The sequence below is a fragment of the Ruegeria sp. A4 genome, assembly GCF_056543025.1.
Window position 1 is genome coordinate 1 of record NZ_JBQGAW010000007.1, and the last position, 112,418, is coordinate 112,418.

Sequence of the window (112,418 nt, forward strand, 5' to 3'; positions counted from 1 at the left end):
CGTGGCGACACGCTATGACCGTTGTCCCAAGGTCTTCCTATCAGCCATCGCACTCGCGGCAACCGTAATTTACTGGTTATGGGTCCTGACCTAGCCTGAGCCCAAAATTGCTTCAATCTTTGACAGGGTTGCGGAGTTCACTGCAACTCCCGCTTTGCTTGACGAAAGCCGGCTCTTGCGGCGGCCATCACCTGGCAGATGCGCGCCGTCCTGAGATCTGATCGACTCAACCAGAGTTGCCATGGCGTTTGAAAACAAACCTGCGGACGACGCCACGGGATCAATCGCAATGAAGAACTGCCCCGTTTTCGGGGGGCCACCGGCCGTTCCGGAAAAAGGCGATGCGTTCAACCCAAGTGTCGATCCGGTAAGGGCTGCGGCCATGACTTCGGTCAGCAAAGCAACACCCACGCCCTTGTAGCCGCCCGAGGGGGCCATGCTGCCTTTCAGTCCAACGTCAGGATCCGTTGTAGGGTTGCCGTCAGCGTCCAGCGCCCATCCGACGGGAATGGCCTTGCCTTCCCTTGCATGCTTCATCACTTCGCTTTTGGCGATGGTGCTGGCGCTCTGATCTATCAGCAGTGCGGGTTGACCATCTGTTCCCGGTGCAGCGATCGAGAACGGATTGGTCCCGACGACAGGTTTCGATCCGCCCGAAGGTGCGATGGATGCTGGCGCATTGGTGAACCCCAATCCGACCAGCCCTGCCTGGGCCAGCCGATACGTGTGATAGCCCAGCACACCGCAATTGTAGCTGTTTGTAATCGCCAATGCGGCGATGCCCTGTTCCTGTGCCGCAGGGATCAGCGCCTCGAAACCCAGATCAATGGCCGAATGTGCAAACCCGGTTTTGGCATCGACGCGGATGAGGCCCGGACGCGGGGTTTCAAGGGCAGGTTTTGCCTGACCGTCGACCTTGCCGCATTGAACATGCTCGCAATAGATCGGGATATACGCCAGCCCATGGCTGGCCACGCCGTCTGCCTCGGTCGCGGCTGTGGCAACAGCCAAAGGGCGTGCGTTTTCTTCGCTTGTGCCGGCCGCAACCAGCGCATTGAATGACAGCTCTTCGATTTCGGCAAGCGAGAGGGTTCTGGTTTCGGTCATCGGGTGGTCCTTCAATCGTTGTCTGACAAGCCTGAACCAGCGCCAAGCAGCCGGGATTCTTCGGTTGCGGGGGCATAGGTGCGATGCGCCACAGTGTTGAGGAATTGCCACGCCCCCGGATCCGGGTCAGCGCGGCTGTGCAAGGAACGGGTGGGCCTGATGCGGCCGGTTTCGGTTATCCCGACCCGGTTTGCCCTCTCCATTCCGAAATCGCCACAGCTGAGATGAACACCATCAGTGGTCGCTGAAACCCCGTCCAATGTGATTTCCAAAGTCGATTTCAGCTTTTTCGCCATGGTGGCGACAAAGGGCAGCAACAGAAGAGGTGCGGCAACACTGGAAATCAGAACTTTGCCCTGCGACAGGGCGTTCGGGAAATCGGATAATGCCGATCCGGTCATAAGGGGACACAGATCCCGGGCGCCGGTCCACATGCCGTCCCTGGCCTCTGGGATGTGATGTTCCAGTTGCGGCGCAAATTCCTGCTCAAGCAACTGGGCCAGGATCGCAGGCCCGTCAAACCCCTGGACGCACAGCCATCGGGTTGCTTTCGCGGCTTCTTCCGCCACACCCCAGGCATATCCCGCCCCACGGGTTGCGCGTTTGGCGGTGGCTTCCACTTCGTTCAACGAGAAGGTCATTGCGCAACCTCCGGATAAACCCAAAGATCGGCGTTCGCGGTGTTCAGCTCTTCCGGGTAGGGCGCGCCCGCATACATGCAGATACGCACCCACCGATCCGAACGTGGGTCGAAATGCGTCGCCCCAAAGAAGGACAGTTTGGCGCGCAGCATATCAATGGGCATCACCTGCGCGCTGATCGTGTTGTCTCGAATTTCACCGTAGGGAGCGATACGGCTGATTTGCGCGCGGCGCACGCTGTGGCGGTGTTCCGGATGGCGCAACAGAAACTCTGCTATTGGAGCGTCATCAGGCCAGTTCTGCAACGCTTCGAAAGCCAGGGTTGCATCCCGCGCCGGTGCAAGAGGTTGTTCATAATCCGAGATCGGCTCTTCGAACCGCTCCCCCAGCCGGGGTTCCAGCTTTTCTTCGGACACGTACCAGGCCCGCGCGCAGTTTTCGGCGGCGGCCCAATCAAGGTTCAAAGCCCAATCAAAGCTGTTCCGGATCAACGCACGCACCGCTGATACCGGCATTGTCCCATCAATCACCTGTGCAGAGGCGTTGGTGTCTGCCATGCAGCTCGCAAGCCCGTCAACAAGCGCGCCGTAAGGTTCAAGGATCAAAGAGGCCAGCAGCTCCTGACCTTCTTCGGTCAGCGCGGTTTCGGACCAAAGGATCAGACGGTTCCAGGGGTGATCCTGTGTCAGATCATCCTTGGCCAGGTATTTTTCGATTTCTTGCAGATCCGAATCCAGCGCCGCCAGCTTTTCCATCTGCACCGGGTGTTCAGATCGCCACCAGGCGATTGACTGTTTGCAGCGTGCAAAGACATCGCGAAAGACACGTGCCTCATCCGCCGAAGCCACATCAATGGACCGAACGCGCGAGATCGCCTCCTCGCGCACCATGATCCAGTTGTTGAACAGTACCGGGTGATTGACGATGAACGGTGCCATACCCAGGCCGGTCGAATTCCCGATACCCAGCCAGCGCGCGATGTCCGGATCAAGCTCTGCGGTCTGGTCTCGGCCTTTGACCCATGCCATGTGCTGTACCAGATCGCGCACAAAGGCGCGGGTCAGATAGACTGACAGCATCTCGATCTGGAACGGACCGCTGACTTCGGACCGGCCGGCTGTCTTTTCGCGGTCCGCCGCGCCGAATTTGCCCGAACCATAAACGGCCGTGGTCCGCATCAGATAGCCGACCTTGTATATCTGTTCGAGGTCGGGTTGCCGTCCCGCAGCAAGCTGATCCACCACATGAGCCCAAAGCCGCACAGAACGGTTCGCCCGCGACAGGGACAGTTCGGCTTCGCTGACGCGTCCGGCTTCTTGCAACGGAACATTCTGCGACAGACGGTCGATATCGTCCGCCGTTGGAATGCCGTCAAACAAGGTAAAGGTGGCATCCCAAGCCTCGGCAATCACCCGGTCCGATCGTTGATCGGGTGGCAGGTCATGGGCAAAGGCGACCAGCGAATAGGCCCGATCGGGGCCTTGCGCGGTATAGACCGCATGGCCCACACCCTTGTTGTCAATTTCGAACGCGGGGCGCGAAAAGCTCCAGTTTTCTTCGGCCATGCGACGCGTCAGCTGCCGCATAAAGCTGAGCCGACATTGGTGCAACGATCCCAAACGTGACAGCCGCATGACCGTGGATGGGTCACGTCTGGCGATCTCTGTCTGCGCGTGTGGTTCCATTTGGTTACCTTTGTGGGACGAAGTTCTCGGCAAAGAACCGATACCAGTTCCTACCCATGATCCCGGCCACTTCGTCATCGTTCAGGCCGGTCGCGCGTAACCCTTTCTCGATGTTGCCAAAACCTCGGTTGTCCTGAAACCAACCCGGCATCGGTGGGAATCCCGGAGCCGAGGCCGAGCCTTCGCCATAGTCGATCTCTTTTGTCCAACGCCCCACACGCATCCATTCCACGACGCTGTCGGGCTGATCCTGACACAGGTCGGTGCCGATCCCCAGATGTTCGGCCCCGTATCTGTCGGCGGTGCGGGCGATCATTTCGCAGAAGCTCTCCAGCGTGCAATCGGACTTGTCCTTCAGGTGGTGAGGGTAGACCGAAAAGCCCAGCATCCCACCTTTTTCCGTTACCGCGCGGATGACGTCATCCCGCTTGTTGCGCAGGGCCGGGGACCATTCGTGCGGATTGGCGTGTGTAATCGCGATGGGCCGGTCCGAGATTTCAGCCGCCTCGATCGTGGAGCGGTCCGCCGAATGGCTCATGTCGACCACAAGGCCCACACGGTTCATCTCTTTGATGACCTGCTTGCCCATGCGGGTGATGCCGGTGTCTTCAGCCTCGTAGCAACCGGTCGCCAGCAGGGATTGGTTGTTGTAGGTCAGTTGCATGAACCGCGCGCCCAGATCGTGCAGGATTTCGACCAGCCCTATATCGTCTTCAATGGGCGACGGGTTCTGAAACCCGAAAAACACGGCGGTTCGGTCCGTTTTACGGGCCGTGTCGATATCGCTGGCCCACTGGCCTTTCATGATCAGATCCGGGTATTGCTCGAACCAGCGGTTCCATTTCTCGAAATTCAGTACCGTTTCGCGGAAATTTTCATGATATGCGATGGTGACGTGGATCGCGTCCACGCCCCCTTCGCGCAACTGGCGGAAGATCTTTTCCGACCAGTTGGCATATTGCAGGCCATCAATCCGCATCAGACAGGGCCTGCGCTGATATAGGCGGTTTTGACGGTCGTGTAGAATTCAGCCGCCGCCTTTCCCTGTTCGCGGGGTCCGTACGAGCTGTCGCCGCGGCCACCGAAAGGCACGTGGTAATCGGTGCCCGCGGTGGGCAGGTTCACCGTTACCACGCCGGTGCGCGCGTTGCGGCGGAAATGGGTGGCGCGGGCCAGCGATTTGGTCACGATGCCCGAGGTCAGGCCGAAATTGGTGTCGTTCACAACGCTCAGCGCCTCGTCATAGCTGCCGACCTTGATGACACTGGTCAGCGGTGCGAACATTTCTTCGCGGTTGATGCGCATGTCGTTTGTGGTGTTCAGGAACACGCCCGGCGACATGTAGAACCCGTCATGGGGCATCTCTAGCCGCTGACCGCCACAGGCCAGCTCGGCGCCTTCGGTTTTGCCCAGTTCGACATACGCAAGGTTTTCATTCAACTGCTGCTGGCTGACGACCGGACCCATCTGAACCCCGTCCTCCAGCGCGTGGCCGACCTTGATGGCCTGCGCACCGGCCACAAGCTTTTCGACGAAGGCATCATGGATACCGGCGTGGACGACCAGACGCGACGAAGCCGTGCACTTCTGACCGGTGCCGCCGAATGCCCCGCCCAGCGCCAGCGTCACCGCCAGATCCAGATCGGCATCGTCCATCACGGCCAGCGCGTTTTTGGACCCCATTTCCATCTGCACCTTGGTCAGGTTCTGGATGGCCGCAGCAGCAATGCCTTTACCCACGGGAACCGATCCGGTGAATGAAATCGCATTGACCTTGGGGCTTTCCACCAGACGCTGACCGATGGAACGGCCCGAGCCCATCACCAGGCTGAACAGACCCTTGGGGATGTCTTGCCGCGCGATGATTTCGGTCAGGGCCACGGCCGAGGCAGGGGTGATGTTGGCGGGTTTCCAAACAACCGCGTTGCCATAGCAAAGCGCCGGGGCGATCTTCCACGAAGCCGTTGCGGTGGGGAAGTTCCACGGGCTGATGATGGCAACCACGCCAACAGCCTCGCGGCGCACGTCAACCTCGATGTCCGGGCGCACGGAATCGGCGTTTTCTCCGATCTGTCGCAGACATTCGGCCGCATAGTAGGTGAAGAACTGACCTGCGCGGTAAACCTCGCCCTTGCCCTCGGCCAGCGGTTTTCCTTCTTCACGGCTGAGCAGAGTGCCGAGCTCCTCGGCGCGGGCCATCAGTTCGTTGCCGATGGCGTTCAGCACGGCCTGCTTGCGCTCCAACCCATAAGCCGCCCATTCCACCTGGGCCGCGCGCGCCTGATCCAGCGTCGTCTCAAGCTGATCAGCACTGGCCTGCGCGAATATGCCGACCAGATCGCTCAGATCCGATGGGTTGCGGTTTTCGATTTCGCTTTCGCCGGCCAGCCATTCGCCGGCAATCAGATTCAGTTTGGTCACGTCAGGCCCCAAATTCGCAAATTTCAGTTTGCGAAAGAATGGAACTTGCCGGCGACATCAGTCAAACTCAAATAACTTTAGAAAACTTCAGAAAGATTGAAGCATGGCCGTGAAAATAGAAATGCTGCGGTGCTTTTGCACTGTGGCCCAAACCGGAAACCTTGCCGAGGCAGCCAGCCGTTTGGGCCGCACGCAATCCGCGGTCTCAATGATGTTGAAACAATTCGAAGAGCATCTTGGCAAGAAACTGTTTGAAGGCGAACGGAAAAACCACCTTTCACCGCTGGGTCAGCAAGTTCTCGAGCTTGCGCTCAAACAGGTGCGGGATTTCGATCAGGCTGTTCAGAATATTGAACTGGCGGCACAGGCCGAGCATGGGCTGATCCGTATCGTATCCGTGCCGTCCGTGGGGGCGTTGGTGTTTCCTGACCTGCTGGATCATATGACGTCTCGCTTTCCCGGCCTGAAGATCGAGCTGCGCGACGGAGATTCGCAGCAGGTTCTGGATGCGGTTGCCGGCGACACGTCTGATATCGGGATAGCGTCAGGCCACTTTCCGCTGAATGGGGTCAGTGCAGAGCCGCTGTTTCAGGACCGCTTTGGTTTGGTTGCAGCATCCGATCATCCGCTGATGACACGGGCAGAACCGCCAGCCATTTCGGATCTGGTGGCTGAGCCTTTCGTTCGAAACGCCCTGTGTGACTTTATCGAGTCCGCGCATTTCCGAGAGATTCTGGACGGGGCCGAGGTTACCATTCACAACACGCATTCCCTGATCACGACGGTCAGGGCAGGCCAATGGATCACGGTCCTGCCGCAGACCGTCGCGCAATTCATTCCGGACGCAGTCGCCTTTCGTCCGATTTCGGATTTGCCGGACAGGCGCGAGGTGTATCTATACGTTCGGGAAAGGTCGCGATTCCGAGAAATCTCGGAGGCCTGCCGTTCATTTGTCCTGTCGAGTGGATTTGGAAATTCAAGCCTGTGAATGCATCAAAAGGGGATTAACCCTGCTCAAAATCACAAATTAATTTGGTTTTTGCAGACTCACGCCCGCTGCCATGCTAGGTTCTCGTTTGAAGTGGGGGACTTCAGAGGGGCGATATGTCTCAAGACCTGAGGGGCTGGTTGAGCGCAAATGGATTAAACGAGTACGCGCAGGCCTTCATTGATAACAAGATCGACTTTTCCATTCTGCCTGACTTGACGGCCGAGGATCTGATCGAAATCGGTGTGACCGCTGTCGGCGATCGTCGGCGGCTTTTGCGTGCCATCGAGCAACTTGATTCCTCGCAGATCGCCGCAGAGCCTGAAACCGCAGCGCCGCACGAACCTGCGCGGCGGCAGGTCACGGTGATGTTTGCGGACCTGACCGGGTTCACGAAAATGTCCAGCAAGCTGGATGCCGAGGATCTGCACGCGCTGCTCAACCAGTTCTTCAGCAAAGTGGACAATGTGGTCGAAAAATACGGCGGACGCATCGACAAGCATATCGGTGATGCGGTCATGGCCGTTTTCGGAGCGCCGATCTCACATACCAATGACACGGAAAGGGCAGCACGAGCCGCAGCAGAAATCCACGCGGTTCTTCCAACGTTATCACCGCCACTGTCCTGTCATATCGGTATCTCTTCGGGTCAGGTCATCGCCAGTACGACAGGCAGCCAGTCGCACACGGAGTATACAGTGACAGGGGATGGGGTGAATCTGGCGTCTCGGCTGACAGATATCTCAGGGGGCGGCGAGACTCTGGTCTCACATGACATTCAACGCGCGCTGGGCCCGTTGTTCGTGGGCGAATCCATCGGGGTCAAGGCGATCAAGGGGTTGAACGAGCCGGTTGAGGTCTGGCGTCTGGACCGGCTGGCCAGGAACATTCGGACGAGACGGCACAAATTCATCGGGCGCGAGCGCGAGATGTCGATTTTCTCGGCCACATTCGACCGATGCCAACGCCATGGAAAAGGTGAAGTGCATATCGTTCTGGGCGAACCCGGAATTGGAAAAACCCATCTGTCCGAGCAAGTGGCGGAACTGGCGACAAGCCTGTCCTACACCATCCACAACGGCGTTGTGATGGATTTCGGCGCGCGCGAAGGTCATTCAGCCATTCAGACCGTTGCACGCAGCATTCTGGGGCTTGAAGCGTCGGAAGGGGCGGAAACCGGGGCGGCCGTTGCTAAAGAGGCCATTGCCAAAGGCTGGGTCAGCCCTTCCAATGCTGCGCATCTCAATGCTCTGCTTGAACTCGAGCAGGATCCGGGCCTGGCCGAGGTCTATGCGGTGATGGACAACAAAACCCGTCTGCGGGGGCGGCGGCAGGTGCTGGAGGAGCTGCTTTCCGCCAGCAGTCGGGAATCGCCCTTGCTTATTCAGATTGAAGACATCCACTGGGCGACGCCCGACATCCTGGCGGCGTGTTCTCATATCGCCGCGGTGACGCGGAACACGCCTTGTGTGTTGATGATGACCAGCCGGGCCGAGGGCGATCCGATCGACAGAGAGTGGCAGATGGCCACGGATGGCGCGCTGGTGTCAAAACTGGAACTGGCACCGATGGGAGAAGAGCACGTCAGGCAACTGGTCGAAGAGTTCCGGGCCATCGATCGCGACTTGCTGGAAACCTGCGTCCAGCGCGCCGGTGGAAATCCGTTGTTTCTGGAACAGCTGTTGCGAAACACGGATGTGCTCAAACAGGAGACTGTGCCAGGCAGTATTCAGGGTATCGTTCAGTCGCGATTGGATGCGCTGGATCGCGCCAGCCGAACCGCCATTCAGGCCGCATCGGTTCTGGGTCAACGCTTCTCGCCCGAAGTTCTGAATTTCATTCTGGGCGAAGGGCATCTGGATACAAGCAACCTGATCCGCTCGGCGTTGATCCGAGAGGCAGGGCCCGATTTCATGTTTACCCACGCGCTGATCCGGGACGGGTCCTATGCAACATTGGTCAAATCCGAACGTGCCCGTCTGCACCGACAGGCGGCTCAGTGGTTCGAAGACAAGGATGCAACCTTGCGCGCCCAGCATCTGGACCGGGCCGGGGCCAATAACGCGGCACAAGCCTATCTGGAAGCAGCCGACAAATTGATACAAGCCTTCCGGTTCGACGATGCCAGCCCGCTGATCGAGCGTGCTTTGGAATTGCCGTCCCCGGCGGGTGTCCGATTTGACCTGCTGTGCGCGCGGGGCGAAACCCATCGGTTGCAGGGGTTGTCAAACGAAGCTTTGGACGAGTTCAAAGACGCCGCCCGTTTGGCTGAAACAGACGAGCAAATCGCCCGGGCCCATATCGGGCTTGCGCAGGCGGCGCGGCAAGCAAGCCTGTATCAGGACGCGCTGGAAGCGCTCGACACGGCCGAGGCCGCAGCACAGCGCTGCGGGTCCGAGGAAGATGAGGCCCAGATAAGCTATGTGCGCGGCAACGTCTATTTCCCGCTGGGCCGGAACAAAGAAGCGCTGAAGGCCAACGAGCGGGCGCTCTTGCTTGCCCGCAAGCTGGAATCCCCGCGCCTTGAGGTTGGGGCGCTGAGTGGATTTGGCGACGCCAATTTCATGAAAGCCTCGATGAAGACGGCGGCGGGGTTCTATACCCAAGCTGCGGAAAGGGCGCGCGAAAAAGGGCTGGTTCGGGACCTTGCGGCCAATCTGCACAATCTCAGCGTGGCGCGCAGCTATGCTGGGGATGTCGGGCAGGGCCGAGCAGATGCCAATGAGGCGATTGAAATCTCGCAGACCTATTTCGCCTTCGTTCCGGAATGTGTCGCGCAAACATGCCTTGGTGTGGCCGAGACCTTTCTGGGCAGCCTCGACCGTGCGCTGGAAGCCTTTGGGGTTTCTGCCGAAATCGCAGAGCGCGTGGGCGCAAAACGCCTTGAAGCGCAGGCGTTGGAACATCTGGCCAGAACGCAGATTTATGCCGGCCAGGTCGGGCGCGCACGTGAAACCGGTCTGCGAGCGGTCGAAATTGCGCTTGAACATGGCCGCAACTTTGTTGGACCCAAGGCCCTTTCAGCCCTGGCGATGGCCGAAACGGACCCGGATGAGCAAACGCGCCTTTTGAAACTGGGTTCCGAGATCATCGCCGAGGGATGTGTCGGCCACAGCCATCTGCACTTTTTCCCCGATGCCAGCGCCGTCATGCTGGCGCGTGGTGATTGGGATGCCGCACTTGAATATGCGGAAGGCCTTGCCGCGTTCACCAGGAACGAGCCGTTGCCGATGGTTGACTTGTCCATTCGTCAAACACGGTTGTTGGCCGAGAGCGGAAGGCAGAATATTCCACCGTCAGAGCATAGCGGTTTTGCCGGTATGACCGAACATTTTGCCGCGATGGGCATTACCCAATCCTTGCTGGGCCGCGCGGATTTTCTGACCGGTTAGGCGGCAAGGCAGGAGGCTGAATGAGCGTCGAAAAAAAGGTTTGGCTTATCTCTGGCCTGCTGACCTTTGGGTTGGCCGCCTTGTTGCTCAAGCTTTGGATCGAACTGAACCATTTCGAGGAAGACCTGACGCAGCTGCCCGATCAGGCTTCGGTAGATGCGTATCTGTGCAGAATGGACGTGGCGCCGGACTATCGTTTGAGAACGGGGATTTTCATAAAGTCGTTCAGCTTTCTGGGCGCCAGTGACGTGCGGCTTACCGGCTATATCTGGCAGCACTACAAGGAAAAGGAACATGATGCGATCCTTCCCGCCGAAGGTGAGGTTGGATTTCTTCTGCCCGAAGCGGTCGATACGGCAAGCGGCCTAGTTGAAGAGGCATACCGCTTGTCACAACCCGACGGCGTCTTGATTGGTTGGTATTTTGAACAAACCCTGCGCCAGAGCTTCGACTACACCAGCTATCCCTTCGATCATAAAACGGTTTGGGTGAGGTTCTCGCCCGCTTCTTTCGAGGTCAATATCGCGCTGGTTCCTGACTTCGAGGCTTATCCGGCGACCGGACCGGATGACATTTTCGGGATCGACAACCGGATCGTGATGGGCACGTGGGAGCGAGAAAACACCTATTTCGACTACAAGCTGTCGAAACTGGATACGACGCTGGGCATCCGGCAGAACGCTTACCAGACCAACACGCCCGAGTTGCATTACAACTTCGTCATCAAACGCAATTTTGCAAACGCGTTCATCGTTCACATGATCCCGTTGCTGGTCGTGGTGATGCTGCTGTTCGGTGCGGTCATGACCGTCACGCGCCGCGAGGGGCTGGTAGCGCGGCATGACTTCAGCACGTCCAGCGTGATCGGCACCTGTTCGGTTCTGTTCTTCGTGATCCTGCTGGCCCATGTGCAACTGCGCGAAGGATTCGCCGGATCGCCCGTGATCTACATGGAGTCGTTCTTTTTCCTTATGTACTTCATGCTGTTGGCAGTTTCGATCAACACGTACCTTTTCGCGTCAGAGGCGGTGCCGTCGCTGCGGATCATCCATTATCGGGACAACCTGATTCCAAAGGCCAGTTTCTGGCCCTTCGTGCTGCTGTGCATGGTGGCGATCACGGCCTATAACCTCAGCATCAAGGACAGCTTGGAACCGCCATCGATCAGCACGCGGGAGTGTTAGGCCACCGGTTCAAACCCGGGTTTGGGTTCGCCTTGCGCCATATCCAGCGTGTAGTCGCTCACCACTTCGGATGTACCCTCGCGCCAGCTTTTCAGGTATTTTTCCGGATCCGCGATCACATAGGCATATGCGGGTTTCATCGCCCCGTCGATGACGACGTTGATTTTCTTGCGCACATAGACATTCTCGGGTGAGCCGGGGCCGTGATACCCTTCCAGCCTGTCCAGTTCGCGGAGACCGGATTCGGTGACACGGTAGACCTCTCCACCCACTTGCTTGCCCATCCCCTGCTGATCCACAAGGGTTGCCATGCGATGCAGATACCCACAGTTGGGATTGTCGCAGAATGGTTCCTTCGGGATGATCAGGGGCATTGGCTGCCGGGTGCGCGCCGTTCCCACGAATTCATTCAGGACCGCGCTGTGTGCGTCATGATTGGGGAACCCCTGCTTCAGTGATCCATAGGTGAAATACAGGTAGGAGGGTTCTTTGACGGCCACGAAGCTTTCGTCACGCCCCTGTTCAGGGTCTGCCATCTTCAGGTTGTGATCTTGCGCCCAGGCGTCCAGCATGGAACGGATTTCCGGTTCGATCTGCATGCCCTGAACGAATTCGATGCACGGGGTCGCATCCATGTCTTCAGCCCGCAGCAGGATTTCCACCATCTTCGGTGCCTTGTTCATCACCGCCACATGCAATGCGGTGAACCCGTGATCGTTGACAATGTTGACGTCGATATCCCTGTCGATCAGGTCCTGGGCGGCCTCATAATCCGGCTTGCCCAGATCATGGCCGCTTTCGCCCAGTTCGCCTTCACCGCCCGCTGCATAGTGCAACAGTGAATCTCCATGGGCCTCGTCCACGATGTTGACGCCCACGACCCCTTCGTCGATGGCACGGAACACGCGCTTCCATTCGTTGATGTCATCGGCGGCAGCGGCCTCGCGCGCCCATTTGCAGACGCGATACTTCTGGTCGTCCAATTCCTCGAACGCATCCGCCAAAGCTTCCATGATCTGGTCCGGCGTTGCCATCATGCCGATGCCCATCCGGCCGTTCGACAGGCGACCTTCGCGCGGTCCGACGAAATCGACCCCAAGCGTCTTGAGCTTGTCGACGTTGTTCTGCGTGGTGATATTGTTCCACATATTCGTATTGCACGCGGGGCAGAGGATCACAGGTTTCTTCTGGTATTGCCAAGCCACGAAGACCGAGGTCAAAAGATTGTCGGCGATGCCATTGGCAACTTTACCCATCGTGTTGCAGGTGATGGGGGCCACGATGACGCAATCTGCCCAGTCACACAGTGCCAGATGCGAGGCGCGCACCGGCATGTCGAAATTCAAATAGCGAAAATTCCACTCGTCATCGTCGCGGTAATAGTCATTGTGGGTGATCTTGGCGTCGATCCGTTCGGCGCCGAAATCCCGAAAGAATTTCTCGGCCGAAACAGACGGGATCAGTTTCACGTTATGCCCCGCGTCGACAATACGTTCGACAAGCTCGGGGATCTTGTCCGCCGCCGACGACCCGCAGGCGCAGAGCAATACGTTTCGCTTTCCGGCGTTCACTTGATTCATCACCCCCTTGGGGTAGCCGAATGGGTTCTTCTCAAGGCTTGGGGTTTCATTCAGTTCGGATACCGGCAGCCCTTCCTTGCGCATCCTGGCCTGCAATTCACCGGCCTGGATCATGTCTACGATGTCTTCCAGCTTTTCACTTTTGCTGATGCATTTCCCTTTGAAAAACAAATACGGCACGTCCGGTCTTTCCCCCAGCGTCACCAGTTGCCTCCGCATCCTGATCATATTGGGATCGCGCCCGCCCACGTCGATCTGCTTGACGGTCGTTGCCCCGATATTCGAAAGAATGCTGCGCAGCATATAGGACCACGGGTCCTCGTCCTCGTAGAACAGAACCATCGTATTGTGCTTGATGATGCTGGCAACATCGCTTGGGTTCTCGGGCGGCTCGACCTCTTCGATCACCAACAATGCAGGGTCTTCGAGATCCCGCAGACCACGGAAAATGTTGCCCCGCGGCGCTTGCCAGACCTGCGAGGTTGCCGGACTCATATCGACTATGGTCACAACGTCTTCATCCTCGTCATAGTCTATGCACAGGCACCAGAACTCTTCGAGCAACGCAGTTTCCCGGAACACGTTGTCCGGCGGGCGGATCGCCTCGATCCCGGTGACGCGATTGAAGTCGATGTTGATCATCAGGTGGCGATTGCTGTCGGGGGTCAGGCTTTTCAACTGCGCCTTGAACCAGTCTTCGGGGGTTTGGATTGATTTGTCGTCGCGGGTCTCAAAGCTCTGGAACGAACTGCTCAGATGCAGGTTCTCGGATTGTCTGATATACTTTTCGACCATGTCATGCATGTCTTTGGCGGTGGCGACCCGGCGGACAGTATCCGTGAACGACACCTGGGCCGCCCGCAGCAACTCGTCCTCGTCCACCCTGTAGTCGCCGTGAATGGCCAGGCTTTCCACCAAAACGCCGATCGAGTTCATGTTGGGCGTTGCCCGGCGGAACAGGTTGCGGCGTTTCTTGGGATCTTTCGCCAGGTAACGTGTGCTGTCGACGTAATTGCACCGCTGCTTGAAGGTCTTCAGGTGCGTCTTGACGGCGGCCCGTGCCGAAAACCGCAAAAGGCCGCGGGACCGCATCGAGGTTCCGTCACGATCCGACATGGCTTGCCACAACCGTTCGACGGTTGTCACCCAAAGCTTGCCGTATTTCTCAGGATGCACATCCATCATATGCACCAGCCCCGTGCTTGGATTGCACTTGGCGATGACGGCAAAATGGCCGCCGGGCATGTTCTGTTTGCCATGGGCCAGACCGACCTGGAAATTCGCCACCAGAATGTCGTTGTCACCGCCCAGCCGGTTGGATTCGTCGATCGCCTCAAGCAGCAGCGGCACACTGGTTGTGTCTGCGTCCATGAAATAGGCCTGAACCTGAACCCTCTCGCGCAGCCCCTGCGTGTGAATGTAGGTGCAGGCGACGTCAAAAAGCTCGCCCAGCGAGATTCCGTCGTTCACGACAAAGGACGAGGGCAATGCGCATTCGCGGAAGATGTCATTCACTTCGCAGCTGAACCCCAGCGCCGACATGCTGAGAGCGGCCGCAGTGACACTGCAACAATTGATCGGCTGCTGAAAATTCTGCAACTGAACGCTGACCAGATCACCAAACATCGTTGCAAAACAGGGTTGCCGGACGCTCTCTGGTATCTGAAGCCAGTTCTGGCTGGATAAATACGCCAACCGGGTTCCATCCAGCGCAAGCGCTTCAAGGCTGACAGGGATATCCGAGATCTGAAGGTGTTCTTCATAGAAGTAATCACCGACATCCGCGCTGGCCAATGGTTTCCCGTTCTGGCGCAACTGAACCACGCCACGCAGCACGATATACATGCCGTTCGCAGGCAGAACCGCGTCTCCGGTCACCTCGATACATTCGAATTGTGGGTTGATGACGGCTGGGTCGGCGATCTGAGCCTTGCCCGGAAGAACATCATATATCATCTTCCAGTCTGCGTCGCTTGGGGTGTAAGGTCTGGATTTGGAAATTTGATCTATGGTCACAACTGTGTCCCCCCGGAGTTGCGTTGCAATATTTCAATCTTCGGTCAGCCAGTGCCTCTGGTTCTTCGAAGCTCGGACACCGGTCATTCAGAATAAAAGACCTGCCTGTTATCTGTGTTTGTTCCTGGCAAGGGCCGTGTTGCTGATGGAAAAAGTATGAACAAAATGGCCCAATTGGCTGCACAGTATCCGATATTTGAATAAAAATCACGAGTGCAGTTGCGGAGGCGGCTGCTGCCTTGCGTGGCGGAACATCTGCCATCCGCGATTTGGATTGCGCGGGTCACGGGTGCCAGCCTTCGGGCAGACAATCTGTGAAGGGCTTTGGGGATCAGTCGAGGAAAAGGTAATCCAACTGCATGATGGCTTGGGCTTTGTCTTCACCAACCCCAAGAAACATGGCAATAACCGCTTCATTGTCGGCGCGCGGGGCCGTTTCCCGTAGGCGCAGGTAATTGTCCAGCCAGGCGGCGCGGATCCGTTCGGATTCATAGCCCAGATCGTTGCGAAGGGTCGGCAGCAAGGAAGCAACGGTTTCCGTTGGGCTGTTGTCTCCGGCCAGCCCGACGCGACGCGCGTGGCCGATCAGATAGTCGTCCGAGTATTCGCATTCGATCTCAAGCACGTGAGTTTTGGCCTGGTCGCCGCAGAAATCCTCGAGCGCGTCAAGATTGGCCGGGTCAAGGCACAGCACCAGCTGATCCGAGCCGAAACTGTCGAACAACAGGCGCAGAACGGCGCGCCGGTGACGAGAGCGCTTGGTCAGTGTGGATTCGATCCCGCCCAGGTCCGGCAGCAACGTATTTTCTTCGTTGAACAGGTATTCTACGCAAGGAATACCCGTTTCAGATGCGATCTGATCGACAAGACGTTTGGCGACATGCCATTTCTTGCAGACGATCACGAACAGTTCCCGTTCCGGGCCGAGTACGCTCGCGGCTTCCCAGAAGCGTTGTCCGAACCGGCGGCCGATACGCCCGCGGCCGGTGAGAAACGCATACAGATTGCGCCCCTCGTTCGAGATCGGGAAATCGACACCCTCACTTGCATAGAGCGAGCCGAGCCTGGCCTTCAACTCATGCGCCTCGGCGCTGATCTTGCGGGCGAACAGATAATCCTGGCCCAGCAACATGTCATAATGATCATTGTAGAACGTGACCGGCATTCCATAGTCCGAGAACGTCAGGAAGGTCGGCGTTCGGTTTTCAATCTCATTTTTTGGGATCAGGTGACGCACCAGCGTCTGAAAGAAGGTTTCATCAGGGATCCACGTGGTCGAAAAAAAACGGATCACATCCCGGCGCTGACGCAGGAAATCCAGAATCATTTCGACGGTTCTGCGACGCAGGCACCACCATTGGCTGCCGATCATCATCTGAATGTCCTGGGGGATGTCCCGCGTCAGACCGAGGCGCTTTTGCAATTCATAGGCGGCATAAAACAGCTTGGACTGCGTGCGCTCGTTGAAGTAGTGGCGATAGATCAGCCGGTCTTCCTTCATGCCGGTCTTGATCCAGTTGCTTTCAAAGAAATCGTGACTTTCGATGAAATCCTTGTCGTTATCGTCGAGGTAACGGTGCGTGTATTCAGCGGTTTTGATCGCCATGCAGTCACCCGACAGCATGTAGAAATGTGTGGCGCGGGGGAAGGTTTCCACAGCGGCCTCCAGGGCGTTCAGCGTGGCCCGGACCAGCGACCATTCTCCCCAGCCGCATCTGACGCGTTTTTTTGCAAAGGTCACATTGGGGTTCTGATCCAGTGCGGAACGAATGCGTTCATAGGCTTTGGCGCTGGCGCTGGCGTCAAAATGGATGGCCATGCAATCGCCGACAGCTGTCAGTTGTTCGGCCTGTGCAATGATGGCTTCAGGGTCCTTGTGACACAGCAATATATAGGCGACTTTTGCCATTGAGATTACGCAATATCCGTTTCTGCCTGATTTCAACCGTGATACTGAGGATGAACGATTGAATAAACAGAATAATTTTGGTTCTTTGTAACCAAAAGCTGGCGTATCGCATCGAGACCTGGCCAGCGGAGGAGGCGCAGCAGATGGGGTTTCCCGGTACCTGGATGACCGAGAGCGAAAGCATGGTGTACCGCGTGGTGCCCAAATGTGCCTGCTCGACCATTGGTCAGATCATGTATTTCTCGGATCATGGTCAGTTCTTTGACGGTGATATCCATGATGCCAAGGACGGCATGCACAAATGGGCGTTTGATCAGAGCCAGGAGCTGATCTCGAACAACGTGCGCAATCACGCGTCCTATTCTTTCACTTGCGTGCGCAATCCCTACACCCGCATCCTCAGCTCATTCTTTGACAAGATCTGCGGCATCCAACGCAACGGCAAGCGATACCGGGGCAATCTGGTGCCGACGCTGATCTATAACTACGGGATCGAAGTGGGCGGCGACGACGGCAAGGGAGAGTTTGACCAGATCGCCAGCTTCCGCCGGTTTCTGCTGTTTGCACGTGATACGATCCGGTGGCGGCGCCCGATGGACCCGGACATTCACTGGTCTGCGATGTCAGGCCACGTGTCCACTTTCATCGTGAACGGCGGTCACTATGACCGGATATTCTGGACAGAAGCGTTCAATGACGGGATGCAGGATGTTCTGGACAGTGTCGATCTGAAGCACCCGGTCAAACTGTCCGAGATTCCACGGTTCAATGAATCCGAAGGGCACGGGCCAAAACGTGCGCATCCGGTCGAGGACTACTTTGACGATCTGTCAATGCATCTGGTCTACGAGATCTACAAGCAGGATTTCGAGCTGTTCAAATACGACTTCGAAAACCCGGCGAACAAGATGCCGATCGGTGAAATCGATCTGGATGAAATCCACGCCAAATTGGGCGACTGACGGTGGGGTGCTCCTGCCCGTCGTCGATATTTCTTGCGAAACATCTCCTCCGGTTGGGCCCGGCGCCGCGCGTTGCGCGGCGCCGGGCCCAAGGCCAAACGTGGCATCAGCGAAGCTGATGGTGCGATTTGGGCGTGGGAGCTCTTGAGGGCGGTTGATTACCCGGCTCGCCGCCTCGGCAAGCCGGTCGCGCAGGTGCTTAGACTTGACGCACAGCCCCTTTTGCTGCGCTTGTCGTCAGCTTGGCATAGGCCTTGAGCGCGGTTGACACCTTGCGCTTGCGCGGTGCGGCGGGCTCCCACCCCTTTGCGTCCTGTTCTTCGCGGCGGGTGGCCAGCTCTTCATCCGAAACCGCCAGATGAATGGTGCGGTTGGGGATGTCGATCTCGATCGTGTCGCCATTCTGAACCAGACCGATCTCACCGCCTTCGGCCGCTTCGGGTGAGACGTGGCCGATCGACAGGCCTGATGTGCCGCCCGAGAAACGGCCATCGGTCAGCAACGCGCAGGCTTTGCCAAGTCCTTTGGACTTCAGATATGACGTCGGATATAGCATTTCCTGCATCCCCGGGCCACCGCGCGGGCCTTCATAGCGGATGACGACCACATCGCCTTCTTTCACCTTGCCCGTAAGAATGTCGTTGACCGCCTGATCCTGACTTTCGCACACGTAGGCCGAGCCGGTGAATTTCAGGATATTGGCGTCCACGCCAGCAGTTTTCACGATACAGCCGTCGCGGGCGATATTGCCGAACAGAACGGCCAGACCACCATCCTGGCTGAACGCGTGTTCTTTCGAGCGGATCACGCCGCCTTCGCGGTCGGTGTCCAGTTCCTTGTACCGGTTGGACTGGCTAAACGCCTGTGTGGTGCGCACCCCGCCGGGGGCGGCCTTGAACAGCTCCTGCGCCTTTGGATTGTTGGCGACCTTGATGTCCCAGTTGGCGATCGCTTCACCCATTGTGGCCGAATGTACCGTGTTGCATTCCTCGTGCAGCAGGCCTGCGCGGCTGAGCTCTCCGAGGATCGAGAAGATACCTCCGGCGCGATGGACGTCTTCCATGTGCACATTTTCGGTGTTGGGCGCGACTTTGCACAGGCAGGGAACGCGGCGGCTCAGGCGGTCCATGTCGGACATGGTGAAATCGACGCCACCCTCATGCGCGATGGCCAGCAGATGAAGCACCGTATTGGTGGACCCGCCCATGGCGATGTCGAGGCTCATGGCGTTTTCGAATGCTTCGAAGGTGGCAATCTCGCGTGGGAGAAAACCTTTTTCGTCTAGGTCATAATGGCGCTTGGTGATCTCGACGATGCGGCGGCCTGCCTCAAGGAACAGCTCTTTGCGGTCGGCATGTGTCGCCAGTGTCGAGCCGTTGCCCGGCAGGGCCAGGCCCAACGCTTCGGCCAGACAGTTCATCGAGTTCGCAGTGAACATGCCAGAACAGGACCCGCAGGTCGGGCAGGCATTCTCTTCGATGTGTTGAACCTGTTCGTCGGTGAATTTGTCGTCCGCCGCGGCGACCATGGCGTCGACGAGGTCGATTTTCTTGGCATCCAGATCTGCGATATCGATCTTGCCGGCCTCCATCGGCCCGCCCGAGACAAATATGGCAGGGATGTTCAGGCGCATCGCGGCCATCAGCATGCCGGGGGTGATCTTGTCGCAATTCGAGATGCAGACCATGGCGTCGGCACAATGCGCGTTGACCATGTATTCGACCGAATCCGCAATGACTTCGCGCGAGGGCAGCGAATACAGCATCCCGTCATGGCCCATTGCGATGCCGTCATCCACCGCGATCGTGTTGAATTCTTTTGCGACGCCACCGGCGGCCTCGACCTCGCGCGCAACCATCTGACCCAGGTCCTTTAGGTGGACGTGACCGGGCACGAACTGGGTGAACGAGTTGACGATGGCAATGATCGGTTTGCCAAAATCATCGTCTCCCATGCCGGTGGCGCGCCAAAGGCCGCGTGCGCCAGCCATGTTGCGGCCGTGGGTTGAGGTTCTGGATCGGTACAATGGCATGATGCTGTTTCCCTGTTGCCTCGGGTTGCATGTCTTGGGGTTCGTGCGTTATAGCGCACGTACCACATGTGCGCTATAACGCACAAGAGGATTCGCGGGACGACGAGATGAACTCTGACGATATAACGCTGAAACTGCGAGACGTGCGTGCGGCATCGGGCCTGAGCCTGTCGAAAGTGGCCGAGATGACGGGCGTGAGCAAAGCCATGCTGGGGCAGATCGAGCGCGGCGAATCCAGCCCGACCATCGCAACGCTGTGGAAAATTGCCAAGGGGTTTCAACTGCCGCTCAGCGCGTTGATCGATACGGTGAACGGGGACCCTTCGGTTTTTCAGACCGTAACTTTCCCCGGCACGATCGAGGTCAAGATCGTCTTTCCATTCGATCCCGCTCTGGGGGCCGAGACGTTCCACGTCAACCTCAAGCCGAACCAAAGCCACGATTCGCCCGCCCACGCGACAGGCGTGACCGAGGAGGTCTTTGTTCTGAACGGCACGCTTGAGATCCTGCGCGGAGACGAGTGGGTTTCCCTACAGGCCGGGCAGGGGTTGCGTTTCGCGGCCGATCTTCCGCACGGATATCGCGCCGGTCCAACGGGGGCGGCCTTTCTGAACATGCATCATTACGCCCAACACACCGAATTTGTAGAGAACGGCAAGGCCCATTCATGACCGCATTTTTCGACAGCCTGACCATCGTCGACGCCATCGGCTCTTTCGGGGCTCTGATCGTGGTCGCCGCGTATTTCGCAACACAGATGCGAATGATGAACTCGGATGATCTGGCCTTTCCCGTGATCAACCTGCTGGGCTCGGTGCTGATCGTCTATTCCCTGCTCCAGAACTTCAATCTCGCATCAATGTTGATCGAAGGGTTCTGGATTCTGATCAGCCTCATTGGGATTATCCAACATTTCCGCCTGCGCAGCGCCAAGTGAGCGCTATCCAGCCTTGAACCCCTATGCCGCCGGGTATAGGGAAAAATCAAGCGCGCTTAGGGGAGGCTTTGATGCAGGACGATCCAAAAACCGTCGTATCCACCGAATGGCTGGCCGCGCATATGAAGGATCCGGATCTGCGGATTCTGGACGGGTCGTGGTACTTGCCCGCGCAAAATCGTGATGCACGGGCGGAATATGACGCAGGCCACATCCCCGGGGCGCGGTTCTTTGACATAGACGAGATATCAGACCACCGTTCCGACTTGCCGCATATGGCGCCTCCGGTCGAGAAATTCATGTCGCGCCTGCGGGCGATGGGTGTGGGCGACGGTCATCAAGTCGTGGTTTACGATGGTGCTGGGCTGATGTCGGCTGCGCGCGTCTGGTGGCTGTTCCGTCTGATGGGGCAGGAAAACATCGCAGTTCTGGATGGTGGATTCCCCAAATGGCAGGCGGAAGGGCGCGAGGTCGAAGACCTGCCGCCAGTCATCCGTGATCGTCATATGACCGTCCGGGTGCAAAATCAGCTTGTTCGGGATGTCACGCAAGTTTCCGCCGCCGCCAAGCTGGGTGATCATGAGATCATCGACGCCCGCTCTGCCAGCCGGTTTTCCGGGGCCGAGGCCGAACCGCGCGAGGGGCTGCGCTCGGGGCATATTCCGGGTTCACGCAATGTCCCCTTTGGCCAGTTGCTGAACGCCAATGGTACCATGAAGTCGCCGGAAGAGTGCCGCGCCATATTCGAGGCCGCGGGCGTCGATCTGTCGAAACCGGCGATCACCTCGTGCGGGTCTGGCGTGACCGCCGCGATCCTCAGCCTTGCGCTTGAACGCATGGGCAAGAAAGACCACTCGCTTTATGACGGCTCATGGGCTGAATGGGGCGCCTTCCCGACCCTGCCCGTCGCAACCGGAGAGACCTGATGTTCGAGAACCTGAAACCGCAGCCTGCCGACAAGATCCTGGCGCTGATGCAGATGTACCGCGAAGACCCGCGTGATCAGAAGATCGACCTGGGCGTTGGCGTCTACAAAAACGCGGAAGGTATCACCCCGGTCATGCGCGCCGTCAAAGCGGCCGAGCAGCGCGTCTGGGAAGAGCAGGAAACCAAAGCCTATACCGGGCTGGCCGGCGACCCGGCCTATGCGGATGCGATGATCGGGCTGATCCTCGGCACCTCGGTTCAACGCGGCAACATCGCCGCCGTGGCGACACCGGGCGGCACCGGCGCCTGCCGTCAGGCCTTCGAGATGATCCGTATGGCCAACCCGTCGGCCCGCGTCTTCGTGTCGAACCCGACATGGCCGAACCACTTGTCGATCCTGAACTACCTGGGGATCGAGACGGTTCCATACCGCTATTTCGATGGTGACACACGTGGCGTCGATTTCGACGGCATGATCGAAGACCTGAAGACCGCCAAGGCGGGTGACGTGGTTCTGCTGCACGGTTGCTGCCACAACCCGACCGGCGCCAACCTCAACATGGTTCAATGGCAGGAGGTCGTGAACCTGATCAACGCACTTGGCCTCGTTGCGATGATCGACATCGCCTATCAAGGCTTCGGCGACGGTCTGGAAGAGGATGCGCAAGCAACACGTCTGGTCGCGTCTTCGGTCAAGGAATGCCTGATAGCGGCGTCATGCTCGAAGAATTTCGGCGTGTATCGCGAACGCACCGGTTTGCTGATGGCCATCAGCGCCGATGCCGGGCAGACCGCTTTGAACCAGGGTACATTGGCATTCCTGAACCGCCAGAATTATTCCTTTCCGCCCGACCACGGCGCACGTGTTGTGACCACGATCCTGATGGACGAAGCCCTGCGCGCCGACTGGATGGCAGAACTGGAAGAGGTGCGCCTGTCGATGCTGGGCCTGCGTCGCCAACTGGCCGACGAACTCCAGCGTCTGAGCGGCTCGGACCGCTTTGGTTTCATCGCCCAGCACCGCGGCATGTTCTCGCGCTTGGGTGCGGCCCCGGAGTTGGTCGAGAAGCTGCGCGTTGAACACGGCATCTACATGGTTGGCGACAGCCGCCTCAACATCGCCGGTCTGAACGCCAACACCGTTCCGATCCTTGCACAGGCGATTGTCGACGTCGGCGTCTGATTTTCAGGCATTGCCAAACAAAAAAACCCGGGCATTCGTGCCCGGGTTTCTTGTTTGGGTGGAGGTGGGCTCAGCCTTTCGAGAATTCGGGATAGGCTTCCATGCCCAGTTCGCCCATGTCGAGCCCGTTGATCTCTTCTTCCTCGCCCACCCGCAGGCCGACGGTGGCCTTGAGGATCGAGAACAGGATGAAGCTGACCACGAAGACGAAGATCCCGATGGCTGCGAAGCCGATGATCTGGGTCACGAAGGACGCATCACCGTTGGTCCATGCCACGATGAAGGTGCCCCAGAAGCCCGCGATCAGGTGAACCGGGATGGCGCCGACCACGTCATCGATCTTCATCTTGTCCAGCAGCGGCACGGTGTAGACTACGATCACGCCACCGATGGCCCCGATGATCAGTGCCTGGAACAGCGACGGCGCCAGCGGTTCGGCGGTGATCGAGACCAGCCCGGCCAGCGCGCCGTTCAGAACCATGGTAAGGTCGACCTTGCCATACATCACCTGCGTCAGGATCAGGGCGGCGACGGCACCGGCGGCGGCGGCCATGTTGGTGTTGGCGAAGATACGGCTGATATCGGCCATGTCTCCGATCGTGCCCATTGCCAGCTGCGAGCCGCCGTTGAAGCCGAACCAACCCAGCCACAGGATGAACGTCCCCAGGGTTGCCAGCGCCAGGTTCGAGCCGGGGATAGGCACAACTTTGCCCTCCTTGTTGTATTTACCGATGCGCGGGCCCAGTACGATGGCACCGGCCAGAGCTGCGAAGCCACCTGCGGCGTGAACCAGGGTCGAGCCGGCGAAGTCGCTGAAGCCCATCTCGGACAACCAGCCGCCACCCCACTGCCAGGACGCTTCGATCGGATAGATGATGCCTGTCAGAACGATCACGAAAAAGAAGAAGGGCCACAGTTTGACGCGCTCGGCCATGGTGCCCGACACAATGGACGCGGTGGTGGCGCAGAACATCAGCTGGAAGAAGAAGTCCGATCCGACGGACGCATAGGACAGGTCGGTTTCGACACCTGCCAGACCAACCGGTTCCAGTGAGGTTGGCGAGAACGCGCCCAGAATGCCGGTGATCGTCCAGCCGTCGCCCGGATACATCAGGTTGAAGCCCACCAGCCAGTACATGATGGCTGCAAAGGAAAACAGGCCCATGTTCTTGATCAGCTGCATGGCAACGTTCTTGGAACGCACCAGGCCGGCTTCGAGCATGGCAAAGCCCGCGGCCATCCAGAATACCAGAAAACCGCCGACCAGAAACAACAGCGAAGTCAGGATGTATTGCGTATGCTGCGCAGTCTCGCCGGTGGCCTCTTGCGCCAGGCCCATCTGCGGCAGCGCGACGATCGCCGCGGCAGGAATGAGAGATTTCATCAGGTTCATGTTCAGTCCTCGAATGATTGTCGGTCGCGGCGCCTACAGCGCCTCTTCGTTGGTTTCCCCGGTCCGCACGCGCAGCGCCTGCTCGACATCGAGGACGAAAATCTTGCCGTCGCCGATCTTTCCGGTCTTGGCGGTTTTGGTGATGGTCTCGACGATCTGGTCGGTCATCGCGGCAGGCACCACGATTTCCAGCTTGATCTTGGGCACGAAGTTCACCGCGTATTCGGCCCCCCGATAGATTTCGGTGTGGCCGGATTGCGAGCCGAAGCCCTTGATCTCGGTTACCATCATGCCGCGCACGCCGGCTTCGGTCAGTGCTTCGCGCACCTCCTCCAGCTTGAACGGCTTGATTGTCGCAATGATCAGTTTCACGTCTTTCCCCTCTGGTTCTCCGGTGGAACCGGTTTGTTTGCACCTGCAGAAAAATGCGCGACTGATCGTGGTAAGAAACGGCTCTTGAGGGCCAAAGGATCGCCAAACGGCGAAAAGTTGCACATTATTTGCACAAAATAGGCACGCTGATTAAATAATAGGCAGTATTGTGAGGGGAAATTTCGGAAATTCGGACCTCTACATACTCAGATCACCGGGGTATGGTGGCGCAAAAGAAAACCCGGGCAGAGTTTGAGCATGACTGAGTCCAAGCGACGCAAGCCGAAATTGGTTGCGGATAAAAGGTACCCGTCAAAGGGTCGTAAACCGTCGGCATCCAAGCGCCCGGCGGGCAAGAAGGCGACGGCTCGCAAAACCACCTCACGCAAAACTGCGCGCAAAAAGACGCGCAAAAGATCGGGGGGCAAAGGCGGCGGCATCTTGCGTCGTTTCTTCCGTTGGGTCTGGCGCATGGTCTGGGGTCTGACCTGGCGGGTCGGAGCGGTCGTGGCCATCCTGATCGCCTTGGCGGTGGGTGTCGTCTATTCCACGTTGCCTGACTTGGATGCATTGTTGGACGGCCGTGCGCGCGGGTCTGTCACTCTGCTGGACCGCGACGGCAAAGTGTTTGCCTGGCGCGGCGACCAGTTTGGCGGGGTGATCACTGCCGATACGGTGTCGCCGCATCTGAAAAACGCGGTCATCGCGACCGAGGACAAACGGTTCTATCGCCATTTCGGGGTCAGCCCGCGCGGTGTGGCAAGCGCCGTGCGCATCAACCTGAGTGAAGGGCGCGGCCCGTTGTCCGGGCATGGCGGGTCAACCATAACGCAGCAAACGGCCAAACTGCTGTGTCTGGGCGTGCCTTATGATCCGACTGAATGGGAATCAGAGGCCGCCTATGAAGCCGATTGCCGTCAGGGATCGCTGTGGCGCAAGGCCAAAGAGGCCATTTATGCAATGGCGATGGAGGTGAAATACTCCAAGGATGAGGTTCTGACGATCTACCTGAACCGGGCTTTCCTTGGTGCAGGCGCGCGCGGGTTCGAGGCCGCAAGCCAGCGGTACTTTGGCAAGTCCGCCGCCGAAGTCTCGCCAGCCGAGGCAGCGATGTTGGCCGGGCTGTTGGTTGCGCCCACACGCTATGCGCCGACGAACAATCTGCAACGGTCGCAGGACCGGGCCCGCCTTGTAATCGGTCTGATGGAGGATCAGGGCTATCTGACCGCTGCGCAGGCCAGCGAAGCGCGGGCGCGCCCGGCCCAACTGTCCGAGGCGGCGGCTGCGCGGGCCGGGGGGTATTTTGCAGATTGGGTCATGGCCAGCGGGCCCGAGTTCTTTACCCGCAACACGACCGAAGATGTGGTGATCCGGACAACCTTGGATCAGCGCATTCAGACCTCTGCGGAAGAGGCGCTGAAGTTCATCTTTCAGGAAAAAGTGCGCGAAGGATCAAAGGCACAGGCGGCCATTGTGGTGATGTCGGCCGACGGTGCGGTGCGCGCGATGGTTGGTGGGCGCAAGACACGCGTTTCTGGCGCGTTCAACCGGGCGACGCAGGCGTTGCGACAGACGGGATCATCGTTCAAGCCATTCGTCTATGCCACCGCGCTGGAACTTGGATATTCGCCGCTGGATACGGTAATGGATGAACCCTATTGCGTCGATATTCCGGGGTCGGGCCAGTGGTGCCCCAAGAACTACACCAACAAGTATTATGGGCGGGTGACCTTGGCGGATGCGCTGAAAAACTCGCTGAACATACCGGCGGTGAAAGTGGCCGAGATTTCCGGCTTGGACAATGTTCGGACGGTGGCCAGCGGCTTTGGGATTGCCAGCGACCTGGCACAGGGGCCTGCGCTGGCGCTGGGTGCATCTGAAAGCACGTTGATCGAGATGACCGGGGCTTATGCAGGCATCCTGAATGGTGGGTCACAGGTTGAACCTTATGGGCTGACCGAACTGAAGCTGCTGGGCGACGAAACACCCGTCATGGTCACGACGACCGGTATTGGCGAGAGGGTGATCAATGAAAAGGCTGCCAAACAACTGACCTGGATGATGGAGCGCGTGGTCTCTGAAGGAACCGGCGGGCGGGCCAAATTGCCCGGCTGGCAGGTGGCCGGCAAGACCGGCACGACCCAAGCCGCGCGCGATGCGTGGTTCATCGGGTTCACGGCGGATTATGTGACCGGGGTCTGGATGGGGTATGATGACAACACGCCCTTGTCCGGCGTGACCGGTGGTGGCTTGCCGGCCGAGATCTGGAAAGAAACCATGCTGCGCGTGACCGAGGGGATGACACCCACGCCCTTGCCGATGATGGCGCCGGAACCACCGGTTCAGGTTGCCCAGCCGCAGCCCCGCCGAAAGCGCGGAGGTTTTGCCAATGACATCAACAATCTGCTGAAGAACATTTTCGGCGGCAACTAAAGCAATCTCGAAACGCCAAAACAAAAAAAGGCGGTGCCCGGTGCACCGCCTTTTGGTTTTTCTTACTTTCGTCACTCAGACGCTTGCGTCCAATGCAGATAGGATCGCGTCGCCCATTTCGCTGGTCGAGACGGGCTGAACGCCCTCATCCGCAAGCAGGTCGCCGGTGCGAACGCCGTCGGCCAGAACCTTCTCGATCGCAGCTTCCAGCCGATCGGCTTCCTCACCCTGATCAAAGCTGTAGCGCAGAGCCATCGCAAAGCTGAGAATGCAGGCGATCGGGTTGGCTTTGCCCTGACCCGCGATATCGGGGGCGGATCCGTGTACGGGCTCGTACATCGCCTTGGGGCGTCCATTGGCCATCGGCGCGCCCAGCGATGCCGACGGCAGCATACCCAGAGACCCGGTCAGCATCGCGGCGCAGTCGGACAGGATGTCACCGAACAGGTTGTCGGTCAGGATCACGTCGAACTGTTTCGGCGCGCGCACCAGCTGCATGGCACCGTTGTCGGCGTACATATGGCTCAGCTCAACTTCGGGGTAGTCAGCGGAAACGCGGTTGACCACTTCGCGCCACAGGATGCCCGATTCCATCACGTTGGCTTTTTCCATCGAGCACAGCTTTTTGTTCCGGCGCATCGCCAGTTCAAAGGCCGAGCGTGCGGCGCGTTCAATCTCGGATTCGGTGTAACGCTGGGTGTTGATGCCGACGCGTTCATTGCCTTCCTCGAAGATGCCGCGTGGTTCACCGAAATAAACGCCCGAGGTCAGTTCGCGCACGATCATGATATCCAGACCGGCAACGATGTCTTTCTTCAGCGACGAGAAGTCAGCCAGCGCGTCAAAGCACTGGGCCGGGCGCAGGTTCGAATACAGGTCCATTTCCTTGCGCAGGCGCAGCAGGCCGCGCTCGGGCTTCAGGCTGAAATCCAGATCGTCGTATTTCGGACCGCCGACAGCGCCCAGCAGAACCGCGTCGACCTCTTGCGCCTTGGCCATCGTCTCATCGGACAGAGGCTTGCCGTGGGCGTCATAGGCGGCACCGCCGACCAGGTCCTCGCTCACGTCAAATTGAAGACCGCGATTGGCGCCGAACCAATCGATGATTCTGCGCACTTCGGCCATGACTTCCGGGCCAATTCCGTCTCCGGGCAGGATAAGGAGCGAAGGGTTGGACATGAAGGGTCTCCTTGCGTTTTGTTGCACAGGGCCTAGCGTCTGCGTTGCATCGGGTCAATGAGACGAACCTGCCAAAACAGAAGGAAAACACATGCTGACTCCTGGAAATCCGGTTCCTGCGCTGAAAATCGAAACTGTTGCCCATGGCAGCTTCGATCTTGACGCGGACAAGGGCGAAAACGGGACGCTGGTGATTCAATATCGCGGGCTGCATTGCCCGATCTGCATCAAGCAGATGGCCGAGGTCGAAGCGGCGCTGGATGATTTCGCGGCGCTGGGCGTCGAGGTCATCATGATCACCACCGATACAGCTGAGCGCGCGGCGGAAACCGCCGAAAAAGCCGGAGCGTCGCGCCTGCGTGTGGGCCACAGCCTTCCCCTGTCCGCCGCGCGGGATGATTGGGGCCTTAACATCTCGACCAAGCGCGAAGGCAGCGCCGAACCGGACTTGTTCGCAGAGCCGGGGCACTTCTACGTGGCACCCGACCGGACGCTGTACTATGCGTGGCAACAGACCACGCCTTTCGGTCGCCCGTCCATGTCGGATATTGCGGGTGGATTGAAATTCACATTGGGCAACAACTATCCCGCGCGTGGAACTTATACCGGCCCGCTTTGACCCTCAAAGAGCGGCTTTGAGCCCTTCTGCCAACAAATCCCAGACTCTGCGGATGCGCGGGGTCTGGCGCATGGCCTGAGGTGCGGCCAGCCACACGGGTAGAATCGGGATGTCCACATCCAGCGGCAGGATTTCCACGTCGGGGTCGGCTTGGGCAACCTGTACCTGGCTGAAGCCTATGCCACAGCCCGCCCGGATCAGTTCCCAATAGGCGCTTTGCAGGTCACAGCGGGTGGCGAAACTGTCGCGGCTGGCAGGCCACCCCTTTTCACGCATGGCTTTGATGATCTCCTGGTTCGCGTCAAACCCTACCAGATCATGCGTAAACAGTTCTTCGGGTGTCTTGGGGCGCCCCTTCCGATCCAGATAGGACTTTGCCGCACAAAAGCACAGCGGCACATCCCCGAGATAGCGGGAAATGAGATCCACCTGCGCCGGGCGATACATCCGCACAGCGATATCCGCCTCGCGATAGAGCAGATTCTCGGTGGTGTCAGTGGCCACCAGTTCCAGCTGGATCGTGGGCTCCTGCTTGCGGATGGACGCCAGTATCGGTGGCAGCAAGTGATGCGAGGCAAAGACGGATGCGGTGATGCGCACCGAACCTTCAAGCTGTTGCGATTGCCCCGCGGCGGCAAGGCTGAACGCGGTCATGGCGCTGTGCATCTGCTGGGCCATCGGCAAAAGCTGTGAACCCGCTTCGCTGAGCTTCAGACCACGCGCGTGGCGATCGAAAAGAGAGACACCCAGCTCATCCTCGAGGTTTTGGACCTGTCGCCCCAAAGTGGGCTGACTACGATTGAGATGTCGTGCGGCGGCAGACAGCGATCCCGTCTCGGCCACGGCCAGAAAGCATTGGATCAGAGACCAATCTGCATGTGTCAGAGCTTTGTCCATTCAGAAATGAATACATGTTCTGCGAATTGCGGCAATTCCCTGCGCGAAGTGAATGGGTAGATTGATCTCAGACAGGAGGCAAACATGGCACAATCTGCACTGGTACTGGGCGCAACAGGTCGTTTTGGACGCAACGCAGCCCTGGCGTTCAGGCGCGCGGGCTGGGACGTGACGGAATTTGACCGCAGGTCTGATTCGCTGTCACGGGCGGCGCGCGGCGTGGACGTCATCGTGAACGGATGGAACCCTCCCTATCCCGATTGGGCGCGCGATGTGCCGGTACTGACCAAACGGGTGATAGATGCGGCCTCAGATACGGGGGCGACCGTGATCGTGCCGGGCAATGTCTACGTATTTGGTGGAAATACGCCGGGTCCATGGTCGGGCGGGACGCCGCATCGGGCCACCAACCCGCTGGGCCGGGTCCGGATCGAGATGGAAGAGGCCTATCGCGCATCAACCGTGCGCACCATCCTTTTGCGCGCCGGGGATTTCATCGACACCAATGCATCCGGAAACTGGTTCGATCAGGTCATGATCAAGCGTCTTTCGCGCGGTCAGTTCGTTTACCCCGGTGATCCGGACGCGCCGCACGCTTGGGCCTTTCTGCCTGATCTGGCCCGCGCCGCCGTCGCGCTGGCTGAGATGCGGCAAGACCTTCCCCGTTTCTGCGATGTTCCATTTGAAGGGTATACTTTGACCGGGACGCAGATTGCCCACTCGCTTTCACAAGTCACCGGCCGGCCGGTTGCAGTGCGGCGCATGAAATGGTGGCCTCTGCAATTGGCCCGTCCGTTCTGGCGCATGGCCCCTCATTTGATCGAGATGCGGTACCTCTGGCACGTGCCGCATCAATTGGATGGCGGCTATATGAAGGAACTGCTGTCCTCGTTTTCTGAAACGAAGCTGGAGGATGCCTTGCGTTCCGCCATTCCGCCCCAACGTGCCGCTTCATCGTCAACAACCGGGAACAGGGGCGAGGTTCTAGGGTAGGATTATGTCAACCCAGACCAGTCGATGCCTGCTGGCACGTCGGGCACTGTCGTACAGCATGTCACCTTCTACGGGCCAGACAATGCCGGTTTCCGAGATTTGCAGATCACTGGACGGCAACACGTAGTCAACGCGCATTTCCCCGGTGGCTTTCCATTCGACCGTTGCTGATGACCCCGATGGGTCCTTTGGCATCGGGTCCTGCACCTTGGGATCGGTCAAAAGCGCGCGAATGGCCTGTTTGTGGCCTTCTCCGCGGGTCGGGTCGAGATTGGCGTCCGCAGCTATCACGAAGGGGTCTTGAGGAACTGGCCCCAGACCGCCATTCAGCAAAACCGACCACAGGCGAATCTCGTCCCTGTTGCGTAGACCGTTGCGATCCTCGGGTCCGTCAAAAACCGGTGGGGCAGCGTGAAAAGTCATCAGGCTGAATCGCCCCTGCGGGGTTTCGATCGGAAGCACCCAATGCACGGTCGAGGACAGGCGCTGAATGTCGTGCGCAGCTTCAGACGGGAAGGGAAGCCCATCCCTGCGTGGCAAAGCAGCCCCAGGCAGGTCTTTCCACCGCAGATCGGTGTAATCCTGAACGTCATCGGTCATGATTTCGAAACGGGACAGCACTGCCACCCCTCCGTGGCCGGTGAACTTCCCCCAGCCCTGCGCGTCACCGGAGCCTTGCGTTTTGCCATCACCGTCCAAATCCAGCGGCGTTTCCAGCCCAGCATTTGATTGGGCGGAAAAGTGATAGGGGAAATCCAGGCCCGCCTCGCGCAGTTTCTCGGACAGGGCGCTCAGGGCCGCGCCTTCCAGATCCCAGTCGATGCCTTGCAGGGCAATGACATCAGGTCGCGCAGCGGCAATGACCTCGACAACAGCTTCAACCTGCGCATCATCCCGCTGGATGTCTCGCAGCAGCAGGCCGGGGCCGTTTCTGCTGAGTTCAGTGTTGTAGGTGGCGATGCGATAAACCTCTGCCTGCGCCGATAAAGGCAGCAGCAGCAGGGCAAGGGCACGGATCATGCGGCTTGCGTTGTCTCGCTTGTCGAATAGGCGCGGCGCTTTTCCACGATCAGACCCGCGATGCGAAGCGTCGCCATGCCGCGCATAATCATGCTGGCGGGCAGGAAGGCCCAGGCGCACATGGTCCAGATCAACGTTTGCGGATTGCTCAGCGAGATCGGGGCGACGACGCTGCTCATGAGCTTGATGACAGCCGGAATGAGGAAGGGAAGCAGAACGCCAATGCAGATATTCAGGCGACCATCGCGTTGCAGACGGGTAACGACATCGCCGCCCTTGGTGGGATCAAACAACGGTAGATTGGTCCACACGTTGAAGGCGCCATTGCCCGTGGGCCAGCCACGCACTTTGACCGCATAGGCAAAGCTGGCGACGGTGACCAAGGCGGCCACGTAGGCCACACTGGCTGCGATCCGAACCAATTCGATCAATGGCTGGCCCGCATCCAAGGGCAGCATCAGCACGATCAACCGAACCGGGGAATAGGGAAAGTCCGCGACATTCGCGACGGCCAGACCCGCGGTGTAGGCGAACGCGGTCAGCTCAGTCGGCTCATAGGCGTTTTTGCAAACCAGGGTCAGAAAGGTGACCATCGACATCAGCCCGACAAACCGCAGACGGTTCACCGGCGGCGCATCGCGAAATTCAATAAAGCTGGGAAAGGCGGAATTGTACTCGGCGAATGTCAGGATGAACGCGAGAATCGCGAGGAAGACCAGAATCTCGGTCCCGTTCGTCGATGATACAGGCAGGTACAACGCGGGTGTCAGCACCATCAGTGCCACAAGTATTCCGCGTATCGCCGCCCCTGTTGTGCGCGCAATCACTATCCGAACCCTTTTTCAAACCGGATAAGTCGATCTTCGCCGACTTACATTCCAACTTGTGCCCATCGTCTCGAGTTTTTGACGGATGCCTCTTTAGCGCCAACATGGACGATAAGCGGCATTTCGCTCAAGACAGGGTGCAGAAAACACGTGATTTCGGGCAAAATGATGGCGCAACTGGTGCGGGATTGCATCATTTTCGACGCAAATCCGACGTGTATCTCAATGTGAGACCAAGATGTTGTGGTTCTGGTAAATTCAACCCCAAGAATGAGAACGGGGCCGCCTTGGCGACCCCGTTAGGTTGAGTATCCAAAGAATCGGCTAAGGCCTTACACCCAGGGGCGGGCCTGACTTGCGTGATTCTCGAATTTGTCGATGTGGTGGTCTTTCTCCATGGTCAGACCGATATCGTCCAGACCGTTCAGCAGACAGTGCTTGCGGTGCGGATCGATGTCGAATTCGATCACGACCCCATCCGAAGTGGTGATCTGCTGATCTTCCAGGTGCACGGTCATGCGGGCATTCTCACCCTTATGTGCGTCTTCCATCAGGATCGCGTGGTGTTCTTCTTCGACCACGATCGGCAGGATGCCGTTCTTGAAGCAGTTGTTGAAAAAGATGTCGGCAAAGCTGGTCGAGATCACGACCTTGATGCCGAAATCCTTGATCGCCCAGGGTGCGTGTTCGCGCGACGAGCCGCAGCCGAAATTGTCGCCGGCGACCAGAATTTCGGCCTCGCGATAGGCGGGCTTGTTCAGGACGAACTCTTCGTTCTCGCGCCCGTCATCATGATAGCGCATTTCATCAAACAGCACGACGCCAAGGCCGGACCGTTTGATGGTTTTCAGATGCACTTTGGGAATGATCATATCGGTGTCGATATTGATCAGTGGCATCGGGGCGGCCACCCCGTGGACTTTTTCAAACTTTTCCATGTCTGCACTCCTGCAGGAGAGGGCCGCGCCCGTATCCCGCGATTAAGCTTCTTTCGCTTCTGTTGTTTCGTCCTTGGGTGCGTTCTTGACGAAGAACGCCATGAACACCAATCCGAACCCGTTGAACAGCATCTCGATGCCCAGCAGGATACCCAGAAGGCTCAGCAAAGCGGCGGGTTCGCTGCTTGCATAAGACCAGATGATACCTGCGAGGATGATCGACAAGATGCCCGAGATCATCGTGGGCCAGAAAAACTGTGTTCCTTTCATCTGGAACGACAGAATGACCCGCGCGATGCCGCCTGCCATGAACAGGATCAGCATCACGGTTGCCAGCGTCAGTGTTCCCTGTAGCGGGTGATCCAGAAAGGACCAGCCCAGGAACAGCATGACCGCACCCATGATGAGTGACAAAATCTTGTTGCCTGTGCCTTCGACGGTGAAACCGCCGACCACCTGCATCGCGCCCGCAATCAGCAGCAGCGCACCGGTCACGACCGTTACGGCAAGCGAAGCCGCAATCGCATTGCCCAGCGCAAAGACGCCGAACGCAATTGATAGAAGCCCCAGCAGGAGCCATTTGACCCAGTCACTCATTTGTTCAATCCCTCAAATATCTAGATATGAGGGCACCTTACATCAATTCACGGACGTCTGTCAGCCGTCCCGTGATTGCCGCTGCGGCAGCCATTGCCGGGCTCAGCAGATGTGTGCGCCCGCCCCGGCCCTGACGGCCTTCGAAGTTGCGGTTCGAGGTGGCGGCACAGCGTTCGCCCGGTTGCAACTGGTCGGGGTTCATCGCCAGGCACATCGAACAGCCTGCCAGACGCCATTCGAACCCGGCCTCTTTGAAGATGTCGGCCAGGCCTTCTTCTTCGGCCTGAGCGCGGACCAGCCCGGAACCCGGCACGACCATGGCGCGCATACCGTCCTTGATCTTCTTGCCTTTCAGGATCTCGGCCGCGGCACGCAGGTCTTCAATACGTCCGTTGGTGCAGGACCCGATAAAGACGGTGTCAATCTCGACATCGCTCAGCTTCTGACCGGCTTCCAGACCCATGTATTCGATTGACCGGCGGGCCGCCTCGACCTTGCCGCCTTCGAAATCCTCGGGGTGCGGCACGGTTGCCGTGATCGGCAGAACATCCTCGGGGCTGGTGCCCCAGGTGACGACAGGCGCGATGTCTTCGCCACGAATCGTGACAACCTTGTCGAAATGCGCATCTTCATCAGTGTAGAGCGTCTTCCACCATGCCAAAGCCGCTTCCCACTGCGCACCTTTCGGCGCATGCGGACGGCCTTTGACATATTCGAACGTGGTTTCATCCGGTGCGATCAGCCCTGCGCGTGCGCCGCCTTCGATGGCCATGTTGCAGACGGTCATGCGGCCTTCCATCGACAGGTTGCGGATGGCTTCACCGCAATACTCGATGACATAGCCGGTGCCGCCAGCGGTGCCGGTTTCGCCGATCACGGCCAGGGTGATATCCTTGGCGGTCACGCCCGGCTGCAATTTACCGGTGATTTCCACCTTCATGTTCTTGGATTTCTTCTGGATCAGGGTCTGCGTGGCCAGAACGTGTTCGACCTCGGACGTACCAATGCCATGGGCCAATGCGCCGAATGCGCCATGGGTGGCGGTATGGCTGTCGCCGCAGACGACGGTCATGCCCGGCAGGGTCCAGCCTTGTTCGGGGCCGACGATGTGCACGATGCCCTGACGGACGTCATTCACCGGGTAGTAGTGAATGCCGAAATCCCGGGCGTTCTTGTCCAGCGCTTCGACCTGAATGCGCGATTCCGGGTTTTCAATACCGTTCACCCGGTCCGGTGTGGTCGGAACGTTGTGGTCCGGCACGGCAATGGTCTTTTCTGGAGCGCGCACCTTGCGGCCTGCCATGCGCAGGCCTTCGAACGCCTGCGGGCTGGTGACCTCGTGGACCAGATGGCGGTCGATATACAGCAGGCAGGTGCCATCATCGGCTTCGTGCGCGACATGGGCATCCCAGATCTTGTCATAGAGTGTTTTGGGGGACATGTGTCCTCTCCCGTATGTAATGAGAAATAGCTGGCGAGTTGGCTCAGGCGACGGGTAGGCGTGCCAGGACCGTGCGGGCAGCCCCAAAGAACCGTTCGCGCAGACGCGCGCGGTCTTCCAGATTCTGTTCTTGGGCCACATTGAGTCTCATGCGGTTCAGATATACCGCGCCTTTGCTGCAATCAAGGTTCAAAACCGGTGTCAGGCTTGCATCGCCCGGCGTTGCTGTCCAAGCTGCCGTGCAGGAGGCGCGTATGAACCAAGACCTGATCCCCAGCTCGCTGGCAGACCTCTACAACAACATGGTCGCGGGGTTCTCTTCCGAGTTTCAAGAACTGGTCGAGTTGGTGGTTACGCCGGGCTGGCGGCAGTATCAGTTGGTCATCATCCTTTTCCTTTGGGCGCTGGCTTTCCTTCTGAAAGTTCTGACACAGCCGCGATGGGATGCTTGGACACGCGCACGCACCGGATGGCCGAAATGGCGGCTTCGCACCATGGTACAGCTGATGCAGCGGCTGACACTGGTCTATTTCGTACTTCTGTCCTGGCTCTTGTACCAGGTAATGCAGCATGTCACCTGGCCGTCGCGCAGTTATCTCATTGGGATCATTGCAACTCTGGCAACTGCTTGGCTGGCGATTGCACTGGTCGCGAGGCTTGTCCGCAACCGGACGCTGCGACGGATATTCAAGTGGGCAATGTGGGTCTATGCAACGCTTGTTGCGTTGAATCTGACGGATGACGTGGCCGAATTCCTTGATGGGGTCGCGATTTCCGTCGGTGACCTGCATATTTCCTTGCTGGGCATTCTCAAGGCCACCCTGCTGATCGGGGTCCTGTTGACTCTGGCCCGCATCGGCACCCGCGCGGCCGAGCGTGGATTGCAGAGCAATGACGACATCACCCCATCCATGCAGGTGTTGTTGGCCAAGGGAATTCAGGTGCTGCTGTATGGCGCGGTCTTTCTGGCTGCGATCCGCACGCTGGGCTTCGATCTGACCGGCATTGCGCTGTTGTCGGGCGCGATCGGCGTGGGCATCGGGTTCGGCCTGCAAAAAGTGGTGTCAAACCTCATATCGGGGATCATCATCCTGATGGATCGGTCGATCAAGCCGGGCGACGTGATCTCGCTGGGCGATACGTTCGGTTGGATCAATGCGCTGGGCGCACGCTATGTCTCGGTTGTCACGCGGGACGGGCGGGAATACCTGATCCCGAACGAGGACCTGATTACCAACCAGGTGGTGAACTGGTCGCATTCCGACAAATTCGTGCGGTTGGATCTGGATTTCGGCACCAGCTATGAGGATGACCCCCACAAAGTGCGGGCAACGGCGATCCGGGCTGTAAAGGCAGTGACCCGCGTATTGAGTGGTGGAAAACATGAACCGGTTTGCCATATCACCGGTTTTGGCGACAGCAGCGTGGATTACGTTCTGCGGTTCTGGATCAGCGATCCGACCAAGGGGCTGACCAACATTCGGGGCAATGTTTACCTCGCCCTCTGGGACGCCTTCAAGGCCGAGGGGATATCGATCCCCTTCCCGCAGCGCGAGGTTCGGCTTTTGTCGGAAAACGCAAACATGCAACAAATCGCAGAAGAGTGACCAACCCTGCGCGGGGCCGGACGCGCTTTCATTGAAATGTTGCATTCCCCTTGTTACCTTATTAGTACCCCGGCGCCGGGGTTTCACGGCGCGCAGCAAAGGAGGACTATGTCCTGTCACTACATACACAGGCGGGTTTGCCCGCCGAAGACGGGGCCGGTGTAATGGCCCACTCTCAGTCAATCAGCGACAAGCTGCTTGAGCGTATCCTTTCCTCACTTTCCGATGACAAGGCCGAAGACGTCGTGCAGATCAACCTGCAAGGCAAGTCGTCTGTCGCGGATCACATGGTCATTGCTTCGGGTCGGTCGACCCGTCAGGTCTCGGCCATGGCGGAAAAGCTGACGGATCGCATCAAGCAGGAATTCGGTTTCACCTCGAAGGTCGAAGGCAAGGATGCCGGCGATTGGGTGCTGATCGATACGGGGGACGTGATCGTCCATATCTTCCGCCCCGAAGTGCGCGAATTCTACCAGCTGGAAAAGATGTGGCTGCCACAGGGCGGCAGCGCCTCGGCGAACTGAGGCGCCATCCCGGCCCGTATTGAGGGGCCGGAGGCGAGAGAGATATGCGTATCAGCATAGTTGCGGTCGGGCGATTGCGCGCCGGACCGGAGAAGTCCCTGCTTGATGATTACCTGACCCGCTTTGACCGGACCGGCCGTGGCCTGGGCCTTGGTCCCGCGCGGGTGATCGAGGTCGAGGACAAGAAAAACGCAGGCATGGGGGCCGAAGCCGCGTTGCTGCGCAAGGCGCTGCCCAAGGGCGCGGTGATCTGTACGCTGGACGAACGCGGGCGCGTGATGTCTTCGCCCGATTTTGCCAGGAAACTGGGCGGTTGGCGCGATGCGGGGCGGCAGGATCTGGCGCTGATCATCGGCGGAGCGGACGGAATAGACCCTGCTTTGCGGGCCGAAGCCGACTTTTCCCTCTCGTTCGGGTCGATGGTCTGGCCTCATATGCTGGTCCGTGTGATGCTGGCTGAGCAACTGTATCGGGCCGCGACCATTCTGTCAGGTGGCCCCTATCACCGGGTCTGACATGGCGCAGCTTCTGATCGTTTACCATTCGCGCACAGGTGGTGCCCGGCAGATGGCCGAAGCGGCGGCTGAATCGGCACGGGCAGAGACCGAGGTTGAGCTTGTGCCTGCGGATCAGGCGGGGCCGGAGGATGTGCTGGCCGCCGACGGCTACATCTTCTGCGCGCCAGAGAATCTGGCGGCGATCTCTGGCTTGATGAAGGAATTCTTCGACCGCTGCTATTACCCGGTTCTTGGACAGATCGAAGGTCGCCCATATGCGCAGATGATTTGCGCCGGGTCGGACGGAGAGAATGCAGCCCGCCAGATCGCACGGATCGCCACTGGCTGGCGGTTGAAAGAGGTCCAGTCGCCGCTGATTGTCTGCACGCACGCGCAAACGCCCGAGGCCATTCTGGCCCGAAAAACCATTCCGGAAGATCAGCTGGATCGGTGTCGCGAGATCGGCGCCGCGTTGGGTGCGGGCCTTGCCATGGGGATTTTCTGAAGGTTAGTTTAGTTCGACCAACGTCGTGTCTTCGTTCCAGCCATCCACATTGCACCGGGCCTGAATCTGCACCTGTGAAACGTTTTCCGGAATCACCACGCCGCCAAGCGAGCGGGTAAAAGGTTGTTCTGTCTCGTGCGGGTGGTGCAGCACCCGCATTCCCAGTTCATTCCCGTCCATGTCCAGAACGCGCCAGCCGTCGGCGTAATGATCCCAGCCTGTATCGGGATGCCGGATCGTCACGTCGAACCGCCATGTGTCACCGGTGGCACTGGCGCGGACCTGTTCGATTGTCGGCGGGTCGGCAAGGGCAGGTGCAGCCAGAAGGGCGCTGAGAATCACATATCGCATGGTTCGAACCTAGGGTTTAATGCCGCGCTTGGGGATCACGTCTCTGTGTTCGAAGTTTGGGCCGTGAGGATCGCGCGGGAATGCGATGCAAACTCGCGGCGATACAGGACACCGAATGTGATCATTGTGCCCAACACCAATGCCATCGGCCCGAGAAACCAGGCCAGCGAAGCAAGGGCGAAATAGGTGGCGCGCAGACCGCGGTTGAAGCTTCGGGCGGCGGTCACGCAGATCTCGGCCGCCTGACCGGCCCGAGGATAGGCGTTCGGGTCTTCAGGATCGTTTGGGACCGAGGCCATCAAAACGGCGCAATATCCAAAAAGACGATGTGCCCAGACGTATTTCAGAAAAGCATTGGCCAGCAGCAGGACAACCACAAGTATCTTGATTTCCCAGACCATCGCCGGTGCGCTGCCGATGGCAAAATCCGTCGCCACCCCGGCCAATCGCTCGGTATTGCCCAACAGGGCCAGACCACCCCCGATGGCAATCATCGTGGTTGAGGCAAAAAAGGTGCTGCCTTGCCGCATGGCAGCCACGACCTGCGCATCGAACATCCGTGGCTGGCGCGTCACCATCTCGTGCATCCAGTCGCGGCGGTAGCCATCCATCACAAGGGCGACGGACGGCTTCTGTGGTGACGGGTGTTCGATCTTCCATCCGATCCACAGCCACGCACCCAGCAATATTGCCATGGCAGCATAATCCAAAGGGGAAAACAGGGCGGCACGTTCGATCCAGGTCATGGCGCGACAGTACGACCGGACATCGGAACTTGCCAGAGTGGTAAATTGGTAATATTATTTTACCAAAGGGAGGGATGCCATGGAAATGCCAAAGCCAAGCCCGGACGTACTGAACCGGAAAAGCGCGATCGTTTCGCGGCTGTCGCGGGTTTTGCCAGATACGGCAATTATCCATGATCCGGCTGAAACCCGAGCCTATGAGTGCGATGCCCTGACGGCCTACAAATGCCCTCCGATGCTGGCCGTGCTGCCGTCGAGCACGCAGGAAGTCTCGGACGTTTTGCGCATCTGCCATGAAGAAGGCGTGCCTGTCGTGCCGCGCGGTGCGGGTACGTCGCTGGCCGGTGGGGCATTGCCAACGGCTGATTGCGTCATTCTGGGCGTCGCGCGGATGAATGAGGTGCTGGAGGTTGACTATGACAACCGTTTCATCAGGGTGCAGACGGGGCGCACAAATCTGAGCGTCACCGGTGCGGTCGAGGAAGAAGACTTCTTCTATGCGCCGGATCCGTCCTCGCAACTGGCATGTGCCATTGCCGGCAATATCGCGATGAATTCAGGTGGCGCACATTGCCTAAAATATGGCGTGACAACGAACAACCTTCTGGGTGTGACCATGGTGATGATGGATGGCAGTGTCGTTGAAATCGGCGGCGCGCATCTGGATGCGCCCGGTCTGGACCTTTTGGGCGTCATTTGCGGCTCGGAAGGTCAGTTGGGCGTGGTGACCGAAGCAACACTGCGCGTTCTGCGCAGACCCGAAGGCGCGCGGCCGGTTCTGATGGGGTTCGACGACAACGAAGTGGCGGGCCGGTGTGTCTCGGACATTATCAAATCGGGTATTCTGCCGGTTGCGATCGAGTTCATGGACACGCTGTGCATAAAAGCATGCGAAAACTTTGCGCATGCCGGATACCCCGACTGCCATGCGCTGTTGATTGTCGAAGTGGAAGGGTCTGAAGCGGAAATCGACCATCAGCTATCGAAAATCATCGAGATCGCCAAACGCCACAACCCGGTCGAACTGCGAGAAAGCCAGTCGGCCGAAGAAAGCGCAAAAATCTGGCTTGGTCGGAAATCGGCCTTCGGCGCCATGGGGCAGTTGAACGATTACATGTGCCTGGACGGTACGATCCCGGTGTCGGCCCTGCCGACGGTGCTGCGCCGCATCGGCGAGTTGAGTGAAGAATTCGGGCTGCCTGTTGGAAACGTATTTCACGCAGGGGATGGGAACATGCATCCGCTGATCCTCTTCGATGCCAACAAACCGGGTGATCTGGAAAAATGCGAGGCATTTGGGGCCGAAATTCTGAAATTATGCGTGGACGAAGGCGGTTGTCTGACCGGTGAACATGGCGTTGGCATCGAGAAGAGGGATCTCATGTCGCATCAGTATGCCCCTGTCGATCTTGAGGCGCAGATGGCGGTCAAAGATGTGTTCGATCCCAAGTGGCTGCTGAATCCTGCGAAAGTTTTCCCATTGGATGTGTCTCGGGCGCGGCGCATTGCGGCGGAGTAAGAGGGCTCTGCCCCCTTGCCCCCGGAGTATTTTGGAAAAGATGAAGCAAATGAGACCTGAGACGGAAGCTGAATTGGCCGAGCTGGTGGCCGGGCTGAGCGGTCCGGTGCGGATTGCCGGAGGTGGTACGCGCGGTGTGACCGGGAGAGAGCCTGAACTGAAGGTATCCGGGCTGAGCGGTATTACCCTCTATGAACCCGGGGCGCTGACACTTGTGGCAAAGGCGGGTACACCGCTGGCTGAGATTGAGGCGGCGTTGGATGGGGAAGGGCAACAGCTGGCCTTTGAACCGATGGATCACCGGGGTTTGCTGGCGACCCGAGGTGAGCCGACGATTGGTGGTGTTGTGGCGGCCAACATCTCGGGCCCGCGGCGGATTCAGGCCGGGGCGTGCCGGGATTATCTTTTAGGAGTGCGCTTCGTCGACGGGCGCGGGCAGGTGATCAGGAACGGCGGGCGGGTGATGAAAAACGTCACCGGCTACGATCTGGTCAAGCTGATGGGTGGGTCGTGGGGCACTTTGGGCGTTCTGACCGAGGTGTCGTTGAAGGTCCTGCCCAAGCCGGAGCGAAGTTCAACCCTTTCTGTTGCAGTCTCAGACATCGGCGTTGCTGTGCGGGTTCTTTCGACAGCACTGAAATCGCCATTCGAGGTGACGGGCGCGGCATATGACCCAGATCTTCAAAAAGCCCTGATTAGGGTCGAAGGTTTTGCGGCTTCGGTTGTATATCGGACAAGCAGATTGATTGCTGAGCTGGAAGGTTTTGGGGACGTTGCCGAGGAAAGCAAGTCCGAGGCGCTTTGGGCTGGAATACGTGACGTTCATCCATTTCAGGGCAAGGACGGGGACGTCTGGCGGCTTTCGGTGAAACCGGGTGACGCGGCGGAGATTTCGGCGCGCGCCGAAGCGGATCAAGCGTTGTTTGACTGGGGCGGCGGTCTTGTCTGGCTGCGGGTCCCGGCAGGCACGGATGTGCGTGCCCGGCTTGGTGCGTTTTCAGGTCATGCCACTTTGGTGCGATCCGACCACGACACGATCAGAAAACTGGGGCGATTTCATCCGGAACCCACATCAATATCGGCTCTGACAAAGGGCTTGCGAGCGAAATTTGATCCTCGGAGTTTGTTCAATCCGGGGTTGATGGGATAGGGCGATGCAGACAAAATTCACCGATGAGCAATTGCAAGACCCGGCGATCCAGCGCTCGAACGAGATTCTGCGAAACTGCGTCCATTGCGGATTTTGCACGGCCACGTGTCCGACATATCAGGTGCTGGGAGACGAGCTCGACAGTCCGCGTGGGCGCATCTACCTGATCAAGGACATGCTGGAAAACGAGCGTGTGCCCGACGAAAAGACGGTCAAGCACATCGACCGCTGCCTGTCCTGTCTGGCGTGCATGACCACTTGCCCGTCAGGTGTGCATTATATGCATCTGGTCGATCACGCGCGTGAATATATCGAGGCCAACTACAAGCGTCCGCTGACGGATCGGGTGTTGCGCTGGGTTCTGGCGCAGATCCTGCCTTATCCGATGCGGTTCCGTTGGGCCCTGATCGGGGCCAGGCTGGGTCGTCCTTTCCGGTTCCTGATGCCTGATGCCCGGCTGCGCGCGATGTTGGAGATGGCGCCCAAGCATATCCCATCTGTCAGCCGCAACGATGACCCGCAGAGTTTTGCGCCCGGCGGTGAACGAAAAATGCGGGTGGCGCTGATGACGGGCTGCGCACAAAAGGCACTGAACACCGATATCAATGACGCCACGATCCGCCTGCTGACAGGGTTGGGGTGCGAGGTCGTGATCGCCGAAGGTGCCGGGTGTTGCGGAGCTTTGACCCATCACATGGGCAAGGTGCAAGACAGTCATATGGCGGCAACCGCCAATATCAGAGCCTGGAAAAAGGAAATGGACGGTGATGGGTTGGATGCCATCGTCATCAATACCTCTGGCTGTGGCACCACCGTGAAAGATTATGGGCATATGTTTCGCAATGGCCCGCTTGCCGAAGATGCAGCGCGTGTGTCTGCAATCGCCATGGATGTCAGTGAACTTCTGATCCAGCTGGACCTGCCGGCGGGGGAAAACCAAAACCTGACCGTCGCCTATCATGCAGCCTGTTCATTGCAGCATGGGCAGAAGATCAAATCCTATCCCAAAGATTTGCTGAAACACGCGGGTTTCACGGTTGTCGAACCCGCCGACAGTCATTTGTGCTGCGGCAGCGCGGGAACGTACAACCTGATGCAGCCGGACATATCAGGCCAGTTGAAACAGCGAAAAGTCAGAACTCTTGAGGCGAAACAGCCTGATATCATTGCCGCCGGCAATATCGGGTGCATGATGCAGATCGGTTCTGGTACGCAACTGCCGATCGTTCACACGGTAGAGTTGCTGGACTGGGCGACCGGCGGACCAAAGCCACCGGCCTTGCAGAGAACAGGGAACCCGGTTCCCGTCTTGCGGTGAATCATGCTGATGCCAGCGCGCATCATTTCCCAGGGAAATACCTTTGGTGCATGACCGCCCTATTTTCGCCCAACGCGGCACGTAGGACAAAAGCTTCGAAGTGAGTCTCGGAGAACCGCGTGCGTAACTGGATCAAGGCGATCGTGCTCTGTGTCTTGCCATTGGCGGCCACGGCGCAGGACACCGGGCTGGAAAGCCTGGATACGTCGGATTCCGGGCGCGAGTGGATGGCTGTCGGGCGGTTGGATATCGCCGGCGCAGGGTTTTGCACCGGAACGCTGGTGTCGCCGACGCTTGTACTGACAGCGGCGCATTGCCTGTTCGACAAAAGATCCGGACAACGGATCAACCCCGCGGATATCGAGTTTCTGGCCGGGTGGCGTTTGGGACGTGCGTTGGCCTATCGGACCGCGCGCCAGGCTGTGATCCATCCGGACTACCAATATGGCGTCGATTCTACGGCCGACCGGGTAAGCGCGGACGTGGCTTTGATCGAGCTGTGGCAGCCGATCCGTAATACCGCCGTCATTCCATTTGAGTCGGGCGATCAGCCCAAACGTGGCGCTGAAGTGGGCGTTGTGTCTTATGCGCATGACCGGTCAGAAGCTCCGTCGCTGCAACAGGTCTGCTCGGTCATGAATCGGCAGGCCGGGGTTATGGTCATGTCCTGCGATGTTGATTTCGGGTCTTCGGGGGCACCCGTTTTTTCTTTCACGGGCGCGCGCCCTCAGATCGTATCGGTGGTTGCGGCCAAGGCCAGTATGGACGGCCAAAGTGTCGCAATTGGAACTGCGGTTGAGCATTCTCTGCAATTGCTGCGTGACGAACTTTCTGCGGGGCGGGGATTTGGGCTTTCCTCGTCCGGATCGGGAACGAACAAGAACATAGGCGCAAGGTTCATTCGACCATGATGAGAGTCTTCTGGAGCCTGTTATTGGGCCTGAGCGTCTTGGCAACAGCGCCGCAAGCGCAATCCAACAAGCGCAAGCTGACCGACCGGGATGACCTTTATGGTTGGGAGGCTATCGGTCGGCTGGATGTCCGCGATGCCTCGTATTGCACCGGCACGTTGATCGCGCAGGACATGGTGTTGACCGCAGCCCATTGTGCGGTGGATCGTCGTACCGGGAAGACTTATGTGCCCGAAGATATCACGTTTCGTGCAGGCCTTAGCAACGGCAACGCCTTGGCCGAGCGTCGAGTCACGCAAATCGCCCTTCATCCCAGCTATGGGGCGCAGAACCCGCTGTCGCACGAAGGTGTCCAGTTGGACGTTGCCCTGATGCGGCTGGATGAGCCTATCCCCTATTCGGTTGCCGACCCTTTTGCGCTGCACAGCGGCCGTGTTCCTGGCAACGAGATCAGCATTGCCTCGTATGGGCGCGGACGGTCCGAGGCGATCACCCGAGAACGGTCGTGCCGTATCATCGACCGCAGGCAGGGTCTGATCACCTTTGATTGCGACATTACTTTCGGGTCTTCCGGGTCTGCAATTCTGGCCAAAAACGGTGCGCGCTGGCAGATCCTGTCCGTGGTTTCCGCGGTAGGCACGAACGGCCGCAGAAAGGTGGGGTTTGGCATGGAGCTTGACGGGATCGTCGCCGAGCTCAAGGCCATCATGCGGCGCGACGCGCCTCGGCCCAGTGCCTCGATCCGCCGGTTGCAGGTCGGGTCCGGCAAGTCGGAATCCGGTGCGAAATTCATCCGTTCCGGCGGGGGTTGAACTCGGCGAAATCGCTACCCATGTGAAGTGTATCGGACCGCCACAACGGGGTCCGGTGTTTGAAATCGCCCGTCCGATGCGAGGGCACTTATCGCAAATCGCTCAAGAATGAGGATATGACACATGCGTACGTTTGATTTTGCACCGCTGCACCGCGCCACCATTGGCTTTGACCAGATCGCCGACATGATGGATCGCGTTCTGACCAATGATGGGGCCCAGCCCAGCTATCCACCCTACAACATCGAAAAAACCGATGTCGACACCTACCGGATTTCGGTGGCCGTTGCCGGTTTTTCGGAAAACGACCTGACCGTGGAAGTGAAAGAGAATTCGCTTGTCGTGTCAGGCAAAAAAGCCGCCGAAGACAAAGAGCGCACCTATCTGCACCGTGGCATCGCCACCCGCGCGTTCGAGCGTCGGTTTGCCCTGGCGGATCATGTCCGCGTCACCGGTGCGAGCCATGAAAACGGTATGCTGAACATCGAACTGAAGCGCGAGGTTCCAGAAGCCCTGAAGCCGCGCCGGATCGAGATCACCTCGGCCAAAGCCATCGAGAAGGATGTGGTGGACGCCAAAGCCGTGAACTGAGGCTTCTGAATATCCCGCGGCAGTTCACTCCTCCCGGGCTGCCGCAACACACGCCCCGCGTTCCTCCAGACGCGGGGCGTTGTGTTTTGGGCGTGTGCGAAAACCGGTTCCCAGCAAATTACCCGCCTGATAGTCTTGGGTATTATGGAAAGCCGACCCAAACGTCGACTAGCAGCGATCCTGGCAGCCGATATCGCCGGATACTCAAGATTGGTTGGTCTGGACGAAGAAGGTACCATCGCAAGGCTTCGCCTGATCCGCAGCGAAGTCATAGAGCCGGCGATCGCCCGGCATTCCGGGCGCATCGCGAACACTGCGGGAGACAGCTTTGTGATCGAATTTCGCAGCGCCGTCGATGCGGTTCACGCTGCCGTGGAAATTCAGGCCGACCTTGCAAAGAGAAACGCGGGCACCGATCAGGATAGCGTCATCACGTTTCGGATCGGCCTGAATGTCGGCGATGTGGTTTCGAACGGGGGTGACATCCTTGGCGACGGGGTGAACGTTGCCGCGCGGCTCGAGGCACTGGCAGATCCCGGTGGTATCATTGTTTCACAATCCATCGTCGATTATGTGCGCAACAAAGTGCCCTATGGTTTTGCTCCGATCGGGCCACAGAACGTAAAGAACATCGCAGACCCGGTTCAGGCCTTTCGCGTAGAAGCGGAAATTTTGCCTTCACCGCGAAAAAGCCGCACGCGAAGGAAATCCCGCTGGCTGCCGCTGGCGGCTCTGCTGGTGATGTTGGCGGCTGTTGGGCTTTTTCTGACGAAACCGTGGAAGACGGGCCAATTGCGCGCCTCAGAGGCGCAGATGGTTTACCCTTTGCCGGATCTGCCTTCCATCGCTGTGTTGCCGATTGCGAATTACACCGATGACGCGTCCAAGGAGATGCTGATCAACGGTATCTCTGAGGATTTGATCACGGACCTGTCACGAATATCCGGGTTGTTCGTCATCGCCGGCAATTCATCCTTTGCATACCGCGACAGGAACATAGATATCGCTCGTTTCGCCGAAGAACTTGGGGTTCGCTACGTCGTTGACGGCAGCGTGCGACGCGCGGATGAAGATTTCCGGATCAACATTCGCCTGACCGACACATTGAACGGGCGATTGATCTGGGCGGACAGGTTTGATGGCGCGATTGATGACATCTTTGAAGTGCAGAAAACCATTGTTCTCGCAATTGCTCAGGAGCTGGATCTTCCGCTCGACCCTCAAAGCCGGCAAGCCATCGAAAGCGTGGAAACCCAGACCATTGCAGCCCGCGAAGCCTTCCAACGCGGGTGGGAGTTGTATTCGCAGTTCAACGAACAGGACAACCTTGCGGCAATTCCCCATTTTGAAAAGGCCGTGGAACTGGATCCGGATTATGGGCGTGCATGGGCGACGCTTGCCCTGGCGCATTTGCGACCGCACATCTTTCATCATTGGAATGGGTTTGCAGGTGCAGGCGCGCAAATGCATATCGGCCTGTTTTACAGATATTACCGGGATGTGATGGAGCAGGACACCGCCCTGGTGCACGTTATCCGGGCTATTGTCAGTCTCAACCTTCCGGATTGGGACGGTGCCGAAGGTGTGGGCCGGGGAACGGAAGAAGCCAGACGAGAAGCAGCGAAAGCGATCGCGCTGCAACCCAGCGACCCCGAGGCGCATCTGACGATGGGATGGGCGCTGATTGCAGCTGGTGAGCCCGAGGAAGGATTGGCCTTTGTACAGGCTGCGACCCGGCTGGATCCCAATTATCCCAGCCACTACGCGCTGTTTGAAGCGGCGGCTCTTTACGCATTGAATGACCTGACGGGCGCGGCAGATGTGATCGAGAAAGAGTTGAACAGAAATCCGCAGGCAACCGAGCTGATGCCATTTGCAGCCTCGGTTCTGGCCCTGAATGGAGATCGCCGTGCGGGCAGGGCGATCATCGACCGATGGCAAAAGGGCAAGCATGCCGGTGTCATCCAGGACGCCGTTCAGAATTACTTTTTCATCATTCGCTGGGTCGGTGAGAACCAGCATTTGAACGCCCGGCTGAACGACGGGCTGCGTCTGGCGGCGTTGCCTCCGGAAAAAACCATAGCAAGCCTGAGGGCGGATCTGTCACGGGGGGATGCCAAAGATCAGCGGACGGCAGCCCAATCGCTGGCCCTGTTTGGTCCCGAGGCAGAGCTAGCGGTGCCGGAATTGATCGCGCTTCTTGAAAGCCCGTCGGTGTTTGTCCGCAAAGAGGCAGCCATTGCATTGGGGAAAATAGGTGGCGCGGCCTCCTCTGCATTGCCCGCGTTGGAAGCCATGGTGGACGGTTCGTTGCAGGGAAAGGTCGCGACCCGCGCAATCGAACAAATCCGCGACAAATCCGCAGAATAGCCGCGTCAGCGTCGAATGGGTCGCCGCCATGAACAGTCAAAAGACGCCGCGATTGCGTTTCCGGACGCCGGGTCTCTGCCCACCGCAATGGGACAGAGACCGTATTGGATCAGACCGACATGCAGACGTATTTCATCTCCAGATAGTCTTCCATGCCGTGATGGCTGCCTTCGCGGCCCAGACCGGATTGCTTTACGCCGCCGAACGGGCCCAGCTCGGTCGAGATGATGCCGGTATTCACGCCGACGATGCCGTATTCCAGGGCTTCGGCCACCTTGTAGACGCGGCTCAGGTCCTTGGCATAGAAATACGAGGCCAGACCAAAAATCGTGTCATTGGCCATGGCGATCACGTCGTCTTCGTCCTCGAACTTGAACAGCGGGGCCAGCGGGCCAAAGGTTTCGTCCTGCGCCACCAGCATGTCCTGCGTCACGCCGGTCACGATGGTTGGCTGGAAGAACGTGCCGCCCAGATCATGAGGCAGGCCACCAGTCAGGACCGCGCCGCCCTTGTCGGTCACGTCCTTGATATGTTCTTCGACCTTGGCGACCGCGTCGGCATTGATCAGCGGGCCGGTGGTGGTGCCTTCGGTCAAGCCGTCGCCGATCTTGAGTGCCTCTACTGCCGTTTTCAGTTTGGCCGCGAAGGCGTCGTAGACGCCGGCCTGCACATAGATACGGTTCGCACAGACGCAGGTCTGGCCGTTGTTGCGGAACTTGCACAGCATCGCGCCTTCGACGGCGGCATCCAGATCGGCGTCGTCGAACACGATGAACGGTGCGTTGCCGCCCAGCTCCATCGAACATTTCATGACCTGATCGGCTGCCTGGCGCAGCAGGATGCGGCCCACTTCGGTCGATCCGGTAAAGGTCAGCTTGCGCACGCCGGGGTTTTCGCAGAACTCCTTGCCGATCTCACTGGCCTGTGACGAGGGCACCACGTTGAACACGCCCGCAGGTACGCCGGCCTGTTCGGCCAGCAGCGCCAGCACCAGCGCCGACAGGGGCGTTTCGGTGGCCGGACGGGCCACAAACGCGCAGCCGGCAGCCAAAGCCGGGCCTGCCTTGCGGGTGATCATCGCGTTGGGGAAATTCCAAGGCGTGATCGAGGCCGCAACGCCGATCGGCTGCTTCATCACCATGATCCGCTTGTCGCGCTGATGGCCAGGAATGGTCTCGCCATAGACGCGCTTGGCCTCTTCACCGAAGAACTCGATGAATGACGCGCCATAGCCGATCTCGCCGATGGCTTCGGCCAGGGGTTTGCCCTGTTCAGCGGTCAGGATCTTGCCCAGATCCTCGGCGTTTTCCATCATCAGATCGAACCAGCGCCGCAGGATGGCTGCACGTTCCTTGCCGGTCAGTTTGGCCCATTCCTTCTGCGCGGCTTCGGCCTGTGCGATTGCTCCGGCGACCTGAGCGCGGCTGACGTCTGCCACTTCGGCGACCACATCGCCCCGAGCGGGGTTTGTGACTTTGAACGTGCCATTGTCACCGTCCACCCACTGACCGCCGATATAGGCTTTGGTTACAAGCAATTCGGGGTTCTTCAGGATTGACTTCAGATCGGTCGTTGCGTCCAGCATGATAAGCCTCCGGCGTGAATTGGGTTGCGCGCACCCAATCAGGTGATGTCTCAATTGTCTATGGCCACTCTGGATGTGGAATCAATCCAGGTTTGATCAAAAAATACTTAACAAGTTAATTTAATTGAGTCACCCGAAATCTGCGCGTTTCATTGGCCGGTCTCGCCTTTCTTTTTGCTAAGGAGTTTGCCAAAGTCTGGGTGAATTTTGAGACCCAGGGGATGTAAATCAGTGTAACATTCCCTATCTTATTGGGTAATAGAAGAAAAAAGGGATAGAAGCGATGTCGAACCAGCAATTCGAAGCGTTGATAGAAGAGACTCAAGCCAAAGTGCGCGAAAGCCAGTCTCAGATCGAAGGGCTGACCTCGCGCATTGAAGCGGCCCGCGCCAAGATCGGCACTGCCGAGGCCGATATCGACATCGAAAACGCCACGCTCGAGGATGTGCACGCCCATACCGAGGTGATGAACGCCAATATCGCCGAACTGATCATGGGGCTGGACGACGTCACCAGCGCGTTTTCCAAGGATTTTGACGAGATGCGCTCGAAAACCGGGTGGGAGTCGTTTGTCGGCATCTTCTCGAAAGGTAAATCCGAGTCGATGCGGCAGGAGCGGATGCGCACCGCCAATATCGATGACAAGCTGCAAGACCTGATCGCCAAATCCGACGTGATCGTCAAACTGCTGCAAGGGCAGTTGGCCGTGCTGGAGGAACAGCGCGTCAAGGTCGAGGACAACCTGACCGTCACGCTGGACGATCGCGAGGCGACTGTGGCGGAACTCGAGGCGCTGCGCGCCGAGATTCAGGGTATGGATCCGACGATCATCACGCTGGAAAACAAGATCAGCGTCGAACAGGACGCCGCCGCGCGCACCCAGTTGGAAACCGAACTTGCCGAGTTGAACAAACAATACAACGCCAAGGTTCAGGAAGAGCAGGTCAAGCTGGCCAAAAGCCAAACGCTGGAGCGTTACATCGAAAAGGGCAAGACCTGGGTCGATTCGCTGCAAAACCAGGCGGCGACGCAGATGGTGCTGATCAACAAGCTGCAAACAGACACGCAACAGCGCGTGGTGCTGTACGATGCCCTGACCAAATCGTTGAAAACCGCGCAGCAGCAGGACGTGGCCCACCGCATCAACGAGATCGGCGTGCAGACCGACCAAGAGGCGCAAACCGCCATGGCCGCCATCGGCACCGCGACCAACCAGAAAATGGCCGACATGCTTGAGGCACACGAGGACCACATGGTCTTTGCCCGCGACGTGCTGGAGAAAAAGGCCAAGGCGGATGAGCGCTTTGCCCGCCGGTTTGCCTCGATTGTCGAGAAGCATGATAAGAATTTGTATGGGGGTTGAGCGGAGGCGGGCGCAATTTCGGATGAAATACACATTGTTTTTCATAGCGACCGTGATGGTTCTGGCGACTCTATCTAGCTTGACTATTGGTTTTGCCACTTACTCAAAGTCTGGGTCGGTAGATTGGCAACTCGTCCAAGTTGTGACCGCAGTTTTGCTAGCAATATTGCCTGCTGTTTGGTTACTGATTTGGATGTACAACGTCGTTTTACCTCTAACTCTTTGGGTGAGTTGGAAGTACTTTTGTTTGCTTGAGAAAGTAGTTGGCTTCAAGCTCGGTACTTTTTTTTGCAAACAAGTCGTGACTGATCCATCGGTTGCCTACAGCCAGCGATTGACGTGGCCATTTTTGTATCGAGAAATGATACGGGAAATGCAGCCAAGAGACGCGAATGACTAACCCCACCCAAGACCATGTCGGCCTGACCGACACCTTCGCCTCGCGCCGCTATTTCCGCAAATTCGAGGTGATCACTGTCCACCTTCTGCGCGTGGCCGCGACGATGGAGGCTGAGGGCGCGATCAGTAAGCAAGAGGTGCGCATCGTGTCGCGTTACCTCTCGGGGTTGCTCTACACCTTCCGCGCGCTCAGCATGAAATACTTTCTGGTCGGGCGCGATACCGGGCGGTTCTTTGGCAGCCTTGCCATGGACAAGCGCGAAAGCGGGTTTCCGGTGGCGGCCGAGTTGCTGACCATGGCCAATGACGCGCAGCAGGCGCAGGTGCATCTGGCGAACATGCCCTCGGAAGAGGATCTGAAAACCGACATGGTGCGAACGATCATTGGTGAGGGGGATATCCCGACCAAGTTGCAATTCGCGCTGTCCCAAAGGCTCTATTACGAGGAATTGTTGAAAGGTCAGCTGTTCTGGGCCCGCAACGATCCCGAATGCCACTGGATCGGGAATGAGGGCGAGCGGCGCAAGTTCCTGATCCACTGGGCGGTCTATGACAGCCAGATCAACCTGCCCGTCATCTATCTGATGCAGTTGGAGGACAGCGGCAAAACTGCCCTGCCCAAGGATCAACGCCGCTGGCCCGAGGTACAGGCGCATCTGATGGCGCAAAGCTTGGGCGGGCTGAAACTGGTGACGATCGCCAAGGGGTTCGATCAGGATTTCGACGACCTGCACCCCAAACACATGCGCCGCATCCATGTGGGCCCGATGTATTCCTCGGCCTATACCGAGCAATCCGGCCCCCTGCGGCAGGTGTTGGAGGACGCACAGGCGCCCGAAGGTCAGGATTGGGCGCTGGCCTGGACCACCGAGGAACTGGAAAGCGAAGAGGTGATCGAAGAACGCGCCGGTTGGTTTTCTACCGTCGAACGCGAGGTCTTTGCACTGGATCCGTTCGGCGGGCAGGGGGCCGAGACTGGGGCTACGCGCACCCAGCGGTCGATCATCCTGCCCCAGCGGCAGTTTCAGGTGCTGGCCGAGCGCAACCCGCCAGGCTTTGCCGATGTGCGCAAGTTCGTCGTCAGCAAGACCGGGCAGGTGCTGAGATATTGAATTTTTCGCCTCCGGCGGGAGAATTTTTGAAAAGATGAAGCAAGGGCGGTTATTGAGATGAGTTTGACGTCAGATCAGATGGAATTGCGCGAAGACGACATTCGCAAGCATTATCCCGCAGCGACCGCCCTGTTGAACGGGTTCGAGCATGCACCGCGGATTGCCAAGCCCGTTGAGGCCGCCGTCGAACGGTCTCCGGGTGTGTCGACGGGGCGGCGGTTTCGATCCACGACGCCGGGGCTGGTCACGCGGCGTACGGTGCGGGCGGACGGGGTGCATCTGGTTGAACGGATCGAGGCCTCGGATGATGGCGATACGCTGGTCTCACCCCCACAGGCCAATGCGCAGCAGGCCATCCGGCGCGCGATTGCCATCGCTCTGGCCGTGGCCGAGACTTATGCGGAGCAGACGCCGTTGGCTGATCTGAAACGTGCCAATTTGGCCGGGGATCTACCTGCCGCGCGCAAGACTGAATTTTCGGAATTGCTGACCGCCGAGGCTTTGATCACGCTCCATACGTTCGGCAACGCGCTGGCCTATCTGATGTCTTCGCATCTGGGCGAAACCACGGTTGATCTCGATGAGATCGAAGAGGTTCTGACCGACAATGGCCAGCTTGCCCTGCATGGTGCGCTGTGGGAGCTGGATCAGGTGCTGGCCAAACACGCCCCCGACGACGCCCATCTGATCGCGGCAACCAGCGCTTATGCCGAACAACTGATGGAAAAGGCCGCCCTGCGTGCAGGGTCCGCAGGCCATCTGGCCCCGTTCCAGAATGCCGCCTGGCAAATCGAGGCCGACGACCTGACCATCCGAGGGTTTGAGCCGGCCTCAAAAGCCAAATCCACCACGCTCACCATGACGTTCAAGAAACCGAATGAGGTGGTGGGTAACCATATCGCCAAGTATCAGGCGATGAAACTGGCCAAGATGCTGATGGCCTATGATTTCGATCGCCGCCTGAACCCGTTCGCGGAACTGGGCGGGTTCATCTTTACCTTCATGGGCGACGGCAAGCCGGGCACCGGCAAGACCACCCTGATCCAGATGATGGCCGGGCTGATCCATGATTACTGCCAGAACGCGGGCTATCCGTTCCGCTATCAGAACCTGAGCACCGACAATATCGACAGCTATCAGGGCAAATCCGGCCAGAACGCCAAGGCGTTTATCAACACGATCATCGACCCCTCGGTCATCGGCTTTGGCACCATCGACGATATAGACCAACTGGCGGGCAAACGCGGCGACCGGCAGTCCAGCGCAGGTCAGCTGGAAATCACCGCCGTGCTGATGGAGAGCTTTGCGGGTGCCAACACCGTCGTGCGCGGCAACTGCACCTTTGGCATGTTCTCGAACTACCCCGAGAATGTAGATGACGCCCTTCGCCAGCGGGCGGGCGCGCGGTTCCTGGTGGACGGGCCGCAAACGCGCGAGGATTACATCGACATCCTGCACCTGCTGATGGGCCGCAACCATGACATCCCGCTGGGCGAGCACGAGGCCTATGCCGCGCAGGAAATCAAAAAGGCCGTCGCCGCCAGTTTCGAAAGCCACTCCCGTCCGCATGAGGACGCTCTGTTGCAGGTCTATGACCGGGTCTCCGGCGAGATCGGCCAGATGGACACCATCGCCAAACTGGGCACCTACCTCAAGGCGATCCAACAGGCGGATGAGCGGTTCACCGGCCGCGCGATCAAGAACATCACCGACGCGGTCAAAGTCCGCGCGATGGATTTCGAACTGCCCGACGAATGGATGGAGAACCCGGACCTGTTCCTATTCCGCGACTACGACACCAAGAAGGCGATGATCGAGGACCTGCGCCAGCCGATTACAGTCGAGATGGTGATCCAGGAGATCAACCGCTATGCCGACAGCGAGTTCCGCTATGCCGACAAGAGCGACGAGGTCGCCATCGAGAACGCCGTCCGCGAGATGGGCCGGATGGAAGAGGCCAAGCGACGGTATCTGGAGGGGAAGGGGTAGAATTCATTTATGAAAGCAATTGAGAAAATAGTCGAAATCCCAATCTATTGGGACGACCTGAAATCGCTTTCACTTGACGAGAAAGCCCTTCTTGCGTTGGCAAGCTACGCCGCTTCTGAGTCTAATACGATTAGCAAGCTGTACTTGTTTTCCACTCACAAGATGACGGGGGACGAAATCGTGGACTCGGCGATTTCAATTCAAATCATGGTTTTGCTAAGATACTGGTCTGCAAAACTCTTTGAGTTTTTTGAAAGCATCTCCGAGATATCCAATTCCCGCGGTACAAAAGACGATAACGTTATTCGTCTCGCCAAGGAATCCTTCGATGCGTTTTCAATACTTGAAGAACTTCGTGGATACGAAATTGCCCGCGCCATAAGGCACGGAGCTACCAATCACTATTCCTTCAAGGCCGCCAAAAAGAACATCGGTCACGTTTCAGATCGAGCGAACTGCAAGCTATACTTGCACAACAAAGATGGGAACTCATGGTATCCATTTGGCGAAGAAGTAATGTTTAGTGGGCGTCTAAACCGAGCCGGCGCATCCCTTAGGACTAAAGAGGAAAAAAACCAGCTACTGAAAGACTGGTTGGACTGGAACCTGAGTGCGACACGGTGGGCTAACAAAGCATACGAGTTGATCGCAACCGAATTGGTTTTGGATCGCTTGCCGGATAGAAACGCGAGACAAAAATTGCTATGGTTAGAACCCGAGCTTGTGGGTGAAATTGAAGGGCGAAAAACACCGGTCTTTCTGAGAAACGGGGTAGGCAGATGATCCGCCTCATCGAAAAAGGCCTGATGTTTGGCAACCTCGTCCACATCTCCAGCCCGGCTCTGGTCGAGCGGTATAACCGCGCGCTGCAGCACCTGGCGGGCAAGACCACGGCGCTGACGGATTTTCATGTCGATATCTCGGGCTATTCGCCGGAGGTGGGGATTGAGCTGGACGACCCGCTCTACCTCAACCCCAACGGGGTCAACCGGCAGTTCATCCTGCTGACAACCGAGCAGAAACGCGCGCCTCTGTTGAACGTCAAATTCTCGACCTCGCGTGATATCCTGCGCGAATTCATTGAGATGAACGAGGCGCAGTTGTTCGCCCTGACCGCCACCGATGCGGTGGCCGGAGAGCTGGTGAACTCGGTCTTCAAACTCACCACACCGCGCGACCTGTTGAACCTGCGCAAGATCGAGATCGAGGCCGACACGGTTGGCGGCACCCTGCGCAAGGCGCAGCAACTGGCGGGTATGGTCGAACGGTTCAAAACCGAAGAGGACGCCTGGTTCGACGATGTGCTGATCGCCAGGATGATCGAAACCGCCAGGGAAACCGGCGACGTCACCCGCAACCCGGTCCGCTTGCGCCATACGGATTTTGAGCAGCGAAATTTCTGGACGGCACATTTCGGTGGGCTTTATCTTTTTCCCGACGTTGATCACCCGGCAGCGATTTGCATGGGTGAAAAGCCTGACGACTTGCCGATCAAATACACGTTTGATCCGTCGCAGCGGAACCAGATTGCCAAGTTTCTGGATTACAACGATCTGGTTGAGCCCATCGTCAAGGCGCGCGGCGTGGATGCGGCCGCGATCCTGCAACAGAAGATGGATTTCCTGACCGTCGACGCAGCGGCGGATGCCGATGTCAACCTGACCGGGCTGGATCGCAGCGACATGCGGCGGTTGGCGCGGAACCACGCGGATCGCCTGCCGCAGGCCTATCACGGGCTTGCGCAACTGCTGCGCTGGGCAAGCGATGGAGGGCCGTGGCCGCGCATCACTTCGGACCACCCGGCCTATTTCTACACGCTGCGCGCCGCCGATACGCCGAACCGCGATCTGGTGAATATGCTGTTGTCCGAATTGGCCCCGTTGGACCCGCGCCAGATGTTCATCTGCCACAAAGAATTGTTCTACCGAACATATTCGGGCTGGCCCGAGAGCAAGAAGGCCTATGTGGCCGACTTCCTTGCGCGCGAATATCAGGTGGACAAGCAAGGCGCCCGCGCCGCCCTGTTCGGACATGAGCCGGATATGAGCGGCGACGATCGCGTCAGCGATGACATAATTGCCCGGGTCGGTCCGTGGGGTTCGGTGAGGAAAGGTTGAAATGATTGGATTATTGCGCCTTTTGCTGATCTTGCTGGTGATCCAGACGATTGCCTATGTCGGGCTGTCGTTCTACTCGCGCGGCATACGCCGGCGCAAACTGGAGAACTGGTGGGACGAAAAGGGCAAGACGGGCAACAAAGAAGCCTTTGTCGAACGCGGATTGCATGTGTATGACAACTCGTTTCGGCGTAAACTGATCCTGGGTGTCTATATCGTGCCGTGGTTGGCGATTGGCGCGCTGATCTACATCGTGAATTACATGTGAGGGTTTAGGCATGGCCTATGTGAAATGGGCGTTCATTATCATTTTCTGGGGTACGATTGCCGTGATCCTGCAATATTCTCTGCCCCAGCATGACATTGTGCGCATCGTCAACACCTATGAAGAACGGCAGGATCTGAACGACTGGACCCGGATCTTCTGGTCAGAGCCGGAAGATCAATCCACCAGCCTGTCCAACCGGGATGTGCAGTTCATTCAGGCGGTGCGGGCCAACGGAAAACCCATCGTGTACCGAAATGAGGATACCGGCTGGGGATGGCCCCCGTATTTCAAGTTCGACACGGCGAACCTGTATACCGAGGCCAATGATGCGAAATCCACCAAGGAAAACCCGAAATGGGTGGTCGTAACCCACTACGGGTGGCGCAACGAATTCATGTCGATCTTTCCCAACGCCATTTTCATCAAAGACGTTGAAGGGCCGGATGTTCGGATCATTCCCTGGTTCAATATCATCTTCCTGACGATCTTTGCGGCGTTCGTCTGGGCGATATGGGTGCGTTGGCGCAGGTTCCGGCAAGCACGGATTGATCCGATGATCGAAAACGTGGAAGACGGCCTATATGCGGCGGGTGACGCCATAGAAGAGCGACACAACAGATTTCGGCGCTGGCTGGACAGCTGGAAATCGAAATAGATACAAGCTTTGGTGGGCGTGCCAGCAGCACGCCCATCCCGCTGGCGGTGCCCTTCACCTGACGATGAATTCCGCATGCAGCGCGCCTGCTGCCTTGATCGTTTTCAGAATGTCGATCATGTCCTGAGGCGAGACCCCAAGCGCGTTCAGACCTGCGACGACCTCGGACAACGTGGTGGCCTCGGGGATTTCGGCGAGGCCGGTTCCCTCTTCTTCCTCGATCCCTGCGATTGTACGTGGCACGACCACTGTTTCACCTCTGGCGAACGGGTTGGGCTGCACCGCAATCGGTGCCTCCTGAACCGTCAGAGTCAGGTTGCCTTGAGACACCGCAACACGCGAAATTCGGACCTCCTGCCCCATGACAATGGTGCCAGAGCGCTGATCGACAACAACGCGCGCTTTCGATTCAGGCTCGACCAGAATGTTTTCGATACGCCCTATAGCGTGGGCTGTCGAAACCGCCTGCGTCGCCGCGACGTTGATCTCAACCGTTCCGGAATCCCGCATGATCGCCACGGCTCTGTTGAACTCGGTGTTTATCGCGGTTTCGATGCGCGCGGCTGTGGTGAAATCGGGCTCTCTGAGTGCAAGGCGCATCTGAGTGAGAGTTGACAAGTCGAAGTCAATTTCACGCTCGACCCTTGCACCGGATGGGATCACGCCCGAAGTCGGCACCCCACGCACGACCGAGGCTGCCTCTCCTTCAGCCGAAACGCCACCTGCAAGGATTGTGCCCTGCGCGACCGCATAGATTTGGCCATCGGCTGCGTTAAGCGGGGTCATGATCAATGTTCCACCCAACAGGCTGCTTGAATCGCCTATGGCTGAAACCGTTACATCGATTTGACCACCCACCCGTGCAAAAGGCGGCAGGCTGGCCGTGACCAATACCGCTGCCACGTTTTTGGGCCGAAGATCCTCACCTGTGACGTTGACGCCAAGACGTTCGAGGATATTGGACATGATTTCTTCGGTGAAGGGCGCGTTGCGTAACCCATCGCCGGTTCCGTTCAAGCCGACCACCAGGCCGTAACCCACCAGATCGTTGCCCCGCACACCGTCAAAATTCACGAGGTCCTTGAGACGGATTGTCCCAGCCCAAGCCATGCCGGGAAGGAAAATCAGGAGAAATATCAGCGCCCTCATCTCAGAAAGTTCACCAGCGACAGGTTCGCATTGCGAACGGTTACGGAATACAGGCTTTCCAACTGAAATTGCACCGTTTGCAGTTTCGCTGCCGTTTCAAAAGGATCGGCCGCGATCAGTTCGTTCCGGCTGAATTCCAGGCTGGTTCGGGCCGAGGAATTGCGTGTTGCGGCCTCTTCGATGCGGGCTTCGGCCGCCCCGACCTTTGCCCGGAGCTTGACAGTGGCATCCTGTGCGTTGGCCAGATCGACCCCTAACTGCGTGAACAAAGCCGTGCGTTGATCGGGGGAAAGTGCCAATGCGCTGTCGGTGGCCAGCGCCGCAACGGCGACATCCCTGAGTGCGGTCTTGAACGCCGGGTCCGTTGCCGTGATCGGCAGCGTGACGCCTTCGTTTTCCGAAATCTGCATCGGAGACAGTGTGCTGTTTGACCCCTGATAAATCACGGCGTCGAAACCGGCTGGGTCATTGAACCAGTTTTCTGCCGCCAGCCTGATATCAGCGACCGTGGCAAGCCCCGTCAACTGCGATTTCAGCGCCGTCAAAAGATCGTTCATAGATTGCAGGGGCGACACATCGGTGGCGGTACCGGAAAACAGGCTGCGCCCTCCTACGCGCGTGTTCAGTGCCGAGATCATCGTGTCCAGTTCATTCTTCGCCTTTTGGGACGCTTGTTCATGATTGACGGGCTGATTGGCGGTTCCGTAGGCCAGCAAAGACGCGGTCATGTCTCCGACCGAATCTCCGAAGGTTTTCAGGCTCAGTTGCATGGTATCGGTGAACAGGGCCGCTTCGGACGTTGCGATGCCAAAGGCGTCGAGTCTGGCGAGGCTGCGGTCGAGATCCAGAATTTGCGAATAATCCCCGCCAAGCCGCCCCGAGACGTCCTGTACCCGCCCGGTGGACATTTCATAAGACAGGGTTTCGATCTGGGTTTTGATATCTGTTGCGCGGGTTCGCAAGGTCATTCCTCGCGCCAAATCGCCGATAGAAGTGATATTCATGGTCACAACCTCAGAAGAGTTTCCATAAGCTCGTCAACAACCGAGATGACACGAGCGTTTGCGGCATATGTCTGTTCGACCTGCATGAGCCGCTGTAGTTCCTGATCGGTATCCACGCCCTGCGCGGCCTCGATCTGCGCCATTTGCTGCTGGAAGCTGTTTGCAAAAGTCTTGCGCTGATCTGCGGCATGGGCGTGTGCGCCCGCTTTCGACAACAGGGCCTCGGTCAACTCGGCAGCGCGCATGTTTCCCGTGCCGAACAGCCCGCCGGGTACCGGACGTGCGTCGTTCAATATGTTCCCGAACGCGCGCAATTGAGCAGCCTGCCCGGGATCACCCGGAGTTGCGGCACCCAGACCCGCGCGCAGTTTCCAACTGTCCCCGCCCTTGTCAGGGTCCACGGTTGAATTGAGTGAAATCCGTGATGCAAGCCCGACAACAGATGCAGGATCAAATCGGTTGCCATCGTCGGTGAACAGACCAGGATCTGTCGCAAGAGCCGACGAATCCAAACCGGGCGTTTCAAATCGTTCAATCAGGTCCCTTGCAACCGTGTCGAGCTGAACCTGCGCCTCGACTGCCAAGTCGTCGCGGATGGTGAACTGCGCCATCAGTGCCCCGCCGCGGATTTGAGCGTTGTCTCCGCTTGTCCGTACCGGGTTGCCGTTCATCTCCAGGCCGGACAACAGACCATTTGCCACGGTCATGTGAGGCTTTGTTTCGCCGGTCGTGGAAAAAGTGAACTCCGAGGCTGTGCCTTCCAGCAGGATCAGCCCGCCCTCAGAGTACAGAGATACCTGATCATTGGCGCGCGGCACGACATTGACCGGGATCAGGGTGTTGACCTGGTCGATCAGGACATGCCGCTGATCCAGCAGGGCACCGATGTCACCGCCAGAGTTTTGAACGGCGGGAATCTTGGCGTTCAGGTCTTCGATATCTTTCAGAGTCTGATTCAGGGTGTCGATCTGGGCGCCAATTTTTCGATCAGCATCCGAGCGTGCCTGGCGTACGCCTTCGGACGCCGCGTTCAGCTCGTTGGTCAGATCGCGGGCCGAGCGTGCAACCTGATCCAGCCGTTCGATCGAGTCAGGCAGACTGGCCGCCGTGATAAAGGCGTTTTCCAACGAGGAAAGACGAGTAGACAGCGAAGGGCCGCCATCAGGAGACCCCACCAGTTGTTCGAACCGTGCGTGAAAATCTGAAACGTCCGACCGATAGGCGAGTTCGGCATCAGACGAACGTCTGTTGGCGGTCAAAACCGGATCCTGATGCCGGATCACGCCAACGGTGCGTACGCCATTTCCGGAAATTGGGCTTGTGGCAAGTTCCAGGGACCGGCGCGCATAGCCTGGGGTCAGCGCATTCGCGATGTTTCCGGACACCACAGCGGCCCCGCGACTGGCCGCAGTCAGCCCGCCCAATGCGTTATTGAGTGCTGTCGACATGTTCATGAGGCCGCTCCTTTCTTTGGGTCAGAGCTGGATTAACGTTTCAGGTTTGTCGTTTCTTGCAACATCTCGTCCACCGTCTGGATCACCGTGGCGCTGGAGGAGTAAGCACGTTGCGTCTGAATCAATGAGGTCAGCTCGGTCGCTACATCCGTGGTGGATTCCTCACGCGCGAAAGAAACAAGATCCCCGGTCGGGCCTTCGCCGGCATTCCAAAGAAAGAACGTACCGCTTTCACGGGAAGGCGCGTAAGTCTGGCTGTCCAACGCGGTTAAACCGTTGGGATTGGGTACATCTGCCAACGGAATCTGGTACATCCGGCGACTGACGCCGGTGTCGTAGAACGCGTAGACATATCCTCTCTCATCGACCTGAACGCTGGTCATTGTTCCCACGGCAGAACCGTCACGTGTGATCGAAACAGGCGCGAACGTGTCGGACAATTGGGTTATCCCGTCTGCATCTCCGATCAGGCCGATATTGACCTCCATCGCTCCGCCGGCGACGTTGACCATGACACTGCCCGTTGCTGGATCATAAGCTCCGCCAGAAACAGGTGTGACGCTGGCCAGAGTGCCGCCTGCCGTTCGGTTGTCGGTGAATGTCAGCGTGTATTCACCGATGACTGCGCCACCCGACGCCGAGTCACGCAAGACCATGGTCCATTCGTTGCTGCTGCCGGTTGCGGGAACTGTTGGGATCAGGTGGATATCGACGCTTTCAGACTTGCCGAGATTGTCGAAATACTCAACTGACAAAGGTTGAATGTCGCCGGGCGCGCCCGCATCTGTTGCCGTGGCCGGAAGGTTCATACGCAGTTTCATTTCTGTGGTTGGGGAACCCGACAGCTGGTTCACGCTCAGCTGAATGGGTTCAAGCGCGGCGGGTGTGTCGCGCGAAACCGGTGGAATAGTGCCATCAGGTGCCGCGGGCCACCCAAGAAGAACAAGACCGGATTCGGTAACCAAATACCCTTCTTCATTGGTGCGGAACGACCCGGTTGTTGTCAGCAGCATCTCGTTCGAATTATTCCCGATCTGCGAACTGGGGCGCACAGGCAACATGCCGCGCCCACGAACTGCCAGATCGGTTGAGTTGCTGGTTGTGACCAGGGGCCCGCGTTGATCAATCATGCGCTGGCTTGTCGTCCGCACGCCGCCTGCCGAATAGCTGCCACCCTGGCCTGACGTGACCATTGAATGAAAATCCGTCTCGACCCGTTTATACCCGTAGGTTGAAGAATTCGCGATGTTGTCGGAAATCGTCGCCAACCTGTTGGCATTGGCTTTCAGCGCCGCCACACCGGCATTGAGCGAAGAGGAAATGGTCATGGGTGCGCCCTTCTGTTGCGTCCGTCTTTGATGCAACAGGTAACGCGCTGCCCCTTAACAGCGCGCTAACATGTAAAATACGCTCTATCATTTAGGGCTGGCGCAGAAAGATCACTTCGATCCTGTTGTTCCGCGCAGCCATGGGATTGTCGGCGAACAATTCTCGGTCTGCATGGCCCGTAACACGATCCATCCTTTGTGCCGCAACGCCCTTGTCCTGTAGCAATTGACGCAATTTTTGGGCCCTTGCCGTGGACAGTTCCCAGGCAGTGTTGCGCGCCTGCACAACCGGAGACGCGCTGACATGCCCTTCAACGGCGATCGAATTGACGACAAGATCCGAGGCTCGGGCGATGATCAGGGCCAGGGACCGCAGAAAACTTGTTGGCTTGTCAGAACCCGATTCGAACAATGCCTGATCGTCGGTGTCGAACAGTTCCACCACCAATCCTTCATCAGTGACCCGTGTGACGATATGCTTGAGCAGTTTGTCCGAGACCTCGCTTTCACCCGTGCGCCCCAGCAGTTGCGCCTCCAACGTAGAGAAATCTTCCTTGGCCCCTTTGCCGCCGCCCTCGGCATTCACTCCGATCGAGCCACGGGACTTATGCGATTCGGTCGGATGTGTGGTCGTGGCACCCTGACCGTCCCGCAGCAGCACTTCTTCAGACAGCATGCTGTCGCCGCCAAACGCCCCGTCCCCGCCGCCGGATTCCGGACTTAGCGGGATTGTCGGCGCGAAATAATCCGCCAACCCTTTTCGTTGCTGTTCCGTTGTTGCGTTCAGCAGCCACATCAACATGAAGAAGGCCATCATGGCCGTCACAAAGTCGGCATACGCGACTTTCCACGCGCCACCGTGATGGCCATCGCCACCCGATACACGCTTCTTCTTGATGATGATTGGCGCTGCATTGGTTTGCGCACCCATCTCCACCACCTTTTTATCACCCGACTATCGGAATAGCAGTGCAGGTCTTAAGGCGGCCTTAATACTTAAAACTGTTCCGAGTTCACTAACGCGGCAGGCCGGCCGAAGCACGGCGCAGAAGCAGAGACAAGCGGTTGAAGCTGTTTTCAATCCCTTCGGAATCGGGTTTGCCGAAAAACGTGTCCAACTCCTCATGAACGCGCACGGCCTGATCCAAGAGCGGGTCTGATCCTTCTGAATACAGCCCGGCCTTTATCATGACTTCGGATTGTTCGTAGCTGCCGACAAGTTTGCGGGTTTCGTTGATCATCTGGTTCTCGGCCTCGGACGCGGCCTCTGGAAGGCTGCGGGATACGGATTTGCTTAGATCGATGGCCGGGAAGCGCCCGCGTTCGGCAATCTCGCGGCTGAGCACGATATGCCCGTCCAACACACCGCGCAGAATGTCGGCGATGGGTTCATCCATGTCGGACCCCGCAACCAGGACGCTGAACACGGCAGTGATATCACCCTGCTCCTGCGTGCCGGGGCCTGCGCGTTCACACAGGTTGGCAATCAGGGGGGTGACAGAGGGCGGATACCCTCGGAGTGACGGGGCTTCGCCCGTGGCAACGGCGATTTCACGGTGCGCTTCCGCGAAACGGGTTACCGAATCGGCCAGAAACAGAACGTTCAGCCCCAGATCCCGCAGGAACTCGGCCGCCGACATGGCCGACCACGCGCACCGCCTGCGCGCCAATGCAGACTGGTCGGACGTCGCGGCGACCACGATAGTGCGCTTCATGGCTTCCGGGCCTATGGCGCGGGCAACAAACTCGTTCACTTCACGCCCGCGTTCGCCGACTAGAGCCACCACAACCACGTCAGCCTGCATGAAGCGCGCCAGCGTCGACAGCAGCGTCGATTTCCCCACACCCGATCCCGCAAACAACCCAACGCGTTGACCGCGTACAATCGGCAGCATGGTGTTGAGAACCGATAGTCCGGTGGCCATCCGCTTTCCCAATGGCTTGCGCGCCACCGCAGGCGGGGGGGCTTGCATGATGTCGCGATCCTGTGGCCCGTTCAGCAGGGGTTTTCCGTCCAGCGGTTTGCCAAACGGATCTATGACGCGCCCAAGCCAGTGCAATGCAGGCGCGAACCCCGGCGAGGGATCAAGGTACACACGGTCCCCCAGGCTGACACCGTCCGGGGCGGAACCCGGAATCATGTGAATATGGTCTGCACCGACATGCAGCACTTCACCGGCCAGATCGGGCCCCGCGCGCCGCCGCAATGTAAGCAAGTCTCCGATTCGCGCATGTTCGTTGAGGCCACTGATCTCGATCAACCCTTGTGCGACGCCGCTGACCAGGCCCACGTGGCGGATCGAAGTCATCCGATCGAATTCATGTTTCAGAAGCATAGGGTCGAGATCGGACATTGTGGGTTCTCCAACTGAGTTCTGAAAACGGTTTCTAAAGGAATCGGGGTTAAGCCTTGATTGAAATTGATCGAGGGAGAAGCCCCGATGTTCTATGACTTGAACGTCCTTAAGACCGCGTACGCAATGGCAACCCATGCCGGGCAACGGCAGGCGGTGATTGCGCGCAACATGGCCAATGCCGATACGCCGGGCTACCAGCCGCGCGATATCGAGCCCTTCTACAAAGCACTTGAAACCTCGGGACGCGAAGTGACCATGATGGCCACGCGGCGGGGTCATCTGCACGGCGGTACGGTTGCGCAGCCCTGGGCAGAGCACCAGGCCGCTCCGTCGGGTGATCCAAATGGCAACGGCGTATCGCTTGAAGAAGAGATGCTGAAATCGGTCGAGGTCAAACGACAGCACGACCGCGCTTTGGCGATCTACAAATCCTCGATGAACATCCTTCGCACCAGTCTGGGACGTGGATAAGGAGGCCGAGGATGAGCGATTTTTCCCACTCACTTGCGGCATCCGCCAGCGCCCTGCGTGCGCAGGCAGCCCGTCTGCGCCACGTGTCCGAAAACATATCGAATGCGGATACGCCCGGGTACCGGCGCAAGACGGTGCCGTTTGAGACCATAGAAAAAGATGGTCAGAACGTGGTGCAAGCTGGCCGCGTAAAGCTTGATCGACGCGACCTGACACGAATTTTCGACCCCGGCCACCCGATGGCAGATGCCAGCGGTCACTATCTGGGATCGAATGTCGATCTGATGATCGAAATCGCTGACGCGCGTGAGGCGCAGCGGAGCTACGAAGCCAACCTCAAGATGTTCGATCAAACACGGCAAATGTCGTCGTCGTTGATGGAATTGCTCAGAAAATAAAGGACAGCCAGAATGGACATCCGATCCCTGACCGCCGCACAGAACTATGCCGGCGCACGCCCCGCAACACAGGTCGATCCCGAACATACCGGGATGGCGCAGGGGCTGAAGGCCAGTTTTCAGGACTTTGCAGCCACATTGAAACACAGCGAGCAGATGTCTCAGGCCGCGATGACCGGGCAGGCCGACCCGCACGCTCTGGTGCAAGCGCTGGCGCAGACCGAACTGGCCGTCGAGACAGCAGTGATAGTGCGCAACAAAGTGGTCGAGGCGTATCAGGAAATCCTGCGCATGCCGGTCTGATACGATGCTGAGCGAAGGTCTTTTCTATGACATCGTGCGTCAGGCTCTCTGGATCGCCGTCATCACATCGGTCCCGATTCTGGCAGTTGCTCTGGTGTCAGGCCTGATCGTTGGTCTGTTTCAGGCCCTGACGTCGATACAGGAAATGACACTGACCTTTGTTCCCAAACTGATCGCCATCGTCGTCGTGTTCTGGATCTCGATGGGGTTCATGACTCAGACACTTGTTACGTTTTTCACCGGTACGCTTGTTCCATTGATCGCAGGAGGTCGCTGATGGACACCGCCTATGTCACCCTGTCCCGCCAGTCCGGGCTGATGAATGAAATGCGCCTGGTGGCGAATAACATCGCAAATGCCAACACGACCGGCTATCGCCAGCAGGGGCTGGTGTTCTCGGAATACATTCGAGATATGCCGAACAGCCCGTCCCTTTCCATGAGCCGGGCCGAGGCGCGAAATTCGTCAATGCAACAAGGCGTGCTGACGCAAACCGGCGGGCAATTTGATTTTGCCATCGAAGGCGACGGGTTCTTCATGGTCGAAACCGAGAACGGCAACCGGCTGACGCGGGCTGGCAGCTTTTCTCCCAATGCCGATGGCGATCTGGTTTCAATGGATGGTGCGCGTGTGCTCGATGCCAATGGCGCGCCTGTGTTCATCCCGCCTGACGCGGCGTCAATCGATGTCGGCAGCGACGGAACGCTGAGTGTCGATGGTCAACTTCTGGGTCAGCTGGGCGTTTTCAACGTTGCCGACACGAACGAACTTGTACGCGAAGGAAACACTCGTTTCCGCACCGACGGTGCGATTGAGCCGGTCGACGAGCCGGTGGTTTTGCATCGCTTTCTCGAAGGGTCAAACGTGAACGCGATTCAGCAAGTGACCCGTTTGGTGGAAATCCAGCGCGCCTATGAGCTGGGGCAAAGCTTTCTTGAGAGTGAAGATGCGCGCGTGCGTGGAGCACTCAAGGCGCTGATGCGCTGATTTGGATGAGGAGAGATAGACATGCGGGCCCTTAAAATTGCCGCCACCGGGATGACAGCGCAACAGATGCGGGTCGAGACGATCTCGAACAACCTCGCGAATATGAACACCACCGGCTACAACGCCCGACGGGCCGAATTCGCCGACCTGCATTATCAACAGATGGCGCGGGCCGGCACCGTGAACGCGTCGGACGGAACGGTTCTGCCCACGGGTATTCAACTGGGTCTGGGTGTGCGACCGGCCGCGGTGACAGTGCAATTGGAACAAGGGGCCTTGTCGGCCACCGGGAGCGACCTGGATGTTGCAATCGAAGGTCGCGGATATCTGGAGGTGACCTTGCCCAGCGGTCAGGCCGCGTATACGCGCGACGGCAGTTTGAAGCGGTCGGCAGAGGGCCTGATCGTCACCTCTGACGGGTTTGCGGTTTCGCCGGAAATCACCATCCCCGACGATGCGCATTCTGTTTCGATCAACGCGTCGGGCGAGGTCTATGCATATTTTGACGATTCCCCCGAAGGTCAGTTGCTTGGGGAGTTTACGCTGGCCAGTTTTTCCAACGCCAAAGGCCTGGAAGCCGTCGGAGGCAATCTGTTCAAGGAAACCGAAGCTTCCGGTGCTCCGGTTCTGGGTACGCCGGGCGAAGACGGTCTGGGAACTTTGCGACAGGGTTATCTGGAAGACAGTTCGGTTGACGCCGTTCGCGAAGTTACCGAGTTGATCGAAGCGCAACGCGGCTATGAGATGAATGCCAAAGTCATCACGGCGGTGGACCAGATGATGAGCGCGACAACGCAGGTACGGTGATGCGACTTCTGGTTCTTTCTCTGGTGCTTCTGGTGCCAATTGCCGCCCAGGCTGACATTGTGGTGCCGACACGTACGATCCGGTCCAAGGAAGTCATTTCTGCGACCGATCTCGAGTTGAAGCCAACAGATGTTGCCGATGCAATTTCAGACCCTGATCTTCTGATCGGACAAGAGGCCCGGGTGGCGCTCTACCCCGGTCGGCCAATTCGCGGCACTGATGTCGGGCCACCTGCCATCGTGGATCGAAACGATTTGGTCGTGCTGGTGTTCAGCAGCCAACCCTTGTCGATCACCACCGAGGGCCGGGCCTTGGGGCGCGGCGCGGCGGGGGATCGCATTCGGGTCATGAACCTTTCATCCCGAACAACCGTAACAGGCCGAATCCGTCCGGACGGTCAAATCGAGGTACAGTGATGCACGGATTGCCAAAAACCCTTGTCCTGACGGCTTTTACCTTGTCCGCATGTGGTCGAATGGATCATTTGGGCAAACCGCCAAGTTTCACACCCAACGAGGATTCCCCGGAACAGGTTGCAATGTTGTGGCCGGGTTTGCCATTGCACACCCAACCCCAGCGAAACGTCGACCGGTCCTCTTTGTGGAGCGGCGGGCAGCATTCGTTGTTGGGCGACCAGCGCGCGATCAAGAAAGGCGACATCCTGACCGTTGTCATCGAGCTGGACGAGAAGGCAGAAATTTCGAACAACACCAGACGATCCAGATCTGGGTCCGAGAACCTCGAAGTCCCCAGCCTCTTCGGCCTGCCTCAACGCGTGCAAAAGAATCTGCCCCAGGGCGCGTCACTGGATGAAGCCGTTTCGATTGAAGCGGATTCCTCGAGCTCTGGCCGGGGATCCGTCAGGAGAAATGAAAAACTGACCCTGCGTGTTGCCGCAACAGTGCTGGATGTGTTGCCGAACGGAGTTCTTTCAATATCGGGGTCCCAGGAGTTGCGGGTCAACTTCGAACTGCGAGAGCTTCTTGTGACGGGATATGTCCGGCCGCAGGACATATCGCGGCAAAACGAAATAACCTATGACAAAATCGCGTCAGCGCGCATGTCATATGGCGGCAGAGGGCAGATAACGGATGTCCAGCAACCCCGCTATGGTCAGCAGGTTCTTGATTCCCTTTTGCCGTTCTGAGGTGAGATCGTGGTCGCGAAATTGATTCCCGTGATTTTTCTGATTGTTGGACTCGGTGCGGGTATTGGCGCGGGTCTGGTTCTTGCACCTGCAAAAAAACCTGAAACTGCCGTTGCCGAAAAAGAAGCAGTCAAAGAGGATAAGTCGGCCGGCAAGAAAACCGGGAAATCAAAGGAAAAAGGCAAGGGGGAGAGCTTTGGTTATCTGAAAATGACCAAGCAATTCGTCGTCCCCGTTGTAAAAGACGACCAGATCGAAGCCATGGTAACGCTGTCGCTGAGCCTTGAGGCGAACCCGGCCATTACAGAAACCTATTATGCAATCGAGCCTAAACTCAGGGATGGCTTTCTTCAGGTTCTTTTTGACCATGCAAACACGGGTGGCTTTGACGGGGCTTTTACAGAATCCGGGAACCTGGATGTATTGCGGAATTCCTTGCTGGAAGTGGCGCGCAAAGAATTTGGCGACGACGTGTCCAAAGTGCTGATCCTGAGTGTAAACCGACAAGATAGCTGACACTGACCGACCCGATAATTCGGGTCGGTCAAGCTAGGGCCCGAAGTGCTTTTTGGCATTTGCTTTTCGGTTTGCTTGCTGAACTTTCTTTCGCAATTTTTCCACCGCTTGTTTTCGCCCAAAGGCAGTACGCAAAGCTTCCATTCCGGCCAGTTTCTGCGCGCGCGTTCGTGCCAGTTGCAGGTTCAATTGTCTCCGCGTCGCGGACTCCCAACTATTCCAGAGAACGTCGGTCCCTGAAACCTGATAGCCTTCGACCTTGGTGCTGTCTTGACGCGCCTGACGGAGTTGACCGTCCAATCTGGCAAGTTGCTGCTTGATCCGTGCCTCGGCCTCCAGGATCGGTCGTAGCACTTGAAATTGCTTCTGAAACGCAGCGTTGGTCACTTTTTCCAGATCGGGTAATTGCGTGTGGGTCATCGAACTTGCTCCTTCGCGCGTTTTCGCATCGCTTCGGCAAACCGGATCGCGGCGGCAACAGGACGATAGTGCTCTTCGGCGATCTCCTGACCTATGTCCACGGTCGCGTGAAGGGCGCGAGCTGTGGGAGGGTCTGAATGGATCGGAACGCCTGCTTCTCCTGAGGCGGATCGGATGGTGGCGGCGATTTCGTCCACCCCTTTGGCAACGCAAACCGGGGCGCTGCCCGCAACCCGTGTCCATTTAAGCGCCACAGCATAATGGGTGGGGTTTACGATCACGACATCCGCGCCTGGAACATCTGCCAACATTTGGTTGGTTGCGATTTCCTGTGCGCGCTGGCGCCGGTGTTGTTTGACATGAGGGTCGCCCTCGGCATCCTTGGTTTCATCCATGATCTCCTTGCGCGACATACGGTTCTTGCGCATGTGTTCGGCATATTGCCAAATAAAATCGACAACCCCGATGGCCAGTGCGATCGCGATCACGATGAACAGAAAGCGAAACAGCAGGTTCATCATCAGCAGAATGGATGACTTTGCCGGCGCCGCGCTGGCAGACAGAATCTCGGTTAGATTGGCTTTCAGAAAAAGCGCAAGGCAGGTGCTGTAGATCAACAGTTTGGTGGTGCTTTTGGCAAACTCGAACAGGCCGCCCCGCCCGAACTTGTTCTTTGCGTTCGAAACCAGAGAGATACGCGAAAGTTTTGGCTTCAATTTGCTTGGGGCAAAGATCAGCGCGCGCTGGGCGATCAAGTTCAGCAGAACAGCCGCGGCAGGAAGGCAGAACAGCAAAGCAACAGGCAGCAGGGCACTTTTCAATATCCCCGCAACCGGAGCATGCGATGGCCCATCCGTCAGAAGCCGTGCAAATGCGTCGGACTGATCGATCAGAACCATGAACCCGGTGCCCATATGCTCGACACTGTATTGACCGACTGTAAGCAGGGCGATCAGAAGCCCGGTATATGCCGCCACGACCGACAAGTCGTTGGATTTTGGAACCTCACCCTTCTCGCGCGCTTTCAGCAGCTTTTGCGGTGTCGGCTCGTATGACTTGTCGCTGTCGTCATCACCTGCACTCATCTTTGCGCTCCCATCGGGTTGGTGAAGAAGGCGACCAGCGCGTCAGCCCACACGGACAGGATCAGCGGTGTGCCGGCGAACAGCAGAAACAGCCCGGCGAAGGTGATTGCAGGAGCACCAACGAAGGCCACCATCAGCTGGGGCATTGCCCGGTTGATGACCCCAAGTGCCAGGTTGTAGATCAAAGAGGCGATGACGAACGGTGTTGCCAGTGCAAAAGCCAGCCCAAAGCTGTTGGCGACCTGATGCAATCCCCAGCGCGACGCATCCGCGGCATCAGGTGCCAGCCCTATTGGGAACAGGGCATAACTCTGGATCAGGAACTGCGCGGCCCGGATGTGCAGGTCCATGATTACGGCAAGTGTCAGTCCTGCCAGGGTCAGCAGGTATCCCATGGCGGGGATCGGATCGGCCGCCGCGCCACCCAGCAGTTGCGACAATGACGTGGACTGAGCCGCAATAGACCCCGCGGTTTGCAGCGCGAGAACGAACAGGCGCAGGCCTATCCCCAGGACAAGCCCGATCAGAACTTCGGTGCCGACCAGCCGCACGGTCGCCCAAAGGCTGGGATCTATTCTGACGGGGGGCGCAGCGGACAGTATGATCAGCGTGAAAGCAACGGAAGCACCAAGCTTTACCCGTGTCGGAATACTGCGCTCACCGAAAGCTGGAAGCAGCGAAACAAGAGCGGAGACGCGCAGAAACACGACAAAGGCCTGCCAGATTGCTTCGGCCAGCTGCGACAGCATCTCTGGCGGCAGGGCAATCACGCTGCAACAGTTCCGACCAAGGCAGGTTTGGCTTCCAGCCCGATTTCTTCGAAGGACAAAACCGGGTTGGACACGCCGCGTGCTTGCATGACGGTGCGCAGCAACCGACGACGCCGGGTCGAGGTCACGACGGCTGGAAACAGACCGTTGTCAGCGGATTTGGCGATGGTGCTCACGACTCCGTCGGCCAGTTTGTTGAACACGTTCGGGGGCAGCGCGACATCCATGCCGGTATTTGGGGCGTCGATCTGGTAAGAGGCGAATGTGTCCTCCCATTCCGGGGCCAACTGGATCAGAGGGATCGAACCATCCTCGCGCTTCATGTCCGCGACCAACTGAAAGCCAAGACGCTGACGCACAAGTTCACAGATGCCTTCGGGCTGGGTTGTGGTCAGCCGCGCCTCGGCGACACTTTCAAGAATCAGCGCCATGTTCCGGATCGACACACGTTCGTCGAGCAACAGGCGCAGAACAGCGTGCAACGTGTCGATCGGCACTTTGTCGGGGATCAGTTCGTCCAGCAGCTTACGGTTGGCTTCGGCGCGTACCGGGTCGCTCAGGCGGGTCATTTCCGACAGCAGGCGCCGGAGGGATTTCAGTGTCAGCAGGCGCGAGAAGTTCTGTTTGATGATCTCCAGCAGATGGGTGGCAAGAATCTCGGGCGGTGAAACTATGGTGGCACCGCTCAGCGCGGCGTCCTCCTGATCTTTCGGCAGGATCCAGCGCGCCGGAGCACCATAGACCGGCTCGGTCACGTCATTGCCCTCCGGCAGCAGGTCAAACCCGTCCTGCACGAGCGCCAGGATGAGATCGGGATGCAAGACACCGCGTGCCTGTTCGACGCCCTGAACCTTGATCACATACGTCCCGGTCGGCAGGTCGGCGCGGTCGGTCAGGCGGATTTCGGGCAGGATCAGGCCAAAGGTCGACGCCACATAGGTCCGCATATTGGCGATACGAGCGTCCAGCCCCGTGCCAGGATTCAGAACCATGCTGACCAGATCCGGAGCGAACTCCAGATGGACATCATCCAGGTCCAGGATGTCGCCGATAGCCTGGGATGTCGGCGCTTCGGTTTCGGTCGAGGGCAGTTTTGCCGACGCGTCTGCGTCTTGCTGCTTTCGGTGAACATTGTAAGCCGCATATCCCAGAATGGCCGCGCCGAGGATGAACGGCAGAAAAGGAAGACCGGGCACCAGAGCGAACAGGACCATGAGCACCGCGACGGTGGACAATGCTGCCGGGTGGCGGCCAAGTTGAGAAAAGATGGCGTTGTCCGTGGCCCCCTGCGTGCCGCCTCGTGCCAGCAGAAGGGCAGACGCTATGGAAATGATGACGGCGGGAATTTGGGACACCAACCCGTCGCCGACGGTGAGAATCGCATAGGTTTCGAACGCCGCGGCCACGGGCATTCCATGTACGACGACGCCCATGACCAGGCCCATGACGAGGTTCAGCAACGTGATCAGAAGCCCGGCGACGGCGTCACCTTTCACGAATTTCGACGCACCGTCGAGCGAACCGAAGAATGTCGTCTCCTGCTGTTCCAGCTCTCGCCGTTCCTTGGCCTGCTGATGATCGATTGCCCCGGCGGACATGTCGCTGTCGATCGCAAGTTGTTTGCCGGGCATCCCGTCCAACGCAAAGCGCGCGCCGACTTCGGCCATTCGGGCGGCGCCTTTGGTGATGACCATGAAATTCACGATCAGCAGCACGCCGAACACCACTAGGCCAAGAAAAATGCTGCCGCCCATGACGAAACTGGAAAAACCTTCGATCACGTCTCCTGCAGCATTCGGGCCGGTGTGCCCCTGCCCGATGATCAGTTTCGTCGACGACACATTCAGCGACAGGCGCAACATCAAAGACGCCAGCAGAATCGTCGGGAAGGACGAAAAGTCCAGCGGGCGTTCAATGAACAGCGTCAGGGTGAAGATCAGGATGGCCAGGGCAAAGGAGGCCGCCAACCCCACGTCCAGCACCCAGGCTGGCATGGGCAGGATCATCATGACGATGACCGTCATCAGCGCAATCGCCAGCAGGACAGTAGGCGAAAACAGCGACTGGATGTTTACCTTGGGCACGCGAAACTCCTAGTTGAAGGCGATAAACGCGGTTGCGGCGCCTGCGGCTGGCACCAGAGACCCAAGCGCGCCGGTGCGGGGCGAGGCCGTCGGAATGGGAATCAAGGGGAGTCCGGCCTCGGTGAACGGATCCCGAGACGTGCCCGCAACCCGGGTTCGGGGGGCCCCTTCGAGCTGTGCCAGCACCGTTTGAAACCGCTCTTTGTAAGCTTCGGCAAGGGGTGTCGTGCGGGAATGATAAGCCCCCGCGGCTGCGGGCCACGAACCTAGCTCGGCATGGAGTTCATTCAGGAACCGGGCGGCGTAGGTCGCGTTCTCATCTGGATCGAACATCGCGTCGATCGAACGGAAGGCTTTGCCGTGCCAGCGATAATTGATCTGAAAACAGCCGACATCAAAGCTGCGGGTGCCCGATTTGAAGATTTTGAACGCATAGGCCTTGGCTTCGACCTCGGACTTGAACCAGTATCCCTGACCGCCGACGTTGATTGTCCAAGGCCAAGGCTGCAACCGGCCGTCCAGCCTGCGCCCGGTTTCAACGCGCGAGATGGCGCGGAGCACGTCCAGGGGCACGCCTTCGGACAAAGCGGCGCGGCGCGCGGCATGATCGCACAGGTCACCGGTTTTGGCATCTGGCATGGCAAACCCTGCCTGCGCAAAAAGCATATGCATCATGAGTAAAAGCGGGAACTTCTGATTTGGCATTCTGCCGGTCCGGGATTCTGATCTCTCCCGGCCAAGCTAGCCAACGATCGGTTTACAGAGAGTTATCGCCGCTTCAGTTTCGATCTATCCTGCGCCCGAAAACAACGCTGGTATTGGTGCGCAAGACACCGGGAATTTTCGCCAGGTCATCGACCAGAATGTCCAGATCCTCCAGCCTTGGCGCCTCTGCGGACAGCAAAAGGTCGAACTCTCCGTTGATCGACAGGCACAGTTTGACTTCTGGGTAGGCTTCGAGCCGCTTGATGATCCGGCTGGTTTCCTTTTGCTGCACTTCAAGCATGACGATGACCTGCACTTTCGGGGTGTCTTCGGTGGACCCGAGGCGCACGGAATATCCTTCGATCAGGCCGCGCTGTTCCATCCGGTTTATTCTCTCGTGCACGGTTGTCCGGGCCACACCCAGCGTGGTCGCAATCTGCGTGGTCGAGGCGCGCGCGTTGGCTTGCAGGGCGGCGATGATGCGACGGTCAAGCTGGTCCATTGGGGCTCTGGTTTGTGGTCATTGCGGGTTGAGATCAGGTCCAAGCGCCCGCTCAGGGTTCGCGCGGGATGCGCGGGTGCAGATCGTCGATGATGATCGGATGCGCGTGCGGGCCTGACCCGGCCAGATGTGGATGATCGGGCGGCAGGTCGGGGTGATCATGGGTGATCGGTTCCTGGTCGAGGCGCGGCCACAGGCCGATTGCACCGACGACGCCCGCCACGGACAGCGTCGCCATGCTGCTGAGTGTAACGGTCGGGCCGAACACGGTCATCAACCACCCCGCCAGCGGGTAAAGAACCAGCCAGCAACCATGCGACAGGGTAAACTGTGCGGCGAAGACGGCTGGGCGATCCTCGGGGTGGGCCGACCGGGTCAAAAGGCGGCCCGAAGGTGTCAGGGTGGTTGAGTATCCGAAACCGGTGAATGCCCACAACGCGGTCAGCAACCCGAGCGACAGAGGAGCAGCTGCGGCCAACATCGCGGCGACGGCCATGGAGCCAGTGGCAAAAGCGGCGCCCGCGACCATGACACGACGGTCCTCGATCCGGTCCAGAAGGCGGGGTAAGGTAAAGGCTGCAAGCATCGACCCACCCCCGAACCCCGCCAGGGCAATGGCCACCGCGCTTTCCGACAGGCCCAGATTGGAACGCACGATGACCACGGTGTTCACGATCACCATCGAGCTCAGGGCCGCCGCACTCCAGCTGAGCGCAAGCAGCCCGCGCAACCGGGGTGTTTTCAGATAGATACGTATGCCGCGTGTGGTGCGGTCATAGATGCCGCGGGATCGGCTTGGCTTAGGTGACGGAAGCACGACCGAGACAACCAGCATTGCCGATGCGACAAAACCCAGCGCGGTACCCCAGAACAGGCTGTTGAAGCTGACCAGCAGCAGCAATGCGGCGGCGAACATGGGACTCAGCAGGCTTTCCATATCGTAGGCCAGGCGTGACAGTGACAAGGCACGCGTGTATTCAGCTTCGTCTGGCAGAACGTCCGGAATCGTGGCCTGAAAGGCGGGCGTAAAGCCCGCCGACGCCGATTGGAGCACGAAGATCAGCACGTAGATTTGCCAGACTTCAGTCACGAAAGGTAGACATACTGCAACCGCTGCGCGGATCAGGTCCAGCACGACCAACATCTTGCGACGATCCAGACGCTCGGCAAAAGCAGCGGCGAGCGGTGCAACGGTGACATAAGCCACCATCTTGATCGTCAGTGCCGTGCCAAGGACAAGTCCCGCAGCATTCCCGGCCAGATCAAAGGCGAGCAGCCCAAGGGCGACCGTGGCCAGCCCGGTTCCGGTCAGAGCAACGATCTGGGCGGCGAACAGGTGGCGGTAGGTGCGGTGTTTCAGAATACTCAGCATGGCTTAGAGGTACTTTGTAATCGCCTTGAAGTCTTCGATCCCACCGCCATCGTCGTCAGCGGACAGGCAGTGTTCGATATGATCATGAATCAAAGCGCGTTTGGCATTGGTGACGGCCTTTTCTACTGCAAACAACTGTTGGGCGACGTCCGAACAGGGCGCGTGCTCCTCGAGCATGGCAATGACCTTGGCCAGGTGCCCATGGGCCCGCTTCAGCCGGGCCGTGATCTGCGAATGTGACTGGTGGGTGTTGTCTGACATGGCTTATCCATATCCTCCCGATGGGGATATGGTCAAGGATTTGGCATCGAATGGCCCGCGACTTTCGGACGGCGTTGAGTTTGGGGACCAAACCGCCTATCTCGGGGGCGATATCGCACAAAGGAATAGTCGCGTGGCGAACCATTTGTACAAAAACGATCTGCCGGATGGGCTGGATCTGGGCCCCGTTGTGGCCATTGACTGTGAAACCATGGGGCTGAACCCGCATCGCGATCGCCTGTGCGTGATTCAAATGTCAGGCGGTGACGGAAACAGCCATATCATCCAGGTGGACAAGGGCCAGACCGAAGCCCCGAACCTGAGTGCCATGCTGGAAAACCCCGATGTCCTGAAGCTGTTCCATTTCGGGCGGTTCGACATCGCCGCGATGTATCACACCTTTGGCGCCCTGGCCGCGCCGGTTTACTGCACCAAGATCGCCAGCCGGCTGGTGCGCACCTACACCGACCGCCACGGGCTGAAGAACCTGTGCCAGGAACTGATCGGCGTGGATATCTCGAAACAACAGCAGATGAGCGATTGGGGCGCTTATACCCTGACCGATGCTCAGCTGGACTATGCAGCCTCGGACGTTCTTTATCTGCACCGCCTGCGCGACGAGTTGAACAAACGGCTGGCGCGCGAGGGCCGGACCGAGATGGCGCGGGCCTGTTTTGATTTCCTGCCGATGCGTGCGAAGCTGGACCTCGCCGGTTGGCCCGAAACGGATATCTTTGCACACTCATGACCGACACCGAAGCATTCCTGAGAACCGCCCGCCAGGTCGTCACCGACGAGGCCCGCGCGCTGGACGTGCTGGCCGACAGCCTTGACGAGCATTTTGCAGAGGCGGTGCATCTTATCCTGAAAGCAACCGGGCGCATCATCATCAGCGGCATCGGAAAATCGGGCCATATCGGCCACAAGATTGCCGCCACTCTGGCCAGTACCGGAACGCCCGCCTATTTCGTGCACCCGGCCGAGGCCAGCCATGGCGATCTGGGCATGGTTTCCAAAGGCGATGTGGTGCTGGCGATTTCGAATTCGGGCGAAGCGCCCGAGCTGGCCAACCTGCTTGCCTTTACGCGCCGCTTTGGCATTCCGCTGATCGGGCTATCCAGCAAGCCAGAAAGCACGTTGATGAAACAGGCCGATGTGCATCTGCTGATCCCGGCGATGGGCGAGGCCTGCGGTTTCGGCATGGTGCCTTCGATCTCGACGACGCTGACCCTTGCCATGGGCGATGCGCTGGCCATTGCGCTGATGAAGTATCGCGACTTCCGCCCCGAGGATTTTCGCGCCTTCCACCCCGGCGGAAAGCTGGGTGCACGGCTGAGTACGGTGCGTGACCTGATGCATACCGGCGACGCCTTGCCTCTGGTCGCGGCGAACACCCCGATGAGCGACGCGCTGATCGAAATCAGCCAAAAGGGTTTCGGCGTGGCCGGTGTAACGGATGCGCAGGGGCATTTGTCGGGCATCATTACGGACGGTGACTTGCGGCGACACATGGACGGTCTGCTGGACAAAACGACCGAGCAGGTCATGACCGCCAATCCGACCACCATAACACCGGACGCATTGGCCGAAGAGGCGGTGGCGATCATGAATGATCGCAAGATCACTTCGCTGTTTGTGGTCGACGAGGCTGCATCCGGGCAGGCGCTGGGTCTTCTGCATATCCACGACTGCTTGCGCGTCGGTCTGGGCTGAGGGAGGCCGAATTGGACAGGTATTCCCGCATGGTACAGTTCCTGAAGGTTCTGTTGCCGCTTGCGGCCATTCTGATGCTGTCTACAGTGTTCCTGCTATCCCGCAGCATCGAAACCAACGTATCAGTGCCATTCGCAGAAAAAGACATTGACGAGCGGTTGGCGCAACAGGTGGTCACACAGCCGAAATATCGCGGGACAACCCGCAAAGGCGAGGATGTTCAGATCGAAGCCATCCAAGCCAAGCAGGGCGGCGAAGACGAAACCCCGACCGCATCCGAATTTCGGGGCCGGCTGGGGCTTCTCAGCGGTGGAACGATATTTCTGGATTCCAATTCAGGTTTGATCCGCCCTGATGAGGGCACGGCAACTTTTGTCGGCGACGTGGTGATTACCACTGCCGACGGGCTTCAAGTCACGACTGACCTGCTCAACACGTCGCTGGACGAAATCCGGGGCGACACGCCGGGGCGGGTGAACGGAACCGGGCCGATCGGCAATTTTTCCGCCGGCCGCATGACCTTTGGGACTGAAAAAAAGGACGGACCGGTCCATATTGTTTTTACAGACGGCGTGAAGCTGGTATACGAGCCTGAAAAAGCAGAAAGATAACCTGTGTTCGATTTTCGTTTTGTTCCTTTGTGCCTTGCTCTGTTTGCAGGTGCCGTAACCGCGACTGCGCAGGAGGCGCAGGTGGCTTTTGGTTCTGCAAATGCCGACCCGAGCCTTCCGGTCGAGGTCACATCCGAAATATTGAACGTCAACCAGGAGGACGGTTCTGCCGAATTCCTCGGAAATGTCGTCGTCATTCAGGGCGAAATGCGGCTGACCGCTGAACGGGTTCTCGTGATCTACAACGAGGAACGTTCGGCGATTGAACGGATGGAAGCCACCGAGAATGTTGTTCTGGTCAGCCCGCCCGATGCGGCAGAGGGCGATTGGGCAGAATACACGATCGAATCCGGTGTGATCGTCATGAAAGGCAATGTCCTGCTGACGCAAGGCCCCAGCATCATCAGCGGCGATCAGATGAACGCCAATCTGACAACGGGCACAGCGACCATGACCGGGCGCGTCAAGACGATCCTTCAGCAGGGAAACAACTGATGGCGCGACCCGACCTGTCAGTGGCCGAAGGCAATTCCGGGCTGCGCATCGAGAAGCTGCGGAAATCCTACCGTAAGAAAACGGTGATCCGCGATGTCTCGATGACACTGGACCGGTCCGAAGTCGTTGCCCTGTTGGGACCCAACGGGTCGGGTAAGACCACGACCTTTTATTCCGTGGCGGGGCTTGTTTTCCCAGAGGCCGGCAAAGTCACGATTGACGGCCAGAATGTTACGACGTTGCCGATGTACCGGCGTGCGCGAATGGGCATCGGTTACCTGCCGCAGGAGATGTCGATCTTTCGCGGCATGAGCGTCGAGGACAATATCGCCGCGGTACTGGATATCACGGTTCCTCATGCTCACAGGCGGAAAGAACGGCTGGAAGAGCTGTTGTCGGATTTTTCGATCGAACATCTGCGCCGCGCGCCCGCTCTTGCCCTTTCCGGCGGTGAGCGCCGCCGCGTTGAGATAGCGCGATGTTTGGCCGCAGACCCGAAATATCTTTTGTTGGACGAACCATTTGCGGGTGTTGACCCGATCAGCGTCGGCGATATCCGACATCTGGTTGCCGACCTTAAAAAACGGGGGATCGGTGTTCTGATCACCGACCATAACGTGCGGGAAACGCTGGAAATTGTCGACCGCGCCTATATCCTGCATGACGGGCAGGTTCTGATGTCGGGCACACCGGACGAGGTCGTCGAGAACGAGAATGTCCGCCGTGTCTATCTTGGCGAAAACTTCCGTATTTCATAGGCTTGTTATGGTCTGCGTCGGATGCATGGCGGAAATCGCGTATATACACACCTGTTTTGATTGACTCTTCCGTCGTCTCTTGCCTCAATTGTCCCATGGCATTTACCCGGTTCCAGTCTGGAGATCGTTGTCCCTTCGTTGAAGGGCTGGAGTTAAGACAACCGCGGAAAGTGTCTCGACCCCCCACCCGATAAAAACAAGTTCGTCGCGTAACGTGACGTCAGAATGGGTGTGAATTGTGAAGGAGATCACATGCGTTACCAAATCAGCGGAAAACAGATCGACATCGGTGCGGCGCTTCAGACTCACGTGCAGACCGAATTGGGCGAGGTTGTGGGTAAATATGCCCAGCGGCCTACCGATGCCAACGTCGTCTTTTCCCGTTCAGCGCATGAATATGTATGCGAAACAACAGTGCACCTGTCCACCGGGTTGACCGCTCAGGCCAAGGCGCATGCAACCGAAATTTATGCTGCGTTCGAGGCATGCTGCGACAAAATGGAAACACAACTGCGGCGCTATAAGCGTCGTTTGAAGGACCACCACAAGGATCGGTCCGAGCCGGTTGAACTCTTTGGAGCGTCCTCTTATATCCTCGCTTCTGACGAATCGGACGCGGCCGATGAACCCGAATCGCTGCAGCCCATGATTGTGGCTGAGATGGAAACAAAAATCCCATCTTTGAGCGTAGGTGAAGCCGTGATGCAAATGGAACTTGCCGGTGCCCCGGTGCTGGTGTTCAGAAATGAGAACAAGGATGGATTGAACGTCGTGTATCGTCGCGAAGACGGTAACATCGGCTGGATTGATCCTTAACAGGCAAGGATACGGGGCCGCACCCGCCGACGCGGGTGCCGTGCCTATGGAGCATGATCATGGAGCTTTCGAGCATACTGAAGCCCGAAGCAGTACGTGTACTATCCGCCGCTTCCAGCAAGAAGCGGTTGTTTCAGGAAATCGGCGATGTCGCAGCCGCCAATCTGGGCCTCGATTCTCAGGCCGTAGTCGACTGTCTGCTCGAACGGGAAAGCCTGGGCCCGACCGGCGTGGGGCATGGCGTTGCGCTTCCGCACGCGCGGTTGCCCGAGCTTGATTCGGTTTCGGGCGTATTCGTCATGCTGGAAAAGCCCATCGACTTTGGATCGGTTGACCGTCAACCCGTGGACATTGCGTTTGCACTGTTTGCACCGGAAGAGGCCGGCGTCGATCACCTCAAGGCGCTGGCCCTTGTGTCACGCACGCTGAGGGACACCTCGGTGTGCACCAAGCTTCGGGCGAACCCCGATCCGGTCAAGCTTTATGCGATCCTGACCGAAGCGCAGTCTATGCAAGCAGCGTAATCAGAAAAAAAGCCCCCGGATTTCGGGGGCTTTTTTGTGTGTACGGTGATCGGGGTCAGCCGCCGGTTCCCATTTCCAGCGTCCACCAGATTTTCCCGCCTTTTTCTTGATGCCAGGCGAACCCCATCTGCGTGGCCTTGGGGTCCATGATCACGGCGCGCGGTCCGGGTTCCTGCATCCAAGCGGCAAGGGTTTCGGTTTCGGTTTCGTAGGTCTCGGAAATTGCTTCACCGAGGAACGTGCCGAAATATCCGACCCGCGCAGCCCGATCGATCGGAGAGGAGCCGTCGGACCCGAAGTGCCAGGGCCGGTTCTGTCTGGCCATGTCCTTGGAATGGGTCGCCGCTGCTGCGTTCAGCTGCGAGTTCAGCTGGACAGGCTGCAATCCTTGGGCCTGACGCAGGGCATTGACCGAATCAACCATACGGAACTGCAACTTTTCCGGGTTGCCGCGAATTTTGTAGACCGTGGGCAGCGGGCGACCGTCTGCACCGATGGTCGTGGTGCCGGTGTCTGTACATGCCGCCAGCGCGACAAAGCAAATCAAGAGTAAAGAAACGATACGCGTCATGATCGACCTGGTTATTGTGTCATTACAGGGCATAGCGCGCCTGACAGCTCTGAGCAAACGCGCAATAGCCTAAACTTGCGTGATTCTGCCGGTTTGATTTGCGACTGAAGCATTCTGGCAATAGAATGTCACGGATTTCAGACCTCACTTGAACACAGGACCCGTTGTCATGGTCAAAAAGCGCATTCAAACGTCCACACGCAGGGGTTTTCTGGCTGGGGCCACTGCAACGCTGGCAACACCCGCACTGGCGCAGTACATCCCCGGTGATCCGCTGCGCCCTGCACCCGAACCCGAACCGTCGGTGCGCCGTAACGTATCGGGTTTCCGGGCGCTGGATTGGCAGCCGTATTTTTCGAACACCAGAAACGGTGCCATTCTGGTCGATACCGTGTCGCGCGCGCTGCACTATTGGTCAGATGATCAAAGTATATACAAACTCTACCCTTCATCGGTTCCCCTGACCGAGGAACTGACCCGCCGGGGGCGTACCAGCGTGATCAGAAAGGTTGAAGGGCCCAGCTGGTCTCCGACACCGTCCATGAAAAAGCGAAACCCGGAATGGCCTGACTATATCCCTCCGGGGCCGGATAACCCGCTGGGAACACATGCTTTATACCTGAGTTGGAAGTACTATCGCATTCACGGAACGCACGATACGCGAAAAATCGGACGTCGGTCGTCGAATGGCTGTATCGGTCTGTTCAACGAAGACATTGCCGAGCTGTTCTCGATGGCGAAGGTCGGCACGCAAGTGTTGCTAATTTGACGACATTTTCGTGTGGGAACCCGCTTAGCGGTCAAGTTGCAATTGCATTCCAGCGTCAATGCTGATTAGAAAAAACCACGAGGTAAGTCTTAGATGTGTGGTTCCGGGCATTGGAACTGCGCAAATTCTGGAGGTTAATATGAAGAAACTCGTTCTCGCTGCTGCACTGACTGCTGCTGCTTCGACCACTTATGCTGGTAACCTGGAAGAGCCGGTTGTTGAAGCACCTGTTGTTGTAGAAGAAACTCAGGGTTCGTCGCAGGGCATCCTGCTGCCGCTGATCCTGCTGGTCGTTGTTGCTGCTGCTGTTGCTGCAAGCTAATCCGACACGGAATTCATGAAAAAGGCGGTGGAGCAATCCACCGCCTTTTTTGTTTTTCCAAGGTTGTGCAGGTCAGTCCAGCCAGCCGCGCAAGTTTTCTTCGATCACTGTGCCCAATGCAGCAATGTGCGCCGCATCGTCATTGAGACATGGAATATAGGTGAAGGTTTCGCCGCCCGCTTCTTCAAAGCTTTCCTTGATCTCTTCGTTGATCTCTTCCAGCGTTTCGATGCAGTCGGCCGAGAATGCCGGCGCGATGACCGCTATGTTCTTTTTGCCCTGTTTGGCCAAATCCGCCACATGATCCACTGTATAGGGTTTCAGCCATTCCTCGGGGCCGAATCGCGACTGGAACGTTGAAACCAGTTGATCGTCAGACCATCCCAGCCGTTCCTTCAGCAGCCGTGTCGTCTTGGCGCACTGGCAATGATAGGGGTCACCCTGTTGCAGATACCGTTCCGGCATCCCGTGATACGAGCAGACCAGAATATCGGGTTTTATCTCCGCCGCTGCATAAGCACGTTCAACGGATTGCGCCAGAGCGTCGATATAGGCGGGTTGGTCGAAATAGGCCGGTACGGTTCGCGTGGCAGGCTGCCAGGCCTCATCCATCAGTGCACGAAAGAACTGGTCATTGGCGGTGGCTGTGGTTGCGCCCGCGTATTGTGGGTAAAGCGGGAAAAACAGAATACGGTCACAGCCCGCGGCAACCATCTCGCGCACTTTGGACTTTGTTGACGGGTTGCCGTAGCGCATGCAGAAATCGACCATCACCTGATCCCCATACCGATCCTGCATCGCGTCGCGCAGCTTGGCAGTCTGGTCCTTGGTGATCGTCATCAGCGGGCTTTCGCCCTTTTCATGATTCCAGATCGATTTGTAGGCTTCACCCGAACTGAATGGCCGCTTGCTGAGGATGATTCCCTGAAGAATCGGTTGCCATTTCCATTTCGGATAGTCGATGACCCGCTGATCCGACAGAAACTCGTTCAGATAGCGACGCATCGGCCAATAGGTATAATTGTCCGGCGTGCCCAGATTGGCCAGCAAAATGCCAACACGGCCCATCTTGACCTTGGGATGGTCGGCAGGGGCATGAGCGGGACGAGTGGCATCAAACATTGGGCATTCCTGAATTTTCGTGTTCCGACCTGAGATAAAGGGATTTGGTTGCGCGTCAATCCGACAGTTTGCCCTCTTCCGTGCGCAGGGCATCTGCCAGGCGCATTTGGGCTGACCCCGGGCGCAGCGGCTTTGGTTGGCTGTCATCGGGGGACCAACCGGTCAGGCAAATCAGTTCGAAGGTTGCGGCAAGACGGCCTGTTCCCGTCGAAAAGTGATCCGAATAGACGCGCTGCGCGGCTTCGAACACTCTGCGTCGGGTCGGACATTTCAACCGGGCAGCCAATGCGTTGGTCTCACCCATATCCCTCAGATCATGCATCAGGTGCCAGATATCGCGGTATTCTGCCGTCAGCGGTACGGCATCGGCCACTGGCAATGCCAGACCGGCCCGTTGCAGCAACCCACCCAGATCGCGCAGTGCGGCCATCGGGGCGATGCGGGGGCTGAGCCCGCCCGTGACTTCGATTTCGGCCTGACCCAGCGCGGCGCGCAATTCGTGAAGGGTTTCACCCCCAAGGCATAGAACAAGAACCAGCCCATCCGGTTTCAAAGCTCTTTTGCATTGGATCAACTGGCCGACCGGGTCATTGGCGCAGTGCAGCGCCATCGCATGAATCACCAGATCATGCGTACCGGGTTGCAGCGACAGCACATCGTCATCCGCGACAATGGCGGCATCCGGAAAACCGTCCGCCCAAAGCTGTGGGAAAGGGGTCACGACCGCAGGTGCCGTAAAGGTTCTGTTAACCATGGAGAGCCGATCCTGAACCTCATCAATGGCGGCGCGGTGCAAGAACAGGGCGTCGTCCTTCGCGCGGGCGCGATGATGCAGAATGGCGTTACGGTCGAAAAGAGAGGGTGCGGTGGGCTCGGGCAGTTTCATAGGTCGCAAGTATCGCATTGCGCAGCGGATTCAAACTGCCCTTGCATTGATCTATCCGCCGCGTTGCATTGGCTGCGGAGAGCTGACGGAATCCGATTTCGGCCTGTGTGGGGCGTGTTGGCGGGATACACCGTTCATCGGTGGCACGGTTTGCGAAAGCTGTGGGGTGCCCGTGATCGGAAGCGCAGACAGGTTCCGGATCGAGTGCGACGATTGTCTGAAAACCCCTCCGCCCTGGAACGCGGGCCGCGCTGCGCTGATGTATGATGGGAAGGCGCGGTCACTTGTTCTGGCCTTGAAACATGGTGACCGGACCGAACTGGCCCGCCCCGCTGCGCGTTGGATGGCGCAGGCCGGGCGCGAGCTGTTGCGGCCCGGGATGGTGATTGCTCCGGTGCCGTTGCATTGGTCGCGCCTGCTGAAACGGCGATACAATCAGTCTGCGCTGCTGGCACGCAACCTGGGGCGAGAAGCCGGGTTGGACTGCGTGCCGGATCTGCTGGTGCGCAAACGGCGGACCCCGGTGCTGGACGGAAAGACCGCGCGGGAAAGGGGCGAGACCCTGGAGGGCGCAATTGACATCCACCCAAGGCGGGTGCTGCATTTGAAGGGGCGCGATGTCCTGCTGGTGGATGACGTGATGACATCCGGCGCGACGCTGGCGGCGTGCACACGTGCGTGTCAGGCCGCAGGGGCAAATCATATTTTCGTGTTGGCACTGGCGCGCGTTGCCAAGGATGCCTAATTCGCCCAAGATCGCACGAAACCCAAAGGGACCGGAACATGAAGCCCGTAGAAATCTATACCTCGCCGCTCTGTGGTTTTTGCCACGCGGCCAAACGTCTGCTGAAGCAGAAAGGCGTTGAGTTCAAGGAAGTTGACATTCTGATGCACCCCAAACGCAAGCCCGAGATGATCCAGCGCGCAGGCGGCAAACGCACCGTGCCTCAGATTTTCATCGGGTCACAGCATGTGGGCGGCTGCGACGACCTTTACGAGCTGGAGCGGCAAGGCAAGCTTGACCGTCTGCTTGCGGCCTGATGAAGACCGCGCTGCTGCAAATCACGTCGTCGGATGATCCGGTCGAAAACTTGGACATGGTGCGCGCCATGGCGGCCGACGCGGCAGGGCAGGGTGCGCGGTTTATCCTGACGCCAGAGGTCACGAATTGCGTGTCAAACAGTACGACGCGGCAAAACGAGGTTCTTCGGCACGAAGAAGACGACATCACCTTGGCCGGCCTGCGGGATCAGGCCGCCCGACTGGGCGTGTGGGTGTTGATCGGGTCACTGGGAATCAAGACTCATGACGCTGACGGGCGGTTTGCCAACCGGTCTTTCATGATCAATCCGCAAGGTCAGATCGTGGCGCGCTACGACAAGATCCATATGTTCGACGTGCAGGTCACCGAGACCGAGACGTTTCGCGAATCAAAGAACTATCGCCCCGGCGAAAAGGCGGTCATAGCTGAAACCGATTTTGGCAAGGTGGGTTTGACCATCTGTTATGACATCCGGTTTCCATACCTGCATGCGGCTTTGGCGCAGGCAGGCGCGCGCATCCTGACCGTTCCGGCAGCGTTTTCACCTGTTACGGGCGCCGCGCATTGGGAATCGCTGTTGCGGGCCCGGGCGATCGAGACAGGCTGTTGGGTCTTGGCCCCCGCGCAAACGGGGGAACACCCATCAACGCGCGGAAAGACGCGTTTTACCCATGGGCACAGCATGGTTGTGGACCCTTGGGGAAAGGTGCTGATCGACGCAGGGACAGATCCGGGCATTCACATTTTCGATTTGGATGATAGTTCTGTGACAGAGGCGCGCCGCCGCGTGCCGTCGTTGACACACACCCGGTCTTTCACCGGACCCTGACAGAATTGAACAATGACGGAAGACACCAACGCCCTTGCGGTCACGCTGTTCAGCGAGATCCTGACCGCGGATCAGTTGTTGCGCAACCGGCTCAGCCGGGTGCTGCCCAAGGGTATGGAAATTTCGCATTTCTCGGTGCTGAATCATCTGGTTTTCGTCGGGGACGAGCGTAGCCCGGCGCAACTGGCCAACACATTCCACGTGACCCGTGGCGCGATGACCAATACTTTGGCCAAGCTGGAATGGGCCGGTTACATCCACATCCGCCCCGACTGGGACGACGCCCGCCGCAAGATGGTGGCGATCAGCCCCGCAGGTCGACGGGCGCGGGATCAGGCGATTTCCTCGATTGCCCCGCTGATCAACCGCGTGGTCGGAGAGCTGGGGCTGGAGCGTGTGCGCAGCGCCCTACCAGTGCTTCGGGATTTGCGCATGCAGTTGGAGGGGGAATAACTCCCTACTGTGGCTTCACGCTCGCCGTCACGTAGTTCACGCTCAAGTCCCGATCCGAGATGGACCAGCTCCAAAGGATCGGGTTGAACACGAACCCTTTGCGGTCCACCGGGTCCAGCCCGGCCTGACGCAGCAGGTCGAACAGCTCGTCCGGCGTGATGAACTTGTTCCATTCATGCGTTCCGCGCGGCAGCCAACGCATGACGACCTCGGCCCCGAAAATCGCCATGGCGTAGGATTTCGGGTTGCGGTTGATAGTTGAACAAATCTCCAACCCGCCGGGTTTGAGCAACTGACGCGTGGCGGTCAGATAGGACAGGGGATCAGCCACGTGTTCCACCACTTCCATGTTCAGCACAACATCGAATTGCTCACCGGCAGCGGCCATGTCCTCGGCCGTGGTATGGCGATAGTCGATCTTTAGCCCGGATTGTTCAGCGTGAATGCGCGCCACGGGCAGATTGCGTTCCGCGGCGTCGGCGCCCACAACGTCGGCCCCAAGACGCGCCATCGGTTCGCTCAGCAGCCCACCGCCGCAGCCGATATCCAGCAGGCGCAGACCTTCGAACGGCACAGGCGACTTTAGGTCGCGATCGAATTCTCCGGCGATCTGCTGCGTTATATAGTCCAGCCGGCACGGGTTAAGCATGTGCAATGGCTTGAATTTCCCGTGCGGGTCCCACCATTCGGCGGCCATGGCCTCGAATTTTGCGATCTCGGACGGGTCCACCGTGTTCGGATGCGCTTGCATTCCTGTCTCCGTGTGCTCTTTTACGCTTAAGGACTATATAGGGCCATAATGGACAAGTACCCGGACCAAAAGCGCGCAGTTCAATATCTGTACCCGCCGATCGACCCTTTCGACCAGCGGATGGTCGATATGGGCGATGGGCACCGTATTTATGTGGAACAATGCGGTAATCCTGACGGCATACCCGTCGTGATCCTGCACGGAGGGCCGGGTGGGGGGTGCAGCCCGGCCATGAGGCGATACTTCGATCCACAGGCCTACAGGGTGATTCTGTTTGACCAGCGCGGATGTGGCCGGTCGCGCCCCACCGCTTCGGTCGAAGACAACACCACGTGGCATCTGGTGGCCGACATAGAGCGGCTACGCAAACTCTTCGAGATCGAAGAATGGATCGCTTTTGGCGGAAGCTGGGGGGCGACTCTGGCGTTGATCTATGCCCAGACCCATCCCGATCGCGTCAGTCGACTGGTGTTGCGCGGGGTGTTCCTTGCGACTCAGGCCGAGCTTGACTGGTTTTACGGCGGTGGCGCCGGGCGGTTCTGGCCCGAGCAATGGCAGAAATTCACTTCACTGCTGCCCGAGGTTGAACTGAACGACACCATTGCCGCCTATAACAAACGTCTGTTTTCGGGCGACCGCGCGACAGAGATCCTGTATGCGCGGGCCTGGTCGCATTGGGAAAACGCGCTGGCGTCGATCCACACCAACGGATCGGTTGGCGAAAGCCCCGGCGAATACGCGCGCACCTTTGCGCGGCTCGAGAATCACTATTTTACCAACAAGGCGTTTTTGGAAACGGACGGGCAGATTCTGGATCAGATGGACCGGATCGCGCATATCCCGGGCCATATCGTGCAGGGGCGCTATGATATGATCTGCCCGCCGCAGGCCGCGTGGTCGCTGGCGGAACGCTGGCCGAATGCCGAACTGAAAATGGTTCGTCAGGCGGGGCACGCCCTGTCCGAGCCGGGCATCAGTGCGGAACTGGTGCGAATCATGGACCGTGTGGCGGAGGGTGTTGCATGACCCGCATCGATCGCCGTGCTCTCTTTGCCTCTGGTGCCGCTGCCGCATTGCTGGCGGCGACAGGAGCATCCCTTGCCGGTACCCCCAAGAAAGGCGGGACATTGCGTCTGGCTGTTCCGCGCGATGACAGCCTCGAGCAAGTAGCGCGTGGGGCCGTTTTCGACACAATGACCGAAATCGCCCCGGATGGTACGTTGCGCGGTGAACTTGCGACCGGCTGGCAAACCGACGCCGACGCACGGGTCTGGAGCTTTGATCTGCGTGATGATGCGGTCTTTCACGATGGCGAACCGTTGCAGATTGCCGATGTCCTGGCCGTTCTGGCCGAAATCGGAAGGCCCGAGGCCCTTGCCCCCAACCGCCTGCGGCTTGAACTTGCCGAGGCAAATCCCGGATTGCCTTTCCTGCTGGCCGACAGCCGCTTTGTTGTTGCGCGCGCCGGTGAAACCATATCCCCGTTGCGCAAGGCCAACGGCACCGGCTGCTATCGTGTCGAACGGGCAGAAGATGGCCGCCATTTTCTGGGTCGCCGTGTCGAGGGGCATTACAAAGAGGGTCAGGCCGGATGGGCTGACGCGTTTGAGGTCATTGTAATCCCGGACCCTGCCGTGCGGGCCGAGGCGCTGCGGGACGGGTATGTCGATATCGCGGCGCTTCCGGATCGGGCCGGAATGCGAGGCACGCGCGGTGTCCGGTTCCACCCGTCCGAGGCCGACATGGCCCTTGCCGTATCGGATGCTGTCGGGATGCCGCGGCATATTGCCGGGAACGGTGCGCTGGACGATGGCCGCATCGCCGAACGGTGGTGGATGGTGTAAATCCGAATGCGAATCCCTCGGGGGGTTGCAGACTCGGGCCATCCTGCGTATATGCAGTTTCAACAGCGGCGCGTTGGACTTCTGGTCCAAGGCTCCACCGGAAAATTCGACGGGCCGCGCGCCCGTTTTTTTGTGCCCGACTGACAGGGTAGAGTACCAGATGACAAACGACCTGATAGCAAAAGCTGCCATTGACCGGCGACTGGCCGAGATCATCACGCCCGTGATCGAGGATCTGGGCTATGAGCTGGTCCGCATCCGCCTGATGAGCGGCAAGCAGACCACGCTTCAGATCATGGCCGACAAGCCCGATGGCGGTATTGAAGTGGATGACTGCGCCGAAATTTCCAACGCGGTCAGCGCCACGCTGGATGTCGAGGATCCGATCCTTGACGCCTATACGCTCGAGGTGTCGAGCCCCGGTATCGACCGCCCTCTGACCCGTCTGAAGGATTTCGAGACCTTCGAAGGGTATGAGGCCAAGATCGAGACCGCCGAACTGATTGACGGCCGCCGACGCTTCAAGGGCGAATTGGCCGGGATCGAAGGGGACGAGGTTCTGATCAACATCCCCGAGGGGGATGAAACCATCACCATCGGTCTGCAATTCGACTGGCTGAGCGATGCCAAGCTGGTCCTGACCGATGACCTGATCAAGGAAATGCTGCGCCAGCGCAAGGATGCCGGCGCCCTGAACGAAAACGCTTTCGACGAGATTGAGACCGAAGGGTCCGAAGAGGAGACGAACTGATGGCAATCACCTCAGCAAACCAGCTGGAGCTGTTGCAGACCGCCGAGGCCGTGGCCCGCGAAAAGATGATCGACCCCGGCCTGGTTGTCGAAGCGATGGAGGAATCGCTCGCCCGTGCCGCCAAGAGCCGCTACGGCGCCGAGATGGACATCCGCGTCAGCATCGACCGCAAGACCGGCAAGGCGACCTTCACTCGCGTGCGCACGGTGGTCGAAGATGAAGAGCTTGAAAACTATCAGGCCGAAATGACCGTCGAGCAGGCAAAGCAGTACATGGAATCGCCCGAGGTTGGCGACGTCTTCGTCGAAGAGGTTCCACCGGTTGAAATGGGTCGGATTGCGGCTCAGTCCGCCAAGCAGGTCATCCTGCAAAAAGTGCGCGAAGCCGAGCGCGACCGTCAGTACGAAGAATTCAAGGATCGTGCGGGCACCATCATCAACGGTGCGGTCAAGCGCGAAGAGTTCGGCAATGTCATCGTCGATCTGGGCGGGGCCGAGGCGGTTCTGCGCCGCAACGACAAGATCGGCCGCGAAAGCTATCGCCCGAATGACCGGGTGCGCGCATACATCAAAGAGGTTCGCCGCGAAGTGCGTGGCCATCAGATCTTCCTGTCGCGCACCGCGCCGGAATTCATGGCCGAGCTGTTCAAGATGGAAGTGCCGGAAATCTATGACGGCATCATCGAGGTCAAGGCCGTGGCCCGTGACCCCGGTTCGCGCGCCAAGATCGCTGTGATTTCCTATGATGGCTCGATCGACCCCGTCGGTGCTTGCGTGGGTATGCGCGGCAGCCGTGTTCAGGCCGTTGTGAACGAGCTTCAGGGTGAAAAGATCGACATCATTCCGTGGAACGAAGATCAACCGACTTTCCTGGTAAACGCGTTGCAGCCTGCCGAGGTCTCCAAGGTGGTTCTGGACGAAGAAGCCGGCAAGATCGAGGTCGTCGTGCCCGAAGAACAACTGTCGCTGGCCATCGGTCGCCGCGGTCAGAACGTGCGTCTGGCCAGCCAGCTGACCGGTCTGGACATCGACATCATGACCGAAGCCGAAGAATCGGCCCGCCGTCAGAAGGAATTCGAAGCCCGTACCAAACTGTTCATGGACAGCCTGGATCTGGACGAATTCTTTGCTCAGCTGCTGGTCTCGGAAGGCTTCACCAACCTCGAAGAGGTTGCCTATGTCGAGATTGAAGAACTGCTGGTCATTGACGGCGTTGACGAAGGTACCGCGCAGGAACTGCAAACCCGCGCCCGCGAATTCCTGGAAGCACAGGCCAAGGCGGCACTGGATGCGGCGCGTGAATTGGGGGCCGAGGACAGTCTCATTGAATTCGAAGGTCTGACACCCCAGATGGTAGAGGCGCTGGCCAGGGACGACGTGAAGACTCTGGAAGACTTTGCAACTTGCGCCGACTGGGAACTGGCCGGTGGCTGGACGACCGTCGATGGTGAGCGTGTCAAGGATGACGGTGTATTGGAGCCTTTCGGCGTAACGCTGGAAGAGGCGCAAGATATGGTCATGACGGCGCGTATCCTGCTGGGTTGGGTTGATCCGGCCGAGCTGGAACAGGCGGAAGAAGACGTCGACGGCGACGCAGCAGACGAGGAGATCGAGGCCTGATCTCGGGCTTCGGGTGGCGTTTATGAGTCGCGGTGGCGCCCATAAGGATCGGTCCGACGGACCCGAGCGCAAGTGCATCGCCACGGGCGAGGTGCAGCCCAAATTCGGGCTGATCCGCTTTGTGACGGGGCCGGACGGTCAGGTTTTTCCGGATGTCGCGGCGAAACTACCCGGGCGGGGGGTCTATGTGGCGGCGGATCGTGCCGCCCTGGACAAGGCCGTTGGCAAGAAACTGTTTGCGCGGGGGTTCAAGGCGCAGGTGTCTGTGCCCAAGGACCTGGCGGAAAAGGTTGAACAGCAGATCGCGCGCCGCGTTATCGAGCTGCTCAGCCTGGCGCGCAAGTCCGGCGACGCGGTCGCCGGGTATGAAAAGGTCAAGACGTGGCTGGACCGGGAAGAGGCGCAGGTGCTGATTCAGGCCGCTGATGGATCGGGGCGCGGCAAGTCCAAACTGAGCACGCCGCACTTCGGGAAATACATAGGTTGGCTGACGGCAGACGAATTAGGACAGGCATTTGGGCGCCAAACGGTGATTCATGCGGCCTTGGCCTCTGGCGGACTCGCCAAACGTGTTGTAGAGGAAGCGCAGCGCCTGCGTGGCTTGCGCGAAACGGATGACGGCGGCAGGGGCCGCGCGGAAGGGTAAGTAGCTTTATGAGCGATAATGACGGCAAAAAGACATTGGGTCTTCGTGGCGGGGCACGCCCCGGAAATGTGAAACAGAGTTTCAGCCACGGACGTACCAAGAATGTCGTGGTGGAAACCAAACGCAAACGCGTGGTGGTTCCCAAGCCGGGCGCAGCAAAGCCGGGTGGCGGTGCAGCACCTTCGGGTGATCCGTCGCGTCGTCCTGCGGGCATTTCCGATGCGGAAATGGCGCGCCGCATGAAGGCGTTGCAAGCGGCCAAGGCGCGTGAGGCCGAAGAGGCCGCGGCGCGCGAAGCTGCTGAAAAGGCGCGCGAAGAAGAGCGCGCACGCCGCCGTGCGGAACAGGAAGCCAAAGAACGCGAACAGCGCGAAGCCGAAGAGCGTGCGCGTCAGAAGGCTGAGGAAGAAGAACGCAAGCGCAAAGAGGCGGAAGAAGCTGCCAAACGCGCCGCTGCCGCGCCCGCACCGGAAGAGCCCAAAGCGGCTCGTGCCCCGGCCAGCAAACCTGCGCCGGCAGCCACGCCGCGCAAACAGGACCGCGAACGTGAGCAGCGTGGCCGTGGCAAGGGTCGTGACGACAACCGCCGTTCGGGCAAGCTGACTCTGGGTCAGGCGACCGGTGGCGAAGGCAACCGTCAGCGCTCGATGGCCGCGATGAAGCGCAAGCAGGAGCGTGCGCGTCAGAAAGCCATGGGCGGTGCCGTTGAACGGGAAAAGGTGATCCGCGACGTACAGCTGCCCGAGGCGATCATGGTCTCGGAACTGGCCAACCGTATGGCCGAGCGTGTGGCTGACGTGGTCAAATCGCTGATGCAGATGGGCATGATGGTTACGCAGAACCAGACCATCGACGCAGACACCGCGGAACTGATCATCGAAGAATTTGGCCACAAGGTCACTCGCGTATCCGATTCGGATGTTGAAGACGTCATCAAAGAGGTCGAAGACAGCGAAGACGATCTGCAACCGCGTCCGCCGGTCATCACCATCATGGGTCACGTTGACCACGGCAAGACCTCGCTGCTGGACGCAATCCGCGACGCGCGCGTTGTGGCGGGCGAGGCCGGTGGCATCACCCAACATATCGGCGCATATCAGGTGAAAACCGATGGCGGCACCACGTTGACCTTCCTCGACACTCCGGGCCACGCGGCGTTTACGTCGATGCGCTCGCGCGGTGCTCAGGTGACGGATATCGTGGTTCTGGTCGTCGCGGCTGACGACGCGGTGATGCCGCAGACGATCGAAGCGATCAACCACGCAAAAGCGGCCGAAGTGCCGATGATCGTGGCGATCAACAAGGTCGACAAGCCGGATGCAAACCCGGACAAGGTGCGCACCGATCTGCTGCAACACGAAGTGATCGTTGAGAAAATGTCCGGTGACGTCCAGGATGTCGAAGTGTCCGCAATCACGGGTCAGGGTCTGGACGAATTGCTGGAAGCCATCGCGCTTCAGGCCGAGATTCTGGAACTGAAGGCAAACCCGAACCGCGCCGCCCAAGGGGCCGTGATCGAGGCGCAGCTGGACGTGGGTCGTGGCCCGGTCGCCACGGTTCTGGTTCAGAACGGCACCTTGCGTCAGGGCGATATCTTCGTTGTGGGTGAGCAGTACGGTAAGGTCCGTGCGCTGATCAACGACAAGGGTGAGCGCGTCAAGGAAGCCGGGCCTTCCGTTCCGGTCGAGGTTTTGGGCCTGAACGGTACGCCCGAAGCGGGCGACGTTCTGAACGTGACCGAGACCGAAGCGCAGGCCCGTGAAATCGCCGCTTATCGCGAACAGGCCGCCAAGGACAAACGCGCCGCGGCAGGTGCCGCGACCACCCTTGAACAGCTGATGCAGAAGGCCAAGGAAGACGAGAACGTGGCCGAGTTGCCGATCCTCGTCAAAGCCGATGTGCAGGGTTCTGCCGAAGCCATCGTTCAGGCGATGGAAAAGATCGGCAACGAAGAAGTGCGCGTGCGCGTTCTGCACTCGGGTGTGGGTGCGATCACCGAGACGGATGTTGGTCTGGCCGAAGCGTCGGGCGCACCGATCATGGGCTTTAACGTCCGTGCCAACGCATCGGCGCGGAACACGGCGAACCAAAAGGGTGTCGAGATCCGCTATTACTCGGTGATCTATGACCTCGTGGACGACGTGAAAGCGGCCGCATCCGGCCTGCTGAGCGCCGAGATCCGCGAAAAGTTCATCGGCTATGCCGAGATCCGCGAAGTCTTCAAGGTTACCGGTGTCGGCAAGGTTGCCGGGTGTCTGGTGACCGAAGGTGTTGCCCGCCGTTCGGCAGGCGTTCGCCTGCTGCGCGACAACGTGGTGATTCACGAAGGCACGCTGAAGACGCTGAAGCGCTTCAAAGACGAAGTGGCCGAGGTCCAGTCGGGTCAGGAATGTGGTATGGCGTTCGAAAACTACGACGATATCCGCCAAGGCGACGTGATCGAGATCTTCGAGCGCGAAGAAGTTACCCGCACCCTGGATTGATCCCAAGCGGGATGGACTCAAAAAAAACAGCGGCACCGATCGGGCCGCTGTTTTTGTTTGAAAAAATGCCTCATTGCGTGTCGGGCAGGAATGTCCCGGAATGCAGGATGATGTCGAAATGGTGCATTCCGTGTTTCAAGGCAAAGCTGACCGAGTGCCCGGCCTTGCGCAGCCGTTCCGCATAGTCGCGGCTTTGTCGAATGAATTCGCCGGTGTCCCGTTCCCCCACTGAAACATGATAGCGGGGGCCCGGTGGGGGCAGGTTGCGGATCGGGGACAGATCGTTCACTTCGACCGGGGTCAGGTGCAGCGGATCATTCACGGACGTCAAACTGATGGGTTCCAGATCATAAACACCGCTGATCAGAAGCACGTCACGCACACGCAGCCCGGCACGGGCCAATGCGCCGGCCGAGGTCGCCATGACCATGCTTGCCAGATGAGCGCCGGCACTGTGCCCTGACAAGGTGATCCGCGTCGGGTCGAATCCCAGTGCCTCGGCCTGTGACGCAAGCCACAGAAGGGCGTCGCGGCATTCGTCGACCATTTGATCCAGCCGCGCATCCGGGGCGAGCGTGTAGTTCAAGGTGGCAAAGGATTGCTCGGCTTCGATCAGCGCCGGGGCCATCATGGCCGATTCGCGCTGGCTGAGATCCTGCCAATACCCACCGTGAACAAAGACATGCAACGGGGCGCCGGCCCCCTTCGCGGGAAAGAAATCCAGCACCTGGGCCGGGGCGTCGCCATAGGCCAGGTTGGCCTGGACGGGCAATTCGGCACGGGCTTGCGCACTCAGCGTTTGATAGCTGGTCAGATAGGGGGTCAGGTCGCCACCGATCATCGAACTGGGAGAGTATTCCCGCTCCAGTTCGGCTTGTGAAAATCCGCGATACAGCATGGCTCAGCCCTGCCCGCTGTACATCAGTTCCGTCCGCACATCATAGAGGTCATGGAAGAACCGCAACTCAAGTGCTTTTCGCAAGAAAGCCACGCCGCTGGAACCTCCGGTACCGGGTTGCATTCCGATCACACGTTCAACCGCGGTGGCGTGGTCAAAGCGCCAGCGTTGAAACAGGCTTTCCACATCCATGAGCTTTTCTGCCAGCGCATACAAATCCCAATACTTGTCCGTGTTGCGGAACACGTCGACCCAGATCTGAACCACGCGCGGATCACCGGAATAGGGTTCGGAGTAGTCCCGCTCGATCAAATCCCTTGGAACGTCGAACCCCTGCCGGGCCAGCATGTGCAACACTTCGTCATACAGGGACGGTTTGGTCAGGGCGGCGTTCAGCATCTCCATCACCTCGGGGTCATGCTCGTGCACTTTCAGGGTCGAGGCATCCTTGTTGCCCAGAATGAACTCGATCTGCCTGTACCCATAGCTTTGAAACCCGGAAGAATTGCCGAGGGCCTGCCGAAACGTCATGTAGTCGGCTGGCGTCATGGTCAGCAGCGTTTCCCAGGCCGCAATCAATTGCCGTTGAATGGCCTTGATGCGGTCGAGGTTTTTCATGGCGGGTCCGAATTCGTCTTGTTGCAGGAACCGACACACCTCGACCAGTTGGTGATGCATCAGTTTCAGCCACAGCTCACTGACCTGATGAATGATGATGAACAGCATCTCGTCAGGTTGTGCGGGGTCCTGAAAGGTTTTTTGCAGGTTCAGCAGCGTCTTCAGTTGCAGGAAGTCGCCATAGCTTTTGCGGTGCGTTTCGGCGAAATCAGTGACCAGGGTGTCTTCGACCCCCCGTTGCAACAGACGATCGTCTTTGTTCTCGCCCATCTCATGCCTCCCTTGTGCAAGTTCTGCACCTGTCTAGGGGCTGAGGGTGCAACTTTCCAGCGCGTTAGGTCCAGTCCAGAACAACCTTGCCGGACAGGCCTGATTTCATCGCGGAAAACCCTTTGGTGAAATCATCAACCGCAAAGCGGTGCGTGATCACGCGGGACACATCCAGACCGTTTTGCAGCATGGCGATCATCTTGTACCACGTCTCGAACATCTCTCGCCCATAGACCCCCTTGATCGTGATCGCCTTGAACACGATGCGCGACCAGTCAACCGGAGATTTGCCCGGAGGAATCCCCAGCAACGCGATCTTTCCACCCATCACCAAGGCTTCGACCATCTGGTCCAGGGCGGCTTGCGAGCCGGACATTTCAAGCCCGACATCGAACCCTTCTTTCATCCCAAGCTCGGCGATGACGCCCTGCAAGTCCTCCGTGGAGACATCGACGGTCCGCACCGAGGGAACCACATGTTCGGCCAGTTTCAATCGGTCTGCGTTGATGTCGGTGATGACCACGTTGCGTGCACCCGCATGACGAGCGACGGCAGCGGCCATGATGCCGATGGGGCCCGCACCCGTGATCAGAACGTCCTCGCCCAGCAAATCAAAGCTGAGGGCGGTATGCACCGCATTGCCCAGCGGATCGAGGATGGCTCCGATCTCATCCGGTATGTCCTCGGGCAAGAGCACCACGTTGAAGGCAGGCAGTTTCAGATATTCGGCAAATGCGCCCTGTTCATTCACTCCGATGCCCCGAGTTCCCGGATCCAGGTGAAACTTTCCGGCGCGGCTCTGACGGCTGTCGGTGGTGATCAGATGACCCTCGCCCGAGCATCGCTGGCCGATTTCAAGCCCTGTCACGTTGCGCCCGATCTCGACGATCTCTCCAGCAAACTCATGGCCGGTGATCATCGGAACCGGCACGGTATGAGACGCCCATTCATCCCAGTTCCAGATATGGATGTCGGTGCCGCAGATACCCGTCTTGTTGATGCGGATCAGCACATCATCCGGGCCAATTTCGGGGATCGGGGCCTGCACCATCCACAACCCTTCTTCGGGTTTGGATTTTTCCAGTGCTTTCATTGTGTTGGGTCGCATATGTTTACTCCCACAAATCGGTCGACAGGTATTTCAGGCCGCTGTCACACATGACGATGGCGACGCAGCCGCCTTCTTCGGGGCCGCGCAGCAGTTCAATCGCCGCGGCAAGATTCGCGCCTGCCGAATAGCCGGCGAATATCCCCTCGGTCCGGGCCAGAAGCCGGGCGCAATCCCGCGCGGCCTTCCCCGAAACAGCAAGGTGGCCGGCCAATTGGCTATCCTTCAAATGCACCAGATCATCCATGGCGTAACCGCCGCCCTGAATGGGATGGTCCGGAGTCGAAACCGGCTCACCGGCCAAAGCGCGCGCGCCCGCAGGTTCCACGGCATAGCACCGCACGCCGTGCCGGTTCAGATACTCTGCCGCTCCGGCCAGCGTTCCGCCCGATCCTGCAAAGTCGCAGAATGCCGTGACGGCGCCTTCGGATTGCGCCCAGATCTCGGGCCCGGTCCCGGTTTCGTGGGCCTTGGGGTTGCCCGAATGACCAAATTGATCCGCACGAAACGCGTTGCGTGCGGTCGTGATGCGTTTCGCCTCGACATCGACCAGTTCAAGATCGGCCCCAGAGACTTCGCCGGGTTTGCTGCCGGGGGCCTGGGGGACGATCACCACCTCGGCGCCCAACGCGCGCATCATGCGGGCGCGTTCGACCGAGTTCCCCGCGCTCATGACTGCCACGAACGGGTGCCCCATAATGCCGCAGACAATCGCCAGGCCGGTGCCCATGTTGCCTGAGGTCAGCTCGACCACCGTCTGCCCCGGTGACAAAGTCCCGTATGCGCGCGCCGTTTCGATGATGGACTTCGCCGCGCGGTCCTTTTTCGAAAATCCCGGCAGCAAATAGTCAAGCTTGGCGATGATACGCCCGTTCAGCTTCTGCTGGGCACACACGCGCGACAGTTCGACCATGGGGGTGTCGCCGATCACATCGATGACCGATGGAAGGATCATTCGATGACCCCCAGCTCTTTGCCGACCTTGCCAAATGCGGACAGGGCGCGGTCCAGTTCATCCCTGGTCAGAGCCGCATTCATCTGCGTTCTGATCCGCGCTTGCCCGCGTGGGACGACCGGAAAGAAGAAGCCCGAAACATAGACGCCTTCGTCGAACAGCCGTGACGCCATGTCTTGTGCCAGCGTCGCCTCACCCAGCATCACCGGGATGATCGGGTGTTCCCCGGGCAGCAGGTCAAAGCCAAGCTTTTCCAGCCCGGCGCGCCAATATTTGGCGTTGCCGAAGAGTTGCGCGCGCAGCATGTCGCTTTCTTCGACCAGACGGATCGCCTCCAACCCGGCAGCGACGATCGAGGGCGGCAGCGAGTTTGAGAACAGATAGGGCCGCGCCCGCTGCCGCAGCAGGTCGATCACTGGCTGCGGCCCGGCGATATAGCCGCCGATTGCCCCCCCAAGTGCCTTGCCCAAGGTTCCCGTCAGAATATCCACATCGACGCCGAAATGATCGGGTGTGCCGGCACCGTTCGGCCCCATGAAGCCGGTCGCATGGCAATCGTCCACCATAACAATCGCATCGTATTTATCGGCCAGTTCCCGGATTTTCGGCAGGTTGGCCAGATAGCCGTCCATCGAGAACACGCCATCGGTGGCGATCATGATATGCCGCGCCCCGTCCTCGCGCGCCTGTTTCAGCCAGGCTTCGAGGTCGTTCATGTCGTTGTTCAGATAGCGATAGCGTTTGGCCTTGCACAGCCGCACGCCGTCGATGATCGAGGCGTGGTTCAGGCTGTCCGAAATGATGGCGTCTTCCGGTCCCAACAGAGGTTCAAACAACCCGCCATTGGCGTCGAAACAGGCGGCAAAAAGGATGGAGTCGTCCTTGTTCAGGAAATTGGCAAGACGTTGTTCCAGTTCGCGGTGAATGTCTTGCGTGCCACAGATGAACCGAACCGACGCCATGCCGAATCCTTTGGGCCCCATCGCTTGTGTTGCGGCCTCGATCAGCGCCGGGTGATCCGCCAGACCCAGATAGTTGTTGGCACAGAGGTTGATCACCTGCTTGCCGCCCACAGTGATCTCACCGCCCTGAGGCGAGGTGATCATTCGTTCGCGTTTGTAAAGACCCTCAGATTCGATCTGCGCAAGTGTGTCCGTGATATGGGACAGGAATGCATCTGCCATGGCGACCTCCGTTCAACTGAGTCGTACATCTAACATAACGGACGAAATTCCCAAATAGGGGAAATTCAATATGAAGGAAAAATATCCGTGAAGGCGGAATTTCGCGGATGTCAGGCGTTTTTTACGATCAGAAATACCCGGGCTGGCCCTTGGGCACAGATGGAATGCGCAATGTCGGCGGCGTATCGGGCCGTGTCCCCTTGGTTCAACGCGGACTCCGCATTGCCTGAAGTGACTTTGACCGCGCCTTCCAGCACGGTGAGCTGTTCACGGGCACCGCGGGCGTGGGGTTGGCTGTTCAGGGCCCCGTCCTCGTCGAATTCGATATCATAGACTTCATGACCCCCGGCCTCTTCCGGCGGTGACAGGATGCGAATTCGGCAGTTCTGCCCCATATTGTCGATGCTGGGCACTTCGGAGTTTCTGAGCACCTCGATCTGGTCCGTGGCTTTTGTGCCCTCCAAGAGACCGGCGAAATCCACCTGCAAGGCGCGTGTCAGGTTCCACAAGGTCGAGATCGTCGGGCTGCTTTCTCCGCGTTCGATCTGACTGACCATGGACCGGGACACACCGCTGAGATTGGCGACCGCTTCCAGGGACAGGCCTTTGGCGCGTCGTGCCTCTTTCAGGCGGGCGGGCAGGAGGTTCAGGATATCGTCTGTGTCTTCCGTCATGACGGAATCCATGGGGGCTGCGCAACGCAATGTCAATTCCCGCCGTGACGGGACGTCTGGGGCGACAGTGCCATTCTGCGCATGCATAATGCAGCGAAATTCAGGAGGAGTAGCTCATGAGCGATATAGTTATTCTCGACGGTGCCCGCACCGCAATTGGCACCTTTGGTGGTGCGCTGGCTTCAACCGCGCCGATTGATCTGGCCACTGTCGCGACCGAAGCGGCGCTTGAGCGATCGGGGGTCGAGGGGGCGCAGATCGGGCATGTGGTGTTCGGTCATGTGATCAACACTGAACCGCGTGACATGTATCTGTCGCGCGTCGCCGCCATGCAGGCGGGCATTCCCAATGGCACGCCGGCCATGAACGTGAACCGCCTGTGCGGATCCGGCGCGCAGGCGATCGTGTCAGCCATGCAGTCCCTGATGATGGGCGATGCTGACTTTGCGGTGGCAGGCGGAGCAGAGAGCATGTCACGCAGCCCCTATATCGTTCCGCAGGCGCGCTGGGGTGCAAAGATGGGCGACGTCACCTCGCCAGACATGATGCTGGGCGCGTTGAACTGCCCCTTCGGCACCGGACATATGGGGGTGACGGCCGAAAACGTGGCGGATGAGCATCAGATCAGCCGCGAGCAGATGGATGCGTTCGCATTGGACAGCCAGACACGTGCGGCAGCGGCGATCGAGGCCGGGTACTTCGACAGCCAGATCACTCCGGTACAGGTCAAGGTCAAGCGGGACATGGTCGATTTCAAAGTCGACGAGCATCCAAAGGCGACGACCGCCGAAGCGTTGGCCGGTCTGCGCCCGGTGTTCAAGAAGGACGGGCGTGTGACAGCCGGCAATGCCTCGGGCATCAATGACGGCGCGGCGGCGATGGTGCTGGCGACAGCGGATGCGGCCGAAAGGGCCGGTTTGAAACCGAAGGCGCGTGTGATTGGTTATGCGCATGCAGGCGTGCGGCCGGAAGTCATGGGCATCGGTCCAGTTCCGGCAGTGCAAAACCTGTTGAAGAAGACGGGCCTGTCAGCGGAAGATTTCGACGTGATCGAAAGCAATGAAGCCTTCGCTGCGCAGGCTCTGGCCGTGAATCAGGAGCTTGGATTGGACGCGAGCAAGGTGAACCCCAACGGCGGTGCGATTGCGTTGGGGCATCCGGTGGGGGCCACGGGTGCGATCATCACGCTGAAAGCACTGTACGAGCTGGAACGTACCGGCGGATCCAAAGGGTTGATCACCATGTGCATCGGGGGTGGTCAGGGGATTGCCATCGCCATCGAGCGGCTCTGACCCGGATGGGGTGCGGGGGGCTGTCTGCCCCCCATCGCGCCAGGGCGCGATTCCCCCCGAGGATATTTGTGGCCAGATGAAGCAGGCGGTTGGTTCAGCTGAGCGCGTTGATCAGCAAGACCAGCGCCGCACCTGCTGCGGCGCCGATCGTGGCGGGCAGAGCAAAGGACCAAAGGGTGGGCGTCTGCGGTTCGTCCTTCTGGGTCTGCGCGATCAGTGCGTTTTCGACCAGTGCCGGCAGACGCGGGCCGAAGCGGGCCAGCACCATTGCGGTTTTCCCAAAATCACGCAGGGCCGCCCGGGGGCCGATGGACTGTTTGATGTAGTCTTCGACCACGGGTCGGGCGACTTCCCAGATGTTCATATGAGGGTCGAGTGAGCGCGCAACGCCTTCGACGACAACCATGGTGCGTTGCAGCAGGATCAGCTCGGTACGTGTTTCCATCCCGAACCGTTCGGTCACTTCGAACAGATAGCTCAGCAACCGCCCCATCGAGATATGCGTGGCGTCCATGCCGAAGATCGGCTCGCCCACGGCACGCAGGGCGCGGGCGAACTCGTCCACGTCCTGGTTGGCGGGAACATAGCCGGCTTCGAAATGCACCTCGGCCACGCGTTTGTAATCGCGGCGGATGAAACCGAACAGGATTTCGGCATAGACCCGGCGCGTGTATTCATCGATATGACCCATAATGCCGTAGTCATAGGCTATGATGTCTCCGTTCGCGGCGACCTTGAGGTTGCCCTGGTGCATGTCGGCGTGGAAAAAGCCGTCGCGCAGGGCATGCAGAAGGAACAGGCGCAGGACACGTTCGGCCAGATCATTGCGGTTGTGACCTGCGGCATCCAGGGCATCATTGTCACCCAGCGCGATCCCGTCCGCCCAGCTGAGCGTCATGACGCGCCGCGCGGACAGTGACCACACAACGGGGGGCAGCCAGAAGCCGGTGTCGTCCTTTGTGTTGGCGGCATATTCGGAGGCCGCCGCGCTTTCCAGACGCAGATCCAGTTCGCCGCGTACGACACCGTCGAAATGCTCGATCACCTCCACCGGTCGCAGACGGCGCGCGCCGGGGGCGAAGAGCTGGACGATCCGGGCGGCGAAATAGAACGCATCGACATCTTTGCGGAACGCGCGTTCGATCCCCGGACGCAGGACTTTCACCGCGACATCCTCGCCCGTGCTGGTCAGCTTGGCCTTGTGAACCTGCGCAATCGAGGCTGCGGCAATCGGTTCGCTGAATTCGCTGAACATGTCTGAGATCGGCTGACCCAGTTCTTTCTCGACTTCGGCCATCGCGTCGGCTTTGGAGAAAGGGGGCAGTTTGTCTTGCAGAACGCGCAGTTGCTCGGCCAGTTCATTTCCGACGACGTCAGGGCGGGTCGAGAGCACTTGCCCGAATTTGATATAGGCGGGGCCAAGCGCCGTCAGGGCGCGCGTGGCCGGTGGCATGCCGGGGTCGCCTTTGTAGCCAAGCAATTGAAAGGGTTTGCCCAATGCGTGGGCCAGAATGCGAACGGCGCGCGGGGCTTCGAACGCATCCAGTACCACGTTCATGGCGCCTGTGCGCTCGAGCGTGGCGCCTGTGCGGATCAGGCGGATGATGTTATGGGGACCACGCATGTGTCAGATCTTCCAGCCGGAATGCAGCGCAGCGATACCCATGCTCAGGTTGCGGTATTTGGCGTTTTCAAAGCCTGCTGTGCGAACCATGTTCAGGAACGTTTCCTGATCGGGGAACTTTCGGATCGATTCGACCAGGTACTGATAGCTGTCATAGTCATTGGCGATCAGTTTTCCCATGCGCGGGATGACGTTGAAGCTGTAAAGGTCATAGAGCTTCTGCAGCCCCTCATTGGGCAGCTGGCTGAATTCCAGCACCATAAGACGGCCGCCGGGTTTCAGCACGCGGTAAGCCTCGTTCAAAGCTTCTTGCGGGCGGGTGACGTTCCGAATGCCGAACGAGATCGTGTAGACATCGAATGTATTGTCTTCGAAGGGCAGGGCCATGGCATCGCCCACGACCCAGTTCAGGCTGTCCGACATCTGATCTGCCTCGGCACGTTGCCGCCCTTCGATCAGCATCGGCTCGGTCAGGTCCAGCACCGTGGCGTGGCCGTGACCCGCGCGCTTGAGGAACCTGAACGAGATGTCGCCCGTACCGCCGGCCACGTCCAGCAGCCGCTGGCCGGGGCGTGGCGCCAGCCAGTCCATCATCGCGTCCTTCCAGACCCGGTGGATGCCCATCGACATGACGTCGTTCATCACGTCATATTTCGAGGCAACCGAGTTGAAAACGCCCTGCACGCGCCCGGCCTTTTCGGCCTCGGGGACGGTTTCGAAACCGAAATGAGTGGTCTTGTCGATGTTGTCGGACATTTGCCTTGCCGTTTGTCGAATTTCGCCTCTGTTATAGGGCCAAGAGAGGCGGGCACAATGCGGCCCTTTGAATTAGGAGCCCTGTAATGCCCGAATTACCTGAGGTCGAGACAGTAAGACGCGGCCTGAGTCCCGCCATGGAAGGGGTCGTGATCGAACGGGCTGATGTGAACCGCCCCGATCTGCGCTGGCCGTTCCCCGAACGTATGGCCGAACGGCTGACCGGGCAGCGGGTGGAGCGGCTGCGGCGGCGGTCGAAATACATTCTGGCGGATCTCAACAGCGGTGAGACGTTGCTGATCCACCTGGGTATGTCGGGGCGGATGACGGTGTCGGGTGACCCGTTGGGGCAATTCGTCCATGACCATCCCGCCGTGCAAAAACATGACCATGTGGTCTTTCATATGGCCAACGGCGCGCGCATCACCTTCAACGATCCCCGCCGGTTTGGCGCGATGGACCTGTTGCAAACGGCCAACGCCGAAGATCACAAGCTGCTGTCGGTTCTGGGGCCTGAACCCTTGGGCAACGATTTTCACGACCAACATCTGATCAAGGCGTTCAAAGGCAAGAACACCCCTGTCAAATCCGCCCTGCTGGATCAGGGAATCGTTGCCGGTCTGGGCAATATCTATGTTTGCGAAGCTCTTTATCGCGGCCGAGTGTCGCCACGTCGCAAAGCCGGACAGATTTCCGCACCCCGCGTGGCGGCGCTTGTTCCGATCATCCGGCAGGTGTTGCAGGACGCCATCGAAGCCGGTGGGTCTTCGCTGCGGGATTTCCGCCAAGCCGATGGAGAACTTGGATATTTTCAGCACAAGTTTGATGTCTACGGCCGCGAGGGCGAGGCCTGCCGGACCGAAGGGTGCGGAGCGCCGATCAAGAGAATCACCCAGTCCGGTCGCTCATCCTTCTATTGTGCGCAATGCCAAAGATAGCTTGATCCAAGTTTTTCGCGTGGTAAGGAATCGTACCTGAACGGAACAACCGGAAGCTTTCTCCTCATGGCTTTTGAGACGATCATCGTCGAAATCGAAGACCACGTCGCACTTATCAAACTTAACCGACCGGATGCGCTGAACGCGTTGAACACCCAGTTGCTGGGTGAGCTCTGCACCGCGCTGGAAGATGCGGACAGCAACGACAAGGTGCGCTGCATCGTGATAACCGGATCGGACAAGGCCTTCGCCGCCGGCGCGGACATCAGGGAAATGTCCGAGATGAGTTTTGTCGACGTCTACAACATCAACCTGTTTGCCGATGCGAATGATCGTGCGACCGCGATTCGCAAGCCGATCATCGCGGCCGTTGCGGGCTATGCGCTGGGCGGTGGATGTGAACTTGCCATGCTGTGCGATTTCATCATCGCGGCGGACACCGCGAAATTCGGCCAGCCCGAGATCAATCTGGGCGTCATTGCCGGATTGGGTGGAAGTCAGCGTCTGACACGGTTTGTGGGTAAATCCAAATCGATGGACATGAACCTGACGGGGCGTTTCATGGATGCGGACGAAGCTGAACGCGCAGGTCTCGTGAGCCGGGTGGTGCCGGCCAAGAAGCTGATCGAAGAAGCCGTGAGCGCAGCACAGAAGATTGCCGAGAAATCGCAGCTGACCGCAATGGCCGCGAAAGAAGCGGTGAACCGCAGCTACGAGCTTCCGCTGAGTGAAGGCATGTTGTTCGAGCGTCGTGTCTTCCATTCGATGTTCGCAACCGAAGATCAGAAGGAAGGCATGGCCGCGTTCCTGGAAAAGCGCACAGCGCAATTCCGCGACAAGTAAAGCGCGGGACCTCTGAGGCGGGTGTTTCAAGCCCGCCCCATATTCTTGGCCATGGTTCCAAGAATCACCTTGGCAATCTCTCGAATCTTGGCTAAAGACCCCCGTTATACATGCGCGTGCGGCCCGCTTGGCCCGACTCACACTCGTGATTTCTGATCCGGTGCGGATATGCCCGTGGCGCGCAACCCAAGATTAACGTACCGAACGAAGGTCAGATCCACATGGCAAACTCGCCTCAGGCAAAAAAGCGCGCTCGTCAGAACGAAAAGCGTTTTGCAATCAACAAAGCGCGTCGTTCGCGCATCCGCACCTATCTGCGTAAAGTCGAAGAAGCGATCGCATCCGGCGACAAGGACGCGGCGACTGCTGCTCTGCGTGCGGCTCAGCCCGAGCTGATGCGCGGCGTCACCAAGGGTGTTTTCCACAAGAACACTGCTGCCCGTAAAATGTCGCGCCTGTCCTCGCGCGTCAAAGCACTGGGCTAAGCTTTGGGGTGACCCAAGGTCACGTCAGAAAGGCTGAACCATTCTGAAAAGGCGCCGCACATCACGGCGCCTTTTTTCGTGTTGCCAGAAAACCGCGCCTTCACAAAACCGAGAGATTCTTTCGCCCAAAGACCCGAGTCAATATCAGAGTTTCGTTGCCGCGCCCCTCTCGGAATTGCTACGACTGATGTCAGCGATTCACTCGCTTGGGGGGACAGGCTGTTTTCCCGATCGAACTGACGGGCATCAGAGCGATCAGGGGACAATTGTCGACGACTGGCTTGAGCCAGGCTGCCGATCTGCCATGAAAGCCGGAATAAAACCGGTGATCTTGGCCCTGTCTAAAAATTGAGATTGCGACGTGCAACCCGATTTTCGGGACGTTCCGTTATTGCTGAGCGTCAGAACTGGGGTTGCCGAGCTCTTCGGGATGGTCCCGCCAAGCCGACTGGTTTGGCGAATCGATACCTATTGCGTGTGAATACAACACCGGGAAACCGGCTTCGTATGAATAAGGCTGACAGGCCAATAAGAATGGGATGCGTGAGGCGCTTAATGACACAAGAGAAATGGGGACTACTGCGTAACAAGTTGCTGAAGGCCATCGGTCGGAACAATTATACGACTTGGATCGAGCCTTTGGAATTCAAGGAGCTTCAGGACGGCGTGGCGGTTTTCTCGGTGCCGACCAATTTCATGGGCAATTACGTCAGCCAGAATTTTGCGGACCTCATTTTATACGAGCTGAACACCGCAGGTGAAACTGTGCAGCGTCTGGATTTCCGCGTCGCCGCAAACTCACCTGCCCGGCCCAAGCCAGCTGTCGACACGCCACCGTTGGCAAAGCCTGAACCTGTCGCAGCGCCGAGTGAGGACCCGGCGCAGGATACATTGGAATCGCTTCAGGCTGCCCCGTTGGATTCCCGCTTTACCTTTGACAGTTTTGTCGTCGGCAAGCCCAATGAACTGGCCCATGCGGCTGCGCGTCGGGTATCCGAGGGCGGGCCGGTGACCTTCAATCCGCTGGTTCTGTACGGCGGCGTAGGGCTGGGTAAGACCCACTTGATGCATGCCATCGCATGGGAGCTGAAAACCAAACATCCGGAACTCAATGTTCTGTACCTGTCGGCGGAACAGTTCATGTACCGGTTCGTGCAGGCCCTGCGCGAGCGTCGGATGATGGATTTCAAACACCTGTTCCGTTCGGTTGACGTTTTGATGGTTGATGACGTGCAGTTCATCGCCGGCAAGGATTCCACTCAGGAAGAGTTTTTCCACACGTTCAACGCGCTGGTGGACCAGAACAAGCAGATCATCATCTCGGCCGATCGCGCCCCGGGTGAGATCAAGGATCTGGAAGATCGGGTGAAATCCCGCCTGCAATGTGGTCTGGTGGTTGACCTGCACCCGACCGATTATGAACTGCGTCTGGGCATTTTGCAGAACAAGGTGCAGCAATACAGCTCATCCTATCCGGACCTGGCGATTGCTGATGGCGTTCTGGAATTTCTGGCGCATCGCATCTCGACCAATGTTCGGGTGCTGGAAGGTGCCCTGACCCGTCTGTTCGCCTTTGCCTCGCTGGTTGGTCGCGAGATCGACATGGAACTGACGCAGGATTGTCTGGCGGATGTGCTGCGCGCCTCGGAACGCAAGATCACCGTTGAAGAGATCCAGCGGAAGGTGTCCGAGTATTACAACATCCGGCTTTCTGACATCATCGGCCCGAAGCGCCTACGCTCTTATGCACGTCCGCGCCAGGTGGCGATGTATCTGTGCAAGCAGTTGACCAGCCGGTCGCTGCCCGAGATCGGCCGCCGTTTTGGCGGGCGCGATCACACGACGGTCATGCATGGCGTCAAGCGCATTGAAGAGTTGAAGCTGACCGACGGCCAGATCGCTGAAGATGTGGAAATGCTGCGCCGGTCGCTTGAAGCCTGATCCGCGCCTGTAGTCTAGGAAACCGCCCCGGTTCCTCGGACCCGGGGCGTTTCTTGTGCGCATTAGTCCACGGTTGGATCAGAACTGGTGCTCGTCAGGCACGCTGCCCTTGACGCTGGACGCAATCCAACCCAGAAATCCGTAAAAAATCCTTGTGCCTCAGGGTGGAACCGCTAACGTGCCAGTCCCGCCCATGTCGGTACGCAAGTCAGAGGAATTGAGGGTATGAAGATCAGCATCGAACGCGGCACCCTTCTCAAGGCCGTTTCGCAGGCCCAATCCGTTGTAGAACGCCGCAATACCATTCCCATACTTGCCAATGTCCTGATCGAGGCGGAAGGCGATCAGGCGCTGTTTCGCGCGACCGATCTGGATATCGAAGTAGTCGACAAAGCCCCGGCGCAGGTCGAGAAAGCCGGTTCCACCACCGTGGCAGCGACCACTTTGCACGAGATCGTGCGAAAACTGCCCGACGGAGCGTTGGTCACGCTGACCGCCGACAGCGCGGCAGGGCGTCTGACGGTTGAGGCCGGTCGGTCAAATTTCTCGTTGGCGACGCTGCCGAAAGAGGATTTCCCGGTCATGGCGTCCTCGGAGTATCAATCAAATTTCACGGCTTCGGCTGCCCTGCTGCGACGGCTGTTCGACAAGTCGAAATTCGCAATCTCAACAGAAGAGACACGGTATTATCTGAATGGTGTCTACATGCATGTGGCCGACGGATCCGATGGCGGCAAGGTACTGCGCTGCGTGGCCACCGACGGCCACCGGCTTGCTCGGATCGATGCCGATTTGCCGGATGGTGCAGAGGGCATGCCGGGCGTTATCGTCCCGCGTAAAACCGTGGGCGAGCTGCGCAAGCTGCTGGACGATGATGAAATGGATATCGCGGTTTCGGTCAGCGAAACCAAGGTGCGTTTCGCCACGCCGGATATCACGCTGACCTCGAAGGTCATCGATGGCACTTTTCCCGACTACACGCGCGTTATCCCGCAAGGGAATACGCGCAAGCTGGAAGTGGATGCTGCCGAGTTCGCACAGGCCGTGGACCGGGTGGCAACGGTGTCTTCCGAGCGTTCGCGTGCGGTGAAGCTGCAACTGGATGGCGACAAGCTGGTCCTGTCGGTGAACGCGCCAGACAGTGGCGCGGCCGAGGAAGAACTGGCCGTCGCCTATGGTGATGAGCGTCTGGAGATCGGGTTCAATGCCAAATATCTGCTGGAGATCGCGTCTCAGGTGGATCGAGAGAATGCGGTGTTCATGTTCAATTCAGCTGGCGATCCGACCCTGATGCGCGAAGGCAATGATCAGAGTGCGGTTTACGTCGTCATGCCAATGCGCGTCTGATCGCGCGGACGCGCGATGCCTCCGGCGGGAGTATTTTTGAAAAGATGAAGGGAGGGGTCATGGGATTGGCCCTGACCGAGCTTACGGTCTCGCATTTTCGGTCTCACAAGCTGGCGCGGTTGTCTCTGGACGGGCGACCGGTGGCGATTCACGGGCCGAACGGGGCGGGCAAGACCAATATTCTGGAAGCGGTATCCTTGTTTTCACCCGGTCGCGGAATGCGGCGGGCAAGCGCGGCCGAGATGACGCGGCGGCCCGAGGCTTTGGGCTGGAAACTGTCGGGACTGTTGCAATCGCAGGGTCAGAATTTCGAAATCGAAACCTGGTCTGAGGGTGGTGCAGCACGGCAGGTGAGGATTGACGGAAAATCCGCCACCCAGATTGATCTGGGGAAACTTGCCCGGGTGGTCTGGCTGGTTCCATCCATGGACCGCCTGTGGATTGAAGGGGCCGAAGGCCGGCGCCGGTTTCTTGATCGCATTGCGCTCAGTTTTGATCCGTCTCATGCAGAGGCCGCGCTGACCTACGAAAAAGCGATGCGCGAACGGAACCGTTTGCTGAAAGAGCAGGTTCGGGACGCGCATTGGTATGCTGCGCTTGAGGGTCAGCTGGCCGAGATGGGGCATCGTATCCACGCAGCGCGATTGGCGGCGTTGAGCCATCTGCGGGTGGCGCAGGACCAGGCGGAAACGGCTTTTCCGTCTGCCGAGTTGGAATTGGTGCAGACCGAAGGCGCGATGCCGGAAACGGCTGAGGATTTGCGCGAGGCTTTGAATGAAAGCCGGTTCAGGGACTTGGCTGCGGGTCGGACCTTGGTTGGGCCGCATCGGTCAGACTTGTATGGCGTGTTTGCTGCCAAGGGTGTTCCCGCCAAGGATTGTTCGACCGGTGAGCAGAAGGCGCTGCTGGTTTCATTGATCCTGTCCAATGCCCGAGCTTTGGCCGCAATGGTGGGTGCGCCACCGATCGTATTGCTGGATGAGGTGGCTGCTCATCTGGACGCGGGTCGGCGCGCTTCACTTTATGACGAAATTTGTGCGTTGGGTGCTCAGGCCTGGATGACGGGCACCGGGCCTGAACTGTTTGAGGAGTTGGGTGACCGGGCCCAGACGCTGATCGTCACCGAAGGCGATGAGGGGTCGGTGGTGTCGGCTTAGGCCGGTTCGTTGACTTTGCGCTCCCACAGGAAACCGCGCATGACTTCATCGACTGGTGTTTTGGCCATGTGGTTGACGTAGTTTGACATGGTTTTTTGTGCCAGGCCCAGCACCACGTCCAGAACCGCGCGATGCGAATAG

At 58.7% G+C, this 112,418-nt stretch carries 112 protein-coding genes (1 of these 112 running past the window's edge); 64 read left to right on the top strand and 48 right to left on the bottom strand.

Annotated elements, in window-relative coordinates:
- Positions 1–90: 90 nt before the first annotated feature.
- The 5 genes from ACR0E2_RS16435 to ACR0E2_RS16455 are packed head-to-tail and all read right to left on the bottom strand — an operon-like array spanning position 91 to position 5,854.
- Complete coding sequence (locus ACR0E2_RS16435; protein WP_152459696.1) at positions 91–1,107, bottom strand: Ldh family oxidoreductase; 1,017 nt, start codon at positions 1,105–1,107, stop codon at positions 91–93.
- Between the two features lie 11 nt (positions 1,108–1,118).
- A complete protein-coding gene (locus tag ACR0E2_RS16440) occupies positions 1,119–1,748 on the bottom strand; it encodes a DUF3726 domain-containing protein (RefSeq protein ID WP_480447149.1) in 630 nt (209 codons plus the stop codon).
- A complete protein-coding gene (locus tag ACR0E2_RS16445; protein WP_480447150.1) occupies positions 1,745–3,433 on the bottom strand; it encodes a hypothetical protein in 1,689 nt (562 codons plus the stop codon). Before ACR0E2_RS16445 ends, ACR0E2_RS16440 begins: the two co-directional genes overlap by 4 nt.
- A gap of 4 nt (positions 3,434–3,437) precedes the next feature.
- Positions 3,438–4,412 (bottom strand): membrane dipeptidase, encoded by a 975-nt coding sequence (locus ACR0E2_RS16450; protein WP_480447151.1) that lies wholly within the window; start codon positions 4,410–4,412, stop codon positions 3,438–3,440.
- Complete coding sequence (locus tag ACR0E2_RS16455) at positions 4,412–5,854, bottom strand: aldehyde dehydrogenase family protein (RefSeq protein WP_480447152.1); 1,443 nt, start codon at positions 5,852–5,854, stop codon at positions 4,412–4,414. Before ACR0E2_RS16455 ends, ACR0E2_RS16450 begins: the two co-directional genes overlap by 1 nt.
- 103 nt (positions 5,855–5,957) lie before the next feature.
- Between ACR0E2_RS16455 and ACR0E2_RS16460 the strand changes: the two genes are divergently transcribed.
- The 3 genes from ACR0E2_RS16460 (at position 5,958) to ACR0E2_RS16470 (ending at position 11,418) form a co-directional block, all read left to right on the top strand.
- A complete protein-coding gene (locus ACR0E2_RS16460) occupies positions 5,958–6,842 on the top strand; it encodes a LysR family transcriptional regulator (protein WP_480447153.1) in 885 nt (294 codons plus the stop codon).
- Between the two features lie 116 nt (positions 6,843–6,958).
- Positions 6,959–10,234, top strand: coding sequence for an adenylate/guanylate cyclase domain-containing protein (locus ACR0E2_RS16465; RefSeq protein ID WP_480447154.1), 3,276 nt, complete (start codon positions 6,959–6,961; stop codon positions 10,232–10,234).
- A 20-nt stretch (positions 10,235–10,254) separates the two neighbouring features.
- Entirely contained in the window at positions 10,255–11,418 is a 1,164-nt protein-coding gene (locus ACR0E2_RS16470) for a hypothetical protein (protein ID WP_480447155.1), read from the top strand.
- Here ACR0E2_RS16470 and ACR0E2_RS16475 read toward each other — a convergent pair.
- Together ACR0E2_RS16475 and ACR0E2_RS16480 are read right to left on the bottom strand one after the other, a co-directional pair.
- On the bottom strand, positions 11,415–15,014 hold the full coding sequence (locus ACR0E2_RS16475) for a flavoprotein (RefSeq protein ID WP_480447156.1): 3,600 nt from the start codon (positions 15,012–15,014) through the stop codon (positions 11,415–11,417). The genes ACR0E2_RS16470 and ACR0E2_RS16475 overlap by 4 nt on opposite strands.
- A 331-nt stretch (positions 15,015–15,345) precedes the next feature.
- Positions 15,346–16,923 carry a DUF5928 domain-containing protein gene (locus tag ACR0E2_RS16480; RefSeq protein ID WP_480447157.1) on the bottom strand — a complete coding sequence of 526 codons (1,578 nt, stop codon included), beginning with the start codon at positions 16,921–16,923 and terminating at the stop codon, positions 15,346–15,348.
- 143 nt (positions 16,924–17,066) lie between these two features.
- On the opposite strand from ACR0E2_RS16480, the gene ACR0E2_RS16485 reads away from it, so the two are divergent.
- Positions 17,067–17,885: a sulfotransferase family protein gene (locus tag ACR0E2_RS16485; protein WP_480447158.1), complete on the top strand. Its 819-nt coding sequence runs from the start codon at positions 17,067–17,069 to the stop codon at positions 17,883–17,885.
- Between the two features lie 199 nt (positions 17,886–18,084).
- On the opposite strand, the gene ilvD is transcribed toward ACR0E2_RS16485, so the two are convergent.
- The gene (gene ilvD, locus ACR0E2_RS16490; RefSeq protein ID WP_480447159.1) at positions 18,085–19,917 is read right to left on the bottom strand and encodes a dihydroxy-acid dehydratase; all 1,833 of its coding nucleotides are present in this window, start codon (positions 19,915–19,917) and stop codon (positions 18,085–18,087) included.
- A 107-nt stretch (positions 19,918–20,024) separates the two neighbouring features.
- Between ilvD and ACR0E2_RS16495 the strand changes: the two genes are divergently transcribed.
- From ACR0E2_RS16495 to ACR0E2_RS16510, 4 genes are all read left to right on the top strand, one after another.
- Positions 20,025–20,588 carry a helix-turn-helix domain-containing protein gene (locus ACR0E2_RS16495; RefSeq protein WP_480447160.1) on the top strand — a complete coding sequence of 188 codons (564 nt, stop codon included), beginning with the start codon at positions 20,025–20,027 and terminating at the stop codon, positions 20,586–20,588.
- Positions 20,585–20,854, top strand: coding sequence for a CBU_0592 family membrane protein (locus tag ACR0E2_RS16500; protein WP_152459709.1), 270 nt, complete (start codon positions 20,585–20,587; stop codon positions 20,852–20,854). Before ACR0E2_RS16495 ends, ACR0E2_RS16500 begins: the two co-directional genes overlap by 4 nt.
- Positions 20,855–20,925: 71 nt before the next feature.
- Positions 20,926–21,780: a 3-mercaptopyruvate sulfurtransferase gene (sseA, locus tag ACR0E2_RS16505; RefSeq protein WP_480447161.1), complete on the top strand. Its 855-nt coding sequence runs from the start codon at positions 20,926–20,928 to the stop codon at positions 21,778–21,780.
- On the top strand, positions 21,780–22,964 hold the full coding sequence (locus ACR0E2_RS16510) for an amino acid aminotransferase (protein ID WP_480447162.1): 1,185 nt from the start codon (positions 21,780–21,782) through the stop codon (positions 22,962–22,964). Before sseA ends, ACR0E2_RS16510 begins: the two co-directional genes overlap by 1 nt.
- Before the next feature lie 70 nt (positions 22,965–23,034).
- On the opposite strand, the gene ACR0E2_RS16515 is transcribed toward ACR0E2_RS16510, so the two are convergent.
- Positions 23,035–24,357 carry an ammonium transporter gene (locus ACR0E2_RS16515; protein WP_480447163.1) on the bottom strand — a complete coding sequence of 441 codons (1,323 nt, stop codon included), beginning with the start codon at positions 24,355–24,357 and terminating at the stop codon, positions 23,035–23,037.
- A gap of 33 nt (positions 24,358–24,390) precedes the next feature.
- Positions 24,391–24,729 carry a P-II family nitrogen regulator gene (locus ACR0E2_RS16520; protein WP_152459713.1) on the bottom strand — a complete coding sequence of 113 codons (339 nt, stop codon included), beginning with the start codon at positions 24,727–24,729 and terminating at the stop codon, positions 24,391–24,393.
- A gap of 258 nt (positions 24,730–24,987) precedes the next feature.
- On the opposite strand from ACR0E2_RS16520, the gene ACR0E2_RS16525 reads away from it, so the two are divergent.
- Entirely contained in the window at positions 24,988–27,162 is a 2,175-nt protein-coding gene (locus ACR0E2_RS16525) for a transglycosylase domain-containing protein (protein WP_480447164.1), read from the top strand.
- A gap of 75 nt (positions 27,163–27,237) precedes the next feature.
- On the opposite strand, the gene leuB is transcribed toward ACR0E2_RS16525, so the two are convergent.
- Complete coding sequence (gene leuB / locus ACR0E2_RS16530) at positions 27,238–28,341, bottom strand: 3-isopropylmalate dehydrogenase (protein ID WP_171120093.1); 1,104 nt, start codon at positions 28,339–28,341, stop codon at positions 27,238–27,240.
- Between the two features lie 91 nt (positions 28,342–28,432).
- On the opposite strand from leuB, the gene ACR0E2_RS16535 reads away from it, so the two are divergent.
- Positions 28,433–28,960 (top strand): redoxin domain-containing protein, encoded by a 528-nt coding sequence (locus tag ACR0E2_RS16535; protein WP_480447165.1) that lies wholly within the window; start codon positions 28,433–28,435, stop codon positions 28,958–28,960.
- A 3-nt stretch (positions 28,961–28,963) separates the two neighbouring features.
- On the opposite strand, the gene ACR0E2_RS16540 is transcribed toward ACR0E2_RS16535, so the two are convergent.
- Positions 28,964–29,857: a LysR family transcriptional regulator gene (locus ACR0E2_RS16540; protein ID WP_152459717.1), complete on the bottom strand. Its 894-nt coding sequence runs from the start codon at positions 29,855–29,857 to the stop codon at positions 28,964–28,966.
- Positions 29,858–29,941: 84 nt separating this feature from the next.
- Here ACR0E2_RS16540 and ACR0E2_RS16545 point away from each other — a divergent pair, with 84 nt between their 5' ends.
- A complete protein-coding gene (locus tag ACR0E2_RS16545; protein ID WP_480447166.1) occupies positions 29,942–30,850 on the top strand; it encodes a Rossmann-fold NAD(P)-binding domain-containing protein in 909 nt (302 codons plus the stop codon).
- Here the strand turns inward: ACR0E2_RS16545 and ACR0E2_RS16550 are convergent.
- The 6 genes from ACR0E2_RS16550 to ACR0E2_RS16575 all read right to left on the bottom strand — a co-directional run bounded on the left by ACR0E2_RS16550 (position 30,842) and on the right by ACR0E2_RS16575 (position 35,824).
- Positions 30,842–31,870, bottom strand: a complete 1,029-nt coding sequence (locus ACR0E2_RS16550) for an endonuclease/exonuclease/phosphatase family protein (RefSeq protein WP_480447167.1) — start codon at positions 31,868–31,870, stop codon at positions 30,842–30,844. The genes ACR0E2_RS16545 and ACR0E2_RS16550 overlap by 9 nt on opposite strands.
- Positions 31,867–32,697, bottom strand: coding sequence for a hypothetical protein (locus ACR0E2_RS16555; protein ID WP_152459720.1), 831 nt, complete (start codon positions 32,695–32,697; stop codon positions 31,867–31,869). The genes ACR0E2_RS16550 and ACR0E2_RS16555 overlap by 4 nt, the downstream gene beginning before the upstream one ends.
- Before the next feature lie 332 nt (positions 32,698–33,029).
- A complete protein-coding gene (gene leuD / locus ACR0E2_RS16560; protein ID WP_480447169.1) occupies positions 33,030–33,635 on the bottom strand; it encodes a 3-isopropylmalate dehydratase small subunit in 606 nt (201 codons plus the stop codon).
- Between the two features lie 42 nt (positions 33,636–33,677).
- Positions 33,678–34,232, bottom strand: a complete 555-nt coding sequence (locus tag ACR0E2_RS16565; RefSeq protein ID WP_152459722.1) for an HdeD family acid-resistance protein — start codon at positions 34,230–34,232, stop codon at positions 33,678–33,680.
- 37 nt (positions 34,233–34,269) lie between these two features.
- Positions 34,270–35,673, bottom strand: coding sequence for a 3-isopropylmalate dehydratase large subunit (gene leuC / locus ACR0E2_RS16570; RefSeq protein WP_480447171.1), 1,404 nt, complete (start codon positions 35,671–35,673; stop codon positions 34,270–34,272).
- Between the two features lie 43 nt (positions 35,674–35,716).
- Positions 35,717–35,824: a hypothetical protein gene (locus tag ACR0E2_RS16575; protein ID WP_010438763.1), complete on the bottom strand. Its 108-nt coding sequence runs from the start codon at positions 35,822–35,824 to the stop codon at positions 35,717–35,719.
- Positions 35,825–35,927: 103 nt separating this feature from the next.
- Between ACR0E2_RS16575 and ACR0E2_RS16580 the strand changes: the two genes are divergently transcribed.
- From ACR0E2_RS16580 to ACR0E2_RS16595, 4 genes are all read left to right on the top strand, one after another.
- On the top strand, positions 35,928–37,280 hold the full coding sequence (locus ACR0E2_RS16580; RefSeq protein WP_480447173.1) for a mechanosensitive ion channel family protein: 1,353 nt from the start codon (positions 35,928–35,930) through the stop codon (positions 37,278–37,280).
- Positions 37,281–37,444: 164 nt separating this feature from the next.
- Positions 37,445–37,804, top strand: coding sequence for a ribosome silencing factor (gene rsfS / locus ACR0E2_RS16585; protein ID WP_058276550.1), 360 nt, complete (start codon positions 37,445–37,447; stop codon positions 37,802–37,804).
- Between the two features lie 44 nt (positions 37,805–37,848).
- Positions 37,849–38,319 carry a 23S rRNA (pseudouridine(1915)-N(3))-methyltransferase RlmH gene (gene rlmH / locus ACR0E2_RS16590; protein WP_171642003.1) on the top strand — a complete coding sequence of 157 codons (471 nt, stop codon included), beginning with the start codon at positions 37,849–37,851 and terminating at the stop codon, positions 38,317–38,319.
- A 1-nt stretch (position 38,320) separates the two neighbouring features.
- Positions 38,321–38,806 (top strand): flavodoxin family protein, encoded by a 486-nt coding sequence (locus ACR0E2_RS16595; protein ID WP_171230253.1) that lies wholly within the window; start codon positions 38,321–38,323, stop codon positions 38,804–38,806.
- A gap of 3 nt (positions 38,807–38,809) precedes the next feature.
- Here ACR0E2_RS16595 and ACR0E2_RS16600 read toward each other — a convergent pair whose 3' ends face one another.
- Both ACR0E2_RS16600 and ACR0E2_RS16605 read right to left on the bottom strand, forming a co-directional pair.
- Complete coding sequence (locus tag ACR0E2_RS16600; protein WP_171230254.1) at positions 38,810–39,157, bottom strand: hypothetical protein; 348 nt, start codon at positions 39,155–39,157, stop codon at positions 38,810–38,812.
- 35 nt (positions 39,158–39,192) lie between these two features.
- Positions 39,193–39,903 carry a DUF599 domain-containing protein gene (locus ACR0E2_RS16605; RefSeq protein ID WP_480447175.1) on the bottom strand — a complete coding sequence of 237 codons (711 nt, stop codon included), beginning with the start codon at positions 39,901–39,903 and terminating at the stop codon, positions 39,193–39,195.
- Positions 39,904–39,982: 79 nt separating this feature from the next.
- On the opposite strand from ACR0E2_RS16605, the gene ACR0E2_RS16610 reads away from it, so the two are divergent.
- From ACR0E2_RS16610 to ACR0E2_RS16640, 7 genes are all read left to right on the top strand, one after another.
- Complete coding sequence (locus ACR0E2_RS16610; RefSeq protein ID WP_480447177.1) at positions 39,983–41,422, top strand: FAD-linked oxidase C-terminal domain-containing protein; 1,440 nt, start codon at positions 39,983–39,985, stop codon at positions 41,420–41,422.
- 49 nt (positions 41,423–41,471) lie between these two features.
- A complete protein-coding gene (gene glcE / locus ACR0E2_RS16615) occupies positions 41,472–42,572 on the top strand; it encodes a glycolate oxidase subunit GlcE (RefSeq protein ID WP_480447178.1) in 1,101 nt (366 codons plus the stop codon).
- Positions 42,573–42,576: 4 nt separating this feature from the next.
- Entirely contained in the window at positions 42,577–43,890 is a 1,314-nt protein-coding gene (gene glcF, locus ACR0E2_RS16620; RefSeq protein ID WP_480447180.1) for a glycolate oxidase subunit GlcF, read from the top strand.
- Between the two features lie 119 nt (positions 43,891–44,009).
- Positions 44,010–44,801: a trypsin-like serine peptidase gene (locus ACR0E2_RS16625; RefSeq protein ID WP_171727067.1), complete on the top strand. Its 792-nt coding sequence runs from the start codon at positions 44,010–44,012 to the stop codon at positions 44,799–44,801.
- Positions 44,798–45,613, top strand: coding sequence for a trypsin-like serine peptidase (locus ACR0E2_RS16630; protein WP_480447182.1), 816 nt, complete (start codon positions 44,798–44,800; stop codon positions 45,611–45,613). Before ACR0E2_RS16625 ends, ACR0E2_RS16630 begins: the two co-directional genes overlap by 4 nt.
- A gap of 123 nt (positions 45,614–45,736) precedes the next feature.
- Positions 45,737–46,204 (top strand): Hsp20 family protein, encoded by a 468-nt coding sequence (locus tag ACR0E2_RS16635; protein ID WP_170345716.1) that lies wholly within the window; start codon positions 45,737–45,739, stop codon positions 46,202–46,204.
- Between the two features lie 144 nt (positions 46,205–46,348).
- Positions 46,349–48,574 (top strand): tetratricopeptide repeat protein, encoded by a 2,226-nt coding sequence (locus ACR0E2_RS16640; RefSeq protein WP_480447184.1) that lies wholly within the window; start codon positions 46,349–46,351, stop codon positions 48,572–48,574.
- A gap of 109 nt (positions 48,575–48,683) precedes the next feature.
- On the opposite strand, the gene ACR0E2_RS16645 is transcribed toward ACR0E2_RS16640, so the two are convergent.
- Positions 48,684–50,159 carry an NAD-dependent succinate-semialdehyde dehydrogenase gene (locus tag ACR0E2_RS16645; RefSeq protein WP_171171834.1) on the bottom strand — a complete coding sequence of 492 codons (1,476 nt, stop codon included), beginning with the start codon at positions 50,157–50,159 and terminating at the stop codon, positions 48,684–48,686.
- A 283-nt stretch (positions 50,160–50,442) separates the two neighbouring features.
- Between ACR0E2_RS16645 and ACR0E2_RS16650 the strand changes: the two genes are divergently transcribed.
- From ACR0E2_RS16650 to ACR0E2_RS16680, 7 genes are all read left to right on the top strand, one after another.
- Positions 50,443–51,522, top strand: coding sequence for a coiled-coil domain-containing protein (locus ACR0E2_RS16650; protein ID WP_171230262.1), 1,080 nt, complete (start codon positions 50,443–50,445; stop codon positions 51,520–51,522).
- Between the two features lie 392 nt (positions 51,523–51,914).
- Positions 51,915–53,033 carry a hypothetical protein gene (locus ACR0E2_RS16655; RefSeq protein ID WP_480447187.1) on the top strand — a complete coding sequence of 373 codons (1,119 nt, stop codon included), beginning with the start codon at positions 51,915–51,917 and terminating at the stop codon, positions 53,031–53,033.
- Between the two features lie 57 nt (positions 53,034–53,090).
- Positions 53,091–55,022 carry an AAA family ATPase gene (locus tag ACR0E2_RS16660; RefSeq protein ID WP_480447189.1) on the top strand — a complete coding sequence of 644 codons (1,932 nt, stop codon included), beginning with the start codon at positions 53,091–53,093 and terminating at the stop codon, positions 55,020–55,022.
- A 9-nt stretch (positions 55,023–55,031) separates the two neighbouring features.
- Positions 55,032–55,805, top strand: coding sequence for a hypothetical protein (locus tag ACR0E2_RS16665; RefSeq protein ID WP_480447191.1), 774 nt, complete (start codon positions 55,032–55,034; stop codon positions 55,803–55,805).
- Complete coding sequence (locus tag ACR0E2_RS16670) at positions 55,802–57,139, top strand: DUF6638 family protein (RefSeq protein WP_480447193.1); 1,338 nt, start codon at positions 55,802–55,804, stop codon at positions 57,137–57,139. Before ACR0E2_RS16665 ends, ACR0E2_RS16670 begins: the two co-directional genes overlap by 4 nt.
- 1 nt (position 57,140) lies before the next feature.
- The gene (locus ACR0E2_RS16675; protein WP_480447194.1) at positions 57,141–57,407 is read left to right on the top strand and encodes a hypothetical protein; all 267 of its coding nucleotides are present in this window, start codon (positions 57,141–57,143) and stop codon (positions 57,405–57,407) included.
- Between the two features lie 10 nt (positions 57,408–57,417).
- Positions 57,418–58,062 carry a DUF1523 family protein gene (locus ACR0E2_RS16680; protein ID WP_152459741.1) on the top strand — a complete coding sequence of 215 codons (645 nt, stop codon included), beginning with the start codon at positions 57,418–57,420 and terminating at the stop codon, positions 58,060–58,062.
- 54 nt (positions 58,063–58,116) lie between these two features.
- On the opposite strand, the gene ACR0E2_RS16685 is transcribed toward ACR0E2_RS16680, so the two are convergent.
- From ACR0E2_RS16685 to ACR0E2_RS16710, 6 genes are all read right to left on the bottom strand, one after another.
- Entirely contained in the window at positions 58,117–59,211 is a 1,095-nt protein-coding gene (locus ACR0E2_RS16685) for a flagellar basal body P-ring protein FlgI (RefSeq protein WP_480447196.1), read from the bottom strand.
- Positions 59,208–60,215, bottom strand: a complete 1,008-nt coding sequence (locus ACR0E2_RS16690; RefSeq protein WP_480447198.1) for a flagellin — start codon at positions 60,213–60,215, stop codon at positions 59,208–59,210. The genes ACR0E2_RS16685 and ACR0E2_RS16690 overlap by 4 nt, the downstream gene beginning before the upstream one ends.
- A gap of 2 nt (positions 60,216–60,217) precedes the next feature.
- On the bottom strand, positions 60,218–61,669 hold the full coding sequence (flgK, locus tag ACR0E2_RS16695) for a flagellar hook-associated protein FlgK (protein ID WP_480447200.1): 1,452 nt from the start codon (positions 61,667–61,669) through the stop codon (positions 60,218–60,220).
- Positions 61,670–61,701: 32 nt separating this feature from the next.
- Positions 61,702–62,997 (bottom strand): flagellar hook protein FlgE, encoded by a 1,296-nt coding sequence (locus ACR0E2_RS16700; protein ID WP_480447201.1) that lies wholly within the window; start codon positions 62,995–62,997, stop codon positions 61,702–61,704.
- A gap of 91 nt (positions 62,998–63,088) precedes the next feature.
- Positions 63,089–63,928: a flagellar motor protein MotB gene (locus tag ACR0E2_RS16705; protein ID WP_480447203.1), complete on the bottom strand. Its 840-nt coding sequence runs from the start codon at positions 63,926–63,928 to the stop codon at positions 63,089–63,091.
- A gap of 85 nt (positions 63,929–64,013) precedes the next feature.
- Positions 64,014–65,333 (bottom strand): FliI/YscN family ATPase, encoded by a 1,320-nt coding sequence (locus ACR0E2_RS16710; RefSeq protein ID WP_480447330.1) that lies wholly within the window; start codon positions 65,331–65,333, stop codon positions 64,014–64,016.
- A 105-nt stretch (positions 65,334–65,438) separates the two neighbouring features.
- Between ACR0E2_RS16710 and ACR0E2_RS16715 the strand changes: the two genes are divergently transcribed.
- The 9 genes from ACR0E2_RS16715 to ACR0E2_RS16755 are packed head-to-tail and all read left to right on the top strand — an operon-like array spanning position 65,439 to position 69,983.
- Entirely contained in the window at positions 65,439–65,825 is a 387-nt protein-coding gene (locus ACR0E2_RS16715) for a FlgB family protein (RefSeq protein WP_480447205.1), read from the top strand.
- An 11-nt stretch (positions 65,826–65,836) separates the two neighbouring features.
- Positions 65,837–66,223, top strand: coding sequence for a flagellar basal body rod protein FlgC (gene flgC, locus ACR0E2_RS16720; protein WP_170345698.1), 387 nt, complete (start codon positions 65,837–65,839; stop codon positions 66,221–66,223).
- A 12-nt stretch (positions 66,224–66,235) separates the two neighbouring features.
- Positions 66,236–66,526, top strand: a complete 291-nt coding sequence (gene fliE / locus ACR0E2_RS16725) for a flagellar hook-basal body complex protein FliE (RefSeq protein ID WP_480447207.1) — start codon at positions 66,236–66,238, stop codon at positions 66,524–66,526.
- Positions 66,527–66,530: 4 nt separating this feature from the next.
- On the top strand, positions 66,531–66,803 hold the full coding sequence (locus ACR0E2_RS16730; RefSeq protein WP_152459750.1) for a flagellar biosynthetic protein FliQ: 273 nt from the start codon (positions 66,531–66,533) through the stop codon (positions 66,801–66,803).
- Positions 66,803–67,513, top strand: a complete 711-nt coding sequence (locus tag ACR0E2_RS16735; RefSeq protein WP_480447208.1) for a flagellar hook-basal body complex protein — start codon at positions 66,803–66,805, stop codon at positions 67,511–67,513. The genes ACR0E2_RS16730 and ACR0E2_RS16735 overlap by 1 nt, the downstream gene beginning before the upstream one ends.
- Positions 67,514–67,534: 21 nt before the next feature.
- Complete coding sequence (gene flgG, locus ACR0E2_RS16740; RefSeq protein ID WP_480447210.1) at positions 67,535–68,320, top strand: flagellar basal-body rod protein FlgG; 786 nt, start codon at positions 67,535–67,537, stop codon at positions 68,318–68,320.
- Entirely contained in the window at positions 68,320–68,736 is a 417-nt protein-coding gene (gene flgA / locus ACR0E2_RS16745) for a flagellar basal body P-ring formation chaperone FlgA (RefSeq protein WP_480447211.1), read from the top strand. Before flgG ends, flgA begins: the two co-directional genes overlap by 1 nt.
- A complete protein-coding gene (gene flgH / locus ACR0E2_RS16750) occupies positions 68,736–69,467 on the top strand; it encodes a flagellar basal body L-ring protein FlgH (protein WP_480447213.1) in 732 nt (243 codons plus the stop codon). Before flgA ends, flgH begins: the two co-directional genes overlap by 1 nt.
- Before the next feature lie 9 nt (positions 69,468–69,476).
- The gene (locus tag ACR0E2_RS16755; protein WP_480447215.1) at positions 69,477–69,983 is read left to right on the top strand and encodes a flagellar basal body-associated protein FliL; all 507 of its coding nucleotides are present in this window, start codon (positions 69,477–69,479) and stop codon (positions 69,981–69,983) included.
- A gap of 33 nt (positions 69,984–70,016) precedes the next feature.
- Here ACR0E2_RS16755 and ACR0E2_RS16760 read toward each other — a convergent pair whose 3' ends face one another.
- From ACR0E2_RS16760 to ACR0E2_RS16795, 8 genes are all read right to left on the bottom strand, one after another.
- Positions 70,017–70,403: a hypothetical protein gene (locus tag ACR0E2_RS16760; protein WP_480447217.1), complete on the bottom strand. Its 387-nt coding sequence runs from the start codon at positions 70,401–70,403 to the stop codon at positions 70,017–70,019.
- Positions 70,400–71,488 carry a flagellar type III secretion system protein FlhB gene (gene flhB, locus ACR0E2_RS16765; RefSeq protein ID WP_480447219.1) on the bottom strand — a complete coding sequence of 363 codons (1,089 nt, stop codon included), beginning with the start codon at positions 71,486–71,488 and terminating at the stop codon, positions 70,400–70,402. Before flhB ends, ACR0E2_RS16760 begins: the two co-directional genes overlap by 4 nt.
- The gene (locus tag ACR0E2_RS16770) at positions 71,485–72,237 is read right to left on the bottom strand and encodes a flagellar biosynthetic protein FliR (RefSeq protein WP_480447221.1); all 753 of its coding nucleotides are present in this window, start codon (positions 72,235–72,237) and stop codon (positions 71,485–71,487) included. Before ACR0E2_RS16770 ends, flhB begins: the two co-directional genes overlap by 4 nt.
- A gap of 17 nt (positions 72,238–72,254) precedes the next feature.
- Positions 72,255–74,282, bottom strand: a complete 2,028-nt coding sequence (gene flhA / locus ACR0E2_RS16775) for a flagellar biosynthesis protein FlhA (RefSeq protein WP_480447331.1) — start codon at positions 74,280–74,282, stop codon at positions 72,255–72,257.
- A gap of 69 nt (positions 74,283–74,351) precedes the next feature.
- The gene (locus ACR0E2_RS16780) at positions 74,352–75,017 is read right to left on the bottom strand and encodes a transglycosylase SLT domain-containing protein (RefSeq protein ID WP_480447222.1); all 666 of its coding nucleotides are present in this window, start codon (positions 75,015–75,017) and stop codon (positions 74,352–74,354) included.
- Positions 75,018–75,120: 103 nt separating this feature from the next.
- Complete coding sequence (locus ACR0E2_RS16785; RefSeq protein ID WP_224857921.1) at positions 75,121–75,549, bottom strand: Lrp/AsnC family transcriptional regulator; 429 nt, start codon at positions 75,547–75,549, stop codon at positions 75,121–75,123.
- A gap of 52 nt (positions 75,550–75,601) precedes the next feature.
- Entirely contained in the window at positions 75,602–76,921 is a 1,320-nt protein-coding gene (locus ACR0E2_RS16790; RefSeq protein WP_480447224.1) for an MFS transporter, read from the bottom strand.
- A gap of 3 nt (positions 76,922–76,924) precedes the next feature.
- Positions 76,925–77,182 carry a metal-sensing transcriptional repressor gene (locus tag ACR0E2_RS16795; protein ID WP_152459761.1) on the bottom strand — a complete coding sequence of 86 codons (258 nt, stop codon included), beginning with the start codon at positions 77,180–77,182 and terminating at the stop codon, positions 76,925–76,927.
- A 133-nt stretch (positions 77,183–77,315) separates the two neighbouring features.
- On the opposite strand from ACR0E2_RS16795, the gene ACR0E2_RS16800 reads away from it, so the two are divergent.
- From ACR0E2_RS16800 to ptsN, 7 genes are all read left to right on the top strand, one after another.
- Positions 77,316–77,930 (top strand): ribonuclease D, encoded by a 615-nt coding sequence (locus tag ACR0E2_RS16800; protein WP_480447226.1) that lies wholly within the window; start codon positions 77,316–77,318, stop codon positions 77,928–77,930.
- Positions 77,927–78,895, top strand: a complete 969-nt coding sequence (locus tag ACR0E2_RS16805) for a KpsF/GutQ family sugar-phosphate isomerase (RefSeq protein ID WP_480447228.1) — start codon at positions 77,927–77,929, stop codon at positions 78,893–78,895. The genes ACR0E2_RS16800 and ACR0E2_RS16805 overlap by 4 nt, the downstream gene beginning before the upstream one ends.
- Before the next feature lie 29 nt (positions 78,896–78,924).
- Entirely contained in the window at positions 78,925–79,506 is a 582-nt protein-coding gene (locus ACR0E2_RS16810) for an LPS export ABC transporter periplasmic protein LptC (protein WP_245218082.1), read from the top strand.
- A 3-nt stretch (positions 79,507–79,509) separates the two neighbouring features.
- Positions 79,510–80,001 (top strand): LptA/OstA family protein, encoded by a 492-nt coding sequence (locus tag ACR0E2_RS16815; protein WP_480447230.1) that lies wholly within the window; start codon positions 79,510–79,512, stop codon positions 79,999–80,001.
- The gene (gene lptB, locus ACR0E2_RS16820; protein WP_152459766.1) at positions 80,001–80,759 is read left to right on the top strand and encodes an LPS export ABC transporter ATP-binding protein; all 759 of its coding nucleotides are present in this window, start codon (positions 80,001–80,003) and stop codon (positions 80,757–80,759) included. Before ACR0E2_RS16815 ends, lptB begins: the two co-directional genes overlap by 1 nt.
- 252 nt (positions 80,760–81,011) lie before the next feature.
- A complete protein-coding gene (hpf, locus tag ACR0E2_RS16825; RefSeq protein ID WP_152459767.1) occupies positions 81,012–81,575 on the top strand; it encodes a ribosome hibernation-promoting factor, HPF/YfiA family in 564 nt (187 codons plus the stop codon).
- Positions 81,576–81,634: 59 nt separating this feature from the next.
- On the top strand, positions 81,635–82,099 hold the full coding sequence (ptsN, locus tag ACR0E2_RS16830) for a PTS IIA-like nitrogen regulatory protein PtsN (protein WP_117872900.1): 465 nt from the start codon (positions 81,635–81,637) through the stop codon (positions 82,097–82,099).
- 55 nt (positions 82,100–82,154) lie between these two features.
- On the opposite strand, the gene dalA is transcribed toward ptsN, so the two are convergent.
- The gene (gene dalA, locus ACR0E2_RS16835; RefSeq protein ID WP_152459768.1) at positions 82,155–82,670 is read right to left on the bottom strand and encodes a divisome-associated lipoprotein DalA; all 516 of its coding nucleotides are present in this window, start codon (positions 82,668–82,670) and stop codon (positions 82,155–82,157) included.
- A gap of 169 nt (positions 82,671–82,839) precedes the next feature.
- Here dalA and ACR0E2_RS16840 point away from each other — a divergent pair, with 169 nt between their 5' ends.
- Positions 82,840–83,439, top strand: coding sequence for a L,D-transpeptidase (locus tag ACR0E2_RS16840; RefSeq protein WP_152459769.1), 600 nt, complete (start codon positions 82,840–82,842; stop codon positions 83,437–83,439).
- A 139-nt stretch (positions 83,440–83,578) separates the two neighbouring features.
- Positions 83,579–83,761: a hypothetical protein gene (locus ACR0E2_RS16845; RefSeq protein WP_480447232.1), complete on the top strand. Its 183-nt coding sequence runs from the start codon at positions 83,579–83,581 to the stop codon at positions 83,759–83,761.
- 72 nt (positions 83,762–83,833) lie between these two features.
- Here ACR0E2_RS16845 and hemH read toward each other — a convergent pair whose 3' ends face one another.
- Positions 83,834–84,883 (bottom strand): ferrochelatase, encoded by a 1,050-nt coding sequence (gene hemH, locus ACR0E2_RS16850; RefSeq protein WP_171171784.1) that lies wholly within the window; start codon positions 84,881–84,883, stop codon positions 83,834–83,836.
- A gap of 55 nt (positions 84,884–84,938) precedes the next feature.
- Entirely contained in the window at positions 84,939–85,769 is an 831-nt protein-coding gene (locus ACR0E2_RS16855) for a methyltransferase domain-containing protein (RefSeq protein ID WP_480447234.1), read from the bottom strand.
- On the opposite strand from ACR0E2_RS16855, the gene ACR0E2_RS16860 reads away from it, so the two are divergent.
- The 4 genes from ACR0E2_RS16860 to ACR0E2_RS16875 are packed head-to-tail and all read left to right on the top strand — an operon-like array spanning position 85,750 to position 88,093.
- Positions 85,750–86,514, top strand: a complete 765-nt coding sequence (locus ACR0E2_RS16860; protein WP_480447236.1) for a double zinc ribbon domain-containing protein — start codon at positions 85,750–85,752, stop codon at positions 86,512–86,514. The two genes, ACR0E2_RS16855 and ACR0E2_RS16860, sit on opposite strands and share 20 nt — an antisense overlap.
- A 38-nt stretch (positions 86,515–86,552) precedes the next feature.
- On the top strand, positions 86,553–86,810 hold the full coding sequence (grxC, locus tag ACR0E2_RS16865; protein WP_224857906.1) for a glutaredoxin 3: 258 nt from the start codon (positions 86,553–86,555) through the stop codon (positions 86,808–86,810).
- A complete protein-coding gene (locus ACR0E2_RS16870) occupies positions 86,810–87,640 on the top strand; it encodes a carbon-nitrogen hydrolase family protein (RefSeq protein ID WP_480447238.1) in 831 nt (276 codons plus the stop codon). Before grxC ends, ACR0E2_RS16870 begins: the two co-directional genes overlap by 1 nt.
- A gap of 12 nt (positions 87,641–87,652) precedes the next feature.
- Complete coding sequence (locus ACR0E2_RS16875; protein ID WP_480447240.1) at positions 87,653–88,093, top strand: MarR family winged helix-turn-helix transcriptional regulator; 441 nt, start codon at positions 87,653–87,655, stop codon at positions 88,091–88,093.
- A 4-nt stretch (positions 88,094–88,097) separates the two neighbouring features.
- Here ACR0E2_RS16875 and ubiG read toward each other — a convergent pair whose 3' ends face one another.
- The gene (gene ubiG / locus ACR0E2_RS16880; RefSeq protein ID WP_171120175.1) at positions 88,098–88,844 is read right to left on the bottom strand and encodes a bifunctional 2-polyprenyl-6-hydroxyphenol methylase/3-demethylubiquinol 3-O-methyltransferase UbiG; all 747 of its coding nucleotides are present in this window, start codon (positions 88,842–88,844) and stop codon (positions 88,098–88,100) included.
- A gap of 48 nt (positions 88,845–88,892) precedes the next feature.
- Here ubiG and pip point away from each other — a divergent pair, with 48 nt between their 5' ends.
- The 6 genes from pip to infB all read left to right on the top strand — a co-directional run bounded on the left by pip (position 88,893) and on the right by infB (position 96,187).
- Positions 88,893–89,870 (top strand): prolyl aminopeptidase, encoded by a 978-nt coding sequence (pip, locus tag ACR0E2_RS16885; RefSeq protein ID WP_171230291.1) that lies wholly within the window; start codon positions 88,893–88,895, stop codon positions 89,868–89,870.
- A complete protein-coding gene (locus ACR0E2_RS16890; RefSeq protein ID WP_480447244.1) occupies positions 89,867–90,688 on the top strand; it encodes an ABC transporter substrate-binding protein in 822 nt (273 codons plus the stop codon). The genes pip and ACR0E2_RS16890 overlap by 4 nt, the downstream gene beginning before the upstream one ends.
- Before the next feature lie 160 nt (positions 90,689–90,848).
- Positions 90,849–91,439, top strand: coding sequence for a ribosome maturation factor RimP (gene rimP, locus ACR0E2_RS16895; RefSeq protein ID WP_152459779.1), 591 nt, complete (start codon positions 90,849–90,851; stop codon positions 91,437–91,439).
- Complete coding sequence (gene nusA, locus ACR0E2_RS16900) at positions 91,439–93,058, top strand: transcription termination factor NusA (protein WP_480447246.1); 1,620 nt, start codon at positions 91,439–91,441, stop codon at positions 93,056–93,058. The genes rimP and nusA overlap by 1 nt, the downstream gene beginning before the upstream one ends.
- 22 nt (positions 93,059–93,080) lie before the next feature.
- The gene (locus ACR0E2_RS16905) at positions 93,081–93,704 is read left to right on the top strand and encodes an RNA-binding protein (RefSeq protein ID WP_171120183.1); all 624 of its coding nucleotides are present in this window, start codon (positions 93,081–93,083) and stop codon (positions 93,702–93,704) included.
- Between the two features lie 8 nt (positions 93,705–93,712).
- The gene (infB, locus tag ACR0E2_RS16910; RefSeq protein WP_480447248.1) at positions 93,713–96,187 is read left to right on the top strand and encodes a translation initiation factor IF-2; all 2,475 of its coding nucleotides are present in this window, start codon (positions 93,713–93,715) and stop codon (positions 96,185–96,187) included.
- A gap of 70 nt (positions 96,188–96,257) precedes the next feature.
- On the opposite strand, the gene ACR0E2_RS16915 is transcribed toward infB, so the two are convergent.
- From ACR0E2_RS16915 to ACR0E2_RS16940, 6 genes are all read right to left on the bottom strand, one after another.
- Positions 96,258–97,085 carry an alpha/beta hydrolase gene (locus tag ACR0E2_RS16915; RefSeq protein WP_480447250.1) on the bottom strand — a complete coding sequence of 276 codons (828 nt, stop codon included), beginning with the start codon at positions 97,083–97,085 and terminating at the stop codon, positions 96,258–96,260.
- Between the two features lie 3 nt (positions 97,086–97,088).
- A complete protein-coding gene (locus ACR0E2_RS16920) occupies positions 97,089–97,973 on the bottom strand; it encodes a tryptophan 2,3-dioxygenase (protein ID WP_480447252.1) in 885 nt (294 codons plus the stop codon).
- A gap of 64 nt (positions 97,974–98,037) precedes the next feature.
- Positions 98,038–99,066 carry an L-threonine 3-dehydrogenase gene (tdh, locus tag ACR0E2_RS16925; RefSeq protein WP_480447332.1) on the bottom strand — a complete coding sequence of 343 codons (1,029 nt, stop codon included), beginning with the start codon at positions 99,064–99,066 and terminating at the stop codon, positions 98,038–98,040.
- 19 nt (positions 99,067–99,085) lie between these two features.
- Positions 99,086–100,036: a PLP-dependent cysteine synthase family protein gene (locus ACR0E2_RS16930; protein ID WP_480447254.1), complete on the bottom strand. Its 951-nt coding sequence runs from the start codon at positions 100,034–100,036 to the stop codon at positions 99,086–99,088.
- Positions 100,033–101,220: a glycine C-acetyltransferase gene (locus ACR0E2_RS16935; RefSeq protein WP_480447256.1), complete on the bottom strand. Its 1,188-nt coding sequence runs from the start codon at positions 101,218–101,220 to the stop codon at positions 100,033–100,035. The genes ACR0E2_RS16930 and ACR0E2_RS16935 overlap by 4 nt, the downstream gene beginning before the upstream one ends.
- Positions 101,221–101,330: 110 nt before the next feature.
- Positions 101,331–101,894, bottom strand: a complete 564-nt coding sequence (locus tag ACR0E2_RS16940) for a helix-turn-helix domain-containing protein (protein ID WP_480447258.1) — start codon at positions 101,892–101,894, stop codon at positions 101,331–101,333.
- Positions 101,895–102,010: 116 nt separating this feature from the next.
- Between ACR0E2_RS16940 and ACR0E2_RS16945 the strand changes: the two genes are divergently transcribed.
- Positions 102,011–103,186, top strand: coding sequence for an acetyl-CoA C-acyltransferase family protein (locus ACR0E2_RS16945; protein ID WP_480447260.1), 1,176 nt, complete (start codon positions 102,011–102,013; stop codon positions 103,184–103,186).
- A gap of 94 nt (positions 103,187–103,280) precedes the next feature.
- Here the strand turns inward: ACR0E2_RS16945 and ubiB are convergent, their stop codons facing one another.
- Positions 103,281–104,810, bottom strand: coding sequence for a 2-polyprenylphenol 6-hydroxylase (gene ubiB / locus ACR0E2_RS16950; protein ID WP_480447262.1), 1,530 nt, complete (start codon positions 104,808–104,810; stop codon positions 103,281–103,283).
- A 3-nt stretch (positions 104,811–104,813) separates the two neighbouring features.
- Positions 104,814–105,566 carry a bifunctional demethylmenaquinone methyltransferase/2-methoxy-6-polyprenyl-1,4-benzoquinol methylase UbiE gene (ubiE, locus tag ACR0E2_RS16955; RefSeq protein WP_171641914.1) on the bottom strand — a complete coding sequence of 251 codons (753 nt, stop codon included), beginning with the start codon at positions 105,564–105,566 and terminating at the stop codon, positions 104,814–104,816.
- 86 nt (positions 105,567–105,652) lie between these two features.
- Between ubiE and mutM the strand changes: the two genes are divergently transcribed.
- From mutM to recF, 6 genes are all read left to right on the top strand, one after another.
- Positions 105,653–106,504 (top strand): bifunctional DNA-formamidopyrimidine glycosylase/DNA-(apurinic or apyrimidinic site) lyase, encoded by an 852-nt coding sequence (gene mutM / locus ACR0E2_RS16960; RefSeq protein ID WP_480447264.1) that lies wholly within the window; start codon positions 105,653–105,655, stop codon positions 106,502–106,504.
- 66 nt (positions 106,505–106,570) lie between these two features.
- On the top strand, positions 106,571–107,347 hold the full coding sequence (locus tag ACR0E2_RS16965; RefSeq protein ID WP_480447266.1) for an enoyl-CoA hydratase: 777 nt from the start codon (positions 106,571–106,573) through the stop codon (positions 107,345–107,347).
- Positions 107,348–107,568: 221 nt separating this feature from the next.
- Positions 107,569–107,832: a 30S ribosomal protein S20 gene (gene rpsT, locus ACR0E2_RS16970; protein WP_152459792.1), complete on the top strand. Its 264-nt coding sequence runs from the start codon at positions 107,569–107,571 to the stop codon at positions 107,830–107,832.
- A gap of 555 nt (positions 107,833–108,387) precedes the next feature.
- Positions 108,388–109,773, top strand: a complete 1,386-nt coding sequence (gene dnaA / locus ACR0E2_RS16975) for a chromosomal replication initiator protein DnaA (RefSeq protein ID WP_480447268.1) — start codon at positions 108,388–108,390, stop codon at positions 109,771–109,773.
- A gap of 225 nt (positions 109,774–109,998) precedes the next feature.
- The gene (gene dnaN / locus ACR0E2_RS16980; protein ID WP_171727033.1) at positions 109,999–111,120 is read left to right on the top strand and encodes a DNA polymerase III subunit beta; all 1,122 of its coding nucleotides are present in this window, start codon (positions 109,999–110,001) and stop codon (positions 111,118–111,120) included.
- A gap of 59 nt (positions 111,121–111,179) precedes the next feature.
- Positions 111,180–112,277 (top strand): DNA replication/repair protein RecF, encoded by a 1,098-nt coding sequence (recF, locus tag ACR0E2_RS16985; RefSeq protein WP_480447270.1) that lies wholly within the window; start codon positions 111,180–111,182, stop codon positions 112,275–112,277.
- On the opposite strand, the gene ACR0E2_RS16990 is transcribed toward recF, so the two are convergent.
- Positions 112,274–112,418, bottom strand: the end of a protein-coding gene (locus ACR0E2_RS16990) for a carboxymuconolactone decarboxylase family protein (protein WP_480447272.1). It continues 422 nt past the right edge of the window; the window shows 145 of its 567 coding nt (coding positions 423–567); the start codon falls outside the window, past its right edge; the stop codon is at positions 112,274–112,276. The genes recF and ACR0E2_RS16990 overlap by 4 nt on opposite strands.

Bases quoted from the DNA above. Each gene is read 5' to 3' on its own strand.
- ACR0E2_RS16435 (WP_152459696.1), bottom strand. From the start codon at position 1,107: ATGACCGAAACCAGAACCCTCTCGCTTGCCGAAATCGAAGAGCTGTCA.
- ACR0E2_RS16440 (WP_480447149.1), bottom strand. From the start codon at position 1,748: ATGACCTTCTCGTTGAACGAAGTGGAAGCCACCGCCAAACGCGCAACC.
- ACR0E2_RS16445 (WP_480447150.1), bottom strand. From the start codon at position 3,433: ATGGAACCACACGCGCAGACAGAGATCGCCAGACGTGACCCATCCACG.
- ACR0E2_RS16450 (WP_480447151.1), bottom strand. From the start codon at position 4,412: ATGCGGATTGATGGCCTGCAATATGCCAACTGGTCGGAAAAGATCTTC.
- ACR0E2_RS16460 (WP_480447153.1), top strand. From the start codon at position 5,958: ATGGCCGTGAAAATAGAAATGCTGCGGTGCTTTTGCACTGTGGCCCAA.
- ACR0E2_RS16465 (WP_480447154.1), top strand. From the start codon at position 6,959: ATGTCTCAAGACCTGAGGGGCTGGTTGAGCGCAAATGGATTAAACGAG.
- ACR0E2_RS16470 (WP_480447155.1), top strand. From the start codon at position 10,255: ATGAGCGTCGAAAAAAAGGTTTGGCTTATCTCTGGCCTGCTGACCTTT.
- ACR0E2_RS16480 (WP_480447157.1), bottom strand. From the start codon at position 16,923: ATGGCAAAAGTCGCCTATATATTGCTGTGTCACAAGGACCCTGAAGCC.
- ACR0E2_RS16485 (WP_480447158.1), top strand. From the start codon at position 17,067: ATGGGGTTTCCCGGTACCTGGATGACCGAGAGCGAAAGCATGGTGTAC.
- ilvD (WP_480447159.1), bottom strand. From the start codon at position 19,917: ATGCCATTGTACCGATCCAGAACCTCAACCCACGGCCGCAACATGGCT.
- ACR0E2_RS16495 (WP_480447160.1), top strand. From the start codon at position 20,025: ATGAACTCTGACGATATAACGCTGAAACTGCGAGACGTGCGTGCGGCA.
- ACR0E2_RS16500 (WP_152459709.1), top strand. From the start codon at position 20,585: ATGACCGCATTTTTCGACAGCCTGACCATCGTCGACGCCATCGGCTCT.
- sseA (WP_480447161.1), top strand. From the start codon at position 20,926: ATGCAGGACGATCCAAAAACCGTCGTATCCACCGAATGGCTGGCCGCG.
- ACR0E2_RS16510 (WP_480447162.1), top strand. From the start codon at position 21,780: ATGTTCGAGAACCTGAAACCGCAGCCTGCCGACAAGATCCTGGCGCTG.
- ACR0E2_RS16515 (WP_480447163.1), bottom strand. From the start codon at position 24,357: ATGAACCTGATGAAATCTCTCATTCCTGCCGCGGCGATCGTCGCGCTG.
- ACR0E2_RS16525 (WP_480447164.1), top strand. From the start codon at position 24,988: ATGACTGAGTCCAAGCGACGCAAGCCGAAATTGGTTGCGGATAAAAGG.
- leuB (WP_171120093.1), bottom strand. From the start codon at position 28,341: ATGTCCAACCCTTCGCTCCTTATCCTGCCCGGAGACGGAATTGGCCCG.
- ACR0E2_RS16535 (WP_480447165.1), top strand. From the start codon at position 28,433: ATGCTGACTCCTGGAAATCCGGTTCCTGCGCTGAAAATCGAAACTGTT.
- ACR0E2_RS16540 (WP_152459717.1), bottom strand. From the start codon at position 29,857: ATGGACAAAGCTCTGACACATGCAGATTGGTCTCTGATCCAATGCTTT.
- ACR0E2_RS16545 (WP_480447166.1), top strand. From the start codon at position 29,942: ATGGCACAATCTGCACTGGTACTGGGCGCAACAGGTCGTTTTGGACGC.
- ACR0E2_RS16550 (WP_480447167.1), bottom strand. From the start codon at position 31,870: ATGATCCGTGCCCTTGCCCTGCTGCTGCTGCCTTTATCGGCGCAGGCA.
- leuD (WP_480447169.1), bottom strand. From the start codon at position 33,635: ATGGAAAAGTTTGAAAAAGTCCACGGGGTGGCCGCCCCGATGCCACTG.
- ACR0E2_RS16565 (WP_152459722.1), bottom strand. From the start codon at position 34,232: ATGAGTGACTGGGTCAAATGGCTCCTGCTGGGGCTTCTATCAATTGCG.
- leuC (WP_480447171.1), bottom strand. From the start codon at position 35,673: ATGTCCCCCAAAACACTCTATGACAAGATCTGGGATGCCCATGTCGCG.
- ACR0E2_RS16575 (WP_010438763.1), bottom strand. From the start codon at position 35,824: ATGAGACTCAATGTGGCCCAAGAACAGAATCTGGAAGACCGCGCGCGT.
- ACR0E2_RS16580 (WP_480447173.1), top strand. From the start codon at position 35,928: ATGAACCAAGACCTGATCCCCAGCTCGCTGGCAGACCTCTACAACAAC.
- rsfS (WP_058276550.1), top strand. From the start codon at position 37,445: ATGGCCCACTCTCAGTCAATCAGCGACAAGCTGCTTGAGCGTATCCTT.
- rlmH (WP_171642003.1), top strand. From the start codon at position 37,849: ATGCGTATCAGCATAGTTGCGGTCGGGCGATTGCGCGCCGGACCGGAG.
- ACR0E2_RS16595 (WP_171230253.1), top strand. From the start codon at position 38,321: ATGGCGCAGCTTCTGATCGTTTACCATTCGCGCACAGGTGGTGCCCGG.
- ACR0E2_RS16600 (WP_171230254.1), bottom strand. From the start codon at position 39,157: ATGCGATATGTGATTCTCAGCGCCCTTCTGGCTGCACCTGCCCTTGCC.
- ACR0E2_RS16605 (WP_480447175.1), bottom strand. From the start codon at position 39,903: ATGACCTGGATCGAACGTGCCGCCCTGTTTTCCCCTTTGGATTATGCT.
- ACR0E2_RS16610 (WP_480447177.1), top strand. From the start codon at position 39,983: ATGGAAATGCCAAAGCCAAGCCCGGACGTACTGAACCGGAAAAGCGCG.
- glcE (WP_480447178.1), top strand. From the start codon at position 41,472: ATGAGACCTGAGACGGAAGCTGAATTGGCCGAGCTGGTGGCCGGGCTG.
- glcF (WP_480447180.1), top strand. From the start codon at position 42,577: ATGCAGACAAAATTCACCGATGAGCAATTGCAAGACCCGGCGATCCAG.
- ACR0E2_RS16630 (WP_480447182.1), top strand. From the start codon at position 44,798: ATGATGAGAGTCTTCTGGAGCCTGTTATTGGGCCTGAGCGTCTTGGCA.
- ACR0E2_RS16635 (WP_170345716.1), top strand. From the start codon at position 45,737: ATGCGTACGTTTGATTTTGCACCGCTGCACCGCGCCACCATTGGCTTT.
- ACR0E2_RS16640 (WP_480447184.1), top strand. From the start codon at position 46,349: ATGGAAAGCCGACCCAAACGTCGACTAGCAGCGATCCTGGCAGCCGAT.
- ACR0E2_RS16645 (WP_171171834.1), bottom strand. From the start codon at position 50,159: ATGCTGGACGCAACGACCGATCTGAAGTCAATCCTGAAGAACCCCGAA.
- ACR0E2_RS16650 (WP_171230262.1), top strand. From the start codon at position 50,443: ATGTCGAACCAGCAATTCGAAGCGTTGATAGAAGAGACTCAAGCCAAA.
- ACR0E2_RS16655 (WP_480447187.1), top strand. From the start codon at position 51,915: ATGACTAACCCCACCCAAGACCATGTCGGCCTGACCGACACCTTCGCC.
- ACR0E2_RS16660 (WP_480447189.1), top strand. From the start codon at position 53,091: ATGAGTTTGACGTCAGATCAGATGGAATTGCGCGAAGACGACATTCGC.
- ACR0E2_RS16665 (WP_480447191.1), top strand. From the start codon at position 55,032: ATGAAAGCAATTGAGAAAATAGTCGAAATCCCAATCTATTGGGACGAC.
- ACR0E2_RS16670 (WP_480447193.1), top strand. From the start codon at position 55,802: ATGATCCGCCTCATCGAAAAAGGCCTGATGTTTGGCAACCTCGTCCAC.
- ACR0E2_RS16675 (WP_480447194.1), top strand. From the start codon at position 57,141: ATGATTGGATTATTGCGCCTTTTGCTGATCTTGCTGGTGATCCAGACG.
- ACR0E2_RS16680 (WP_152459741.1), top strand. From the start codon at position 57,418: ATGGCCTATGTGAAATGGGCGTTCATTATCATTTTCTGGGGTACGATT.
- ACR0E2_RS16685 (WP_480447196.1), bottom strand. From the start codon at position 59,211: ATGAGGGCGCTGATATTTCTCCTGATTTTCCTTCCCGGCATGGCTTGG.
- ACR0E2_RS16690 (WP_480447198.1), bottom strand. From the start codon at position 60,215: ATGAATATCACTTCTATCGGCGATTTGGCGCGAGGAATGACCTTGCGA.
- flgK (WP_480447200.1), bottom strand. From the start codon at position 61,669: ATGAACATGTCGACAGCACTCAATAACGCATTGGGCGGGCTGACTGCG.
- ACR0E2_RS16700 (WP_480447201.1), bottom strand. From the start codon at position 62,997: ATGACCATTTCCTCTTCGCTCAATGCCGGTGTGGCGGCGCTGAAAGCC.
- ACR0E2_RS16705 (WP_480447203.1), bottom strand. From the start codon at position 63,928: ATGGGTGCGCAAACCAATGCAGCGCCAATCATCATCAAGAAGAAGCGT.
- ACR0E2_RS16710 (WP_480447330.1), bottom strand. From the start codon at position 65,333: ATGCTTCTGAAACATGAATTCGATCGGATGACTTCGATCCGCCACGTG.
- ACR0E2_RS16715 (WP_480447205.1), top strand. From the start codon at position 65,439: ATGTTCTATGACTTGAACGTCCTTAAGACCGCGTACGCAATGGCAACC.
- flgC (WP_170345698.1), top strand. From the start codon at position 65,837: ATGAGCGATTTTTCCCACTCACTTGCGGCATCCGCCAGCGCCCTGCGT.
- fliE (WP_480447207.1), top strand. From the start codon at position 66,236: ATGGACATCCGATCCCTGACCGCCGCACAGAACTATGCCGGCGCACGC.
- ACR0E2_RS16730 (WP_152459750.1), top strand. From the start codon at position 66,531: ATGCTGAGCGAAGGTCTTTTCTATGACATCGTGCGTCAGGCTCTCTGG.
- ACR0E2_RS16735 (WP_480447208.1), top strand. From the start codon at position 66,803: ATGGACACCGCCTATGTCACCCTGTCCCGCCAGTCCGGGCTGATGAAT.
- flgG (WP_480447210.1), top strand. From the start codon at position 67,535: ATGCGGGCCCTTAAAATTGCCGCCACCGGGATGACAGCGCAACAGATG.
- flgA (WP_480447211.1), top strand. From the start codon at position 68,320: ATGCGACTTCTGGTTCTTTCTCTGGTGCTTCTGGTGCCAATTGCCGCC.
- flgH (WP_480447213.1), top strand. From the start codon at position 68,736: ATGCACGGATTGCCAAAAACCCTTGTCCTGACGGCTTTTACCTTGTCC.
- ACR0E2_RS16760 (WP_480447217.1), bottom strand. From the start codon at position 70,403: ATGACCCACACGCAATTACCCGATCTGGAAAAAGTGACCAACGCTGCG.
- flhB (WP_480447219.1), bottom strand. From the start codon at position 71,488: ATGAGTGCAGGTGATGACGACAGCGACAAGTCATACGAGCCGACACCG.
- ACR0E2_RS16770 (WP_480447221.1), bottom strand. From the start codon at position 72,237: ATGCTGTCGCAGCTGGCCGAAGCAATCTGGCAGGCCTTTGTCGTGTTT.
- flhA (WP_480447331.1), bottom strand. From the start codon at position 74,282: ATGACGGTCATCGTCATGATGATCCTGCCCATGCCAGCCTGGGTGCTG.
- ACR0E2_RS16780 (WP_480447222.1), bottom strand. From the start codon at position 75,017: ATGATGCATATGCTTTTTGCGCAGGCAGGGTTTGCCATGCCAGATGCC.
- ACR0E2_RS16785 (WP_224857921.1), bottom strand. From the start codon at position 75,549: ATGGACCAGCTTGACCGTCGCATCATCGCCGCCCTGCAAGCCAACGCG.
- ACR0E2_RS16790 (WP_480447224.1), bottom strand. From the start codon at position 76,921: ATGCTGAGTATTCTGAAACACCGCACCTACCGCCACCTGTTCGCCGCC.
- ACR0E2_RS16795 (WP_152459761.1), bottom strand. From the start codon at position 77,182: ATGTCAGACAACACCCACCAGTCACATTCGCAGATCACGGCCCGGCTG.
- ACR0E2_RS16805 (WP_480447228.1), top strand. From the start codon at position 77,927: ATGACCGACACCGAAGCATTCCTGAGAACCGCCCGCCAGGTCGTCACC.
- ACR0E2_RS16810 (WP_245218082.1), top strand. From the start codon at position 78,925: ATGGTACAGTTCCTGAAGGTTCTGTTGCCGCTTGCGGCCATTCTGATG.
- lptB (WP_152459766.1), top strand. From the start codon at position 80,001: ATGGCGCGACCCGACCTGTCAGTGGCCGAAGGCAATTCCGGGCTGCGC.
- hpf (WP_152459767.1), top strand. From the start codon at position 81,012: ATGCGTTACCAAATCAGCGGAAAACAGATCGACATCGGTGCGGCGCTT.
- ptsN (WP_117872900.1), top strand. From the start codon at position 81,635: ATGGAGCTTTCGAGCATACTGAAGCCCGAAGCAGTACGTGTACTATCC.
- dalA (WP_152459768.1), bottom strand. From the start codon at position 82,670: ATGACGCGTATCGTTTCTTTACTCTTGATTTGCTTTGTCGCGCTGGCG.
- ACR0E2_RS16840 (WP_152459769.1), top strand. From the start codon at position 82,840: ATGGTCAAAAAGCGCATTCAAACGTCCACACGCAGGGGTTTTCTGGCT.
- ACR0E2_RS16845 (WP_480447232.1), top strand. From the start codon at position 83,579: ATGAAGAAACTCGTTCTCGCTGCTGCACTGACTGCTGCTGCTTCGACC.
- hemH (WP_171171784.1), bottom strand. From the start codon at position 84,883: ATGTTTGATGCCACTCGTCCCGCTCATGCCCCTGCCGACCATCCCAAG.
- ACR0E2_RS16855 (WP_480447234.1), bottom strand. From the start codon at position 85,769: ATGAAACTGCCCGAGCCCACCGCACCCTCTCTTTTCGACCGTAACGCC.
- grxC (WP_224857906.1), top strand. From the start codon at position 86,553: ATGAAGCCCGTAGAAATCTATACCTCGCCGCTCTGTGGTTTTTGCCAC.
- ACR0E2_RS16870 (WP_480447238.1), top strand. From the start codon at position 86,810: ATGAAGACCGCGCTGCTGCAAATCACGTCGTCGGATGATCCGGTCGAA.
- ACR0E2_RS16875 (WP_480447240.1), top strand. From the start codon at position 87,653: ATGACGGAAGACACCAACGCCCTTGCGGTCACGCTGTTCAGCGAGATC.
- ubiG (WP_171120175.1), bottom strand. From the start codon at position 88,844: ATGCAAGCGCATCCGAACACGGTGGACCCGTCCGAGATCGCAAAATTC.
- pip (WP_171230291.1), top strand. From the start codon at position 88,893: ATGGACAAGTACCCGGACCAAAAGCGCGCAGTTCAATATCTGTACCCG.
- ACR0E2_RS16890 (WP_480447244.1), top strand. From the start codon at position 89,867: ATGACCCGCATCGATCGCCGTGCTCTCTTTGCCTCTGGTGCCGCTGCC.
- rimP (WP_152459779.1), top strand. From the start codon at position 90,849: ATGACAAACGACCTGATAGCAAAAGCTGCCATTGACCGGCGACTGGCC.
- nusA (WP_480447246.1), top strand. From the start codon at position 91,439: ATGGCAATCACCTCAGCAAACCAGCTGGAGCTGTTGCAGACCGCCGAG.
- ACR0E2_RS16905 (WP_171120183.1), top strand. From the start codon at position 93,081: ATGAGTCGCGGTGGCGCCCATAAGGATCGGTCCGACGGACCCGAGCGC.
- infB (WP_480447248.1), top strand. From the start codon at position 93,713: ATGAGCGATAATGACGGCAAAAAGACATTGGGTCTTCGTGGCGGGGCA.
- ACR0E2_RS16915 (WP_480447250.1), bottom strand. From the start codon at position 97,085: ATGCTGTATCGCGGATTTTCACAAGCCGAACTGGAGCGGGAATACTCT.
- ACR0E2_RS16920 (WP_480447252.1), bottom strand. From the start codon at position 97,973: ATGGGCGAGAACAAAGACGATCGTCTGTTGCAACGGGGGGTCGAAGAC.
- tdh (WP_480447332.1), bottom strand. From the start codon at position 99,066: ATGAAAGCACTGGAAAAATCCAAACCCGAAGAAGGGTTGTGGATGGTG.
- ACR0E2_RS16930 (WP_480447254.1), bottom strand. From the start codon at position 100,036: ATGATCCTTCCATCGGTCATCGATGTGATCGGCGACACCCCCATGGTC.
- ACR0E2_RS16935 (WP_480447256.1), bottom strand. From the start codon at position 101,220: ATGGCAGATGCATTCCTGTCCCATATCACGGACACACTTGCGCAGATC.
- ACR0E2_RS16940 (WP_480447258.1), bottom strand. From the start codon at position 101,894: ATGACGGAAGACACAGACGATATCCTGAACCTCCTGCCCGCCCGCCTG.
- ACR0E2_RS16945 (WP_480447260.1), top strand. From the start codon at position 102,011: ATGAGCGATATAGTTATTCTCGACGGTGCCCGCACCGCAATTGGCACC.
- ubiB (WP_480447262.1), bottom strand. From the start codon at position 104,810: ATGCGTGGTCCCCATAACATCATCCGCCTGATCCGCACAGGCGCCACG.
- ubiE (WP_171641914.1), bottom strand. From the start codon at position 105,566: ATGTCCGACAACATCGACAAGACCACTCATTTCGGTTTCGAAACCGTC.
- mutM (WP_480447264.1), top strand. From the start codon at position 105,653: ATGCCCGAATTACCTGAGGTCGAGACAGTAAGACGCGGCCTGAGTCCC.
- ACR0E2_RS16965 (WP_480447266.1), top strand. From the start codon at position 106,571: ATGGCTTTTGAGACGATCATCGTCGAAATCGAAGACCACGTCGCACTT.
- rpsT (WP_152459792.1), top strand. From the start codon at position 107,569: ATGGCAAACTCGCCTCAGGCAAAAAAGCGCGCTCGTCAGAACGAAAAG.
- dnaA (WP_480447268.1), top strand. From the start codon at position 108,388: ATGACACAAGAGAAATGGGGACTACTGCGTAACAAGTTGCTGAAGGCC.
- dnaN (WP_171727033.1), top strand. From the start codon at position 109,999: ATGAAGATCAGCATCGAACGCGGCACCCTTCTCAAGGCCGTTTCGCAG.
- recF (WP_480447270.1), top strand. From the start codon at position 111,180: ATGGGATTGGCCCTGACCGAGCTTACGGTCTCGCATTTTCGGTCTCAC.